Below are 115,343 nucleotides of genomic sequence, written 5' to 3'. Positions count from 1 at the left end.
CCTCCAGCACCGCCCGCGCGTAGTCCTCGGTCTGCAGCAGACCGGGTATGAAGTGCGGCTCGTAGGAGCGGATGATCCGGGCGGCGCCCTCCAGGCTGACGTACAGGCTGAACCAGTCCGGGAGCACGTCGTGGAACCGCTGCCACCAGCCCGGCTGGTTCGCTTCCTCGGCCAGCCGCACGAACGCGGCCGCCTCCTCCTCGGCCACCCCGTAGGTGTCCAGCAGCACCTGCACGTAGGGGATCTTCAGCGCGACCTCGGCCATCTCCATCCGCCGCACGGTCGCCGACGCCACCCTGAGGACCCGGGCGGCCTCCTCCCGGCTGAGGCCCGACGCCTCGCGCAGCTCCTGCAGCCGTTTGCCGAGCACCACCTGGCCCACAGTGGGCGCAGCCCGCCGCTCACTCACGCCACGCCCTCCCCTGTGCGCCGAGACACCCCGGCAGTGTGCCACGTGATCCCCTTTCGCACACGGTTCCGAGGGGGCAGGGGACGCGGAGGCGCGGTCAACCGGCCAAGCTGTGCAGGTACTTGGCGGTCGCCGGGTCGGCCGGCAGGAACGTCTCGATGGCGAGCTCGGCGACGGTGACGTCCATCGGCGTGTTGAACGTGGAGATCGACGACACGAACGACAGGACCCGGCCGTCGTGCTCGATGCGCAGCGGCAGCGCGAAGTACGCGACGGACTCGGCCGGTTCGTCGTCCGGCGCGTCCTCGGGCACCGGATAGGCGGCCACCTCCTCGTACAGGGCGCGCAGCTGGTCCGAGCGCCGCAGGGCGATCTGCCGCTCCATCTGCGCCAGCAGATGCCCGCGCCACTCGCGCAGGTTGCGGATGCGCGGCGCCATCCCCTCCGGGTGCAGGGTCAGCCGCATCGCGTTCGGCGCCGGCGACATCAGCTTCTCCGGCACGCCCTCCAGCAGCAGCGTGATGCCCCGGTTCGCGGCGACGACCGTGTAGCCCGCGTCGACCACCAGCGCCGGGTAGGGCTCGTAGCCCTGGATGAGGCGCTCCATGCCGTCGCGCAGCGCGTCCAGCGCCGGGTCGTCCAGCGGGGTCTCCGGGTAGTGCGGGGCGTAACCGGCCGCCAGCAGCAGGGAGTTGCGCTCGCGCACCGGCACGTCCAGATGCTCGGCGAGCCGCAGCACCATCTCCTCGCTCGGCCGGGACCGGCCGGTCTCGACGAAGCTGATGTGCCGGGCCGAGGAGTCGGCGCGCAGCGCCAGCTCCAGCTGGGAGACCCGGCGCCGCTCCCGCCAGGCGCGCAGCAGCGGGCCTACGCCCTTGCCGTCGGCGGGGGCGGTGGCGGACGCGGAGGGGCCAGAGGCGACAATGGTCATACATCCGACCGTAGTCCAGGAGTTGCGGAGAATCCCATGCACGAGCCGCCCGCGCAGCCATGGCCGGCGTCATCCCGCCAGATGTCCCTGCAGGCCGCGGCCGTGTACCGGGCCAGGGTCCGCGGCTGTCTGCTCGGCGGTGCGCTCGGTGACGCCCTCGGCTACCCCGTGGAGTTCTCCTCCCTGGACCGGATCCGCGCCACGTACGGTGCACGCGGCGCCACCGGTCTCGTGCCCGGCGCGCACGGAGCGGTCGGGCTGATCAGCGACGACACCCAGATGACCCTGTTCACCGTCGAGGCCCTGATCCAGGCGCACGCACGGGAGCGCGTGAAGGGCATCGGCGGCGCCTGGCCCCAGCTGCTGCGCCAGGCCTACGAGCGCTGGCTGGAAACCCAGTCCAAGCCCGGCCCGGTCACCCAGGCCCAGCCCGGCACACCGGCCGGGGCACCGGCCGGCGGCCTGGTCACCGAGGCCTGGCTGTACTCCCGCCGCGCCCCCGGCAATGCGTGCCTGTCCGGCGTCGCCCAGATGTACGCGCCCGACCCCGCACTTCCGCTCGACGGCACGCCCGGCGAGGTCAACCCCGACTCCAAGGGCTGCGGCACGGTCATGCGCTCGGCCCCCTTCGGCCTGGTCAACACCGCCGAGGGGGCCTTCGCCATGGCGGCGCGCGGCGCCCAGATCACCCACGGTCACCCCACCGGCTACTACGCGGCGGGAGCGTTCGCCGCGATCGTCGCCCACCTCGTCGCCGGGGACTCCCTGGAGGGCGCGGTGCTGCGCACGCTGCGGCTGCTGGATCGGCACCGCGGCCACATGGAGACCACGGCCGCCCTGCGCGCCGCCCTGGACCTCGCCGAGGGCGGGGCACCGACGGCCGAGAAGGTGGAGTCCCTCGGCGCGGGCTGGGTCGCCGAGGAGGCCCTCGCGATCGGCGTCTACTGCGCCCTCGCCGAGCCCCGCCCCGAGCAGGCGCTGCTGCTGGCCGTCAACCACTCGGGCGACAGCGACTCCACCGGCTCCGTCTGCGGCAACCTGCTGGGCACGCTGCACGGCGACACCGGCCTGCCGCACAACTGGGTGGCCCAGGTGGAGGGCCGGGCCCGCATCGCCGCACTCGCCGACGACTTGGCGGCGGAGTACGAGCGGAGCTGACGTGGCAGGCTGACCTCATAGCCGCACCCGCACCTGCACCCGTACCCGCACCCCGCCGTCCGCCGTCTCGAAGGGAGATCCGGCCATGGCCGTAGAACCGCTGTCGCAGAAGGAGATCGAGGACCGGCTGGCGGAGCTGCCCGGCTGGTCGGTGGAGGGGAACCAGCTCACCCGCTCCTACCGTCTCGGCTCGCATGTCGCGGCGGCGGCGCTGGTCATGCACATCGCCGCCGTCCAGGATGAGCTGGACCACCACTCCGACCTCACCTTGGGCTACAACACCGTCTCCCTCAGCGTCCACACACACAGCGTGGGCGGCGCACTCACCGCGAAGGACTTCGCGCTCGCCCGCAGGGTGGAGGACATCGCCCCAGGTCACGGCGCACACTGAGGTGCGTGCTCGATTACGACAAGGAAGCCGACGCCTATGACGCGTCCCGGGGCGGCGAGGCTCGTGCCGCGGCGGCCACCCGAGCGGTCCTCGGCCTCATCCCCGAGGGGCGCGGCCATCTCCTCGACGTGGCGTGCGGCACCGGCATCGTCACCCGCCGCCTGGCCGTCGGCCGTCCCGCGCTGCGGGTGACGGGCGCCGACCTCACCGCCGCCATGATCCGCCGGGCGCGGGCCCGGCTGCCCGGCGCGATCGTACGGGCCGACAGCCGTCGGCTGCCCTTCCGTACCGGCACCTTCCACGCGGTCACCAGCATCTGGCTGCTGCACCTGCTGGACGGCCCCGAGGACGTCCGCGCGATCGTCGCCGAGTGCGCCCGCGTGCTGCGCCCCGGCGGTGTCTACGTCACCACCGTCGACAAGGCCTCGGCACACGACGTCGGCAGCGACATCGACGCCGTCCTTGCTCCCCGCCCACGCCGTACCGCCCAGGACGCCGCCGCCACCGTCACCGGGCACGCCGCCCGGCACGGTCTCCGGCCGGCCGGCGACACCGCGTTCCCCGGTGTCGGCCAGGGCCGCAGCCCGCGCGCCACCATTGCCGACCTGCGCCGCGGCTGGTTCACCCTGCTGCCACCGGGAGAGCCGCGCACCGAGGAGTTCGCCGCCCGCCTGTCCCGCCTCCCGGACCAGGACCGCCCGCGCCCCGACCCGGTGTTCGCGGTGCGCGCGTACCGGAAGCCGGCGGCGGGTTGAGGGCGCGGGCGGACAACGCTCGGGGCCCGCTGTTCGAGAAGCTCCGCGGTTCTCCGCGCAGTTCCAGCAGCTGATGCAGAACTCCTACCCGCCGCTGTCGTGACGCCGGTGTGGTGACTGTCCGCCGGGACCCTGGCCGTTATCCGGCGAGGCCCCGGCGGATCGCGAGCTCCACCGGCGAGTACGCCCCGTCGGCCCGCTCCAGTGCGCACGGCACCGCCGGATGCAGCGGCGGCTGCGCCATGAAGCGGGGCCGGGTGCCGTGGTGCGGCTGGGCCGCGTGCACCAGGAAGGGATGGCACAGGTAGACGTCGCCTGGACGGCCGGTGGCGTACGCGAGCGGGCGGTGGGCCGAGGCCCGGTCGAGCAGGGGGCCGAGTTCCAGGATGGAGGCCCCCGCCTCGCCGTACGGCTCCAGCAGCGGTGGCACATCCAGGTGGGAGCCGACCCGGATCCGGGTCGGGGCGTCGGCTTCGGTCACGTCGCTGAACAGGAACAGCATCAGCAGGGCGCGGTCCCTGGAGCGCAGGTTGGCGAAGTACCGCTGCTCGCCCTCGGGGAGGTAGCTGCCCTCGATGTGCCAGCCCGCGTCGTCCGGCTCCTCCGGGTGCGGGAAACGGAGCGGAAAGGTGCCCAGCGCATACCGCGGCTCCCACCGTCCCGCGCCCACGAGCAGGTCGAACGCCTCATGCAGAGCAGGGGAGTTGGCAGCGGCGGCGAACGGTCCCTGCGCCATGCCGTTCACCCGCACCACCGGCTCCTTCCACGTGTCCGGGTCGTCCGGCTCGTACCCCGTCTCCCGCCACAGGAGCCGTGCGCAGTCCGCGGCGACGCGCGAGGGGAAAGCGCCTTCGATCTTCACGAAGCCGTCGGTGAGGAAGCGCTGTACCCGTTCGTCGTCCATGATCGACATGGTGGCTCCGTCCTCGCTCCCACGCACCTCGTTTTTTTGCGGCACCGGCAACGAAAGTGGCATCGGCCTGTACGCCGTCGCACGCTGGCCGCATCCGAGCGAGAGGCTGATCCCCATGACACAAGACCAGCACGACCACCACGGCCACGACGGGCACGACCACGGACACGGTCATGGCCACGGCGGCGACGTCGACTGGGCCGCGATGGCGGCGCTGCTGGAGGCGGAGGCCGAGGTGCACAGCCCGGCGTACGCGCGCGCCCTGGCCTGGCTGGGCAAGGAGGTGACCGAGCCCGGTCTGATCGTGGACGCGGGCAGCGGGCCGGGAGTCATCGCATGTCTGATGGCCGAGGCGTTCCCCGGCGCACGCGTGGTCGCCGCCGACGCCTCCGCGCCGCTCCTGGAGCGCGCCCGGGCCCGGGCCGCCCGGCAGGGTGTCGCCGATCGCTTTGACACTCTCGCCGGTGAACTTCCGGAATCGCTCCGGGAGTTGGAGTACCCGGCGGACCTGCTGTGGGCCAGCCGCAGTCTGCACCACCTCGGCGACCAGAAGGCCGCGCTCACCGCGTTCGCGGCCCGGCTCGCCCCCGGCGGCACGCTGGCCATCCTGGAGGGCGGTCTGCCCAGCCGCTATCTGCCCCGCGAGATCGGCTTCGGCCGTCCCGGACTGCAGGCCCGCCTCGACGTGGCCCAGGAGGAGCGTTTCGCCCGGATGCGTGCCGAGCTGCCCGGCGCGGTCACGGAGACCGAGGACTGGCCCGTCCTGCTGTCCGCGGCCGGTCTGAAGCACACGGGCAGTCGCAGCTTCCTCCTCGACGTGCCCGCGCCCGTCCCGGACCGGGTCCGCGCCTTCGTCGTCGGCGCGCTCACCCGTGCCCGGGAGATCCACGCCGACGCCCTGGATGCGGAGGACCGCGCCACCCTCGACCGTCTCGTCGACCCCGCCGATCCCGGCAGCGTCCACCAACGCCCCGATGTCTTCGTCCTGACGGCACACACCGTGCACCGGGCCGTACGACCGGTCTGACCGAGGCCGCCGTACCCGCAGCAGCACTTGACTTCGAGAGTGCTCCAAGTGATGGACTCCCCGTCTCATCGTCACCCAAGGGGGAACTCACATGAACGACTCTCCGGTCGCACTCATCACCGGCGGCGCCACCGGCATCGGCGCCGCCGTCGCCCGGCAGTTGCTGGCCGCCGGTCACCGGGTCACCGTCACCGGCCGTACCGAAGCCCGGTTGCGGGACTTCGCCGACGGGCTCGGGAATCCCGGCGAACTGCTGACCGCCGCCGGTAACGCGTCGGCCTTCGACGATGTACAGGATGCTGTCGACCGTACGCTCAAGGCGTACGGCCGACTGGACACCGTCGTCGCCAACGCCGGCTTCGCCACCCACGACACGGTGGCGGAGGGCGACCCGGCCGGCTGGGGCGAGATGGTGCTCACCAACGTCCTCGGTCCGGCCCTGCTCATCCGGGCCTCCGTCGAGGCCTTGAAGGAGACCCGCGGACGGATCGTCCTCGTCGGCAGCGTCGCCGGGTTCGTGAACACCCCGGGCAACCTCTACGGCGCAACCAAGTGGGCGGTCACCGGGCTCGCCGAGAACACCCGGCGCCAGGTCACGGAGTTCGGGATCGGAGTGACGCTGGTCGCCCCCGGCCGGGTGGAGACCCCGTTCTGGGACGGCCTCGGCAGCCTGCCTCCGGGGCAGTTGCTGACCGCGGACCAGATCGCCGACTCGGTGGTCTGGGCGATCCGGCAGCCGGCCGGGGTCGACGTCAACACCGTGGTCGTACGTCCGCTGGGGCAGCCCAACTGACGTACGACGCAGGTCAGTTGCTGGCCAGGAACTGCTTGGCCAGCTGGTCGCCGAGGGAGACCGCGGCGCTGTGGCTCTCGATGGGGGAGACCTTGGAGTTCTTGAACAGGATGTAGGTCACGCCGGAGTCGGCCCCGCCGGTCTTCGGGTCGGGGTCGATGCCGAGCGCCTTGGCGGTGGCGTACGACGCCTCACCGATGATCTTCGTGGGGCCGGTGTCACCGACGACGGCGTACTCCACCTTGTTGTTGTAGATGACCGCGACCACGCCGCCGCCCTTGATGCCGGCGCTGGAGTAGTTCCAGATGCTGCTGGCGCTGGGCACCACGACGTAGGGCAGCGACTCCGCCCTCAGCGGCTTGCCGTCGGACTGGTGGAAGGCGGTGTCGTTCTGGTACCAGGGGTCGCGGCTGCTGTTGCAGTTGGTGGTGGTCTGGCCGTCGCAGTCGATGTCCATGTCGGCTTTCCAGAACACCGCGCCGTTCTTGCCGCACACGGGAACCGTGGCCGGCGTCTCGTCGTCGGTCTTGTATTTGCCGTTCGATATCTGCGAACAGGAGGTCACCTTGGCGAGCAGGTCGGCCGCGCTGACCGAGCCCTCCTGGGCGGAGGCCGGGGCGGTCCGCGCGGCAGCGCCGGCGGACGCGTGCGCGGGCAGCACTCCGGCGGCGAGCAGTGCGGCACCGGAGGTGGCGGCAAGGGTCAGGGTTCGAAGGCGCACGGATGGAAGCCCTTCTGTTAGGAAAGTTTCCTTACCAGTGCGGTACACCGTGGCCTTGTGTGCATGTCCCCGTCAAGACTCCGGTTGCGAACTCCCGAATCCTGTGCGTATTGCGGTGATTTGCGGTGGTGGCAAGACTAAAGAAAGGGACTTTCCGTAAATACCTGCCGCCGTCGGCCGACAGGGTCACGGCTCCGGGAGGCGAGGGGCATGTTCGTACGAACGGTGTACGCGACCGGTGATCCGGCGCAGCTGGGCACGGCGCTCCGGGCCCTGAACACCCGGGGCCACGACCTGCTGGAGGAGCGGCCCGGCTACCGGGGCGCGGGGGTCTTTGTCGACCGCGACCTCGGCAAACTCCTCACGGTCAGCTGGTGGGAGTCCGCGGAGGCGCGCCACAACAGCGACGAGGTGATGAGCGTTCGGCGGCCGGAGCTGCTGCAGCCCTTCGCCGCGACCGTCGCGGTCGAGAACTACGAGGCCGTCGTCTTCCATCCGGGGCAGCGCACCCTCGCCGGCGGCGGGCTGCGGGCCGCCCGGCTGGAGTTCGCGCCGGCGGACGCGGACCTCGCCACCGACACCTTCCACGCCGGCGTGCTGCCGCGGCTGGAGGTCCTGCCCGGTTTCGCCGGGGCGGCGCTCTTCCTGGACCGTGAACGCGGCCGTGGCATGTCCGGTGTCCTCTTCGCCGACCGTGGCTCACTCGCGGCGTCCCGGGCCGGCCAGGCTTCGGTCCGGCGCGAGGGCACGGCCAAGGCGCACGTCACGGTGGTCTCCCTGGAGGAGTTCGAGATCGTCCACGCGGACGTACGGGGCAACTGAGCGACGGCGCCGGAGGCGGCGCGCGGCCGTCCGCCCCGCTCTGTGCGGGCGGGGCGGACGGCTGTGCGAGGTGCGGCGGGTGTCAGGCCATGTCGAAAGTGGCCGGGTCGGGGCCCAGTCGCCGGTCCTCGTTGAGCGCGCTGATCGCCGCGAGGTCCTCGTCGTCCAGGCGGAAGTCGAAGACCTCGATGTTCTCCTTGATCCGCGACGGCGTCACGGACTTCGGGATCACGATGTTGCCGAGCTGGACATGCCAGCGCAGCACGACCTGGGCAGGCGTACGGCCGTGCTTCTGGGCGATGGCGACGATCGCCGGCACCTCCAGCAGGCCCTTGCCCTGGCCGAGCGGCGACCAGGCCTCGGTCGCGATGCCCTGCTCGGCATGGACCTCGCGGGAGGCGTGCTGCTGCAGATGCGGGTGCAGCTCGATCTGGTTGACCGCCGGGATGACCGAGGTCTCGGCGATCAGCCGCTCGACGTGCTCCGGAAGGAAGTTGGACACGCCGATGGCCTTCGCGCGGCCTTCGGCGTAGATCTTCTCGAACGCCTTGTAGGTGTCGATGTACTTGCCGCGCGACGGCAACGGCCAGTGGATCAGGTACAGGTCGACGTAGTCGAGACCCAGCTTCCGCAGTGACGCGTCGAAGGCGCGCAGCGTGGAGTCGTAACCCTGGTCGCTGTTCCAGAGCTTGGTGGTGACGAAGACGTCCTCGCGGGGCAGGCCGGAGGCGGCGATGGCCTTGCCGGTGCCCTCTTCGTTGCCGTAGATCGCCGCTGTGTCGATGCTGCGGTATCCGGTTTCCAGCGCCGTGGCGACGGCCCGCTCGGCCTCGTCGTCCGGAACCTGCCAGACGCCGAAGCCCAGCTGGGGCATCTGGACGCCGTTGTTGAGGATGATCGGGGGGACCTTGCTGCTCACGAGCCTCGTGATCCTTAGGTTGTCGACAGGTGCTACTCCATCCTCAACGATCACGCGCCGCGCCGCATTCCTGACCGCGCGATCCCTTTGGACTGACCGGTCAGTCAGTCCCGCGCGTGGAGATTCGCCGGAAACGCATCCGACGTTTTCGGTCCGGACCATTGACCGGAGCCCCGTCGTCCCACAACCCTGTATCGCGCCACCGGACGTGTCGATGAACCGGTGCATGCATGTGAACCGGCCTGGACGAGAGCCCTTCGCTGTCCGCTGTGAGCACCGCTCCGACTTCCAGACATCGGATGATCTCCGTCAACGGGACCGTCGTCGCCCCCGGTGACCTTCCAGACCCGGGTGACCATCAGCTGAGGCCGAAAGGGCCGGAGCTGACGTGGCGTCAGGTGTGGTATAGGGCTTCGACCTCGGCGTCGTACGCCTTCTCGATCGCCTTCCGCTTCAGCTTCAACGACGGTGTGAGCAGGCCGTGTTCCTCGGTGAACGGCTGCGCGAGAATACGGAAGGTACGGATGGACTCGGCCTGCGAGACGAGGGTGTTGGCGGCGACCACCGCCCGCCGCACCTCCGTCTCCAGGTCCGGGTCGCGCACCAGCTGGGCCGGGGTCATCCTCGGCTTGTTGCGCATCTGCAGCCAGTGCTCGACGGCCTCCTGGTCGAGGGTGACCAGGGCGGCGATGTAGGGGCGGTCGTTGCCCACGACGATGCACTGGTTGACCAGCGGATGGTCACGGACCCGCTCCTCCAGCACACCGGGGGAGACGCTCTTGCCGCCGGAGGTCACGAGGATCTCCTTCTTGCGGCCGGTGATGGTCAGATAGCCGTCCTCGTCGAGCGAGCCGAGGTCGCCGGTGGCCAGCCAGCCCTCGTGCAGGGTCTCGTCGGTGGCCTTCGGGTTGTTGAGATAGCCCTGGAAGACATTGCCGCCGTGCAGCCAGATCTCCCCGTCGTCGGCGATGTGCACGGTCACACCCGGGATGGCCTGGCCGACGGTGCCGTAGCGGGTGCGCTCGGGCGGGTTGGCGGTCGCGGCGGCCGTCGACTCGGTCAGGCCGTAGCCCTCGTAGATCTGCACGCCGGCACCCGCGAAGAACAGCCCCAGCCGGCGGTCCATGCCCGAACCGCCGGACATCGCGTTGCGGATCCGGCCGCCCATCGCCGTGCGGACCTTGGAGTAGACGAGCTTGTCGAAGAGCTGGTGCTGCACACGCAGCCCCGCCGACGGGCCGGGCCCGGTGCCCCACGCCTTGGCCTCCACGGCCTCCGCGTACTTCACCGCGATGTCGACGGCCTTCTCGAACGGCCCCGACTTGCCGTCCTTCTCGGCCTTCCGGCGGGACGCGTTGAACACCTTCTCGAAGATGTACGGCACCGCGAGGATGAACGTCGGCTTGAACGCGGCGAGATCGGGCAGCAGGGCGGCGGCGTGCAGCTGCGGCTGGTGTCCGAAGCGGACCTTGCCGCGGATCGCGGCGACCTCCACCATCCGCCCGAAGACATGCGCGAGCGGCAGGAACAGCAGTGTGGAGGCCTCGTCGCCCTTCTTGGAGTGGAACACCGGCTCCCAGCGCCGGACCATGGTGTCCGCCTCGAACATGAAGTTCGCATGGGAGATGACACAGCCCTTGGGGCGGCCGGTGGTGCCCGAGGTGTAGATGATGGTGGCGATCGAGTCCGGGGTGACCGCCTGCCGGTGCCGGTGCACCAGCTCGTCGTCCAGATGCGCCCCCGCGTCGTACAGCTCCTGCACACAGCCCTCGTCCAGCTGCCAGAGCTGGCGCAGCTGCGGGAGGCGGCCGATGACGGTCGCGATGGTCATCGCGTGGTCCTCGTGCTCCACGATCGCCGCGGACACCTCGGCGTCGTAGAGCATCCAGAAGCACTGCTCGGCCGAGGACGTGGGGTAGACGGGCACCACCTGGGCGCCGATCGCCCACAGCGCGAAGTCGAACAGGGTCCACTCGTAACGGGTGCGGGACATGATCGCGACGCGGTCGCCGAAGCGGACGCCGCGGGCGAGGAGGCCCTTGGCGAGGGCCAGGACCTCGTCGCGGAACTCGGTGGAGGTCACGTCCCGCCACTGCCCGGAGGCGTCCTTGCGGCCGAGGGCCACGTGCGTGGGGTCCGTCTGGGCATGCTCGAAGACCACGTCGGCCAGACCGCCTACGGGCGGTGCCGACGTGAGCGGCGGGTTGGTGAACTCGCGCAAACCTCGCTCCCCGATCCTCGCTGCTTGGTCTCGCCCGTGATGCTCGGCACAGCGCGGTGAAAGCTACCCCACGCCGTCACCGGGCGGGAGGGGGCAGGAAACCGAGCAAACCTCACGTTCCTCCCCGCTGGCGACCGGAAAATGCCCTCACATGGGGAAGGGCCGGACACAATACTGACGGGTCAGTAAGTTTCGGTGCCGTAATCTCCACCGAATCTGTACGCGTCGATTACGGCGCACACTGCCCCGATCGTCGCATACGAGACATGACCCGGCCCGGGAGGAACAGACCGGCGGGGGCGGTCACGGGAACGTACTCCCGGGACCGCCCCCGCCAGGGCGTGCCGTGGTCAGCGGCCGGCCGTCACCGCCGGTTCCGTCTTCGCGTCGGGCACCTTCCGCGGTGCGGGCCGGTCCGCTCGCACGAGCAGCAGCACCAGCGCCCCCGCGACCAGACCCGCAAGCCCCGCCAGCACCAGCGCGGTGTTCAGGCCCGAGGCGAACGCGGCGCGCAGGGTGTGTTCCGGGAAGCCGCCGCGCAGCGCACCGGCTCCGCCGCCCGCCAGCGCGTGGGCCGCGCCGCTCGGCAGCGTGCCGGTCATCCGGGAGGTGAGCACCGTGCCGAAGACGGCCACGCCGAGCGCGTACCCGAGCTGCCGGACCGTGTTCACCGCGCCGCCCGCCATCCCGGCCCGCTCCGCCGGCACTGCGGCCAGGGCCGCCCCGGCGACCGTCGGCGCGACGAGCCCGGTGCCGACGCCCACCAGCACGAACCCCGGCACCAGCGCCGTCCAGGAGGCGCCCGCGTCCAGCACGGCCTGACACAGGCTTCCGGTGCCGATCAGCAGCAGCCCGCCGCCTATGGTGAGCCGTGCCGGCACACCGTGCAGCAGCCGGCCCACCAGCACGGCGACGATCATCGCCGCCACCGTCATCGGCAGCAGCGTGAGCCCTCCGCGCACCGGCGAGATCCCCAGCAGTGTCTGCATCCAGATCGACAGATAGGGCGTCACCCCGAACGCCACCCCGTTGAAGGCGAACGCCCCCAGCATCACCCCGACGAACGCGGGGCGCCGCAGCAGCGCCAGATCCAGCAGCGGATGCGCCGCCCGCCGCTCCACCAGCACGAACACCACCAGCGCCAGGGCCGCGCACCCGAACGCCACGAGCGTCGCCGGCGCCGTCCAGCCGTCCTCGCCGGCCCGCACCACCGCGTAGGTCACCCCGCCGCCGAAGCCGGCGAACGAGGCCATGCCCGCCCAGTCCACCCGCATCCCGCGCGGGCCCCGCGACTCCGGCACCACCCGCAGGGTCAACCACACCTCGACGACGCTCACCGGCAGGTTCACGAAGAAGATCCACCGCCAGCCCGGCCCTTCGGTGAGCAGACCGCCCACCACCGGACCGACCGCCGCGGCCCCGCCGCTCACCGCGCCCCACACACCGAGCGCCGCCGACCGCTGCCTGCCCTGGTAGACCGAGCCCAGCAACGGCAGCGTCGTCGCCAGCATCGCCGCGGCGCCCACCCCCTGCAGCGCCCGCGCGGCCACCAGCACCGTCGGCGCTGTCGAGAGCCCGCAGAGCAGCGAGGCCACCGCGAACAGCACCACACCCGTCACATGCACCCTGCGACGCCCGAGCAGGTCGGCGGCGGCCCCCGCCCCGAGCAACAGCGCGGCCAGCGCCAGCGCGTACGCGTCCACCACCCACTGCAGATCGCTCAGTGACGCGTGCAGCGAGCCGGCCATGTCCGGCAGCGCCACCACCACGATCGTCACGTCCAGCAACAACATGAACGTGCCCAGGCACACAGCCGTGAGCGTCCCCCAGCTACGCATGTCTTCCCACTCCCGGTAAGTCCGTACGACAGCGTTCGATCGCTCCGTACGATGGCCCCGGCGCGGCCGATCGGACGGCTGGACGGCGCATGACCGATGGAATCCGATGGGAGACAGCATGTTGGAGCTGGAATCCGACACCTTCGATCATCTCGACCTGCAGCTGCTGTCCGCACTGGAGGCCGACGCCCGGGCCTCCTTCAGCCGGATCGCCGCAGCGCTCGGTGTCTCCGACCAGACGATCGCGCGCCGCTACCGGCGCCTGTGCGAACACGGCGGCCTGCGGGTCATCGTCCTGCGGGACGCCTCCCGGCTCGGCCAGGACCAGTGGATGTTGCGGATCCGCTGTGCGCCCGACAGCGCACTGGCCATCGCGGAGGCGCTCGCCCGGCGTCCCGACACCTTCTGGATCGGGCTCGCCTCAGGCGGCACCGAGGTGCTGTGCCTGACCCGGCCGCGCACCCCGGGCGACCACGACGAACTGCTGCTCGGCAAGCTGCCGCGCACGCCGAACGTGGTCGAGATCCGCGCCCACCAGCTCCTGCACCGGTTCTACGGCGGTGCGGACGGCTGGATCCGCAAGTTCGCCGCGCTCACCGAGGACCAGATCGGCGCCCTGCGCCCCGACGGCGAACCCGTCCCCGCAGCGGCCCGTCTCGAACCCGAGGACGAACCCCTGCTGGCCGTCCTGGAGCGCGACGGCCGGGCCACCTATCCCGAGCTGCAGCGCGCGACGGGCCGTTCGGAGTCCTGGGTCAAGCGCAGGCTGGCCGCGCTGCGCGCTTCCGGGGCGGTGTACACCGACATCGAGTACCACTCCGAGACGCTCGGCTACCCCGTCGTCGCCAGCCTGTGGATCACCGCCGCACCCGCAGCGCTGCACTCCGTCGGCGAGGCCCTGGCCGGGCACGAGGAGACCGCCTGGGTCTCCGCGACGGCCGGGCCGTCCAATCTCGTCGTCACCGCAATGACCCGCAGCACGGCCGGCCTCTACGCCTACCTGAGCGGTCCCCTCGGCGGCCTCGAAGGCGTCCAGCACGTGGAGACCACGCCCTTCCTGCGCCGGATCAAGCAGCTGACGTACCCGGTACCGCGCTGACGGACTCAGGCCCTGCCGTCAGACTCCCTCCCTCACGCTCGAACACCCTCGCGCGGGGGACCCCCGCCGCCGCCGGGCCCGCCCTGCGGGCGGACCACGGGAGTCTGGCGGCGGGGCCTAGCCGCCCCGCCGCCGCAGTCGCTCCCCGCCCGCCAGGACCGCCGCCGCCAGTGCGTTCGCGGCGTCCTCGGCGGCGCCCCGGCGGCGGCCGTGGACGAGTACGAAGTCGGTCTTTCCGAGGTCGGGCAGGCCGGCGCGGTCCGGGAGCCGGAAGAGGCCGGGCGGGATCAGGCGCCGTGAGTGGGCCATCACCCCGAGCCCGGCGCGAGCCGCCGCGATCAGCCCGTTGAGACTGCCGCTGGTGCACACGATCCGCCAGTCGCGGCCCTCGCGCTCCAGCGCCTCCAGCGCCCGGGCCCGGGTGATGCCGGGCGGGGGATACACGATCAGCGGGACGGGCCGGTCGGCGTCCAGGCGCAGCCGCTCGGCGCCGATCCACACCAGGTCGTCGCGCCAGACCAGTTCGCCTCGCGGATCCTCCGGGCGCCGCTTGGCCAGCACCAGGTCCAGCTTCCCGGCGGCCAGCTGCTCGTGCAGGGTGCCGGACAGCTCCACCGTCAGCTCCAGGTCGACCTCCGGATGGTCGTAGCGGAAGCCCTCCAGGATCTCCGGCAGCCGGGTGAGCACGAAGTCCTCCGACGCCCCGAACCGCAGCCGGCCGCGCACCCGGGTGCCGGTGAAGAACGCCGTCGCCTGCTCGTGGACCTGCAGGATCCGCCGGGCGAAGCCGAGCATCGCCTCGCCGTCCCCGGTCAGCTCCACCGCATGGGTGTCCCGGGTGAACAGCTGCCGCCCGGTCGCGTCCTCCAGCCGGCGCACATGCTGGCTCACCGTGGACTGGCGCAGCCCCAGCCGGCGCGCGGCCTGCGTGAAGCTGAGCGTCTGGGCCACGGCGAGGAAGGTGCGCAGCTGCGTCGGGTCGTACATGGCAGGCAGCCTACCCGGCTATCGGATTTCATGATGACAGTAAGAATGGTATGCGGGATTCCCGATCGACGGCCCGAGGAGGACGATGAGCGGGGGTCCTGCGGGCCTGCCGGGGGGACGACCTGTCAACAGACGTGTACAGACACGCGCACAGCAATCGGAGCACTGTGAAACGCCTGCGCCGGCCGAGTCGGATGCCGATCGACCCGTATATCGTCCTGCTGCTCGGGACCGTGGGCCTCGCCGCGCTCCTGCCGGCCCGGGGCACCGCCGCCGACGTGGCCTCGGGCGCGTCGACGGCCGCGATCGCCTTCCTGTTCTTCCTCTACGGCGCCCGCCTCTCCACCCGTGAGGCGCTGGAGGGACTGCGCCACTGGCGGCTCCATGTCACGGTGCTCGCCTGCACCTTCGTCCTCTTCCCGGTGTTCGGGCTGGCGGCGCGCGGACTTGTGCCGGTGCTGCTGACCCAGCCGCTCTACCAGGGACTGCTGTTCCTGACACTGGTGCCGTCGACGATCCAGTCGTCCATCGCCTTCACCTCGATCGCCCGCGGAAACGTCCCGGCGGCGATCTGCGCGGGCTCCTTCTCCTCCCTCATCGGCATCGTCGTCACCCCGCTGCTCGCGGCCGGGCTGCTCGGCAACAGCGGGGGCGGGTTCTCGGCGGACTCACTGGTCAAGATCGTGCTCCAGCTGCTGGTGCCGTTCCTCGCGGGACAGCTGCTGCGGGGCTGGATCGGTGGCTTCACAGCCCGGCACAAGAAGGTCCTCGGGCTGGTCGACCGCGGCTCGATCCTGCTGGTCGTCTACACCGCCTTCAGCGAGGGCATGATCCGGGGCATATGGCACCAGGTCAGCCCCGCGCGGCTCGGCGGCCTGCTCGTCGTCGAGGCCGCCCTGCTCGCCGCGATGCTCCTGCTGACCTGGTACGGCGGCAAGGCACTGGGCTTCGGCCGGGCGGACCGGATCGCCATCCAGTTCGCCGGCTCGAAGAAGTCCCTCGCCTCCGGACTGCCCATGGCCAGCGTCCTGTTCGGCGCCCATGCCTCCCTCGCCGTACTGCCGCTGATGCTGTTCCACCAGATGCAGCTGATGGTGTGCGCGGTCATCGCCAGGCGCCGGGCGGGGGACCCGGAGCGGGTCCCGGGCGCGGTCGCCGGTTCAGCCGCTCACATGGTCGAGGGGCAGCCACAGGACCGTGTCCTTCGGTGACCGCAGCGCCGCCGGATCCGACAGCTCGTCGTCGGTGAGGGCCCGGTCCCACACGTGCACCTCATCGATCGCGCCAGTGTAGAAGGCCCTGCTGTCCATGCGCTGACCGATGTGCACGCCGAAGGGGGAGTTGCGGCTGACCGACCCCGGGACGTCGGCGACGGAAGACCGCATACCGTCGACGAACAACGACAACCTGCCCAAGCCTCGGCGCAGCACCAGGTGATGCCACTGGCCGTCGTTGTATGCGGTATCCGTCCGCACGTACGCGGTCTGCGGCGCGATCGCCCCGTCCCGTACCGTGATCAGCCCCTGGATGCGGTGGTTCGCCGGCTCGCCGCGCACCCACACCTGCGGCTGACCGGTGCCGACCCCGCCCATCCACAGCATCGGCTGCTCACCGCTCGTCGCCGAGTACCGGAACCACAGCGACGCCGTGAAGTCCTTGGTACCCAGGGGCAGGCTGTCGCGGTACGGCAGGCGTACGGCGTCGTCGGTGCCGTCGAATTGCAGCGCGCCGCCGAAGACCCCGGCCGTCTGCGTCGCCCCGCCGAGCACCGCGGCCGGGCGGGCGTGCCGGGCCCGGTCGGGGGTGACCGGGTCGGGGCCGCGGCGCGGGACGAGCCAGTCCTCGGCGAAGCGGGCGAAGCGGATCTCGTCGCGCGCGTCCACCGCGCCGCCCTCGTAGATCAGGCCCACCGTGTCGCCGTCGACGCGCGCCAGGTCCGAGTAGCCGGACCAGTCCGTGGTGACGACCGTGCCGCGGTCCACGCTCTCCCAGGTGCGGCCACCGTCGTAGGAGGAGCGGATCATCATCGTCCGCCGGTGGTCGGGGTCGGCGGGGCAGGCCAGCAGCAGACGGTCGCCGAGGCGTAGCAGCGAACCCTCCACCATCGGGGCGTACAGGTCCGGCAGGTCGTGGAAGGGCGCGGTGAAGCTGGAGCCGCCGTCGCGGCTGACGGCCTGGGTGCGGTGGCCGAGGTCGGTGCCGTCCTGCTCTCGGCCGCTGACCAGGATGGAGCCGTCCTGGCGCTCGGCGAGGGCCAGTTCGGAGGGCTTCTGCCGGAAGGTGCCGTCGTCGGCGATGGGCCAGGTGTCCTGGGCGCCGATGCGCCAGTGGCCTCCGTGGTCGTCGCTCACGATCAGGGCCGCGTGGTTGGCGGTTGTCCGGCTGCCGTCCCATGTCTCGGTGTTGACCCCGAAGACCAGCCGGCCCGCGTAACGGCCCCGGGTGAGCTGGATGCCGTGCACCGGCCCGGTCGCGTACCAGGAGTTCCAGTCGGCGGGCAGGATCTCCGGGCTCAGATCGCGGGGTGCGGACCAGGTCCGGCCGTCGTCGTCGCTGTACTGGATGTACGGGGTGCGGTCGCAGGGGATCGAGCAGCTGGCGCTGTCGGTCCGGCCCGTGTTGTGCGTCTCCGCGAGCCAGACCCGGCCCGTTGCGCGGTCCACGACCGGCGCCGGGTTGCCGTGGGTGTCGCCGCCGCCGTCGGTGACCACCTGCAGCGGGCCCCAGGTGCGGCCGCCGTCGGTGGAGCGCTTGAGCACGATGTCTATGTCGGCGGCGTCCCCGCAGTTGAGGACCCGGCCCTCGGCGAAGGCCAGCAGGGTGCCGTCGGTGGTCTTCACGATCGCAGGGATGCGGAAGCACGCGTAGCCGGGATCCTGGGAAGCCTTGAACAGGACCTGCTGCTCGAACTCGGGGGAGTTGGCGGGGGGTTGGGCATGTGCGGGGTGGGGTGTGGCGAGAGGCAGTGCGAACAGGGCCGCCGTCGTGCAGATGACGGCGGCGAGTGCGGTTCTCAGACGGGCGCGAAGACCTGACGGCATGGAGGGACCTGCCCTTCGTCGGCCGGACATCTGGACATCCGGACATCCCATGTCCAACGTGCGCCCCATCGAAGGTAGTTGGGGGCAGGTCGCCTCACAAGAAGTGTGCAGCACGCGGCGGGTGTGAACGCCCTACGGGCGCAGCACCACCTTGCCGAGGTTGGCCCGTGCCTCGATCACCTCGTGCGCCTTCGCCGCGTCCTGAAGTGCGAACTCGGCATGGACGGCGGGCTTCAGGGTGCCCTCGGCGAAGAGCCGCCACAGCTCCTGGCGCCACTGCTCGTACAGGTCCGGCCGGTCGCGGGCGATCAGGGCCATCTGGAAGCCGATCACCGATTTGGCGCCCACCAGCAGGTCGTACGCCTGGATGGTGCCGCCGCCCGAGCTGTAGGCGACGAGGCGGCCGTGCGGGGCGAGGGCGGCGAGGGCGGGGGTGAGCAGGTCACCGCCGACGGCATCCAGGACACAGTCGAAGGGATCCCCCCAACTGCCGTCGGCATACTGAACACAGTCGTCCGCGCCGAGCGAGCGGACGAAGTCCGCCTTGCCCGGGTCGGACACGGCTCCCACCACCCGCCCCGCACCCCGCGCCCGTGCCAGCTGCAGCGCGAGGTGACCGATCCCGCTGGCCGCCGCCGTGACGAGGACCGCCTCGCCCGGTGCCGGCCGCGCCGCCTCCAGCGCCCCGTACGCCACCAGGCCGCTGCGCACCAGCGCGATCGCGTCCACGGCGTCGGCGCCGTCCGGTATGGGGGAGGTCATGGCCTCGTGCAGCAGGGCGAAGTCGGCGTACCCGTGCCCGAAGCACATCCCCGTCACCCGGTCGCCCGGCCGGAAGCGGGTCACGCCCTCGCCGGCCGCCACCACCTCGCCGGCGATCTCCCCGCCGAGCATGATCGGCTCGGCAGCCTCGGTGACCTTGCGGACCACGGGCAGCGTGACGCCGATCGCCGCGCAGCGCACCAGCAGCTCGCCGGGGCCGGGCTCGGGGACCGGGGCCTCTTCGACGAACAGCGGGCCGCCCGTGGACTCATATCGGACGCGACGCATCGCACACCTCCAGGGCTGGTCTTCCCGGCACATCGATCGTTGGGAACACCTACGAATTCGTTGGGAGCCCCAACGGTAGCCGAGATTCGTTGGGAGGTCCAATGATTGTCGGATAGTCTGCCAATATGGCCGAAGTACCGCTCACCGCGATCCGATCCCTGCCCAGCTGGCTCCTCGGCCGCGCCGCCGCCCGGGGCCGCGGCCTCGTCTCCGACGCCCTCGCGGCCGAGGGGCAGAAGATGTGGCACCATGTCGTCCTCTCCGCCGTCCGCGACCTCCAGCCCGTAGCCCAGGCCGACCTCGGCCGCAGCGTCGGCCTCGACCCCAAGGACCTGGTCGGCGTGCTCAACGACCTGCAGTCCGCCGGCCACGTCCTGCGCACCCCCGACCCCCGGGACCGGCGCAAGAACGCCGTGACCCTCACCGGCGAAGGCGCCCGCCTCCTCGCGCGCTGCGAGCAGGCGGCCCGCGAGGCCAACGACGAGCTGCTCGCCCCGCTGTCGGCCGCCGAACGCGATCAGTTCATGGGCCTGTTGATCCGGATTTCCGGCACGGACGGCTGACGGCGGCTAACGTTCCGTCATGACCGCAGCTCCCGTGCTCGATCCGCAGCGCACCGCCCTGATCCTCGTCGATCTGATGGAACGCATCGTCGCGCTACCGCTGGAACCCCACAAAGGAACTGAAGTACTGGCCACCGCCGAGGAGTTGACGGGCGCCTTCCGCGCCGCCGGAGCGCCCGTCGTGCTCGTCCGGGTGGAACGCCCCTCGGCCGCCGAACAGCCGCCCGGCAGCGGACTCGTACCCGGCCTCGCCGCCGACGGCGACCTGGAGGTGGTCAAACGCACCATCGGCGCCTTCCAGGGCACCGGCCTGGACGAGCGGCTGCGCGAACGCGGCGTCACCACCCTGGTGTTCGGCGGCATCGCCACCAACCTCGGCGTCGAGTCCACCGCTCGCGCCGCCGCCGACCTCGGCTACCACCTCGTCTTCGCCGAGGACGCCATGGCCGCCTTCACCGCCGCCGAGCACGAGGCGTCCGTCCGGCTCGACTTCCCCCGCCTGGGCACGGTCGTGACCGCCGGCGAGGTACGCTTCGCCGCCGCCTGACCGCTCAGACCGGCGTGCCGCCCCCGTCCTGACAACTCCTCGGCGACAAGCGGCAGTTGCTTGCCACCACCGACGGGCGCGCCGCCGCCGCGTGCAGTGGGCCGCGCACCGGCGCCGGCGGCCTTCCGGTCGGCTTCCGCGCCGGTGTCGTCGTCGCCCATGCCCTGCGCGCCTTCGCGGCGGCGCACCCGGACGTGGAGACCAACGCCGGCCGGGACATGGGGGCACCTCCCGCCCGAGCGTGGTCGACACCGGGTGAGGGACGACCGGGAGCGGCTGATCCTCGACGGGACCGTCGACATCGCCTGCGTACGGCGACCGGCTCGCCGGTGAGCCGGAGCTGTCGCTCGCCGGCCTCGACCGGGTGCTGCCGGCCGCCGCTCACCCCTGATCACGGCGTTCGTCGAAGCGGCGCGCAGTCCTTCGGCTGAGGCGGGGCCCGGCGGCGCAGGGGGGCGCTCCCCGCCGGCCGGGGCCCCGCCGCCGTGCCGCGGGGAGGCGTCTCAGCCCTGGGCGGCCGCCTCTCGCAGGGCGATGCGGTCCTCACCCGCGTACACGTTCATCGAGCTGCCCCGCAGGAAGCCCACCAGGGTCAGACCCGTCTCCGCGGCCAGATCCACCGCCAGCGACGACGGCGCCGACACGGCCGCCAGCACCGGGATGCCCGCCATCACCGCCTTCTGCGCCAGCTCGAACGAGGCCCGCCCGGAGACCAGGAGGATCGTCCGCGACAGCGGCAGCTCGCCGTTCTGCAGCGCCCGCCCGACCAGTTTGTCGACCGCGTTGTGCCGGCCGACGTCCTCCCGTATGTCCAGCAGCTCGCCGTCCTCGGTGAACAGGGCCGCCGCGTGCAGGCCCCCGGTCCGGTCGAACACCCGCTGGGCCGCCCGCAGCCGGTCGGGCAGGCTCGCCAGCAGCTCCGGGGTGACCCGGACCGGGGGAGTGTCGGCGATCGGGAAGCGCGCGGTCGTCCGTACGGCGTCCAGGCTGGCCTTGCCGCACAGACCGCACGAGGAGGACGTATAGACGTTCCGCTCCAGGGTGAAGTCCGGCAGCGTGACGCCGGGCGCGGTCTTCACGTCGACCACGTTGTAGGTGTTGACCCCGTCTGCGGTCGCGCCCGCGCAGTAGACGATGTTCTGCAGATCGGATGCCGTGGCCAGGACGCCCTCGCTCACCAGGAACCCGGCCGCCAGCGCGAAGTCGTCGCCCGGGGTGCGCATGGTGATCGCGAGCGGTTTGCCGTTCAGCCGGATCTCCAGGGGTTCCTCGGCGACGAGTGTGTCCGGCCGGGTGGAGAGCGCCCCGTCGCGGATGCGGAGGACCTTGCGTCGTTCCGTGACTCGTCCCATGTCCTGATCAGCCCCGGTTCTGTACGTGCTGGTAGCCGAAACGGCCCTTGATGCAGAGATTGCCGTGGGTCACCGGATTGTCGTGCGGAGAGGTGACCTTCACGATCTCATTGTCCTGCACATGGACCGTGAGGGTGCAGCCCACTCCGCAGTACGCGCACACCGTGGCCGTCTCCGTCTGCCGCGACTCGTCCCAGGTGCCCGCCGCCCGCATGTCGAACTCCGTCTTCGGTGACAGCGCCCCCGTCGGGCACACCTCGACGCAGTTCCCGCAGTACACACAGGCAGAGTCGGTCAGCGGCGCGTCGTGCTCGACCGCGATCCGGGCGTCGAAACCGCGCCCGTCAGCGGGATGTCCAGCTCGTCGGGCCGTACGAACCCGCCCGCCGCGCCGCCGAGCAGCACCGCCCGCAGCCCGTCCCGTACTCCGGCGAGGCACAGCAGCTCGCCCAGCGTGGCGCCGAAGGGAAGCTCGTAGACGCCGGGCCGCGCCACGCTCCCGGACACGCAGTACAGCTTCGGCCCGGTCGACCGCTCGGTGCCGATCGCCGCGTACGCCGGGGCGCCCATCGTCAGGATCGGCAGGACGTTGACCAGCGTCTCCACGTTGTTCTCGACCGTCGGCTTGCCGAACAGCCCCTGCTCCACGGGAAACGGCGGCTTCGAGCGCGGCTCGCCCCGGTACCCCTCGATGGAGTTGAACAGGGCCGTCTCCTCCCCGCAGATGTACGCCCCCGCGCCCCGCCGGACCTCGATGTCGAAGGCGTAGCCCCGGCCGAGGATGTTCTCGCCCAGCAAGCCGCGGACGCGCGCCTGGTCGACCGCATGCTGCATACGATGTATCGCTCGCGGATATTCGCCGCGGATGTAGAGGAGGCCCCGGTGCGCGCCGATCGCATACGCCGCGACGGTCATCGCCTCGACCAGCGCGTACGGGTCGCCCTCCATGATCACGCGGTCCTTGAAGGTGCCCGGCTCGGATTCGTCGGCGTTGCAGACGAGGTGATGCGGGCGGTCGGGCTGGGACGCCGTGGCCTGCCATTTGCGGCCGGTGGGGAAGGCGGCGCCACCGCGCCCCACCAGACCGGAGTCGGTGACCTCGCGGATGACTCCGGCGGGCCCGAGCGCGAAGGCCCGGCGCAGTGCGGTGTAGCCGCCGCGCGCGCGGTAGTCGTCCAGCGAGGCCGGGTCGACGACACCCACCCGCCGCAGCAGGACGAGGATTACCGCGGAGGTCGGAGACCGAATCCTGTCGACGAAATATTGTCTACAGTATGGAGTTGAGGCCGACAGAGTTCGGACACCGGCCGTTCGGCGCCCGGGATGCCGCTCCTCGCATACGAACGATCCGCGGCGGCCGGGTTCGTCGCCTATGGGTGTACGAACGCGCACAGAAGGCGACACGGCTGTTCAACGGGTGAGTGCTGTGAAAGGCCGGGCGTCCGAGAGTCTGCAAGAAGCCGACAACTCGGGCGCCCGATTCCTGTGGCTTCACCTGCCGTCGTACCCATGGGTCACTGATCAGACTGGGGGATCCCGCTACCCACGGCCCACGAGGGGACCCCGCCATGAACGGCTCGCGCATCGCCGCCATCGGTCACTATCAGCCCGCCAGGGTGCTCACCAACGAGGACCTGGCCGACATGGTCGACACGAGCGACGAGTGGATCAGCAGCCGGGTCGGCATCCGGACCCGGCACATCGCCGGCCCCGACGAACCGGTCGACGAGCTGGCCGCGCACGCCGCCGCCAAGGCCCTCGCCGGCGCCGGTCTGACCCCCGCCGACATCGACCTGGTCCTGGTCGCCACCTCCACGGCGGTCGACCGGTCCCCGAACATGGCCGCCCGGGTCGCCGCCCGGCTCGGCATCCCCCAGCCGGCCGCGATGGACGTCAATGTGGTGTGCGCCGGGTTCACGCACGCGCTGGCCACCGCCGACCACACCGTGCGGGCCGGCGCGGCCACCCGGGCGCTGGTCATCGGCGCCGACAAGATGTCCGACGTCACCGACTGGAGCGACCGCACCACCTGTGTCCTGGTCGGCGACGGGGCCGGGGCCGCCGTCGTCGAGGCGTGCCCGCCGGGGGAGGAGCCGGGGATCGGGCCGGTGCTGTGGGGGTCGGTGCCGGAGATGGGGCACGCCGTGCGGATCGAGGGCACCCCGCCGCGGTTCGCGCAGGAGGGCCAGGCCGTCTACCGCTGGGCCACCACCCAGCTCCCGGCCATCGCCCGCAGCACCTGCGAGCGGGCCGGCGTGGCCCCCGAGGATCTCGCCGGGGTCGTCCTGCACCAGGCCAACCTGCGCATCATCGAACCGCTGGCCGAGAAGCTCGGCGCCGTCAACGCGGTGGTCGCCCGCGATGTCACCGAATCCGGCAACACATCGGCGGCCAGCGTCCCGATGGCCTTCTCCAAGCTGCTCGAACAGGGAGCGCTCAGCGCGGGCGATCCGGTGCTGCTGTTCGGCTTCGGCGGCAATCTGTCGTACGCGGGGCAGGTCGTACGCTGCCCGTGAGTGGACGACGTCACCGTTGAGTGAATGAAGTCCGGTGGCCTAGGCCTGGATTTTGTGCACCGTAGACTGTAGACAAAAGACAATCGATACTGAGTGTCCAGCGTCCACGCGTCAGACCTGTCCAGGAGGGGGAACATGATGTTGTCGGCCGGACTGCCGCACGGGGCGGTGCCCAAGCTCGAACGGCCCGGACCGCTGCGCGAGCGTGTCTACGAGGCACTGCTCGAGCTCATCACCACCCGCGCCCTGCAGCCCGGCCAGCACCTGGTCGAGAGCGAGCTGGCCGGGCACCTCGGTGTCTCCCGGCAGCCGGTGCGCGAGGCGCTGCAGCGGCTCAACACGGAGGGCTGGGTCGATCTGCGGCCCGCGCAGGGCGCGTTCGTGCACGAGCCGACCGAGGAGGAGGCCGACCAGCTGCTGACCGTGCGCACCCTGCTGGAGGCGGAGGCGGCCCGGCTGGCCGCACTCCACGCCGACGCATCCGGAGTCCACGCGCTGGAAGAGGTGTGCGCCGAGGGCGAGAAAGCCGTCGCCGCCGACCAGGTGGACCGCGCCGTCGCCCTCAACGCGGCGTTCCACGCCAAGATAATGGAACTGGCGGGCAACGCGGTCCTCGCCGAACTCGCCGCCCAGGTGGACCGCCGGGTCCGCTGGTACTACACCCCGGTGGCGCGGCAGCGCGGGCGCCAGTCCTGGATCGAACACCGGGAACTGATCCTCGCGATCGCCCACAACGACCAAGAACGAGCCGCCCACCTGATGCGCGCCCACACCGAACACACCCGCCGCTCCTACCACGAGCGCCACGGATCCTGACCACCCGGCGCCTCGCCCCTCGTCCTCGGAGCCGTCACGACCTACGTACGGCTCACGACCGACGTACGGCCATCACGGCAGCCGTACGGCCGTCACGGCCTGGCTGGCGCAGCAGCAGCGCGATCGCCGCCGCCACCATCGACACACCGCCGGCCAGCGCGTAGGCGCCGTTGTAGCCCCAGGCGTCGACCACCATGGAGCCGAGGCCGCCGCCGAACAGGCCGCTGACCAGCTTGCCGCTGTAGACGAGGCCGTAGTTGGTGGCGTTGTAGTTCTCGCCGAAATAGTCCGGGGTCAGCGCGGCGAACATCGGGTAGAACGCGCCGCCGCCGAAGCCGGAGAGGAAGGCGAAGAACAGGAACAGCCACTCGCTCTTGATGTCACCGGCCCAGATGACGCCGAACTGGGCGAGCCCCAGGACCACGATGACGAACACCAGGGACGTCTTGCGGCCCCACAGGTCCGACAACCAGCCGACGACCGCCCGCCCGACGCCGTTGATGACCGCCATGACACCCATCGAGGACGCCGCGACCAGCGGGCCGAAGCCGATCTGTTTGGCGTAGTCGACCTGGAAGGAGATCCCGAAGATCGACACACCGGCGGTCATGACGACGCTGATCCACATCAGCGGCAGCATGCCTGTCCTGATGGCCTCCTTCGGGGTGTACTGCCGTACCGCCGGCGGGTTCTTCGCCAGGCTCGCCGCCCTCTTGCCGTCGGCGGAGTGTGTCAGCGGGTCGACGTCGGCCGGCCACCAGTTCTTCGGCGGGTCCTTGAAGAAGAACGCGCACACCGCGACGACGATCAGCACGTACACGCCGATCAGATCCAGCACCTCGTCGTAATTGCCGGTGTCGAAGGTGTAGTTGAAGATGAAGATGAAGGGCAGCGAGCCGTAGGCGAAGCCGCCGTTGACGAACCCGGTCTTCGCGCCGCGCCGTTCCGGGAACCACTTGCCGACCATGTTGATGCAGGTCGCGTAGATCAGCCCGGAGCCCACACCGCCCACGACACCGAAGCCGAGGACGGCCGGCAGCACGTTGTCGAGGTGGGACAGGGCCAGGAAGCCGAGCAGACACATCGTGGCGCCGAGGAACATCGCGCGGCGCGCCGTGATGATGCCCTTCTCGCGCAGCCAGCCTGCCGGGAAGGCGATACCGGCCTGGAAGAACACCCAGACGCTGAGGATCCAGAAGGTGTTGCTCTGGGTCCAGCCGTGTGCGGCGGACAGGGTGTCCTCGGCGGAGCCGTAGGCGTACTCCGAGACGCTGATGGCCATCATCGCGACCCACGGCAGATACACCATGAACCTGCGGGAGTGGCCGAGGATGTCGCGGTCCGTCTCGCCGATGCGGTAGACCCGCCCCCGGGAGTCGGTGACTTCGCGGTACGAACGGTCCGCCGAACCGGGGTCGGCCGGCGTGTTCCTTGTTGTCGGATCAGCCGTCATGTCAGGCCATCTCCTCGCCGAGCGGGTGGGGATTGGGGACGACGCGCCGGACGCTGAGCCTTCCCGGCGCTTTGAGGAACAGCGCCACCACGGCGCAGGCGAGCCCGGTACAGCCCGCCAGAAGGAACGCGGAGTGGGGGTCCCGCGCGGTGTACGCGACGGCGCGGGTGCTGCTGCCGACGGCGACCGGCAGCAGCCAGGCGCCGGTGAGCAGTCCATGGACGCTCGCGCTGTGGTTCTCACCGAAGTGGTCCGTGGCCAGTGCGGTGACCAGCGCCAGGACCGCCGCGCCGGCGGCGCCGGTGACCGTGGCACAGCCGAGGAGGAGCACCCCGCTGCCCGCCCGGGCCGCGCCGAGCACCCCGAACTGGGCGACGGCCAGCAGCAGACAGGCCGAGATGAGGGCCGTGCGCCGCCCCGAGCGGTCCGACAGCGCGCCGGCCGCGGCCGCCCCGGCGCCGCCCGCGACGGTCACGGACCACACCGTCGGGCCGCCGAGCCCGAGTTGTCCGCCGTATACCGTGAGCAGGCAGATGCCGAGCACGGCGACGCCGGCCGCGCCGAGCAGGCACAGCCACATCAGCCACAACACCGGGTTGCGGGCGGCTTCGTGCAGGGTGTGGTGGCGTACGGCGGGCGGGTTCTTCTCCCGTGCGCGCCGGGCGACCGGATCCGCCGGCACGGCCCGTGGATCGGGACGCGGTGGCCACCAGTTCCGCGGCGGATCCTTGAGGAGCCGGCCAGCCCCGGCCACCGCCACGGACGCTCCGGCTCCCGTGGCCGCGAGCAGGACCTGCGGGTCGGCCCCGCGCACCGGGGGCCAGGAGGAACGGTACGGCCCCGAGGGCGAGCCCGCTCGCCACCGCTCCCGTCGGGCCGCCCCGGTGCTCCGGCCACCACCTGCCCGGCAGCGTCAGACAGGTCGCGTGCACCAGCCCGGCGCCGGCACCGGCGGCCACGGTGAAGACGAGGCGGGCGGCGGCGAGGTCCGGAGCGGCGGCGAGCGCCAGATACCCGGCCAGCGTGCCGAGCGCTCCGGTCGTCATGGCCGCGCGGGCGGAGAGCCGGCCGCTCTCCCGCAGCCGCCCGGCCGGGACGGCGACGGCCGCTTGGGACAACGCCCACAGACCCGCCGGCCAGTACAGGTCCCCGCCCCACCGGTGAGCGGCTCGGAGACCGGCCTGTGCCGCGAAGAACGCGTACGCGGCACAGCTGATGCCCGCCAGACCCACCCAGGGCAGGACAACCATCCAGATCCGGCCACGGCCCAGCAGATCGACGTCGCTCTCGCCGACCCGGTAGACGCGGCCCCTGCGGTCCCTCACCTCCCTGCACAGCACGGAGGCGGGGGAATCGATCGTTTCCATCGTGCGACTCGCACCCCTTGCGTCGAAAGTTCTGGTCAGCGCCCCCTGTCCCATGCCTTTCGTGCGCGCCCGGGTCGCGGGGCCGGCCGACGCGCACCGCCGGCCGACCCCTCCGTCACTCACGTCATGAACCGCCCCCCAGCAACCCGACCGCCCGCGCCCACCGAGCGGTGTTTCGCCCGGCGGGCAACCCCCGGACCCCCGGGCGATGCCGGGCGAGCCCCCGTCGTCACAGGAGCCCCGCAGCCCGCGCCCACCGATACTTCGCACCGAGCGCGGCCACCGGCTTCTCCGTCGTGTACGGGTACGCCACGACCCCCCGCTCGAAGAGGTACCGGCAGGCCTCCTCGACCTCGACGTCCCCCGCGAGGGACGCCACGACCGGCTTCTCGATGCCCCGCTCGCGGAACTCCGCGACGACCCGCGCCGCCAGCTCCGCGAACACCATCGGCGGGGTGACGATCGTGTGCCAGTAGCCGAGCACCAGCGCGTGGATCCGCGGATCCTCCAGACCGAGCCGGATCGTCGCCTCGTACGTCGACGGCGGCTCGCCCCCGGTGATGTCGACCGGGTTGCCGGCCGCCCCGAACGGCGGGATGAACCGGCGGAACGCCTCGTCCAGGTCGGGCGGGATCTCCATCAGGGACAGCCCGTTGTCGGTCACCGCGTCCGACAGCAGCACGCCGCTGCCGCCCGCGCCGGTGATGATCACGATGTTGTCGCCCCGGGGGGTGGGCAGGACGGGCAGGGCACGGGCGTACTCCAGCATGTCGTTCAGCCCCGGCGCCCGGATGACCCCCGCCTGCCTCAGGATGTCGTCGTACACCGCGTCGTCGCCCGCGATCGCCCCGGTGTGCGAGCTGGCTGCCTTCGCGCCCGCCGCCGTACGGCCCGCCTTCAGCACCACGACCGGCTTCTTCGGCACGGTCGCCCGGGCCGCCTCCACGAACGCCCGGCCGTCCTTGAGGTCTTCGAGATGCATGGCGATGCACTCGGTGTGCGGGTCCTCACCGAACCAGGTCAGCAGGTCGTCCTCGTCCAGGTCCGACTTGTTGCCGAGGCCGACGATCGCCGACACACCCGTCTTCGTGGTGCGGGCGAAGCCCAGGATCGCCATGCCGATGCCACCGGACTGCGAGGTCAGCGCCACCCCGCCCTTGACGTCGTACGGCGTGCAGAACGTGGCGCACAGGTCCTGCCAGGTGGAGTAGTAGCCGTAGATGTTCGGGCCGAGCAGACGGATGCCGTGCCGCTCGGCGATCTCCACGATCCGCGCCTGCAGTTCGCGCTCGCCGGTCTCGGCGAAACCGGACGGGATGAGGACGGCGTTCGGGATCTTCCTGCGTCCCACCTCCTCCAGGGCCGCGGCCACGAACGCGGCGGGAATGGCGAAGACTGCCACATCCACCTCACCGGGAACATCCGTGACGCTCTTGTACGCCTTGCGGCCCAGAATGTCATCGGCCCTGGGGTTCACCGGATGGATCTCCCCGGAGAAGCCGCCGTCGATGAGATTGCGCATGACCGAATTGCCGATCTTGCCTTGCTCGTTGGACGCGCCGATGACGGCGACGGACGACGGCTGCATCAGCCTGCGCATCGTCGACAGGATTTCGTCGCGTGCATACCGTCGACGGGCTGGTGTCGACGACTCGGCGAGGATCACCCGGATGTCGGCGGCCATCGCTCCGTCGGGCGTGGCGATCACCGGATTGAGGTCCACCTCGGCGATCTCCGGGAAGTCCGCGACCAGTTGGGAGACCCGCCGGATCTGTTCGGCGACCGCCCACCGGTCCACACCGGCCTGCCCGCGCACCCCGCGCAGGATCTCCGCCGACCGGATGGAGTCCAGCATCGACACGGCCTCGTCCGCGGTGACCGGCGCCAGCCGGAACGTCACGTCCTTCAGCACCTCGACCAGCACACCGCCGAGCCCGAACGCCACCACCTTCCCGAACGTCGGGTCGGTGACCGCGCCGACGATGACCTCCAGCCCCCGGGGCAGCAACTCCTGCACCTGCACGCCCTCGATACGGGCCGCGGAGTCGTACGCATGCGCGCTCTCGATGATCCGGCAGAACGCGGCCCGTACGTCCGCCGCGCCCTCGACGCCCACCACGACCCCGCCGGCGTCGGTCTTGTGCAGGATGTCCGGGGAGACGATCTTCATGACCACCGGCCCGCCGAACCGCGCCGCGGCGGCCACCGCCTCGTCCACGTCCTTCGCCAGTGCCTCGCCCGGTACGGCGATCCCGTACGCGTCGGCGATCACCTTGCCCTCGGGCGCGGTCAGCCCGGTACGGCCCTCGGCGCGCACCGCGTCGAGGAGGGTGCGCACCTTCAGCACCCGGTCCTCGGCCATCACGTCAGATCACCCCGTTCGACTTCAGCAGGCGCAACTCCTCGTCACTGAGGCCCAGTTCGCCGACGTAGACCTCTTCGTTGTGCTCGCCGAGCAGCGGTGAACCGGTCACCTCGACGGGGGAGTCGGACAGCTTGATCGGGCTGCCGACGGTGGTGAATTCGCCGCGTTCCGGGTGGGGGACGCGGACGACCATCTCATTGGCGGCGAGTGAGGGGTCCTCGATGATCTCCTTCGTGGACAGGATCGGCCCGCACGGGATGTTGTGCGCGTTCAGCTGCTCCAGCACGTCCCACTTGGGCAGGGTGGAGGACCATTCCTCGATCAGCTGGAACATCTTGTTCAGCTTCGGCAGCCGGGCCTCGGGGGTGGCCCACTCGGGGTCCTCGGCCAGCTCGGGCCGGCCGATCAGCTCGGTGACCGGCTTCCAGCCCACCGGCTGGACGATGACGTAGACGTAGTCGTTGGGGCCGCCGGGGGCGCACTTGACGGCCCAGCCGGGCTGGCCGCCGCCGGAGGCGTTGCCGGAGCGGGGGACCTCGTCGCCGAAGTCCTCGTTCGGGTACTCCGCGAGCGGCCCGTGGGTGAGGCGTTGCTGGTCGCGGAGTTTGACCCGGCACAGGTTGAGCACGGCGTGCTGCATGGCGACGTTGACGCGCTGGCCGCGCCCGGTGCGTTCGCGCTGGAAGAGTGCCGCCAGTATCCCGGCTACCGCATGCACCCCGGTGCCGGAGTCACCGATCTGCGCGCCGGTCGCCAGCGGCGGTCCGTCCTCGAAGCCGGTGGTCGCCATGGACCCGCCCATGGCCTGCGCGACGACCTCGTACGCCTTGAAGCCGGTGTACGGGCCGTCCCCGAACCCCTTGATGGAGGCGTAGACGATCCTGGGGTTGATCTCCTGGATGCGTTCCCAGGTGAACCCCATCCGGTCCACCGCGCCGGGACCGAAGTTCTCCACCATCACATCCGAACGGCGGATCAGCTCGGTGAGCAGTTCCTTGCCGCGCTCGGTCTTGGTGTTCAGGGTGATGCTGCGCTTGTTGCAGTTCAGCATCGTGAAATACAGCGAGTCGACGTCGGGGAGGTCGCGCAGCTGTTTGCGGGTGATGTCGCCGGTGGGGGCTTCGAGCTTGACGACGTCGGCGCCGAGCCAGGCCAGAAGCTGGGTGGCGGAGGGCCCGGACTGGACATGGGTCATGTCGAGGACGCGGATGCCCTCAAGTGCCTTTGCGGTCATGGGCGTCGACCTCACTTGTACATGGTCTGGTTCATGGTTCCGGGGGCGTAGGCGTCCGGGTCGACCCAGACGTTGATCAGCGACGGCTTGCCCGACTCCCGGGCCCGGCGCAGCGCGGGGGCGATGTCGGCGGGGTCGCGGACCTCCTCGCCGTAGCCCCCGAGCAACTGCGCGAACTTGTCGTACGCCACGTCGCCGAGGGTGTTGCCGACCCGCTCGCGGTCCTTGCCGTACTTGACGGCCTGGCCGTAACGGATCTGGTTCATCGAGGAGTTGTTGCCGACGATCCCGACGAAGGGCAGGTCGTAGCGGACCAGGGTCTCGAAGTCCCAGCCGGTGAGCGAGAAGGCGCCGTCGCCGAAGAGGGCGACGACCTCCTTGTCCGGGCGGGCCTGCTTCGCGGCGAGCACGAAGGGGATGCCGACGCCGAGGGTGCCCAGCGGGCCGGGGTCCATCCAGTGACCGGGCGACTTGGGCTGGACCACCTGCCCGGAGAAGGTGACGATGTCGCCGCCGTCGCCGATGTAGATCGAGTCCTCGGTGAGGAAGTCGTTGATCTCGCTGACCAGGCGGTAGGGGTGGATCGGTGAGGCGCCGGACTTCAGGCTCGGCAGCCGCTTCTCGATCGCGGTCTGCTCGGCGGCGCGCAGTTCGTCCAGCCACTCCTTGCGCCTGGAGGCGCCGCCGTTGATGCGTCCGGAGGCCGCCTCGGTGACGGACTTCAGGACCAGCCCCGCGTCGCCGACGATGCCGAGGTCGATGTCCCGGTTCTTGCCCACCGTGCGGTAGTCCAGGTCGATCTGGACGACCGTGGCATCGGGGGAGAGGCGCTTGCCGTAGCCCATACGGAAGTCGAAGGGGGTGCCGACGATCACGATCACATCGGCGTTGGAGAAGGCGTACCGCCGGGAGAGCTGGAAGTGGTGCGGGTCGCCGGGCGGGAGCGTGCCACGGCCGGCGCCGTTCATGTAGGCGGGGATGTTGAGGGTGCGCACCAGCTCGGTGGCGGCTGCCGTGCCCCGGGTCGTCCACACCTGGCTTCCCAGCAGGATCGCCGGCTTCTCGGCGTGGACGAGCAGGTCGGCGAGCTTCTCGACCGCCTCCGGATCGCCCGCCGAGCGGGTGGAGGCCCGATAAGCGCCCGCCCTCGGCACCCGCGCCTCGCCCACCGGGACCTTGGCGTCCAGGACATCACGGGGGATCTCCAGGAAGGACGGACCGGGCGCACCGTGATAGCACTCGCGGAACGCCATCGACACCATGTCCGCCGCGCGGGCCGTGTCCGGCACCGTCGCCGCGAACTTGGTGATCGGCGCCATTATGTCCACGTGCGGAAGGTCCTGCAGCGACCCCATTTTGTGCTGGGTCAACGCACCCTGCCCGCCGATCAGCAGCATCGGCGACTCCGCTCGGAAGGCGTTCGCGACCCCGGTGACGGCGTCGGTCGTACCCGGACCGGCGGTGACCACCGCACAGCCCGGCTTGCCCGTGATCCGGGCGTAGCCGTCGGCGGCGTGCGCGGCGACCTGCTCGTGACGGACGTCGACGACTTCAATGCCCTCGTCGACGCAACCGTCGTAGATGTCGATGATGTGGCCACCGCACAACGTATAGATGCGGTCGACTCCCTCGGCCCTCAGTGCCTTGGCGACCAAGTGCCCACCGGAGATCACGTCTTGGGTGTCGTCGGGCATGGCGGAGTCCTGTCCCTTTCGTAGGGGTTTGATCGGCGCACGGTTGTCCTATTTAGTACGTCTATTCCTATATGTGCATTACGGTACTCCGTATGCGGTAGATTGCATACAGTCGACGAATACTGTATGAAGCTTGTTATCCCGCATCCCGGTGGGTGGTGTCCAGGGGGCGTACGCACTTTTCGGTCACCGAAACCCGGCCACTCTCCGTCACTGGGGCTGACTCGACGGTGACTCACCGATGTACGCGCAGGCGTCGCGCCACCGTGACGATCCGGCAGACAGGAGCTGCACATGGACCTGTACGAACACCAGGCGCGGCAGCTGTTCGAGGAGTACGGCATCCCCGTGCCACGGGCCGAGGTCACCGACTCTCCCAAGGAAGCCCGCGAGATCGCCCGCCGGCTCGGTGGCCGGGCCGTGGTCAAGGCCCAGGTGAAGACGGGAGGGCGGGGCAAGGCGGGTGGAGTCAGGCTCGCCGCAGACCCTTCCGCCGCGGAACTGACAGCACGTCAGGTGCTGGGTATGGACATCAAGGGCCACCGGGTCGGCACGGTGATGCTCGCCGAACCGGTCGACGTGGTCGAGGAGTTCTATGTCTCCTATGCCCTCGACCGCACGGCGGGCGGCTTCCTCGCCATCGCCTCCGCGCAAGGCGGCATGGAGATCGAGGAGGTGGCCGCGGCCCGGCCGGAGGCGGTGGCGCGGATCCCCGTAGACCGGGCCGAGGGCGTCACCTCCGCCAAGGCGGGGGAGATCGCGAGCGCGGCAGGTCTGCCGCCGCAGACCGTCGACGTCCTCGTACGGCTGTGGCAGGTGCTGCTCCGCGAGGACGCCCGGCTGGTGGAGGTCAACCCACTCGTCCGCACCGCCCAGGGACGGATCCTCGCCCTCGACGGCAAGGTCACCCTGGACGACAACGCCCGTTTCCGGCAGGCCCGTTGGAGCGAGCGGGTCGAGGAACACCCGGACCCGCTGGAGGCGGCCGCCGCCGAACGCGGCCTGACCTACGTCCGGCTCGACGGCGAGGTCGGGGTCATCGGCAACGGTGCGGGACTGGTCATGTCAACCCTGGACGTCGTCGCCGGCTGCGGCGCCCGCCCCGCCAACTTCCTCGACATCGGCGGCGGGGCCTCCGCGCAGGTGATGACCGACGGACTGTCGGTGATCCTGTCCGACCCGGCCGTGAAGTCCGTCCTCGTCAACGTCTTCGGCGGGATCACCGCCTGCGACGCGGTCGCCGAGGGCATCGTGGCGGCCGTGGACACCGCCCGGCTCACCAAGCCGCTCGTCGTCCGTCTCGACGGCAACAGCGCCGCACGCGGACGCGCGATCCTCGGCGAGCGCGCCCATCCGCTCGTCGAACAGGCCACCACCATGGACGGCGCCGCCCGCCGCGCCGGCGAACTCGCCCACACCGCCTGAGGAGCCGGGACATGGCCATCCACCTCACCAAGGAGAGCAAGGTCCTCGTCCAGGGCATGACCGGGGGCCAGGGCATGAAACACACCCGGCGCATGCTCGCGGCCGGCACGAACGTCGTCGGCGGGGTCAACCCGCGCAAGGCCGGGCAGACCGTCGGCTTCGACGGGCAGGCCGTACCCGTCTTCGGGTCGGTCGCCGACGGTATCCGGTCGACCGGAGCCGATGTCACCGTCGTCTTCGTCCCGCCCGCCTTCGCCAAGGACGCCGTCGTCGAGGCCGCCGACGCCGGAATCCCCCTCGCCGTCGTCATCACCGAGGGCATCCCGGTGCACGACACGGTCGCCTTCACTGCGTACGCCAGACGCGCCGGCACCCGGATCATCGGCCCCAACTGTCCCGGCCTGATCACCCCCGGCCAGGCCAACGCGGGCATCATCCCCGCCGACATCACCAAGCCCGGCCCCATCGGCCTGGTCTCCAAGTCGGGCACGCTGACGTACCAGCTCATGTACGAACTCCGGAACATCGGCTTCTCCACCTGCGTCGGCATCGGCGGCGACCCCGTGGTCGGCACCAGCCACATCGACTGCCTGGCCGCCTTCCAGGACGACCCCGACACCGAACTCATCGTCCTCATCGGGGAGATCGGCGGCGACGCGGAGGAACGGGCCGCCGCCTGCATCCGCGACCACGTCACCAAGCCGGTCGTCGGCTACATCGCCGGATTCACCGCTCCAGAGGGCCGGACCATGGGCCACGCCGGCGCGATCGTCTCCGGCTCGGCCGGCACCGCCCGCGCCAAGCAGGAGGCGCTGGAGGCGGCCGGAGTCCGCGTCGGCCGCACGCCGACGGAAACGGCCCGGCTGGTCATGGAGTCCCTCCACACCGACTGACACCGGCGGCCCGCACGCGTTGTGACCGAGCCGGCCTGGCGGGTCGCGGAGGTGCTCCGAGCGGATGGACACCGGCCGGCATACCTCGTGGCCGAGGTGGCTTGGCTGGTCGCGGAGGTGCTCCGAGCGGATGGACGCCGGTCGGCATACCTCGTGGCCGAGCCGGCCTGACCGGTCGCGGAGATTCTCCGAACCGACGGACACCGGCCGACCCAACTGCCCCCCGACACCGGCGTCCACCGGCCGCCATCCCGCCACTCCGCGTCACTCCAACCCCCCACTTCACGCTCACCTCGCCTCACCTCACCTCACCTCACCTCACTTCACCCCGCCCCGACCGTGCACCGAGAGCGGAGCTGACGTATGCCACCCACCCTCACCCCGACTCCCGCGCTCCTCAAACCCGGCACGGCCTACGCCGACGCCTGGCAGCGCTGTCTCAGCGTCGCGCCAGAGGCGTTCCGGGATGATCGTGTCCTCAATCTCTGGGGTGCCACCTGGCAGCCCGACGGGCGCACACTCCCTGTGACCACCCCGGTCGACGGCAGCCCGATCGCGGGTGCCCCACGACTGGACGGCGCCACCGCCGGGCAGGCGGTCCGTGCCGCGCTCGACCAGCACCGTGCCTGGCGGCACATCCCGCTGACCGAACGGCGGGCGCGGACCGCCGCCACCCTGGACGCGCTCTCCGCGCACCGCGATCTGCTCGCCCTGCTGCTCGTCTGGGAGATCGGCAAGCCCTGGCGGCTCGCCGTGGCGGACGTGGACCGGGCGATCGACGGCGTTCGCTGGTACGTCGACGGCATCGAGCCCATGCTCGCCGGCCGGACCCCGCTGGACGGACCCGTCTCCAACATCGCCAGTTGGAACTACCCGATGAGTGTGCTGGTGCACGCCGCCCTCGTGCAGGCCCTGGCGGGCAACGCGGTGATCGCCAAGACCCCGACCGACGGCGGTGTGGCCTGCCTCACCCTCGCCATGGCGCTGGCCGCCCGCGAGGGGGTGCCCGTCACCCTGGTCGGCGGCAGCGGCCGGGAACTGAACCAGGCTCTGGTGCGGGCACCGGAGATCGGCTGTGTGTCCTTCGTCGGCGGCCGCGACACGGGTGCCGACGTCGCCACGGCCGTCGCCGGCCGTGGCAAACGGCACATCCTGGAGCAGGAGGGCCTCAACACCTGGGGCATCTGGGACTTCTCCGGCTGGGACCGGCTCACCGCGGTGATCCCCAAGCTCTTCGACTACGGCAAACAGCGCTGTACGGCGTACCCGCGTTTCGTGGTCCAGCGCTCCCGCTTCGATGCGTTCCTGGCCGCCTACCTGCCGGCGGTCCGCTCCGTCCGCGTCGGTCATCCGCTAGCGGTCGCGGACCCCGCCGACCCGCTCCCCGAACTGGACTTCGGTCCTCTGATCAACGCGGCCAAGGCCAAGGAACTCACCGACCAGGTGGCCGAGGCCGTAGACCGGGGCGCCGTACCCCTATACCGGGGCTGCCCCGACGACAGACGTTTCCTTCCGGGCCAGGACACCTCCGCATACGTCCACCCGGTCACCCTCCTCAACCCGCCGCCGTCCTCTCCACTGCACCACGCGGAACCCTTCGGCCCTGTCGACACGATCGTCCTGGTCGACACCGAGGCCGAGCTGCTGGCGGCCATGAACGCGTCCAACGGCGCCCTGGTCGCCACGCTCGCCACGGACGACCAGGCCACCTACGACCGGCTCGCCCCGCAGATCCGCGCCTTCAAGACCGGGCACGGCGTCCCCCGCTCCCGCGGCGACCGCGCCGAACTGTTCGGCGGGTTCGGCGCCTCCTGGCGTGGTGCCTTCGTCGGCGGCCACCTCCTGGTACGCGCCGTGACGCAGGGCCCGGCGGGCGAGCGACTGCCCGGTAACTTCCCGGCGTACCAGCTCATGCCCTGTCCCTCACGGGGTGTACACGCGCTCTCGCACTCTGCATACGGTCGCCGATCCCGGCGGCTCTTCTCCCTCCGTCCGCCGCCCAGCACGCGGATACGCAGGTGAAACGCACTCCGAAACCTTGGTATTGTTGTCCATGTCGCTGCGGGGAACACCCCCGGCAAGGCGACAGACACCTAGTCCGGGTGGCGGAATGGCAGACGCGCTAGCTTGAGGTGCTAGTGCCCTTTATCGGGCGTGGGGGTTCAAGTCCCCCCTCGGACACCGCACCGTTTATAGCGATACGGAAACGAGGGCTGCGACCTTACGGTCGCAGTCCTCGTTGCGTTGCCGTAGGTGATCGTGATGCCCAGGGCTTCGTGGAGGGCTCTTTCTTCTCGGTGTCGGCGGCTTGGATACGTTGTGCGATGTCTCCGAGTCTGTCAGTGATCTCCCCGATCCGGTCGGCGGGCAGTGCGTCGAGCTTCTTCCGTGCCGCTTCCCTGTCCCGTCGTGCGTCGTTGATCCACTGTGTGACGACGGCTGGGCCGGCTCCGGAGTCGAGGGCGGCCTGGTAGCGGGCAAGACGCCGCTCGCATTCCTTGATCGCCTGGCGGGCTGGGCTTGCCCGGTCCGGAATGCGCACTGATCATCGTTGCCCTCCTCATCTACCTGAACAGGTGTTTCTGCACGGCGGTGTTCCGTGCCGCCGAGTGGGACCTGCGCAATCCCTGCACGATCGAGGTCATCACCATCACCGCAGGTGGACCACCCGGTCCGCCAAGTCCCGTACGACTGCCTCGTCGTGGCGGACGAACACGTGGCCAAGGCCCCGTGTGTCCTGGAGGTAGGCGAGCGGATTCAGGGCCGGCCCGCACCGACGGGCCGAAGCCGACACCGGTTCGTCGAGGAGCAGAGCTGGTACAACTCGCACCGGTTCCACCGCAGCCTCGGCTGTCGCAGTCCCGCCGCATGCGAGAGCGCATTCGCAGGCGTCTTCGTTGTCCTGTAGCGAGCACTACCGCGGACACGCCAGCACCAACGGCGGTTCACTCGCTGACCGCGGCAACCTCACAAGACCTGCATTGACATGGCCTTGACCAGCGCAAGAGGGCGGCCGCATGGTGAATCCATCTGGCCCGCAGCTGACCTGACATGCCGTCTGTCAACGCTGCTCTTGGTCATGTGGTCCTTCCGAACCGCCTCAAACCGCACGGAGGCTTGATGCACCGAAGCGAGATACCCTCCGGATCCCTGGTGATCCACCGCCACCGACCGAGACGGCGGGTGCGGTGGATGGCGGCCGCCCTCACCGCGATGCTCACATTCGCCGTCACTGCCCTCACCATCGGACTGGCCACAGGCGTCCAGGCCGCCGCTCTCTCGTCCGCCCCGAGCGCGTCCGCCTCCGCGAGTACGACGGGCTTCGGCTGCGTCCATCCCTTGCAAGCGGGACAAGCCCGCTGTTTCGGCGTCATGAAGGCCCACCGCACCGCCTCGGGCCGCATGTCACCGTTCACCACCGGATCCCCGACCACCATGGGGTTCGTGCCGTCCGATCTGCGGTCCGCCTACAAACTGGGCGGTACCTCGGGATCCGGCCGGACGGTGGCCATCGTCGACGCCATGGACGACCCGAACGCCGAGTCCGACCTGGCCGCTTACCGCAGCGCCTACGGTCTGCCGTCGTGCACCACCGCCAACGGCTGCTTCCGCAAGGTGAATCAGAGCGGCCAGGCATCGCCTCTGCCCTCCGGTGACTACGGATGGGCCGAGGAGATCAGCCTCGACCTCGACATGGTCTCGGCGACATGCCCCGGCTGCCACATCCTCCTGGTCGAGGCGAACTCGGCGAACGTCCCGGATCTCATGACGGCCGAGGACACTGCCGCCACCACATCGGGCGTCGTCTCCGTCTCCAACAGCTGGGGCGGGTCCGAGGACAACACCATCACCTCCGTCGACTCGCACTTCAACCACCCCGGCGTCGCCATCACAGCGAGTTCGGGTGACTCCGGTTACGGTGTCTCCTGGCCGGCCTCCTCCCCGTACGTCACCGCCGTGGGCGGCACCTCGCTGAGCAAGGCGTCCAACTCCCGCGGCTGGACCGAGACCGCCTGGAGCGGCGCGGGCTCGGGCTGCTCGGCGTACGAGGCCAAGCCGTCCTGGCAGCATGACTCCGGATGCGCCAGGCGCGCCGTCGCCGATGTGTCCGCGGTCGCCGACCCCAACACCGGGGTGGCGGTCTACGACACGTACAACAGCTGTGGCGGCGGATCGTTGTGCGACACCGAGCTTCAACTCGGTCTCGCACAGGGTGCCGACGGATGGGTCGAAGTCGGAGGCACCAGCGTCTCGTCGCCGATCATCGCGAGCGTCTACGCGCTGGCCGGAAACACCGCTCAGGTCGTTGACGGCTCGTATCCGTACGGCCACACGTCGGCACTCAACGACGTCACTTCGGGCAGCAACGGCTTCTGCGGCGGCAGTTACCTGTGCACCGCGGGTCCGGGATACGACGGGCCGACCGGTCTCGGCACGCCCAACGGCACCGGCGCCTTTTGACGGCGGCGCTCTCTGACCGACAAGGGCTGGGCTCGCGTCGCACCACTGCGACGCGAGCCCAGCCCTTGCCTTGTCTCAGCCCTCGGAGTGCACGAGCGTGACGTCGAAGCCCGATTCGCCGCTGCCATCGGGCGACTCCGCGCCAGCGATCCGGGCAGCCGGCAAGGCCGGGCCACGACCGCCTGGGTCTCCAGAGCAGCCCTTACACTCTGCCCGGCCGGCTCCTGGGCCGACGAGTGGACGGCCCGCGAGGCCCTCAGGTCCATCGGACGCAAGGGCCACTGGGCGGGTGTTCCTCGCACGCACGAAGCTCTTGTCCTGGAGGGCGGAGCTTCATGCGGAGCTGCGGCAGGCCGGCGCGATGTTCCACCGGCTGCTGGAGTCGGCCACCGCCGAGGACCTGCGTCGGCGGAGCGAGGGACTCGCTGGACCAACGAGCAGCTGCTGTACCACATGCTGTTCGGATACATGGAGCCCTTTCCAACCTGTCGCGCTGACCGGGTAGTTAGCCTGACGGACAGGTGAAGCCCTTGGTAGATGGGTCTTCGACCAGGAAATTCGTCTCCACCAGAGGCTTCGCGTGCTTGTCTACCCCTCCGGCGTCGATGTGCCCAGCTCTGTCCTCCGCTTCCTCGCCGCCCGCCTGAGGGAACACCGCCGCGCTCTCGGCACCCGATGGCGGTCCCTGAGCGCGGGCCGGCGGGCCCTGCTTACCGCGCCACCACCGCCTACCGCTACGTCACCGAGGCCGTCTTCCGGTACTGCTCGATGGGTGTCACTCGTTCGTGGGTTGCCTGACTGACGCTGCCTGGCGCAGGGGAACACCTCACGCCGTACGGCGGGGGTGATCAGGAAGGCATGGTCTGTATGCGATCTATGCGATCGTTCAAAGTCGTCGCCCTCACCACCACTACCGCCGTCGCCGTCGGTGGTGTGGCGGCCGCCGCTTCCAGCAGTGCGGCGGACTGCTCTGTCTCAGGGCAAAGGTGTTCCATGCTCAGCTCAGCCCAGAACGGTGGAACCATCGTCTACCTCTGTGCCCAGCCGGGCATCGCACCCGCCGGTACGCCGTCTGTCCTGCGAGACAGGGGACGGTCACGGGCACCATCAAGCCAGCTGATGTCGTCGGCCCGACGGCCCAGGGGATCGCCCCGGGAGATTTCGCCGCGTTCGTCGCTGCGATCCGGGCCGGCAAGACGTACGCCAACGTACACACCACGGCTTACCCGAACGCCGAGATCCGGGGGTAGCTCACACAGGGAACTGGCCGCTGTCGACTGAGCCGACAGAACTCCCAGAGGGCATTTGCTCCTGCGGGCCCTCCTCGTGCTGACGAACGCCGCAGGCGGCGAGTGCCACCGCCAGGGCGGCGGCGATGCCGGAGGCGGCCAGGGCGCGCCGGGCCGCGGCCGGAGGCATGGCAGGCATGGGGTGACGTCCTCCCCGTCAGTGTCCCCACGCCGGGTTGGGAGTGCTACTGAGGAATGGCGGCAGGGTGCCGTCAGGCCCACCGACGACGCCATGCTCTCCATGGCCCTCCATCGGAGGGACCAGAACACGAGCCTGCTCGATATCGCCGCGAGGCCGGATATTACCTAAGAGCTCGCAGAAGGCTTCTTTAGAGTGGGGAAAACTCGCAATAGCCACCCGACAACTGGGCGCCATCGGAATGAAGTCCACAGCCCATTCGCTGTGGTGAATTCATTCATGTGCCATCTCGCCGTAAGGGGGCCGGTCAGGTGAAGAGCTACAGGCGCAATGCCGCGACCGACCTGGAGCGCGTATTTCCAGATCGAATTCGAGTGGCAGTGTTCGGAGTTGCGATTTTTACACTTGCTGTCATCGGTCATATGTGGACCGTTTGGTCCAAGGATCTATGGTGGCTCATCGACACAGAGGTGTACCGAGCCGGGGCGGAACGGGTCACGGCATCATTGCCACTTTACGATCATAGCGTTTACGATGGGCTGCAATTCACGTATTCCCCATTCGCCGCGCTGTGTTTCTTACCGCTCACGTTTTTCTCGATGGACTCCCTGCGCTTCTTGGTGACGTGTGTGAATCTTGCTGCGCCGCTGGTAGTGGTTTGGATGGCGTGGGGCTTCTTGGGCTACAGGCCCGACCACGGCCGGCTCGCCATGACGTTCCTCGTCGGAGGTTTCGCTCTCTGGCTCGAACCGGTGCGGACCACTGTAGTGCTCGGGCAGGTCAACCTGCTGCTATTGATCCTCATCATGATGGATTGTGCGCCCCATGGCTCTCATAGGATGCGAGGAGTGGGGGTCGGTATCGCAGCTGCTGTCAAGCTCACACCGTGTATCTTCGTTGTCTACTTTGTGGCGACACGCCAATTCAAAGCCGCCATCGTATCCGTGCTGACAATTCTGGCCACGATCATGATCGGCTTCTTTGTTATTCCTGGAGATTCGGTAAAATACTGGGGAGGGATGTTTCTTGATTCAAGGCGCATCGGTGCAGTCACCAATGCGGGAAATCAGTCTATTGCTGGACTGTTGTCCCGTCAGATGCATGTCCTTAATCCGCCGACACTGCTTTGGCTGGCCCTCTCGGGCCTGACCGTAGTTATTGGCCTGGCCTTCGCTGCCCTGGCTCACCGGTGCGGTGAGGAACTGCTGGCGATCAGCGTTGTGGGCATCGCCAGCTGCCTCGCATCTCCCCTTTCCTGGAGTCACCATTGGGTCTGGGTGATCTTGCTCTTGGTGATCGGGGTCCATCACGTCCACGGACGTCGACCGTGGGCTGCCCTCTCTGTAGCAGCCTTCGTGATGCTGTTCTTCTCATGGATCGTCGGAAAGCCCAAAATCCCGGAGAGGACGCCTCCCATGGGAATCATCCAACGAACCTCCCAAGCTGAATGGAGCATGCTGGTCTGCAATAACCTCTATGTATGGATCGCAGTTATCGTCTATGCGGCGACCTTCTGGTACCTCAGTAGGATTGCTGCAAAGGACTTTCCGTCGGATCCACCGGTCGGTGACCGGAGCGAGGAGTGCCTGGCGCAGTGAGGTGCCTGCCGAGCCGGGAAGAGAGGATTTCCTGAACTTCCATCACTACCGACCCACCACTTGACCCGCGCTGGCAGCCCCTGGTGCCCAGCCTGACTTCAAGGAACGTCCACCTGCCCACCGGCGCCATTCCGCGGCAGAGTGACAGGGCTGCCGTTCAGTGGAGCAGCAGGCCGAGGATCCCGGCGGCGCTGACGACGTACGGTTCGGGGATCTTGAAGCGCCACAGCAGGGCGAGGGTGGTCAGGGCTATGGCGGCGGTGGGGATGTCGATGACGGCCTGGCGGGTCAGGACGACCACCGCGCCGCACAAGGCGCCGCCTGCGGCGGCGGTGGCTCCGGTGACGAACGCCTTGAGCTGGGGGTTGTCGCGGTGGCGGACGAACCAGCGGCCGGGGACGACGACTCCCAGGTAGATGGGGATGAAGATGGCGACGGTGGCGACGAGAGCGCCGGTGGTGCCGCCGACGAGGTAGCCGATGAAGGCGGCGGTGATGACGACCGGGCCGGGGGTGAGTAGCCCCATCGCCACGGCGTCGAGGAACTGTGCCTGGGTGAGCCAGTGGTGCTGGACGACCACGCCGTCGCGCAGCAGCGGGACGATGGCCAGGCCGGAGCCGAAGACCAGGGCGCCGGTCTTGAGGAAGAACAGACCGAGGGACGCCAGCGTCCCGCCGGACGCGAGGGTGCCGAGCGTGGTCGAGGCCAGGGGCCAGGCGGCGATGCCGCGCACGGCTTTGTCCTTGCCGGGGTCCGGGATGCGGCGGCGCGGCAGCCGCAGGTGCGGGCGGGCGTCGAGGGTGATCATCAGCAGGCCGGCGCCGACGATGAGGTAGATCGGTTCCCGGCCGCTGAGGGCGGTGACGGCGAATACCACCGCGCTGATGGCCCAGGCCCGCCAGTCCTTGCCGTCGGTGAGGTGGACCAGTTTGTACGCGGCGATGGTGATGATCGCCATGACGGCGGGGGCGATGCCGTAGAAGAGCGCCTGTACGGCGCTGAGGCCCGCGTAATGGGCGTAGACGGCTGCGACACCAGTGACGATGAGGAACGACGGCGCGATGAACGCGAGTGCGGTCGCCGCTGCGCCGAGCGCGCCCCGCTTGAGGTAGCCGACCCACATGGCGACCTGCGCTGCCAGCGGACCGGGCATGGTCTGGCCGAGGGCGACGCCGTTGAGGAATTCCTGCTTGGCCATCCAGCCGCGTTTTTCCACCAGGTCGCGCTGCATGTAGCCGACGACGGCGATGGGGCCGCCGAAGCCGAAGGTGCCCAGGCGCAGGAAGTACCGCAGCACGGTGGCGAAGCCCGGGTGGCCCGGTGCCGTGGCCCGTCCGGGTATCTCGGCATCGCCTGCGCTGCCGGGCGCCGTCGTGTCCTCGGATCCCATGCGGGCACTGTAACCGTGGTTGCAGTTCTCTATCAATGGGCGCAGTCGCCGGTCAGATGGTGATGACGTTGACCGCCAGGGAGGCGAGAGTGGCGAGGGCGCGGGCCTGGGCGTAGCGGCGTGGGTCTGCCGGGATGCGGACGTCGGCGTAGAGGCTGAGGAAGATGTAGGTGAGGATGGGCGCGGCCCAGTCGTTGGCGGAGAATCCCGGCAGGCCGTCCTTGTTCAGCGACGTCATGTTCGCGGAGGTCCGCCACAGGTACACGGAGGCCGCGGACAGTACGGCGACCGCGGCCATGTCGAGCCATGCGGATCGGGGCAGCCGCCAGATCGCCATGGCGAGTGCGAGAACGCCGGTGATGGCGGCGGTCAGCCCGATGTGGGCGGTGCTGAAGATCTCGGGTGACGAAGCGATGACGAGCGGCATGGCGTGCTCCGGGATGACGTGGTCAGGAGGGCTCGCGCCCCAGCAGCATGCCCCGGTGGTGGTACTCGTACAGGCCGTCGAAGAGCGGGCCGGTCAGTTCCAGGATCCGTTGGTCGTCGCAGATCATGGACAGGCCGCGCAGGACGACGTCCACACCGGGGGCTTCGGGGGCGTCATAGCGTTCGTCGTCCAGGTCGGCTTCGTGGACGATCTCGGCCAGTTTCCACAGCACGGGGTCGGTCAGCTCGTAGTGGCGCAGGATCGTCTCGAAGGAGCAGTCGCCGCCGTGGTGGCCGAGCTGCACGCCGCGCATGTCGAACGGCGTCGCGTCGTCCGGGACTTCGGCGGGGTCGGTGACGAAGACGAACTCCGCCTCCTTGTCGACGTGCCGGCGGATGAGCCAGGCGCAGGCGGCCCGGTCGATGTGGATCCCGGCGCGGGTGGCCCACTTCATGCGTTCTTCTCCCGATGACTTGCGGCCTTGGGCACTGAGGCGCCTGGTTCGTCGGTGAGGGCGTGGACGGCGGCGTGTGCGCGGTCGCGTTCGAGGGGCGGGAAGAAGTCGCGGCGGCCGATGCGTCGTAGTTCGGCGCGGAGCCTGCGGACGACGGCTGCGGTGTTGGCCGCGCCTGTGGCCTGGGTGGCATGGTCGATGACGGCTTGGTACTCGGCGGCGCGGGCGGCGGCCATGGACGTGGCCAGTTCGTGTTCCTGGGCGTGGGTGGCGGGCCGGGCGATCCAGATGGAGGCGGTGCCGCCGGCCTCGATCGCCTCGTCGGCGATCCACTCCAGCTGTTCGCGGGTGCGGGCGTCGGCGGGCAGTGCGACCAAGCCGTCGGAGAGCTGGGCGACGCCCAGGCGCTTGAGCTTGCGCCAGAGGGTGATGCGGGGCGTGGAGGGTTCGCGGGGCATCCGGTAGGAGAGCAGTACCCACTCGCCCGGGTCGCGGGGCGGCCGGTCAGCGGTCATGGCGTGTACCGATCCGTGCAGCGGTGGACGTTGTCCGGTTCATCGACGCTCCCTGCAGCCAGCTCACGTTCAACGTAACCATGGTTGCACGCTGGTGTAGGTGCCTCAAGCGGTCCCGGGTGGCTGCGGAAGGGGCGGGAGAGTGATCCATACGACGGCGCCGCCCTCGGGGTGGTTGAAGGCGCCGTACTGGCCGCCGGCGGCGCGGGCGATGGCGGCCGTGATCGCCAGTCCGAGGCCGGTGCCACTGGTGGCGCGGGAGCGGTCGGCCTGGGTGAAGCGGTCGAAGGCGTGGGGAAGGAAGTCGGGCGGGAAGCCGGGGCCCTGGTCGCGGACCTCGATGCGGATGCACTTCTCGCCGGGGCGGACGGTCACTTCGACGGGGCCGCGGCCGTGCTGCTGAGCGTTGTGGATCAGGTTCGTCACCGCCCGATCCAGGCGGTCGTTGGGGACTGCGGCGGCCAGCCCAGCGGGGCAGCCGACGGTGATGGACTTGTCGGGGGAGCCGTTGCGCAGGCGGGCAGCCACGCGATGCAGAAGCGGGGCCAGATCGGGCACGGCTGACCCGGCCGACGTGTCGCGGCGGTCGGTGCGGGCCAAGAGCAACAGGTCCTCGGCGAGTTGGACCAGCCGTTCGGTCTCCTCGTGTGCGGAGACGAGGGCGGCGTGCAGTTCGGTGGCCTCGCGGGGATGGCGGAGGGCGAGTTCGATCTCGGTGCGCAGGAGGCTGAGCGGGGTGCGTAGTTCGTGGCTGGCGTCGGCGACGAAGAGGCGTTCGTGGTCGAGGGCGGTCTGGAGGCGTGTGAGCATGTCGTTGAGGGTGGTGGCGAGGCGGGCGATCTCGTCGCGGCTGGGTGGTACGTCGAGGCGGTACTCGGGGGTGTCCTCGGTGACGGCGGCGGCCTGGGTGCGCATGCGTTCCACCGGGCGCAGGGCCGCAGCGGCCAGCAGGTAGGCGCCGATGGTGGCCAGCACGAACACGATGGGCAGGGCAGTGAGCAGTTCGCGCAGCAGGTCGTCGAGGGCTTCCTGCTGGGCCTGGTGGGCGATGCCGGTGGCGGCGCCGTACTCGGCCTGGGATTCGCGGAAGCGGCTGAGGGTGAGGTAGCCGGCGCCGGTCAGGACCAGCGCCATCACGGCGGCGAAGATCGCGGTGAGGCGGATACGGAGCGGGATGCGGTTCATGACGTGCGGGTGGAGGGACGGCCGCCGTCGCGGCGGATCCGGTATCCGGCGCCGCGCACGGTTTCGACGGCGCGGGTGCCGTAGGGTCGGTCGATCTTGTCACGCAGGGCCTTGATGTGGGCGTCGACCACGTTGGAGCCGGGGCTGGTGCCCAGGTCCCAGCAGTGCTCGACGAGCACGGCGCGGGTCAGTACGGTGCCGGGCCGGTGCAGGAGTGCCTCCAAGAGGGCGTACTCCTTGGCGGTCAGGGGCACCTCCTCGTCGCCGCGCCGCACGGTTCGGGTGGCCGGGTCCAGGGACAGGTCGCCGGCGGTCAGGACGGTGGGGCGTTCGACGGGTCCGCGTCGGATCAGGGCGCGTAGCCGGGCCATCAGTTCGTCCAGGCTGAAGGGCTTGGTGAGGTAGTCGTCGGCGCCGCCGTCGAGGCCCTGTACGCGGTCGGTGACGGCGTCCCTGGCGGTGAGCATGAGGACGGGCAGCCAGATACCGCGTCGCCGGAGAGTCGCGCACACCTCGAAGCCGTCCGGGCCGGGCAGCATCACGTCCAGCACCATCGCGTCGTAGGCGGCGACATCAGTGAGGGCGAGGGCCTGCGGGCCGTCGGCGGCTGTATCGACGGCGTAGCCCTCCTCGGTCAGGGCCCGTTGCAGCAGGTCCCGCATCTTGGGCTCGTCCTCAACCACCAGGATCCGCATCGCGCCTTCCCTCGTCCGACATCACCGCGCACGTCATGGCGCCTTTCACGTTCCCCGCCGCTGATGAAGACGGCATGAAGTCACCCGTTTGTACGTGTGGGTCTTCATGCCAACTTCATCAGCGGCGGATTCGCTGATCGCAGAGGCATCTACGACAACGATCTCCACGAGGAGTGGTCATGTCACCCCGTTCGCTCACCAAGCCGGCCGCAGGAACGGCGGCCGCGCTCCTGCTGGTGACGGGCGCCGGCCTGCTGACAGGCTGCGGCACCCAGACGAGAAGTACCGCCGACAACGCCATGAACGCGGCAGCGATACAGACCGATGCCCCACACGGCCACCTTCAGCAGCCCGTGCAGACCACGGAGAAGGACTGGAAGCCGGTCGCTGACGCCCTCGGCCGCACCGGAACGCTGATGAAGGGCACCGTCTACCACATCGCGCTGCCCCGCAAGGACCTCAAGGTCACCACCGAGGGCGTCGCGATCAAGCCGGGCCTGTCGCTCGGCGGCTACGCGAACTTCGCCAAGTACCACGACGGCACCATGCTCATGGGCGACCTGGTCGTCACCGAGGACGAACTGCCCAAGGTCACCGACGCGCTCCAGGCCGCAGGCATCGAGCAGACCGCCCTGCACAAGCACCTGCTCCAGCAGTCCCCGGCCATCTGGTGGACCCACGTCCACGCCATGGGCGACCCGGTGAAACTCGCCCAGGGCCTGAAGTCCGCGCTGGACGCCACCGCCATACCGCCGGCCTCGCCGCCCCCGCCCACCCAGCCGCCCATCGCGCTGGACACCGCCGGCATCGACAAGGCGCTCGGCCGCAAGGGCACCACCGACGGCGGCATCTACAAGTTCACCGTCGCCCGCAACCAGACCGTCAATGACGGCACCCATGTGCTGCCTCCTGCCCTCGGCCTGACCACCGGCATCAACTTCCAGCCGCTCGGCGGCAACAAGGCGGCCATCAACGGCGACTTCGTCATGACCGCACCCGAGGTGCAGAAGGTCATCCAGGCGCTGCGGAAGGGCAACATCGACATAGTCGAGCTGCACAACCACTCCCTGACCGACCAGCCCCGCCTGTTCTACCTGCACTACTGGGCCACCGCCGACGGAGTCACCTTGGCCAAGGCCCTGCGCCCGGCCCTGGAGGCGACCGACCCGGCTCCCGCCTCATGATCGGCTGGGGCCAGATCGACTACGGCGCGGCGCTGTCGGCCGTCGTCGCGGCCTTGCTCATCGCGGCCGCCCGGGGCCGCGGCCGTGACGTCCTGGCGACCGGCGCGCTCGCCGCGGCCATCGGGCCCCTGGCCTGGAACGCGATCCTGCGTGCCGCGCACGGGGATCAGTTCTTCACCGACGCACCCGTGACCGTCTTCCCTGTCAGCTGGCAGGACACCGGCTCCGGGGTCTTCACCCTGGCCGCCGCGTCCCTCGGCTACGGTCTCGATCCACTGGCCGCGCAGCCGGCGCGCACCAGCATCCGCTACGCGCTCCTGGCCGCTGTCGCGGCCCTGCTCGTCGACATCTACTTGTACTGAATGGCATCTACCTGTACTGAACGGTCCGGCCGTCGCGGGGCTGCCGCCCAGGACGACCGGGCCCCTTCGCCGCCGACCCCGGGAAGCCCGCACATGATCCGTCACCTCAGCCCCCGCACCCTGCTCGTCCTGGCCGCCGGCCTGGTCCTCGCGGCCATTGCAGCCGTGGCCGGCGTACTGCTCACCCGGGGCGGCGACAAGCCACCCAAGGAGGCGCTGCCGCTGCGCCAGGTGAAGGAGATCTCCCTGCCGGGCGACAGTTCCCGCTTCGACTACGCCAGCCTCGACCCCGGCCGCGGCCTGCTGTTCATCGCCCACCTCGGTGCGAGCCAGGTCATCGAGGTGGACACCCACGCGGACAAGGTCGTGAGGACCATCTACGACCTGCCCGGCGTCCATGGCGTGCTGGTGGTCCCCGCCCTGCACCGGGTGTACGCCACCGCCAGTGACGCAAACCAGGTCGCGGCCATCGACGAGACCACCGGCAAGGTCCTGCACCGCAGTCCCACCGGCGGCACTCCGGACGGGCTGGCCTACGACCCCGTGCACAACAGGGTGTGGACCACCAATGAGTCCGGCGGCTCGGAGACCGTCGTCGACGCCGGCAGCGGAGCGGTCCGCGGCACGGTGCCCCTGGGCGGCGAGGCCGGCAACGTCGCCTACGCCCCCATCACCCGGCAGATGCTCGTCGACGTCCAGACCCGCAACGAACTCGCCGTCATCGACCCGACCACCCTCCACATCACCCGCCGGGTGCCCCTGCCCGGCTGCGACCACGACCACGGACTCACCCTTGACTCCGCCGACCGACTCGCCTTCGTCGCCTGCGACGGCAACGCCCGCCTGCTCACCCTGGACCTGGCCACGTGGCGCGTCACCGGCACCGACGAGGTCGGCCAGGACCCCGACGTGCTCGCCTACGATGCCCCCGCCCGTCACCTCTACGTCGCAGCGGAGTCCGGCTGGGTCACCACCGCCGACACCCATGACCGACACCTGACCGTCACCGGCCGCGCCCACCTCGCCGACGGCGCCCACGTCGTCGCCGTCGACCCCACCACGCACCTCAGCTACTACCCGGTTCCGCACGGCTCCGGCGGACACCCGGCGCTGCTCGTGTACCGGCCGGGAACATGACCTCCCGACGGAAGCGGCAAGATTGGTGTAACCATGGTTGCATGGTGACAGTCGGAGAAGAGCCCATACAGACGACTGCGTTCGCCTTGGACCAGGTCACGGTCCGGCGTGGCGACGCGACCCTGCTGGAGGAGATCACCTGCGCCATCCCCGCCTCGGCCTGCACCGCCCTGGTCGGACCGAGCGGCGCGGGCAAGACCACCCTCCTGCGCCTCCTCAACCGCCTCGAAGAACCCACGACCGGAACCGTCACCTTCCAGGACCGCCCCCTGCCGGCCTGGAACGTCCTCACCCTGCGCCGCCGCGTCACCCTCGTTGGCCAGCAACCCGTCCTGCTCACCGACACCGTCATGGACGACCTGCGCGTCGGCCGCCCCGACCTCGACCGCCACGAGGCGGCGACCCTCCTCGACCGCGCCCACCTGCCCGCCGCCTACCTCGATCGCCCCACCACGAACCTCTCCGGCGGCGAAGCCCAACGCGTCTGCCTGGCCCGGGCCCTGGCCGTCACCCCCCAGGCGCTGCTCCTGGACGAACCCACCTCCGCACTCGACGCAGTCGGCACCGCAGCCGTCGAGGGCGTCGTACGCGATCTGGTCGCCGACGGTCTGACCGTGGTCCTGGTCAGCCACAACACCGCACAGGCACGCCGCGTCTCCGACCACGTCCTCGTCCTCGACCACGGTCACCTCGTCGACCAGGGCGAGGCCCACCGGGTCGACTACCTAAAGGAGTACGCGTGAACCCCGCCGTCCCCACCTGGGCGGGAGTCGCCGCCTCCGCTGCCCTCATCGCCCTCACCATCGCCGTGGCCTGGCACGGACGCCTCCGACTGGGCCGCGACATCACCGTCGCCGCCGTCCGCGCCGCCCTCCAACTCGCCGCCGTCGGCGCCCTGCTGCTCCTGGTCTTCCGCCACACCGGGCTGACGGGCGCCATCGGCTGGCTCGGCATCATGGTCCTCATCGCCGGGCAGGTCGCCGCCCGCCGCACCCCGGCCCTGCCCAAAGCCCTCCCCACCGCGACCGCCGCGATCACCATCGGCACGGCCGCGACCATGGGCACTCTGCTCGCCCTCGGCGTGATCGCCACCCAGGCCCGCGTCGTCATCCCGGTCGGCGGCATGGTCGTCTCCGGCGCCATGCAGGCCACCGCCCTCGCCCTGACCCGCCTCCACGACGAGGTCCGCACCGCCCGCCCCGCCATCGAGGCCCGCCTCAGCCTCGGCCTCGCCGCCACCGACGCCTTCGCCCCGCACCAGCGCACCATCGTCCGCACCGCTCTGATCCCCGCCCTCGACTCCACCAAGACCGTTGGCGTCATCAGCCTGCCCGGGGCCATGACCGGTCTCATCCTCGCTGGAGTCGACCCCTTCACAGCGATCCGCTACCAGATCGTCGTGATGTACATGCTTCTCGCCGCCGCAGCGCTGGCCGCGCTCATCGCCGTACGGCTCTCCGAACGCGCCTTGTTCGACGACGCGCACCGGCTGCGCCCGCTCGCCGCACAGTCCGCCGGCAGCTGACCGTCACGTCAACTGTCCCGGTCGGCGACCGGCTGTTGGAGGTGGGCGGTGTCGTTGAGGGCGGCGAGGGTCCAGAAGCGGCGGCCGTAGGGGTCGTGGTGGAGGTGGAAGCGGGTGAGGCAGGCGTGCTCGGTGCCGAAGTCGATGCGGGATGACGTGGAGGGGCTGAGTTCCAGCAACAGGTGGCAGGCGGCGTGGATGGTCTCACCGTGGCCGGCGAGGAGGATGCTCTGGCCAGCGTGCCGTTCCAGCAGCGCCGTCAAGGCGCGGCCGGCGCGGAGCAGGTAGCCGTTCCAGGTGTCAGAGCCGGGCGACCACGGCAGGTCGGGGCTGGCGGCAGGGCGACCCTGGAACTCGGCTTCGACGTCGCGCCACGGCCGCCCGTCGGCCTGCCCGTGGCGGGGACCGTCGAGACCCGGGTCGGTGAGCAGCGGTAGATCGAGGGCGGTGGCGAGGATCCGTCCGCTCTCCTGGAGCCTGGCTCTGGGGCCGGCGTACAGGACGTCGAAGCCGGGCCCGGTGCGGTGTTCTGCGGTGAGGCGGGTGGCGAGTCGGCGGGTCTGCTCGCGGCCCCGGACGGTGAGTCCAGTGCAGGTCAGCGGGCCGCCGACGAGGCCGTCGACGTTGCACTGGGCTTCGCCGTGGCGGGCCAGGACCAGCCTGGTCGTGATGGTCACGGGTGCGAGGGACCCCTCCAAGTGGGCGCCGCCGCCAGGCTGGTGGGCCCGTCGGCGGCGCGGCCGGTCACAGGGTGGCGGCGAGGGCGTCGGCGGTGCGCAGGGTGAGGGCGGAGAGGGTGAGGGTGGGGTTGGCGGTTCCGCAGGTGGGGAACACGGACGAGCCGACGACCCAGACACCGCGGTGGGCGTGGGACTGGCCGGTGGGGTCGACCACGGAGGCCGACGGGCCGGTGCCCATGCGCATGGTGCCCATGAGGTGGCCGGCGCCGAGGAAACGGAGGTCCGGCTGCAAGGGGCTGACCTCGGTGGCTCCGGCGGTGTCCTCCAGGTGCTGCCACATCCGGCGGGCGACGCTGTGGCCGTAGGCGAGGGCCCGTTTGGAGTAGTCGTCGATGCGGTAGGCGATTTTCGGGCGGGGGATGTCCAGGGCGTCGCGTTCGTCGGAGAGGGTGACGCGGTTGGCCGGGTCCGGGAGCTGCTCGGTGGAGAAGCTGATCCTCAGTTGGCGGGTGACGCGGTCCCGGATGGCCTGCTGGAGCGGCTGGCCGGTGAGTTTGATCCGCTTGTTGGCGTCGTCCCACATGAAGTGGGCGAGCGCGACGGCTGGCGGCTCGGTGCGGCCCCAGCCGTCGTTGCCGATGGTCATGCGGAAGGCGCCGTTGTTACGGCGGAAGTCGCCGTCGCGGAAGGTGTCGATGCCGAGGGCGGACTGCGGGCCGCGGAAGGGGAAGACCGGCTGGCCGAACAGGCCGACGATCTCGTTGGCGAGGTGGTCCATCAGGTTGCGGCCGACCTGGTCGCTGCGGTTGTCGAGGCCGGACAGCAGCCAGAGCTTGGGGGTCTCGATGGCGTTGACGGCTACGACGACGTGCTGCGCGTCCACCTGCTGCTCGGCCTTGTCGGCGGTGGTCCAGTCCCGGAAGACCACGGTGGGGGCCAGGTTTCCGGGGCGTGGGAGGAGCCGGGTGACGACGCAGGCGGTGCGGATCTCGACGCCGAGCCGATCGCGGGCCAGGCCGATGTGGAAGCCCGCGTCGTACTTGGCACCGGAGGGGCAGACCGGGATGCAGCTGCTGTTGCCCTGGCAGGCCGAACGGTCCCGGTACTCTTCGGAGTTGCGGGCCTGCGGAGTGGTGACCACGGTGACCGGTACGCCGTCGATCGGTCCGATGTCGGCGAGCGCGGCGCGGACGAGCTCGTCGCCGTAGCTGGGCGCCATGCCGGGCATCGGGTACGGGGCGCTGCGCGGGGTGAGGCCGACCCACTCGTCGTCGTTGCCGGACACCCCGAGTTCGGCCTCGGCCTGGACGTAGTACGGCTCGAGGTCCGCATAGGCGATCGGCCAGTCCGCGCCGACGCCGTAGTTGGTCTTGAGCTGGAAGTCGTTGGGCAGGAAGCGCGGGGTGTTGCCGCGCCAGGCCCAGGTGCTGCCGCCGAGCATGCGCTGGAAGCCGCTCTCGTACAGGTCCGGGCCGGTCTCTACGTAGTAGCGGTTCATCGCCACCGGATCGGGGGCCCCGTCCGAGGAGGGGGCGTAGCCGAGCCGGTTGTTGTCGAGGCCCGCGTACGGGGAGGGGACGTTCTTGATCGCGGCGGTCTGGTAGGCCGCGACGAACGCGTCACGGTCGGGCTTGGCGGTGCCGTTGTTGCCGGCGTCGAGGAGCAGGATCCGGGCGTCCGGCTTGGCGCTCTTGATCCGGCAGGCGGTGAGGGCTCCGGCCGCTCCGCCGCCGACGATCACGACGTCGTACTGGGGGTTCATGACGGGGCGTCTCCTCGACTCACGGGTGGTCGGTCCAGTAGCCGTAGCCGCTCGGCGCCGGCGGCTGGGGAGCGAAGGACGGCGGGTGGGCCTCGATGACACGCCAGATCAGGCCGTCCTGGTACTGGGCGGGTGTGCCCGGGGCGTCGGGTTTGCCGTCCGGCCGGGTGAACTGGGCGGTGTACCAGACGGTGATGGTCTCCCGGGTGAGCCGTGCAAGGGCTGGGTCGGCGTTGACCGCGTCAACCAGAGCCTTGCCCGGGTCGTCCTGGCTCGTGACAGTGCGGTAGGCGTCGAGCAGCCGCGGCACGTCGGCGGGGAAGGCAGCGGTGAGGCGCACACGGTAGTCGTCGGCGCGCTGGGCGTTCAGCCTGCCCTCGCCGGTGAGCAGTTCGGACAGCGCCCGGAAGTCGGTGGCGTCACTCATGGTGCGGCTCGTTCTCCGGTCTACTTCTCGACGAACACGAGGTCTTCGATCGGGCGGGTCATCCGCAACGTGTTGCCGTTGGTGACCTCGACCACGCGCTGGAGGCCGACGATGCTGTCGCGCTGCCCGGGGACATAGAACTCGTCGGCGCCGCCGGCCAGATAGGAGGGGAGACAGGCGAGAGACGGGCCGAAGAGCCGGATGTAGTCGGCGAGGCGGCGGAACAGCTTGGGCACGATCACCAACTCGTCGGTGAGCGAGGCCAGGCTGTCGATCTTCGCGCCGCTGGTCGTCACGTCGTACGACCAGACGCCGCCCGGAACCTGGGCCGCCCTGGCCTCCTGCGTGGTCGTGGTCATGTTCGCCCGCAGCTCCCGGGGGAGGTTGCTGTAGAAGGTGGGGTACACCAGGCCGCGGGACAGCAGGTGGTGATTGGCGGTCCGGTGCAGCATGTCCACGGTGACGTCGATCCGGTCGCCGCTCTTCGCGGGCTTCGGAGGGTTGCCGATCTCCGGCGGGTCGCCGCGACCGATCAACGCGACGCAGCGGCCGTAGACGTCGGCGCCGGAGGTGAGGATGTAGCCGGGCACGGTCTCCGGGGCCGAAGCCGTGACCTTCTCCTCGGGGTCCTGTACGACGTCGTCGAAGCCCAGCCAGCTCAGCAGCTCGTCTCGGGCGGCGTGCGCGCCCAGGCGCAGTGGCTGGTGGACGAATTCGGGCCCGACCCCCTTGTAGTGGGTCTCGGTGGCGTCGATCCCGTCCAGCCGGAGCGAGGCGCCGCCGTTCTCGTCCCGCTTGACCCGGTGCTGGCCGGGGACCTCGCACCAGAACCCCGGGTCGCGCGGGGTGAAGTGGACCGTATCGCCGTCGGGCCGGTCGCCGAGGATCCGGTACGAGCCGGTGATGAGCAGCATGGACATATCTACCTCCTGTGTCCTATTGGTAACTTATTGCTATCAAATGTTCGAACTGACCACGAGGGCCGGACGGAGAGTCCACACTCCTGGAGGGGGACCCAGGCGTGACCACTGGAGGGAAAGGCTCGACTGAGACCAAGACCAGGACCACGAAAACGACGAAGGCCCGGACTGCTGAGCGGTCCGGGCCGTTGCCTGCGGGCAGACAGAGGCAGAGGGCACGAAGGCTGCCCCTTCCACGGGCGATCGCCGTCGCTACCCCAGATGGAGACGGGTCACAGGCCGGTGACGGGCTGTCCGGTGAGCGCTTGGGCGATCTGCCAGAGCTGACCACCGCGGGACGCCTTCACGAGCACGACGTCACCGGGGCGGAGGACGGAGCCGAGGTAGGAGGCAGCGGTGGCGTTGTCGCCCACCAAGGCAATCTCCGGGACCCCTGCTGCGCCCGCCGCGAGAGCGAGCTGCTTGGCGAGGTCTCCGCCGACCGCCACGACGAGATCGACCCCACTCTCGGCTGCGAAGCACTCCCAGGTCGGCCGCCAGGCTCGCGATCCCCGCGTGAAGTGCTCCACCCGGGGTCAGAACCTCGTGCTTGACCGCGAGTTTCAGGAGTTCCGTCACCGTGGGCGCCTTGTGCGTGAGTCCGACCATGGCCGCCCCCACCGCGAAGTTGCTGTCGCGGGACATGCCCGGCGTGCTGTTGACCTCCAGCACGTACGGCTGGCCGTCCTCGGTGAGGATGAAGTCGATGCGAGCCGAGCCGCGCAGCCCGATCCCGTCCCACAGCGTCCGGACGTCCGCGGTGATTTTGTCCAGTACATCGGGAGCCAGCTCGGCGGCGCGCACGGTCACGGTCCCCTTGGAGTCCACGTCGAGCTTGGTGTCGGCGTCGTAGAACTCGGCCTCGGTGGCTTCGGTGGCCAGCGGCGGGAAGACGATGGCGGACCCGCCCGGCAGCTCCAGCAGCCCCACCGTCAGTGGCAGGCCGCTCACGTATTCCTCGACGAGAACGGCTGCTCGCTCGTCGTCGGCAGCGTCCGCCAGGGCGCCGGGGAGGTCCGCCGGATCGCGTACAAGGCTCATGCCCACGCTGGACCCGCCGAACGGGGGCTTGACCATCACCGGGCGCCCGTTCCAGGTCGCTGGGCCGCCGGTCCAGACGTGTCGGCCGGGCGTGGGGGAGCAACCGCTCGCGACGGCCGGTTCCACCGTGTCGGCATCGGCCTTGACGACGTAGACCTCCCAGGGCTCCTGGCCGGTGCCGTGGACCCAGACCTTGTCCTGGAGGGCGTAGCAGCAGACGGTGTCGTTCTCCTCGGCCGTGGCCAGGCCGGCCTCGCCCAGGCGGGTGGTGGCGGCGCGGATGGCCTCGGTGGGTTCGGCCTCGACGCCGAGGTGGTCCATGCGGGTCGCCTCACCTGCCGTGCCTGCGATCATGACGAGCTTGAGCGGGGGGCTCGGTGATGGCGAAGTTGGCACAGCCGTCGCGGAGTTTGGAGGGCTCGGTGCCGAAGAGCTTGCTGCAGAAGGCGACGGACGCGTCGAGGTGCTCGTACTCGCGCAGGATCGGCACTCGTCGGCTGGCGTGTTCCGCGACGGCGAGAACGTGTACGCGGGCACCGGTCACCATGACGGTCTCGAAGCAGGGGACGGACGAAGTCGGCTCCTGTCCCAGGTCGACTCGGACAGGAAGGACAGGTACTCGCGAAACCCCAGGCGCTGAGCCAGCGTGGAAAAGAGGTCATCGAAGCGGACGGCGTACGCTTCCAGCGGACCGGGCGAGGGCGGACAAGGCAGCCTCCTCGTCATTCCGGGCTCCACAGACCGTAGTTGACGCCTTCACCACACGGCCTGCTCCCAGACGAACCCGCCGTCAGCAAACCACCGCCAGGAGTCCCCTGGGCCGAGGCCCAGGGGACTTCGTGGTCAGCGCCGGTAGTACGGCAGTGACGAGCCGGACGCGGTCGCGAGTACGGCTTCCGTGCCGAGGCTGTTGCCGCTGTCCTGGTACATGGACAGTTGGCCGTCGGACCAGCGCACGAGGTAGTCGTTGGGCCGGGTGTCGGTGCTGGTGAAGTTGCCCGACGCGGTGAGCGTGGCGTGGGTCCACAGCGTGCTGGGGGCCCGCAGTCGCACCTCTCCGTGGAAGCCGTACTGGTTGATGTCCGGGTACAGGGTCAGTTCGCCGTCGGACCAGCGGACCACGAGGTCTGACTCGTTGGTCCCGGCGAGGTCGGCGGACGTGAGGGATGTGGCGTGCGTCCAGGTGGAGTTGGCAGGGTTGAGCCGGACCTCGCTGTGGAGGCCGGTGGAGTTGATGTTCTTGTAGAGCGTGGTCTCGCCGTCGGACCAGCGCACGATCAGGTCGTCGGGCCAGTGGTCGTCGGTGGTGTAGCGGCCCGCGGTCATGGCGACCTCGTGCTGCCACAGCGTGCCCGGCTTGACGAGGGTGATCTGGCTGTGCAGGCCGCGCGCGTCGACGTCGGGGAAGAGGGTGAGGCTGCCGTCGCTCCAGCGCACCAGCAGGTCGTAGGTGTCGGTGCCCGTGAAGTCGCCGCCCGTGATGGAGACGGCCTTCGTCCAGGTGGTGTTGGCCGCGACGAGTCGTATCTCCTTGTCGAACCGTCCGTTGCCACCACCCCGGTACAGCGTCAGCTCGCCGTCCGACCAGCACACGATCAGGTCGCCCTTGTCCGGATCGGGCGAAGGCGAAGGCGTGAAGGAGCCGGAAGTGACGAGGGTGGCATGGGTGAGTGTGGAGGCGCCGGGCAGCACATTGGGACGCGCGGGGGCGGTGCCTGCGACCGCCGCCTTGTACAGGTTCTGCACGTCGGAACCGTAGGACGAGCTGTAGGAGACGTCGTCGGTCGGTCCGCCGGTGTCCCAGCCGCCGATGCTGCCGACCACGTCGCCGGTGCCGGTGGTCGGGTCGAAGTTCTCCAGGAACGGGCTGCCGCTCGTGCCGGAGGCGAAGCCGTTGCACGCGATCTGGAGGTACGAGCCGGGGGTGCCGTCGGTCGGGGTGTACTGCGTGGTGTTGTTGTCGCAGGTCAGGGGCTGCGTGGCGGTGCCGGGGTAGCCGACCAGCCGAATGCTGGGGAAGGCGTAGCCGCGGCCGGTGGCCAGGTTGTTGCCGCCCACCACGTCCTGCACCTGCTTGCCGTCGCTGCGCGCGCCGACCTGGGCGAACGCCATGTCCCACGAGGCGCCCTGGACGTGTCCGCGGTCGTAGTAGCGGGGATCGATCCAGACCCGGCTGCGGCCTTCGGAGTCGGTGGCGACGGGGAAGATGCCGTACGGCTGGGGATTGGCCGCGGTCCACTCGGGGACGAACGCGAGCGAGCCGCCGCCTGCCCGCCCGTCCATGCAGTGCCCGGCGGTGAGCACGATGTTGTGGTGCGGGCTGTTGATGACGCTCGCGGTGCAGAAGTAGGAGCCGCTGCTGGTCTGCATGTACATCCGGCCGACCATCGGCAGCCCGCCGAAGTAGGAGCTGACGGGACCTGTCCCGCCCGTGCTGGTGGGGGACGGGCTGGGCGAGGCGGTGGGGCTCGCCGAGTCCGACGCGCTGGGGGAGGTGCTCGGGGAGGCGGACGAGGTGTCCGTCGGCGCGGCGGTCGGGGTGTCCGTAGCGGTGGCGGAGGGATCCGGGGTCGAGGTGTCGGTGGGTGTGTCCGTCGGGCCGGCGGTGCCGGTCGGCGTGGCGTCCATCGGGACCTCGCGCAGGTCCTGGGCGTTCAGGCCACCGGTCACCGGCGGCTTGACGAGGCCCTGGAGCGTGGGGTGGGCGGCCTTGCCCGCGGTCCGCGGTCTGGCGTCCGGAAGCGGCTTCGCTTCTGCCATGCGCTGCGCGGTCCAGAACCGCTTGGCCGCCAGGGCTGTCCAGTGCGGCGCGGCGGCTGGGAGACGCGGGGCGGTGTCCGGTATCGCGGACGTGTACGCCGGAGGGGCGTTCGTGGCGCCTGCCGTATCGACCGAGACGACGAGAGTTCCGGCCAGGGCGGCTATGGCGCCGACGGCGGCCACGAGAAGGGCACCACGCCGACTCGCGCGGTGCCCGGCAGTTCTGCTCACTTTGGGCTGAATTCCCCCCACTTGGCGTGACCCTCCGTCACGCAGGCTCTAGGACTAGCAGAGAGTACGGCACTGCTGCTCGGGGATCGAACCATGGGGCGAATTCACCTCGGTGACGAGCCGGGCGGCCGGTGCCGGCTCCCGGACGCACAGCGGGATCGGGGTGAGCCGCCGTGGGCGAAGGCCTGCTGGTCGAGGCCGAGGCGTGTCGCGATCGCCGGTGGATTCCAGGCCTTTCGGTCTTCTCGGAGGCCGTGGGCGCGCCGCGCGTGCATGGTCCGCCGCTCCCGGCAACGCGGGCCGTTCGGCGTGCCGTTCGCTGCGAGAGCGGAGAGGCAAGCAGGTCGGTCTCGCCTGTGAGCTTTCCGGTCGTGCGGCACGTGGGGCGGCGCTGCGGTGCCGGGGCCGGCACGCGGTGCGCGTCGGCGGTTGTATCGCGGCTCGACGTGTCGTAACCCGGCTGCCGGCAGCCAGAGTCAGACGGCGACGGTGACCAGGTGGATGGGCTGGGCGATGCCGTGCCCTCCCGGGTGACCGAAGTAGGGGCCGTGGAAGAGACGGCCGCGGTCGTGGACGATGGCAGGAGCCGGTGCGCCCAGCGCCGGACCAGCCGAAGGTGCGAGGCGGCGGGGCGTGCCGCGGCTATGAACGCCGTCATCGGGGCGAACAGGACGAAAGGGACCAGGCCGCTGGTCGTGGTGTGCCAGAAGTCGGTTGTCGGCAGGACAGCCCGGCTCCAGCGAGGGCGCACAGCGCATCGGCAGCGCGACGTCCGCGACCGAGAAGGCCCCGAAGGCGACCACCATGCTCCGGCCGACCGTGGCCCACAAACACGGCGAGTCGGCGATGGCCAGGGCCGCGCCGGCCATGACGAGGACGGGGTGGCCAGTTCGACACCGCGCCACCGCCCTGCCCAGAGCATGACCAAGACGGATGACCACGACGATGAACACACCGAACCGAGGCCGAAGATGAACCCCCTCGCCGCGGTCCACACCGCCGAGTCGACGGCATACCCACCCTCTTCGCCCACGCCACCGGCCCGATGCACGCCGGACTCGGCTTCCGCGTCGGCATCACGCACCTCGCCCTGCACCGCCAGGGCCTGGCCGACTACCACTTCAACGGCGCGACCAAGGCCGCCTTCACTCACTTTCACGTCCTCGGGGCCGAACGCGAGATCGCCGACTACCTGAAAGGAGTCTGCGCAGACCTGGTTCACACAGGACAACGCCGTGCTGTGGATCGCCGGCGAGCGGCTGCCGGCCGGGCTCACTCTCAAGCTGCCCTCCGGTCCGATCCGTCCCCTGCCCGCCGTCACCTGAGCCCTCCCGACGGCCCCTGCGGCTCAGTTCGTCGAGGCCTCGACTGGTCGGCCTTGACGCATCCATGCAGCAACGTCGAACACGCGCGGGATCCCGATGTCCTCGCCGATACCGGCCTTGCGGCGGAAATGGACCAACTGATCGTAGAAGGTGCCGTTGTCCGCCCGTAGGGCTGCTGCCAGCGCCGCCCAGGTAGTGCTCCACGAAGCCGAACACGGTCGACTCGCCCTCGCCCTCGCCCCGGTCCGCGTACAGGCCCCACGCGGAGCCTGCCCGGCCTCGTCCAGTCATCGTCTGGGCAAGACGCCCGGCGAACCCCGCACGGCTCGACCGATGCTCGCTCGGGTCGTTGAGCGCTGCATCGGCCATCAACGCGGTCAACGCCGGGCTCATGACCGGGGCCACTGGCCCCAACGGGCGAGCCACCCAGGGGTTGCTGGATTACAGGCCAGGACTTCGCCCAGTCGCGAGGCGCTCGAGAAGCGCGGTGCCGTCCGGGGGACCGCCATTCGGGTGAGCCGTGTGCTCCCCACCCTGGCGTGATATCAGGAGAATATGACAAAACGGATCGTTCTTCGCATACAGATGAATGAGTGAGCAAGTGGCACGCAGGCCGCTGCCTGGACAAACTGAATCCGCTGGACCTTGATCGGGAACATCCACGTTCTTGGAGATCGCATGGTGGAGCAGTCCTCCGAGGTCGTGTCGGGGCCGGACGAACCTGCCGTCGCCCTGAGCGACACCGGGCCCACGGGGGCGGAGACCGAGCGGAAGCTGGCGGAGGCACTGGCCGACCTGCTGGGCGCGGAGCGCGTTCCGGTCGACAGCCACTTCTTCGCCGACCTCGGCGCCAACTCCCTGGTCATGGCCCAGTTCTGCGCGCGAGTACGGAAGACAGCGGATCTACCGTCCCCGTCCATGAGGGACATCTATCAGCACCCCACGATCCAGGGCCTGGCGGCGGCCCTCGGGGAAGCCACTCCTGCGCCTGTCGATCCGGTGGCCGCCCCGTCGGCGCCGGCACCCGTGCCGTCGTCGGCTTCGGGTCCGCGCGGGAACCCGCGCAGCCATGTTCTCTGCGGAACGTTGCAGTTACTCGTCTTCCTGGGTTACTCCCTTGTCTCCGGATTCATCACCGCCGCGGGCTACGAGTGGATCGCCACCGGTTCGGGTGTGGCCGACATCTATCTGCGGTCGTTGCTGTTCGGAGGCATCGGGTTCGTCGCGCTGTGCGCATTCCCGGTCGTGGCGAAATGGCTTCTCATCGGCCGCTGGCGGCCTGGCGAGTTCCCCGTCTGGAGCATGGCGTATCTGCGCTTCTGGCTCGTCAAGGTGCTGCTCCACGCCAATCCGATGGTCTTCCTCACCGGGACCCCGCTGTACGTGCTCTATCTGCGGGCCCTCGGCGCGCGGATCGGCAAGGGAGTCGCCATCCTCTCCCACTCCGTCCCTGTCTGCACCGACCTGCTGACGATCGGCGCGGGCACAGTGATCCGCAAGGACTCGTTCTTCCTCGGCTACCGGGCCCACGCGGGACGCATCCAGACCGGCCGGATCACCCTCGGCGCGGATGTCTTCATCGGTGAGAAGACCGTCCTGGACATCGACACGTCGATGGGGCACCGAGCCCAGCTCGGCCACTCGTCCGCCCTGTACCGCGGCCAGGCGGTCCCGGACGGTGAGCACTGGCACGGATCTCCGGCGCAGCCCACGCAGATCGACTACGTCAGGGTCCCTCCGGCCGGATGCCGTACCGCGCGCCGGGCCTGGTTCGGCCTCGGCACCCTGGTCCAGTTGTTCTTCCTGTACATTCCGCTGGCCGTCGGCGGGGCGTACATGCTGTTCACCGAGGTACCGGCGATCGGCAAGAGACTCGACCCGCAGACGGCCGCACTGTCCCGGTCGGAACTGCTCTCCGACGCGCTGGTGCTCTCACTCGTGCTGTTCTTCGGATGCGTCGTTCTGGGGCTGGTGGCCCTGTACACCGTGCCCCGTGTGGTGGGCCTGGTCGTCAAGCCCGACAAGGTCTATCCGCTCTACGGATTTCACTACGCGCTGCACCGCGCCACCGCGCGCATGACGAACATCAAGTTCTTCGCCTGGCTCTTCGGCGACAGCTCCTACATCGTGCACTACCTCCGCGGACTCGGATACGACCTGTCACGTGTCGAGCAGACCGGGTCGAACTTCGGCACGGAAGTGCAGCACGAGACACCTCTTCTGGTCTCCGTCGGCAGCGGGACGATGGTGGCCGACGGCCTCTCCCTCATCAACGCCGACTTCTCCAGCACGTCCTTCCGGCTGTCCAGGGTGTCGATCGGGCCGCACAGCTTCCTGGGCAACAACATCGCCTATCCGGCAGGCGGCAGGACGGGGGACAACTGCCTGCTCGCCACGAAGGTGATGGTTCCCCTCGACGGCGAGGTCCGTGAAGGCGTGGGGCTCCTCGGCTCACCGTGCTTCGAGATCCCCCGCTCGGTGGACCGTGACACACGGTTCGACCATCTCAGGACGGGCGACACCCTGCGCCGTCGGCTCGCCGCGAAGAACCGCTACAACCTTCGCTCCATGGTGCTCATGCTGCTCGTGCGATGGCTGCACACCTTCGCGCTCACCCTGTTCGGTCTCGCCTCCGTGGATCTGTACGGAGTGGTCGGACACGTGGTGATCGCCGGATATCTGGTGATCACCCTCGCATTCTCCACCGCGTACTTCATCCTGGTGGAGCGCTGCATCGCATCGTTCCGTCCGTTGCGCCCCCGGTTGTGCTCCATCTACGACCCGTATTTCTGGTGGCACGAGCGGCTGTGGAAGGTTCCGGACCACTTCCTCGAGATCTTCAACGGAACCCCCTTCAAGACCCTGGTCTGGCGGCTGCTGGGCGTGCGCATCGGCAGGAGGGTGTTCGACGACGGCTGCTATCTGACCGAGCGGACGCTCGCCACCATCGGCGACGAGTGCACCCTCAACGCCGGCAGCAAGATCCAGTGCCACTCGCAGGAGGACGGCACCTTCAAGTCCGACGGCACCGTGCTCGGCACCGGCTGCACGCTGGGCGTCGGCGCCCATGTGCACTATGGCGTGACCATGGGCGACGGCTCGGTGCTGGCACCCGATTCCTTCCTCATGAAGGGCGAGGAAGTCCCCCGGAAAGCACATTGGGGCGGCAATCCGGCGGTGCACATGCCCGAGAGCGGCATCCGGTCCATCGACGTCGGCCGAGCAACGTCATCAGCCGACGCCGCTGCGGCGACCGCGAGTTGAGGAAGGTCATTCGATGGGAACGGGCGTGGACACAGACCGGGAGTTCTGGAGCCGGGTGCTGACCGCCGGCGGTGTCACCACCGTGCCGCGGTGGGTTCGGGAGCCGGTTCCGGGAGCGGACGAGCACGAGATGCCGGTGCCGGAAGACGTGACGGAGGCGGTGCGGGAACTGGTCCGGCACCGGGGAGTGCCGGTCAGCGCGCTGCTGTTGGCCGTGCACGTCAAGGTGCTTGGCGTGCTCTCCGGCGAACCGGAGGTGGTCACGGGTTACACCACCGGTGTGCGCGGTGAGCCGCTGCCGTGCCGGTCGGCCATTCCCCCTGGGTCCTGGCAGGCCCTGCTGTCGGCCGCCGAGCAGGCCGAGGCGGAGGTACTGGCGCACCGGGAGTTCCCGGTGGAGAAGCTGCGGCGGGAGCTGGGACTGACGGAGCCGCCGTACGAGGCCGTGTTCGGTCCCATCGGCGCCGACGAGGCCCATGCGGACGACGGCGTCCTGCAGGTGCGCTGGTCCGACCGGGGCGGACGGCTGACGCTGCGTCTCCGGTACCGCACCGACGTGCTGGACACCGCGGCCGCGGCTCGCATCGGCGGCTACCACCTGACGGCGCTGCGGCTGATGACGGCGGATCCGGACGCCGACCACACGCGGCAGAGCCTGCTGTCGGCCGATGAGGTACAAGAACAGCTGGAAGGCCTGGCCGGGCCGCGTCGGCCGCTGCCCGACGCGCGGGCACACGAACTGTTCGAGCAGCGGGTGCGGGCACACCCGCAGGCCGTGGCGGCCGTGCACGGCGAGCAGGAGTGCACGTACGGCGAGCTCAACCGGCGCGCGAACAGGCTGGCGCGAGCGCTGGTCACCAGGGGTCTGCGCCGGGAGGACGTGGTCGCCGTCGTCACCGAGCGCAACCTCGACTGGCTGGCGGCGACGTTGGCGGTGTTCAAGGCGGGCGGCGCGTACCTGCCGATCGAACCCCACTTCCCGGCCGGCCGTATCGCGGCGACGCTGTCGCGAGCGGGATGCCGGCTGGTCCTGACCGAATCCGGCAGCACCCACACCCTCGACCAGGCGCTGGGCACGCTGCCGGGAGTCGAGAAGCTGCCGGTCGACACGGCGTACGCCGAGCCGCACGCCGCCGACGACCTCGGCGTTCAGGTCGACCCTGGCCAACTCGCCTACATCTACTTCACGTCCGGCTCCACCGGCGAGCCGAAGGGGGCGATGTGCGAGCACGCGGGCATGCTCAACCACCTTTACGCCAAGATCGACGACCTGGTGATCGGCGAGGGGTGTGTGGTGGCGCAGACCGCTCCGCAGTGCTTCGACATCTCCCTGTGGCAGTTCATGGCACCGCTGCTGGTCGGCGGCCGGACCCTGCTGGTCGAACAGGACGTGATCACGGACGTGGAGCGGTTCGTCGACACACTGGAGCGCCGCAGGGTCGGCGTGACGCAGCTCGTGCCCTCCTACCTGGAGGTCGTGGTCTCCTGTCTGGAACAGAACCCGCGTGCACTGCCGGACCTGCGGTGTGTGTCGGTGACCGGCGAAGCGCTGAAACGGGAGCTGGTCCAGCGCTGGTTCGCCGTCCAGCCCGGCATCGAGCTGCTCAACGCCTATGGGCTGACGGAGACATCGGACGACACCAATCACGAGGTCCTTCAGGGGGTGCCCGACCGGGTGCTGCTCGGCCGGCCCGTCAACAACGTGCGCGTCTACGTCGTGGACGAGCGCCTGTCATTGGTACCGCTGGGCGCCCCGGGGCTGATCGCGTTCTCCGGTGTCTGCGTGGGCCGGGGGTATGTCAACGATCCCGAGCGGACCCGGGAGGCGTACCGGACGGACCCGTACCGGCCCGGTGAACGGCTCTACCTGGGCGGGGACTGGGGGCGCTGGCACCCCGGCGCCAAGCTGGAGTTCCTCGGCCGCCGCGACAGCCAGGTCAAGATCCGCGGCTTCCGGATCGAGATCGGTGAGATCGAGAACTCCCTACTGCGGGTGGACGGAGTACGGGACGCCGCGGTGGTCGTCAGCGAGCGGTCCGGCGGCAGCAAGCAGCTGATCGCCTTCTACTCCGGAAGACAGCGGCAGCCGGAAGTACTGCGCGAGGCACTCGGCGCGGTACTGCCCGCCTACATGGTCCCGTCGGCCTTTCACTGGCAGGACAGCCTTCCGCTGACCGCCAACAGCAAGATCGACCGAAAGGCCCTGACCGGACTGGCCGAAGAGTCGGCACCAGAAAGGCAGGCGGGGGACCACGCCGGCCTGCTCAGCCCGAACGAGCGGAAAGTGGCTGCGGCCTGGGCCGAGCTGCTGGGGGTGCCAGAGGCGCAGATCGGCCGCAGGGACCACTTCTTCGACTCCGGGGGCACCTCCCTGACCGCGGTCAGACTCAGCCTCGCACTCGACCGGTCGGTGTCCCTGAAGGACATCACGCGGCACCCGGTGCTCGCCGACCTGGCCGCCCTCCTCGACGGCACGGCCCGGCAGCGCCCGGAACTGCTGCTGCCCTTGTCGGACGGCAGCGGTGTGCCGCAGCACGCACTGGTGTGTTTCCCCCATGCGGGCGGCAACGCGGTCAACTACCAGCCGATGGCGAGCGCGCTGGCGGGCGGCGACATGGAGGTCCTCGCCGTGGACCTCCCCGGTCACAACCTGGACGCACACCCCGAGCCGTTCGCGACGATCGAGCAGGTGGCCGAGCAGGTCACCGACGAGATCACGGCGCGTGGCCTGACCCGGGTCATGCTGTGGGGCCATTCCTCGGGTGTCGCGCATGCCATGGAGACGGCCAGGAGGCTCATGCAGCGACGCGTGCGGGTGACGCGCGTGTTCCTCGGTGCGCAGCTGCTCGGCACATCCGCCGACCGGCACACGGCCATCGGCGACCTGGCGAGCCGGAGCGACGCCGAGATCGCGGCGCGGCTGACAGCGGACGGCGGCTACCGGGAACTGACGGAGCTGAACGAGCGGCACGCCGAACATCTTGGTGCGGCCTACCGGCACGACTGTGTCTGCGCACACCGCTACTTCTGTGAGGCCCTCGAAGAGCCGCCGCCGGTGCGGCTGTCCGCGCCGGTCACGGTGGTCGTCGCCGCCGACGACCCGCATACCGCCGGCTACGCCGACCGGCACCGCGACTGGCTGCTCCTGGCCGAACACGTTGATCTGCACGAGCTCGCCGACGGGGGCCACTACTTCCTTCGCACTCGCCCGTCCCAGGCGGCACAGGCCGTCCTGAGCACCCTCGTACCACTTGCCTCCTGCTGAGACCCGTCGTACCCCAGGCGGACGACCGAAAGGAACCCGAGTTGCCGTTCTCATCCCTGGCATCACCGCTCGACGTGGAGCTGCAGCCGGACAGGCCGGCACTGCTGCATGTCGATCCCCTCGACGACGCCCCCAGCTGGGTGGCCGAGCACCGAGAGGCGCTGCGCGCGCAGGTCACCGGGCACGGGGCGTTGGTCGTCCGCGGTCTCGGGCTGCGGGACATCGATCAGGTCAGTGCCGTCTTTTCGCATATGGCCGACGGTCTGATCGCGGAGAGGGAGTCTTTCGCACCCCGTCAGGCCCACCGTCCCGGCCTGTACGCGTCCACGACCTGGCCGGCCAACCAGCCGATGTGCATGCACCACGAGCTGAGTTACCCGCTTCAGGTGCCCGGCCTGATGCTGTTCGCCTGCCTTACCGCACCCGAGCAGGGCGGGGCGACGGCGGTCGCCGATGCCGAACAGGTCCTCCGAGCCCTGCCCACCGGCCTCACCGAACGGTTCGAGCGGGAGGGCTGGGTGCTGACCCGCACCTACAACGACGAGATCGGAGCGAGCCTGGCGGAGTCGTTCGGCACCGGCGACCGCGCCGAGATCGAGCGCTACTGCCGGGCCAACGCCATCGACTTCACCTGGGAGCCTGACGGGACATTGCGCACCGAGCAGCGCCGCAGCGCCGTCGTCCGTCACCCGCTCACTGGCCGGCGCTGCTGGTTCAACCAGATCGCCTTCCTCAACGAGTGGACGCTGGCCCCGGAGGTGCGCGAGTACCTGGTGGACGTCTATGGAGAGGACAGACTGCCCTTCAACACCCGCTACGGCGACGGCAGTCCGATCGACGAGGCTGTCGTCCAGCTGATCAATTCCACTTATGAGGCGCACACCCGGCGCGAGCCCTGGCGGGCCGGTGACCTGCTGCTCGTGGACAACATCCGCACCGCGCACAGCAGAGAGGCATTCACCGGAGAGCGGGAGGTCCTGGTCGGCATGGCCGAGCCCCTGCGGCCGGCCGACCGCCGTGCGACCCCGGAGGCGAGCGAGCGATGACCGATGTGCTGTCGACGCCCGGCCGGCCGGCCATGCCTGAGCGTGCTTCCGTGCCGACGTTCGCGGTGATCACCGGTGAACAGGTACAGCAAGCACTGAGCGGGCGTGAGAAGCAACTGGTGGAACTGGTCGAGGCCGCCTACCGGCTGCACGACGCCGGAGACACGGTCAACCCGCCGTCGTACTTCCTGCGCTTCCCCGACCGGCCCACGGCGCGGATCATCGCACTGCCGGCTTCCATCGGCGGCCAGGCCCACGTGGACGGTCTGAAGTGGATCTCCAGCTTTCCGCAGAACGTGAGTGCCGGGCTGCCGCGAGCCTCCGCGGTGCTCATCCTCAACGACCACGACACGGGCTACCCCTTCGCCTGCCTGGAGAGCTCGATCATCAGTGCCACCAGAACCGCAGCGTCCGCGGCCCTGGCGGCCGACCGGCTCAGCCGCGGCCGTCCCCGCCCCACCCGCGTCGGATTCTTCGGCACGGGCCTGATCGCCCGTTACATCCACACCTTTCTGAACGGCACGGGCTGGGCCTTCGAGGCGGTCGGCGTGCACGATGTGTCCGCCGACAGCGCCACCGGTTTCCGCGGCTATCTGCGGCAGGCCGGCGCCACCGCACCGATCACCGTCCACGACAGCGCCGAAGACCTCGTCCGCGCCAGCGACCTCGTGGTCTTCGCGACCATTTCCGGCCGGCCACACGTCAGCGACCCTGCCTGGTTCAGCCACAACCCCCTGGTCCTGCATGTCTCCCTGCGCGATCTCGCCCCCGAGGTCTTGCTGGGCTCGGCCAACTTCGTCGATGACGTCGAGCACTGCCTGAAGGCCGACACATCGCCCCATCTGGCCGAACAGTTCACCGGCAACCGCGACTTCCTGAACGGAACGCTCAGCGACGTCATGGCTGGACGCGCCGCACCGCCTGCGGACCGGCCGGTGGTCTTCTCGCCGTTCGGACTCGGCGTCCTCGACCTGGCCGTCGGCAAGTACGTCTACGACGAGGTGTCCCGGGCGGGAAACCTCCGTCTCATCGATGACTTCTTCCACGAACTTCGCCGCTACGGCTGAGGCAGTCGTCCTCGGCCCGGCACCAGGAGGTCCGCCGTGCCTGTCATCTCCGCTCCGTACGACTTCAACCAGGGCGATCTCTTCATCGATCTGGAGTCCATCTGCGGACACCTGCTCTATCTGAAGTGCGAGGCCTTCAACTTCGCCGGCTCCATCAAGCTGAAGGCCGCCAAGAGGATGGTGGAAAGCGCCGAACGCGACGGGATCCTGGGGCCGGACTCCGTCCTCGTCGAGTCGTCCTCCGGGAACCTGGGCGTCGCGCTCGGCATGATCGCCGCGAGCAAGGGCTACCGCTTTCTGTGTGTGACGGACTCCCGTTGCAACCTGTCGACGAGACTGCTGATGGAGGCACTCGGCAACGAGGTGCACATCGTTGCCGACCAGGACTCCAACGGCGGCTTCCTGGGCACGAGGATCGAGTACGTCCGTGCGCTGTGTGCCTCCGACGACCGATACGTCTGGCTGAGCCAGTACACCAATGAGGGCAACTGGTGGGCGCACTACTGCACGACGGGCCCGGAGATCGCCCGCCAGTTCCCGGAACTGGACGTCCTCTTCGTCGGGGCGGGCACCACCGGGACCCTGATGGGCTGCGCACGCTACTTCCGCCAGTGGCACCGGCCGGTACGGATCGTCGCCGTGGACAGCGTGGGTTCGGTGGCGTTCGGCGGCGAACCGGGCCGCCGGATGATCCCGGGCCTCGGTATGAGCATGCGCCCGCCGCTGCTCGACGAGTCCTGTGTGGACGAGGTGATCCGGGTGGAGGAGAGGGACACCATCCGTATGTGCCGACGCATGGCCAGACGCGGTTTCCTGTTCGGCGGCTCCACCGGAACGGTGGTCAGTGCCGCCACGGACTGGCTGGCACGACATGACACACGAGCCGTCACGGCGGTGGCCATCGCGCCGGACCTCGGCGAGCGCTACCTCGACACCGTCTACCAGACCAACTGGCTGCAGGACCTGTACGGCGATCAGGTACTCGACGCCGCGGACACCGCGCAGGCGGACACCTGACCCGGGAGTGCGGGTGCCGGTTCGGGAAGCGGCCGGAGCGGCGTGGCTCGGCCCAGGGCTCGGTGCGGGCCTCGATGACGGCGAAGGCGTACAGACGCGCCCCGGTCAGGGTGCGGGTCTCGAAGAGGTCGCAGGCGAGCAGCGGTTCGGCCTGGCGTTGCAGTACGAGCAGTTGGTGCCGCAGGCAAGGATCTCGATGTCCTTGTCCCGGTCGCTCGTCGGCAGCAGGCGCAGGAGCGACCGGGCGTTGGTCGCAGCGAGGTGGGCCAGGCGCAGCAGCACGACAGATCATGATGCCGTCCGCGTCTGGCCACGTGAAGACACCGGCAGTTGGCGAGATCAGACCTCCTCGACATCTGTGAAGAGGAGCCGCACACCGCCAGTCGCCAGCTCGAAAACCTTGGCGACAAACGCCGATGCCTCTTCGGTCGTTACGGCCCTGCTGGCCGCGTCGTAGTCGGTGAAGTACATGTCGAGTACGCGATAAGCCGGCGTCGCGCTGCCATCCTCCTTCGGCCAGACCTTCGCGCTCTCGATCCTCTGGACTCCGGGGATCTTCTTCGCCAGCGCGATCTGCTCGTGGTGACCGGCCTCGAACGCCTCGGGGGATTTCGGGTTCTCGAAGATTGCAGTGATCTTCGTCGGCATTATTCTTGCTCCTTGTCCGCTACTGGGTTTTCCATTTCGCATTCTCGGGAATTGATTTGTCGGGCACTCGGACCTGGATGATGGATGGGCTGTTCGAGTTCTTCAGAGCACCCGTCACGGCATCCGTCAGCTCTCCATACGTGCCGACTTCCCACCCTCGGCAACCGAATACCTCTGACAGCATGCTGTAATTCCACCGGTGCAGGACACACGGCTTGTAGAACGGCTTGTCGGCATGGAAAACCGACGCATCAGCGAGCCACTGTTCTACGGCGTAGACGCCATTGTCGATGACGAAGATGATCGGGTTGAGCTTGAAGCGAGTCTGCGTCGAGAGGCATTGGGCGGTCATTTGGAAGCCGCCGTCGCCCGTGAAGACCATTACCCTTTGGTCGGGGCTTTTCGCCAAGCAGATACCTGTCGCAGCCGGCGCGCTGTAACCTATCGACGAGTAGGACGACTGAACGATGAACCCACCCGGCCTCGGCACATCGAGCAGCAGGCTCCCGAAGTAGTTCATGCTCGCATCGCTGCTGACGATGGTCTTCCTGTCGATGTACTGCTGTATGAAGTTGTAGAATCCCTGGTACGTGATCACGTCGGACGAGCCCACGGTCGGCGCCTTACGAGCCGGCTTCTCCGGAAGCTTCCGTACTTTGGGTGCGATTTTCTGTGCCAGTATGCCCTCTATCAGGTGCTCCAACGCGACCTGTCCGCCGAAATAGGTTCCGAACTTGACTGCGTCGAACGACGCAAAGGCGGTCTTGTCGTAGTCCGGCTCCCAGCCCAACGAGTTGATGTCCGTCAGCCACACGCCGAGGGCCAGTACAAAATCAGACGTCGTGGCCAGATCCGTGACGGCCGCCGATGACGCCTGGCCGTCGAGCACGCCGACAAACAGCGCATCGTCCTCGGAGAGGACGGCCTTGCTGAGAAGTTCCGTGACGAATGGGATGTTCAGCTGCTGGATCAGGCTCATGGCCTTTTCCTGAAGGCCGAATCGGTCGATCTCCACACCGACCCAGATGAGCGGGTTCTCAGCGCTTTCAAGCCTTGCGCAGATCCGCTCCACCGACTGTTCCAGGCTGGTCTCATCCGACAAGATCCTGGCCGGCTTCAGTACGCCCCTCGGCGGCTCGCACTGCAAGTCGACCATGTCCTGGAGAAGCTCGATGTAGATCGGGCGTCGTTCGCTTATGCACTGGGTCAGTGCATAATCTATCAACGCCGGCGCAAGGTCCGGGTTGTCGACCCGTACGGCTGCGACCGTTATATGCTCGAACGACTGAAGGTCCGTTTCACGTCCGCTGATGAAGTGATGCGCACTGAAGCCGGTCTGCTCGAAGGTGATGGTCTTCTTTATGCTCGGTGTGCCGTTGATCAGCACGAGCGGCACCTTCTCGACATAAGCGCCGGCGACAGCGTTCACGGCACACAATGCGCCCGCGGAGTAGGTGACACAGAGGGCCCCGATACCCTTCAGTCTTGCGTATCCGTCCGCCGCATAACCAGCATTGACCTCGTTGACTTCCTCGATGATTTCAATGCTGCTTGGCGTGACGTACCGGTTCAACCATTCTATCGAATAGTCGCCCGCGATGGAAAAGAGATGCTCCAATCCCAGTTGACGGAGCCGGTCTATCAGGTACTGTCCTACAGTGCAGCCGTCGTTCATGGTTGAACACCTCCTTGGTCAGTAGTCGCTCGCACCGCCGAACAGCCGGGGCATATATATGTCGAATATGCCCGGGCATTTGCGTTCCGGATACCGCTGGAGCATGAAACCCTTGAAGGCGTCGCCTGCCAGCCCGTTGCCGATCGCCTGCCGGGCGGCCGAGAGGTACTCGATGTTGCGAGCGACCTCATTTTTGTCGGCCGGCAGGCCGTGGCCCGGCATGAACAGGTCGTAGTCCGAGAGCAGCATTTCCTGGAGCACCTGGATCCAGTGGTCCATATGCTGCGTCAGGTACAGATGGGTGCCGCTGTAGAGCAGGTCCTGAGTGAAATAAACTCCCAGATCAGGAAGCCTGATGGTCAGGTGGAAGTCGATTTCGGTTTCTGTCACCCGGTCGAAGAGGTACCTGACCCCGTCGATCGTCTCGGTGCCGGGGCTGACGGCCTGCTTGGGCACGACTATCCGGTCCGGAGCGAGGTCGCCGAGTTTCCAGTGGTCACTTCGCGAGGCTTCACCGTGCTCCTGGATGAAGCTCATGGTCTCGGGCAGCGCGTAGATCGGGATGTCGCTGAACGCTGTCCCCAGACCGAACCAGTGGTCAGGGTGCCGGTGCGAGAGGTACAGCCTCTCGATCGGCTTGCCAAGGCTGTCTGCGTAGTCCCTGAACGCCCTTGCATAAGGAACGAGAAACTGCCCGTCGACGAGAACCAGCTGGTTCCTGGTCTCGATGATATGCGTGGCGTTCGCGATATTGCTGTACGCGAAGGACGAGACGAAGGTGTGAATACGGACATCGCCCGTCTGCTTCACGACCATGATGATGGGATCTGACACCTGGGCTAGCATGCGGGACCTTTCCGAGGTACTCGGGCGGAAGGAATGATGATCTGCTCCCGCAGTTCCTCCAGTGCGGCCCTCGCGACGTCGTAGGCGCTGTCGACGTGGGGTACCGGGTCGTCCTCGCCGGGCCGCCAGAAGCGCCGACGTGCCATGCGCATAGAGTTGACGAACGGCGGGATGGCGTTGAACACCTCGACCAGGTACGGCCCGCGATACACCGGCTCGATCTCGTTCAGGATGATGTCCCAGGGGATCCAGCTGTCTTTCACCGCACCCCGGTCGGGCGCAGATATGTGGACGTAGTGGAGCCGATCCTGCCGGGCGGCTTTCGCGACATTGTCCTTGAAGACCGACGGGCCCTGGCTCTCCATCACGACCTGCGCGGTGTCGATCGTCACGCCGGCCTGCGAGTGATCGAGGCCATCGAGGAAATCCAGTGCCTCCGAGACCATGTTGGGTGGGGGCGTCTCCCAGCTTTTGACGGGCTCGATGGCGAGCTTCACTTCTCGCGCCGCGGCGTACTCCGCCAGATCCTCGAAGACGGAACGCGCTGCGCGATAGCGCGACTCCATCCAGTCTTGGAGGGCATCGCTCCATATCGGCTCATCAGCGTCCGTGACCGGAAAGACGCCGTAGGGGTAGAGGAACGGCCCTGACATGATCGAGTCGCCGCCCAGGACCCGCGTGATGTCGACGCGTGACTTGAGGTAGGACAGGGCCTGCCTGCGCTGCTCCTCGTAAGGTGAAGTCGGGTCGAAGGTCCGCGTGGTCCCGACATTGGTCGTGAACTTCACGTCCTTCAGCCCTGCTTGGTCGAACGCCTTCTTGAGGGCGACATAGCTGTCGGTCTCGAGCTTATGGTCGACGGTCGCGGGCTGGGAGGCGATGTGCAGGTCGAAGCCGTCGTAGCCCATGTCGGTGAGGGCCTTCAGATGATTGATCAGGACTGCGGTGTAACGTGAGTCCTGCGGCCTTAAATCGGCCGTGAACATGAAGAAGCTGAAGAACACGTCCCGTTTGAATGTCGCGTTCATTCCCGGTGTCCTCCGTTCGCTACCAGCCCAAGACGTCGGCGAGGTAGGCGCGGGCCTTCTTGGCGTACTCGAGCGGGATCGCCTTGTTCGGGTCCTGCTCGGCTTCCACGACCAGCCACCCCTGGTAGTCGGCATCGGCCAGCACTTCGAGGATGGGCCGGAAGTCGATCGCGCCGTCTCCGGGCACGGTGAAGACGCCGAGCTCGACGCCCTCCTGGAACGACAGGCCTTCTTCCCGCACCCGGCTCACGACCTCGGGCCGGATGCTCTTCAGATGGACGTGGCCGATGCGGTCGGCGTAGGCCCGGGCCATGTCCAGCGGATCGTCGCCGGCGAAGGCGATGTGGGCGGTGTCGAGCAGCAGGTGAACCAGGGCTGGATCGGTCGAGGCCATCAGCCGGTCGACGTCGGCCCGGGTCATGACGCCGGTACCCATGTGGTGGTGATAACTGAGCTTCATCCCGGCCGAGTTGGCGATCTTCCCGAGTTCGTGCAGGCCCGACGTCAGGGCGTCCCACTGGGCGTCGGTGAAGATCGGGCGGTTGGCGAACACGTCGACGGGGAGCAGGTGCGACGAAGCTCCGAACTCGGCCACGACCAGCTCGGTCCCGCCCAGTGCCCTGACATGGGCCAGCGTCTCCTCGAAGGCGGCGATCGTCTTCTGCCGCATCTTGCTGATCGTGAAGTATGTGCTCGTCCAGGGCTCGGACACCCGAAGGCCGCGGAGATCGAGGGCGGCCTTGAGCACGGCGGCGTCCGAGGGGTACTTGTGCCCGATGCTGCAGCCCTGGAAGCCGGCGAGCGCCATCTCGCTCGCGGCCTGGCCGAAGGAGATGCCGGCGTCGATGGTGGGGAAGTCGTCGTTCCACCACAGGGTGCAGCAGACGCCGAGCTTCACCTTGTCCGGGCCGAGGCGGTCCGCCAATCCTGTCATTTCGTCGCCCCTTTCAGGTAGCGGTCCTCGATGCGGGGTGGCTGGGCCCAGGAGCCGTAGCCGGGCCCCTTGGCACCTGGAGGATTGGCCCCGATGGCCCGCCACAGCAGCCCCTCCTGGTACGAGGCGGCGGTGACCGTGGAGGTCTCGCCCGCGGCGTGGGCGCCGTAGCGGTCGGTCCACTCGGGTGGCAGCGCGTACCACATCCCGGCGTACCAGAGTTTGATCACATTGCGGGCCACCGGGCCGAGGCGGTCGTCGCTGAAGATCCGGTGGCGCAGGGCCCGGTCGAGCAGGGCTCGGTCGAGTGGGATCCGGTCAAGCCTTCCGGCATCACCGGCTGCGTCGGCCCGGGCCGCCCGGTGGGCGTCCAGGAGGGCGGTGACGATCTCGTCGCCGCAGGCGGCCCGCACTTTGGCCAGGTACCGGCGGGCCAGACCGGTGCCGAGCAGTTCGGTCTCCTCGAAGGCGGTGAGGTCGACCGAGAGGCGGAGGAACTCCTCGAACTCCTCGAACTCCTCGTACTCTTCGGACGGCGGTGCGGTCACCGTGTCACCGCCCGCGCTGTCTCACCGGCGGACTGAGAGGCCTCCGGATCGGCCCCGACCGCGGTCGGGATCTCGAAGGTAGGGGCGGCGTGCAGGCCGCCGCCGCCGGGCAGAGGGTTGCGTACCAGCCGGTTGAACCCGTCGCGCAGGCGGAACATGTCGCAGACGGCGTCCTGCAAGAGGCCTGGCTGCCCATTGAACGCTCTGGTGAGCAGGGCGAGGAAGGCCCCGTATTCGGCGTTGAAGTCCCGGGCGACACGGGCGAGTTCCGATCCCGCCGGGAAGTCGGCCAGCCGGGCGCTCACCTTCACCTTGTACACATCGTCCCAGCTGATGCTGAGCGGCGGCCCCGAAGGGGCGTCGGGGCCGTCGCCCACCTGGTAGTAGCGGCCGAGCTGCAGCTGCCGGAACCGGTAGTAGTGGGCCAGCTCCCCGTCCGCGTCGTAGATGCCCGAGTCGAGGCCCTCGCCCTGAGCGGCGATGAATCGCAGCGCCTGCCGGGCCGAGTCCAGATCGGAGACGACGATCACCGCCCCGCCCCCGGAGTAGTAGTACTCGGGCCCCACCTGCAGGGCCGGATTCCCGCAGAAGAGCCCGGGGTCGTCGGCCGCCACCTTCTCCAGGCCTTCGATGATCTCCGCGTAGAACTCGCCGATGCTGTAGAAGCGCATCCCTTCGGCCGTCGGGCTGGAGGCCAGGAGCGGCCTCCCGCTGTCGGCCCTGCGCACCAGCCGTGCGCCGGCACTGGGGGCCTTGCCCGGCCGCTCGATCTTGCAGAACGTCTCCACCGCCTCGGGGGAGAAGGGCCGCAGGTCGACGGTGAAGTCGTCCTCCCCGTCGGGCAGGTAGGCCGGGTAGGACGGCACGAAGCCGGGGCGGGTCAGGTCGGGCTTCCCGCCGATGGCGTTCAGGACGTTGGCGACCAGGGTCAGGTGCAGCATCTCCTCCACCGCGGCCACCCGGATGATGTGGGCGGCGTCGGAGTTGGTGGTGGAGTGTATGGAGTAGTACGCGGTCAGGTAAGGGGGGATGGTCGCGTGCTCGAGTGCCATCGCCGCGTGCAGGTAGCTGATCAGGTCGTCACGTTTTTCGATGGTCGACGCGGTCACCGGGTCACCCCCTGAGGCTGGCGCCGGGTGGCGGCGTTCGAGGTGACCTCGATCGGTGCGGTCTCGGCGTCGAGCTGGGCCAGCATGGCCCGGACGCTGCGCAGGCACAGGGCGGCGATGGTGAGCGTCACGTTCGACGTGCCCACGGTGGGCATGCTTCCCCCGCCGACCAGGTAGAGGTTCTCGTGATCCCAGCACCGCTGATCCGGGTCGACCACCGAGGTCGACGGGTCGCGGCCCATCGTGTGGGTGCCGGCGAGATGGTTGCCCCCTCGGATCTCGTACCCCTCGCCGGCGTGGACGGCGTAGCCCCAGAAGTTCGGGTCGTACTCGGTGTGGTCCTCGGCTCCGAGGCGGGCGAAGATCCGTCGCGACAGCTGCCGGGCGTACGCCACCCCCCGCATCGTGTAGTCGGGGATGTCGTAGGTGAGGATGGGCCGCATGTTCCCCAGGTGGTCGGTGTAGGCCGGGTCCACGGTGATCCGGTTGCTCGGGTTGGCGGGGACCTCGACCATGAACGCCAACTGCAGCTGGCGGGACACCCGGTCCACCAGGCCCTGGCGGAGGGATTCGCCGTGGCGGCCACCGGCGTCCACCAGGTCGATCAGGTCGGTCATCGGCGCCCCCCGGGCCCAGCCCCATCCGTCGTTGTGGATGTCGACGCTGAATGCCGCCTGGCGGCGGCGGAAGCGGCCCCCGCGCAGGTCGGTGATGCCGCCCGTGCAGTTCGTGCCCCGGAAGGTGCCGGCCACCTCTGGCAGCAGGGCCCACGCCAGCAGATAGGCGTGGTCCATGAAGTTCCGCCCCATCAGGCCGCTCGAACTGCGCAGGCCGGAGGCCAGCATCAGCCGGGGGTTCTCCACCGCGTTGGCGGCCAGGATGAACAGCCGGCCCCGGGCTCGCATGCTGGTGAAGCCGGGGCTGTCGGGCCGGTCGTACCGGCGGTACTCGATCTCTGTCACCCGGCGGGTCTGCTCGTCGACGTGCACCTTGTGGGCCACCGCCTGGGCCACCAGGTCGACCCGGCCGCTCTGGAGGGCCACAGCGAGGGTCTTTCCGGCGTTGTACTTGGCCTGCACCGGGCAGATGGGCACGCAGTTGTTGTTGCCCTGGCACCGCCCGCCGACCTCGACCTGGTACGTGCTCACCGCCCCTCGCGGCAGGTAGCCCTTCCCGCCGTCGTAGGCCGGGTTCGGTATCCCGTTCCGCCCCTGTGGGAACGGCCGGACCCGCAGCTCTCGCTGCTCCCCGTCGAGCTCGACCGGCATCCCGTCGAGGTCCTTGGCGACCATCCGGTCCAGGTACGACAGGGGCAGCCCCTTCATGGGGAACACGTAGCCCTCGTCGAAGGTGATCCCGAGGTAGGCCTGGTCCTCGACGTCGGCGGAGACGCCGATCTCGCGTTCGGCCTCGTTGTAGTACGGGGCGAGGTCCTCGTAGGTGAGCGGCCAGTCGGCCCCCTCGCCGTAGAGCGTGCGCATGCGGAAGTCCTCGGGAAGCATCCGCAGCGTCTTGGCCTCCCAGTGCATGGTGGTGCCGCCGAGGACCCGCGTATAGGTGGTGTCGGTGGCGAAGGGCCCGCTCTGGACGATGTAGGCCGAGGCGTCGGGCGCGCCCGGGAAGATGCGCCGTGCGTCGGTGCCGCGGGGCATCGGGGCGTTGGCGAAGACCGGGTAGGGGGACTGGTTGTCCTTGCTGGTGGCCGAGTAGAAGCGGTCGAGGTAGCTCTCGTAGCCCCTCAGGGTGAGGTCCTCGGCCGGGCCCGCTTCGAGAATCAGTACCCTCTTGCCGGCGTCGCTCAGCCGCGAGGCGATGAGGGCGCCGGCGATCCCGCCGCCGACGATGACGGCGTCGTAGAGAACCTCGGCCGCCGCCGCGGGGTCGGTGCGCTTCGCCGCCCCCTCGGGGAACTTCGCGTACATGGGGCAGTCACTCCTCCGCTGCCAGGCGCGGCCGGGACCGGTGTGGTGGTGGGGATTGGAGTCGGTCGTCCATGGGTCACACGGCCTCGGCCCGGGCCCGCATGGCGGACAGGTAGGCGGCATAGCTCCACGTCAGGTTGTGCACACTGCGCTCGAAGCCGGTGGTGCCGTCGAACTGCTCGGAGAGCTCCAAGTTGTCACTGTGGTAGACGACGGCCCGCACCATGGCGTCACCGGTCGCCGTCAAAGCGGCGGCGGCTGCCGCCGGGGCCGTGGACGCGTCGATGCCGGACTGGGCGAAGAAGGGTGCGGACAGGTCGTCCACGGGTACCTTGCCACTCGACTTGATCTCGGAGGCCAGCTTGTAGTGCAGCTCGGCGACGTTGCACGTGGAGAGGGCCCAGGGGTGGCCGCCGAGCACCGGGTGCGCGGTGTCACCGTCGTAGACGTCGCCCGGGTAGCGGCCGAACAACGGCCCGATACCGAACGCCTCCTTGTCGGCCTTGTTGATCGAGTAGAAGGCGATGCCGCCCTCCTCCCACTGCGAGCGCAGTTGGGCCGCTGTGGCCAGCAGCTTGGTGTCGGTGACGGGGAGGGCGCCGTAGACGGCCGACTGGACGATGTCGATGTTCGGGTCGTAACCGCTGACGACCGGATTCTGGGGCGATGGCTGGGCCCCGTCACCGGGGTCGGCCAGCATGCTCACGTACTTGATCCCGTCCCAGTGGCCCGCAAGGGCCTGGCGCAACCACTTGATGGCGGGCCGCAGTCCGGTCGGCTTGTCGATGCCGACGATGGTCGAGGCCTGGACCTCCTCGAAGCAGCGCAGCTGGGCGGAGCGGGCGAAGAAGCTGTACCCGCTGTGCTCCTCCCACAGGTTCGTGGTGGGGCCCTGGTAGACGCCGAGGAGGTAGGCCACGTTCGCGTTCACCAGGTCGACGGCCCGCTTCTGGGTGCCGAGATCGAGCTGGTCGTAGGCGGCCAGGATGGTGACCGTCTGCAAGGCCGGACCGTCGTTCTGCTCGGTCCACGGGCGGGCGTCGCCGGCGATGTTGAAGCAGGCGTGACCCTTGGTCAACGGCGGCTGGATGCTGGAGTGGCAGAGGTCGGCGAACTGCACGTAATCGTTGAGCGTCTGCACCGTCCCGCCCGGGCGGGTGAGCATGTCGGCCTTGGCCACCTCCATGGCCGTGATGGCCCCGTCGCGCACCCAGTTGAAGACGTAGTCCTCGTCGATGCCGGGGGTGTCGGCCGGGAAGGAGGGGGCGGCGATGATGCACCCCGGCTTCGAGTCCCGGGAAATGTCGCCCGGCGACTGCGGATCGCTGAATACGAAGCCGTCACTGGCGATATTCCGGAACATGTAGGTATACATGATCGGCACAAGCGACGGCAGATCTACCGCTCCCGGAGTAAAGGAGATCTGGACGTTCGCCCGCGCTCGGGAAGTGTCGGCTGGCCGGTTCGTGCGGGCAGGCGTGGTGGACTCGGACATCGCTGAACTCCCCGTTGTCTTTCGAGCGGAACTATCGGATACGGTCGGCGCCCTGGTCGCGTGGATCCAAAGGCTTGGAACCGAGTGCGTCCATGAGTTGCCTCCACGGGGTGCGGGGGCTTCCGGCGCGAGTAAGCCGGATGGACGGCGCAAGAGGGTGCGGAGGGTTCACAGGGACTTCGGTGGCAGGGCTGCGAGTTGGTACCGCTTTGTTGTCGCTGCTGGTAACGCCTGGCGCGCAGCCACGCGCGTGGGTGGCCGGGAGGATGCGCGGACAGTTGCGGGACTTCCCTTGACGGGACGAGTTGCGGTGACCTGAATGTGCATCAGAGCCCGTGTCTGTATGCAACTTCCCAGGGGATGCGCAGCCCCGTGGGACTCCGGCGGTGTCACATGCCTGCCGAGCAGGGCAGGCAAACCGATTATCTCGGACTCATGATTTCGCCCTGGGGGCGCGGCGAGGGGAGTGGCGCACGACAACGTCGTCAGGCCTGCGATGACATTCTGAATCAGGTGCTCGAGTCGACACCATTCCCCTAATCGCGTCAATAGGGAATGCATCCCATCGTCCCCCCGTTTTCTCAGAAAGCGCGCGATGCAGAGACTTTTCGGTAGACCGTTCCACGCGATGGGTATGGCATTTAGCGTGCCATTTGGCGTGCCCTTATCTTTGCGTACCGCAGGCTACAGCTAGCCGGGGAGGTGCCACAAGAGGAAATTCCAATGTTGCGTATGAGGTTGGGGTAATCGGGTGCGGCTCACTGTTGCATAACTGTGCGTCGAATCCGGATGGTGCGCGTGAGCATCTCCCCCGTTCTGTTTCCCAATGACGGCGTGGGGTGCGCCACCGCCTGGTCGTGGTGCTGGGGCTGACCGCGTGCGCGGTTCTGGCCGGCACGACCTCGCTGCCGGCGGTGGGCGAGTGGATCGCCGACGCCCCGGCCCACGTCCTCGAAGCAGCGCCTCCTCGGTCGTCCGGGTGCTCCGCTCGAGGTGGATGGCGAACAGTTCACGTGATGCCGTGGCTTCGGCGGGCAACAGGTGCAGGCAGGTCTGTGCTCAGATCCAGTCCTTGCGCTTGAAGACGAGGTAGAGCACGACAGTTCCGACAGCCATGACACCGGTGGACGTGAGAAAGCCGACATGAGTATTGAAGCCCGGATATGGAACGTTCTGTCCGTAGAAGCCTGTGACGGCGGTGGGCACGGCGATGATCGACGCCCAACTGGTGACCTTCTTCATGATCAGGTTCATGCGGTTGCCCTGAACGGTCAGATTGGTTTCCATGATTGAGGTGATCATGTCCCGCAGTGACTCGGTCCACTCGATGGCCCTGAGGACATGGTCGTAGACGTCCTGGTAGTAGGGGAGCAGCGGCTCGGCGACGATGTGCAGGTCGCGCCGGAGAAGACTGTTCACGACCTCCCGCATCGGCAGTACCACGCGACGCAGCCTGGTCAGGTTCTTGCGCAGTGCGTAGGAGTCACGCTGGACGGAGTCCATCTGCTGGCGTCCCTCGTCGAAGAGCAGGTCTTCGACCGCTTCGATGCGGTCGTCCAGGTCCTGGACAGCGGCGAAATGACCGTCGACTATGTGGTCCAGCAGCCCGTGCAGGAGGAAGCCCACCCCGTACTTGGCGAGATCGCTGTTGTTGTCCCAGCGCTCGACGACCTTCTCGATGTCGAAGCCCTCGTTCGGTCGGATAGTGATCAATGCCGTGGGTGTGATGAACACTGACAACTCGCTTGCCGTCAGCCGCCCGCTGCTCTCGTCCGTGCTTACGACGTAGGCGCTGAGGAACGCGTGGGTGCGGTAACGGTCCAGCTTGGGTCGCTGGTGTTCCTGACGTGCGTCCTCCACCGCGAGTTCGTGCAGACCGAACTCTTCGCTGATCATGGCGAAGTCGGCGGAACACGGGTCGCACAGGTCGAGCCAGACCGCCACGTCGGGATCATTCACGTATTCGGATATGTCGGCGGTCGGGAAGTCTTCCAGGACCAGGTTTCCGCTGCGGTAGAGCCGTGTTCGAGTCATGGCGGGGCACCTTAAGGCCCCCTGGTAAGAAGTCCCCAATGGAAGGTTATTCAAAAGGTCGGTGGATCTCCGGCCTGCGCCCGCAGCAGCTGTCCCTGCTGATCGGGAGGGTGGAACAGCGGGGCGAGGCGTTCGATGGCTTGGGCGCCGCCGGACGCCTCGGCCACCACCTCGATGGCCTCGGATCGCAGGAGTCGTAAGCTTCGTCGGGTTGCTGATGAACGGGGAGGCGTTAGTGGGGCGCGACACAGTCCTCAGTGGCCGGTACGAGCTGGTGGAGAGGCTCGGGCAGGGCGGCATGGGAACGGTTCATCGGGGGGTGGACCGGCAGCTGCGTCGCACTGTCGCGGTCAAGCTGCTCTCCTCGGCGCTGGCCCACGATCCGCAGTCACGAGCCCGCTTCCGACGTGAGGCACATGCGGCGGCCGCGCTCAACCACCCCGCCGTGGCCATCATTCATGATGTCGGAGAGGAACCCGACCCCGACGGCCCACGGCCATATCTGGTGATGGAATACGTATCGGGCTCGACACTCGCCGAGGTCCTGCGCGATGGCCCACTGCCCGTCGCCGAGGCGATCGAAACGGCATGTGCCGTGCTGGACGCGCTGCAGCACAGTCACGAACACGGAATCGTGCACAGGGACATCAAGCCCTCGAACATCATGCGCACCGGCCCCGGCACCGTGAAGGTCCTCGACTTCGGCATCGCCAAAGCCTTCACCGAGACGGCCACCCGCATCACCGGCAGCGGCGCCGCCATAGGCACCCCCGCTTACCTCTCGCCCGAGCAGATCAGCGGGGCGGAGATCGACCACCGGGCCGATCTGTACGCCATGGGGTGTCTGCTGCACGAACTTCTGACCGGGCAGCCGCCGTTCCGCGGTGAATCGCCGTTCGCCGTCATGCATCAGCACCTGTTCGCCGAACCCGAGCCGGTCTCCCGGCTTCGCTCGCACGTGCCGTCGGCGGTGGAGGCGGTGATTCAGTGTGCTCTGAGAAAGGATCCGAAGGAACGATTCGCTGACGCGCGGCAGATGGGTGACGCCCTCGCCGGCGTCCTGGCCCAGTCCGCCATGCCGACGGCCCAGGCTCCCGCCCCGTTCCCTCCGACGACACGATCCGGCACTCGAACCGCGCTTCACCACAGGTTCGCGCTGCGCCCCACGGTCGACAGCGCCTTGGCCCTGCTGGGGTGTCTGCTGTCGCTGCTGTGCGCACGTGGTCACGTTGTGGACACAGCCCACTTCGGCTGGGTTGCCACCGCGGCAGGCCTGTTGGGGCTGGTGACACTGCCGTGGTCGGGACGCCTGTCGTGCGCAGTGGGCTGGGGGCCTGTGGCGGAGGCCGTGGCGGTCAACTCGGAACTGCGGCGCGCCAATGACGGGTGGGCGCACTCGTACCTCGGGATAGCCGCACTGCTGGCGCTGACGGCCGCCTGTTGCCTGGTCGGCGCGGCACGCAGCAAGGAGGGCGGCGCCGGCTCACTGGTCGCTTTCTGGTTCTGTGCCACCGCGTCGGTCTGGTACGTCCTCGACGACCTGCACAAGCTTTTCGTCTTCTACCTGCTGCTGTCCCTGGTGACCATCGCCACCATGTTGTGGGAGACCCGAGTACATGTGCGGCGCCGGGGTGGCACGAGGCGGGCGGCATTGGCAGGGCAGCCCGTCAGCGCGGCACCTCAGGCACGTCCGCTTGCGCGTCGGCTCGACTGAACTGCCGCTGAAGGGTACGGGTTCGGCGCGGCTTGCAGGCTTGGGACGGTCCGGTCCAGGGCAGCCGACCGGAGCCTCCGGAAGGGTGGGCCGGCCGCGGCGGCCCGGGGTTCGGGGTGGCTCGATGGCCTCCGGGAGGCCAGTTCTCCTTGCGGTGTTGCCAGGCGTCAGGTCACCAGTCGCCGTCGCCGAAATCGCCACCGCCGTCGGAGCCGAAGTCCCAGGAGCCGCCCGCGAGGTCCGAGGCGCTGAAGTCCGCGCCGGAGAATTCGCCGCCCGCCGGCAGACCGATGTCACCCCCCAAGCCGTTACCTCCGCCGGCGAAGGCCGATGGCGCGCTGAGCAGGCTGGCGAGCAGGGTGCCGGGGAGCAGGCCGCCGACCACGCCGCCGGCGCCGCCGAAGCAGCCGCCCGCCCAGGGGGCGTAGGCCGGGCCTGCGTCCCAGGACGGCTGGGCACCCTGGTCGGTACGTTTGTGCCTTGGGGCGCGCTCCGGCGCGGTCCAGGCGGGCCGGGGCGCGCGCCCGGACGGGCCCGTTAGGCTTGGGGGCTCCGACCGGCGGTCGCCCGCCGCCCGGCGGGGGTATGGCGCTCGTGCGGCTGCCCCGGACCACCACACCCAAGGACGGCAATCGAGTGTCTTTCTTCACCATCGGCCACCGCGGTGTCATGGCCGCCGAGCCGGAGAACACCCTTCGCTCCTTCCTGCGGGCCGAACGCGAGGGGCTGGACGGCATCGAACTGGACCTGCACCTGAGCAAGGACGGCGAGCTGGTCGTCATGCACGACGAGACCCTGGACCGCACGACGGACGGCTCCGGTCCCATCGCCGACCAGAAGCTGCGGAAGCTCAAGAAGCTCGACGCCGGACTCGGCGAGCGCATCCCCACGTTCGGGGAGGTACTGGACGCCGTCGGGCCGACGCTGCCGATCCAGGCGGAGATAAAGGACGTGGCCGCCGCCCGGTCGCTGGCCAAGGTGCTCACCGACCGCGACCTGCTGGACCGGGTATCGGTGCTGTCGTTCCACGACGTGGCGCTGATCGAGATCCACAACCTGCTGCCGCGGGCCCGCACCGTGCTGGTGGCAGGCCCCAGCGCGCACCGCGACACCTTCGTCGGCCGTGCTCAGAAGGTCGGTTCCACCCTGGTCAGTGTGGAGCTGCGCCAGCTGAACCGGGCCATCGTGGAGAAGTGCGGCGCCGCCGGCATCGACGTGATGGCCTGGACCGTCAACGACGAGCGCGACCTGGCGCTGGCCCGGGCGCTCGGCCTGGTGGGCTGCGTCACCGACCATCCCGGCATGAAGCGGCTGGTCGAGGCCACGGCCTGACCTCAGGGGGAGCCCACACCCATGCCAGTGGCAGCCGACCCCAATGTTTGCTGCACTGGGGCCATATTGCAGAAAGCCTGGCTCGACCGATGACGGCATCCCGTCACTGTGGCGCCTGCATTCCATCGATTCGCCGGCCCAGTTGACCGTCACTGATCTCCAGGGCCCTCCGACCTGACGGCAGACGGCCCCTGCCTGCCCGCTCTGGCGGGCCAGGACTGGGCCACTGGCCAGCCGGTCCGCCGCTTCGAACGTGCCCGGCCGGGCGAACTGGTGCACATCGACGCCAAGAAACGCTGCCGGATCCCTGACGGCGGCGGCCACGAAGCACTCGGCCGGGCCGTCAGCGTGCCTGTGTGCTGGCCCTCAGGTCTGGAGGGGGTAGAGCCACGCACTGCCGTTGGCGGGATCGGAAAGGATCTCGGAGAGGGGGCGGTCGGCGTAGTCGTCGGTGTGCTGGGTCATCAGTGGTGATTCGTTCCAGCCGGTGCAGATCTGGGTGTGCTGGATGTAGTTGGGGGCGTGGGACAGGCTCCGCCCGGCGCATGGTGCCGCTGGGATGCCGGTCGCCTACGGCCGGCCGGAGCTGTGCGTGCTCGGTACGGCCGTCGTCCTGATCGCCTGGTCCTTCTGGTTCTGCGTCCGCCGCGACCGCGCCCTCGCGGCAGGGGCGGGGGAGACGGAGACGGAAACGGCAGATTCGTTCTCCGTTCTGTTGTGCGCAGGTCAAGGGCCGGTCATGGGTTGGGAGGGCAGCCCGGGGCGGGCGTATTCTTGGCGCGGATCTAACAGACACCTCGTACGGTGAGGCGTCTTCACGGACACAGGCCACTGATCCCACGCGTCGAGAGACGCTCCGGATCACGAAAGGTCTCCCCGGCCCACAGGGGTGACCCCAGGTGGCTTCCCCGCGGATTCGCCGGGGATCACGCCGTGAAGTGCCAAAGCTCTGACGAGTTGGGGAGCGCCGGCCGGTTCGGGCTGCCCTGTGCCGCAGGACCGTGACACCTCGTGCGCGGCCGTGACCGGGAGGAGGCGACATGGACAGTAGTCCGGGCCATAGTCGGCCCTTCTTCGTGTTGTCCGCGCCGTCCTTCCGCGGCCCGGAGCAGCCCTCTCTTCCCTGAGCCCCGCCAAGCTCACCGGCCCACCCGCCAGGCCGTGTGGTGGCGTACGCTCGGCGTGCCCTGCGCCGCCGGCCCGGGGAGGAAGCGTGCTGCCGTGGGCCGCCCGTAGCCCCGCCATGCCGGGGCCAGGGGGTGTTCACCTTGGCTGCTCACACTCTGCTCATGTCCACCTCGGCCCGCTTCCGTGACCGCCGGGTCCATCTGGAGCGCCGCGCCACCGCGTCCAAGGCGGTGCGCACCTCGCTGGTCTCCTTGGCCGGGCTGATCGGCGGCCCCGTCACCAACCAGTCGGGGGAGGAGGTGGGCCGCGTCGTCGACGTCGTCGCCCGGCTCTACGGCGTGGACTCCTACCCGCCGGTCACCGGGCTGATCCTGCGCATCGGCCGGCGCCGGACCTTCCTGCCCGCCGACGCCCTCGGCAAGGTGAACGCCGGACACGTACGGCTGCGTACCGCCCGGGTCGACCTACGTGACTTCGCCCGCCGCCCCGGCGAGGTCCTGCTGGCCAAGGACGTCCTCGACCACCAGCTCGTCGACGTCGACGGCGTGCAGGTCACCCGTGCCGCAGACCTGTACCTTGCTCCCCTGGTGGATCAAGTGGTGCTGGTCGGGGTGGACGTCTCGCTGCCCACCCTGCTGCGCCGCCTCGGCCCGCGCCGCTGGCAGACCCGCCCCACGCCGGAGCGGGTCCTGGACTGGCAGGCCGTAGCGCCCTTCGCCGAACAGGCCACCGAAGGCCCGCCGGAGGTCCGGCTGCGCGCCTCCCGGGCGGCACTGCACCGGCTGCGCCCGGCCGACCTCGCCGACATTCTCGAAGACCTCGGCCGTACCGAACGCCAGCAGCTGCTGGGCTGGCTGGAGCCGGAGCAGGCCGCCGACGCGCTGGAGGAGATGGAACCGGCCGAGCTGGAGAACCTGCTGCGCGAGGCCCAGCCGGAACACGCCGCCCGCCTGATCGACGAGATGGAGCCCGACGAGGCCACGGACGCCCTGCGCGACCTCACCCGTGAGGAGCGTGAGGCCCTGCTGGCACGCATGCCGAAGGGCGGGGCAGCCGAACTGCGGCGGCTCCTCGCCCACCGGGAGGACACCGCGGGCGGCGCCATGACCACGCTACTGATCACCACCCGCCGGGACGAGACCGTCGCCGAGGTGCGGGGGCGCCTGGCCGAACAGGCCGAGCACCGCACCGAGATCGACGCGGTCGCCGTCGTGGACGGCGAGGACCGGCTGTTGTGCGACATCGCGCTGTTCGACCTGGCGGTGGCCGAGGACACGACCCCGATCGCCGACCTGGTCGCCTGGCGGGCGCAATTCGGCCCACCGGACACCGTCCAGGCCGATACGTCCCTGGCAGAGGCCGCCGACCAACTGGTCGCGGCCCGCGCCTCCTCACTCCTGGTGGTCGACGACACCGACCGCCCGATCGGCCGGATCCTGGCCGACGATCTGCTCGACGCGATGCTGCCCGAACGCGGGCGGATGCACTTCCGGAGGTTCCTGCAGTGACCCGCGACCTCGATACCGCCACCACCGCGGCTCCGGAGACTCCCGCGCCCGCGCGCCGCACCGGCTGGCGGCGCATCACCATGATCGCGGCGATCGCCGGCCCCGGCCTGGTCGCCGCGAACGCCGGAAACGACGCCGCCGGCATCGCCACCTACGCCTCGGCGGGCTCCCAGTTCACCTACGGCACCCTGTTCTTCATGGTGCTGGTCACCGTCGCCCTGGTGATGGTGCAGGAGATGGCCGTACGCCTCGGCGCCCACACCGGCAAGGGCCTCGGCGCCCTGATCCGGGAACAGTTCAGCCTGCGCCTGACCGCGCTCGCCGTCTTCTGCCTCCTGCTGGCCAACACCGGCCTGGTCGTCTCCGAGTTCGCGGGCATCGGCGCCGCCTTCGAACTCGTCGGCGTACCCAAGTGGGCGGTCATCCCGCCGGCCGCGATCCTGCTGTGGGCGCTGGTGCTGTTCGGCTCCTACCACTGGGCCGAACGCATCTTCCTCATCATGTCGTTGGCGTTCTTCGCGTACCCGGTCGCCATGATTCTGGGCCACCCGGACTGGGGCGCCGTCGGCCACCACCTCGTCGTCCCGCACATCGAGCCCAGCAAGAGCTTCATCCTGCTCGCGGTCGCGTTGATCGGTACGACGGTCAGCCCGTACATGCAGTTCTACGCCGCCGCGGGCGTCGTCGACCGAGGCGCCAAGCCCGACGACTACCCGCTCATCCGCGCCGACGCCATCCTCGGCGCCGTCTTCGCCTGCGTCATCAGCCTGACGATCATCATCGCCACGGCCTCCGCGATCGGAGGCAGCGGCCCACTGGACTCCGCCGCCCAGGCCGCCGAGGCCCTCAAGCCGGTCGCAGGCCAGAACGCCGAACTCCTCTTCGCGCTCGGTCTGATCGGCGCCTCCGCCCTGGCCGGCGCCGTCGTCCCCCTCTCCGCCAGCTACGCCGTGGGAGAGGCGGCGGGCGTGGAGCGCTCCGTCTCCCGCAGCTTCCGCGACGCCCCGCTGTTCCTGGGCCTCTTCACCGCCCAGATCGTGCTGGGTGCCACGGTGGCGATGACCCCGGTCGACGTCATCCAGCTGCTGATCGGCACCCAGGTCCTGCAGGGCCTGATCAGCCCCGTCGTCCTCGTCTACCTCCTCGTGCTGACCAACCGCCGCTCCGTCCTCGGCGAGGCCGCGAACAGCCCGCGCTACCGCCTCGCGGCCACAGCCGTGGTCATCGGCGTCGCCGCCATGTCCACCATCCTGCTCGTCCAGACGATCCTGAGCTGGTTCGGGCTCGCCTGAACGCGGGATGCGCCCTCGCAGGAAGTAGGCCCGCCGGCCCTTCGCCGGGTGGGGCGTTCCTGTCGCTGGAAAGTGCGGGCGGGTCGTCTGCGGGCCTGCTGAGCGGCTCCGCAGAGTTTCTTGGTGACGAGGGGGTCGTGTGCGTGCGGGGGAGCCCCGGCTCGTTGCCGAAAGGGCCATGGACCGCATCCGCGCCAGGTTCGGCCCCCCCCGCCGGTCGGCCCGCCGCCATCGCACCCTCCGCCGTGCGTCATGACCGACCCGCTTCGCTCGCCGGACGCGCAGACCAAGTAGACACATCCGATCAACCGGCCTACCCGCCGGCGGACACGTGCTGGGACCGCCCATTCCAAGCCGGGAGTTCGGCAGCGGTGACGATACCGCGGACGCCCAGCCCCGTGCCGAGAGCCGGGGTGCTCTGGTCGACGACGACGGCGCAGCCGGCCCAGTGGCCGCCGCACTCCTCGACCATCGACCGCACGGCAGCCGCCTGGCTACCCGTCTCGATCCAGTCGTCGACCGGCAAGACCCGTTCCCCAGGACTCACCGTCGCCCGCTGCAAGCGCAGTTCCTGGCGCAGCCCCCAGCGGGTGCCGCGGAGTCACGGAAGATCTGCCATACGTCAGCGTGACCGTCGATCCAGCGGAAGTGTTCGAGGACCAGGGCGCGTGCTGTGGACGTCATGATCGCGAGTCTGTGGACGGACAGCAGCCCAGGCAACCGGATTCTCCGTTCAGCCCCGACGCGTGGTAGGCGGGCCGGGGCTGAGGCAGGCTGATCAGCCCAGGGCGGCTTGCCCAAGTGAGTACGCTGGTATGGGCGTTGACACGAGGACTGCGGAATCGGGGTCGGCGTCCTGGTTGCAGACCTGAGCTCGAGGCGGGGGCGTTGGCATGGCTACGAGGATCTCGGTGTCCGTCAAGGGGCTGACCGGTCTGGAGGATCAGGACCGGATGCTTGACGAGCTGGCGGCGGAGACCGGTCTGTCGTGGCGCTCGCGGGCCGTCGACGAGGGCAGGGTGCTGACCGGCGGCATCGTCGAGATCGTCCTCGTGGCCGCGGTCGGCAAGGCGACCGAGATGACCGTGTCGGCCGCGGTGGACGCCGTGAAGCGGGTTGTCGAGCGCTGGCGCGGTGAGCGGCTGGATCCGCCCGAGACCTCGGTCGGCACCGAGTCCGTTCCCGACTCCGCAGCGGAGCCGACGGTGGAAGGGCTGGACGGCTGAGATGGTGTCCCGTGCGGTGGTGATAGGACCGGCGAGGTACGCCGTCGATTCGGGGATCGACAGCCATCCGCCGATCGGCGAGAGCGCGCGTATGTACGGTGAGGTGTTCGCGGGCGACGAGATGTGGGGTACCGACTGCTGCCGCGTCCTGACCGAGGACGAGGTCCAGACGGCTGACGCCGTGATGAGGGCGTTGCAGGAGGCCGCGGACGAGACGGGGCCCGACGACATCTTCCTGGTGGTGTATGTCGGCCACGGTCAGTACTGGAGTGACGTTCCCGGCGCGCAGGTCCACTTCTCCGTGGGCTCGTCCTACCGGGACAAGCCATGGACCTGGCTTTCCAGCTGGTACGTCTACCGCGTCATGCGCAAGGCCAGGGCGAGGCTGAAGGTCCTGATCGCCGACTGCTGTTACTCGAACCTGCTGCCTCAGCTGGGGGAGGAACCCGTCCTTCCCGGAGTCCTGGGCGCGCTGGACGAGGGAACCTGTGTGTTCACGGCCGTCAAGAATGCCAATTTCGCGTCTGCTGACGGTTGCTCAGCCCTGCCGGGGAATTTCTCGAAGTGCACACCGTTCAGCGGGCATCTGCTGCGCATACTGCAGGATGGCACGAAAGACCACAATCACCAGCTCACCATCGGCCTCCTGCGGGAGGCGGTGAAGAAGGAGATGGAGAACTGCACAGGCGCCCAGCACCAGGTACCGAGGATGTCGCTGAACGACGCCCGTGACGGCACCCCGCTCTTCACCAACCAGATGGAGCTCAAGAAGCGCGACCCGGTCCCGCAGCTCCCGGTCGAACCCGCGGACTGGGTCAAGACGTTGATGATGGACCGGGACTCCCGACTCGATGAACTGCTGAAGGACGAGCGGAAGACCGGAGACGTGGTCGCTCTGCTCAGCTCCAGGCCGGACGAGGCCAGCCGGCATCTCGCGCGGCACATCGACGTCAGGGCCAACCAGGCGTTCAACTCGCCCCATGCCTTTGCCCGTTACTGGAACCAGGTGGAGAAGGCACTGCGCGTATGACGGGGAGCCAGAAGGCCGCGGGCTCCGGCGTGGCCAGACGTTCCGGGGGTGACGGCGCGACGGAGTCGTGGAGCTTCGGCTATGAATGGGTGACCAAGTGCTCGGTCGCCGCCTTCAAGGAGCGCATGCAGGCCATGCGGGAGGGCGAGCGGCCCGTCACCGAGAGCAGCGAGAGGCCGCGGCCCGCCAATGCGATCAGGGCCCTGCACGCGTTCGCCATGCTCAGCACCATCGACCGGCTCATCGAGTGCGCGGTGAGCTTCGACTACCGGGACGCCGTCAACATGGTGGCCACGGCGGCCCTGAGCCGGAACATCATTCATGCCGCGGAACTCGCCATCCGGCAATGGGATGCCGAGCGTGCGAGTGAGGGCCGGTATCCACGGCTGACAGACGGCGTCATCCATGACATCGCTTGCCAGCGGACGGTGCTCGACGTCGCCGTCTTCGTCCGGGAGTGCCGTGGCGCTGGAAAGAGCGAGCTGGTGGACAAGACGCTGCGCGTGTTCACCACACCGAGTTCGGGGCGGACCAATCTGGACAAGGCACTCCTCTACATCGCACTGCGTGATGAGAAGTGCGGGGAAGAGGCCGCCGAACTCCTCCGTCAGACCCTCGTCGCGATCACCGAGCACGTGCACGTGCCATTGCTGGCCTCGTACACCATTCCCAGGGAGTTCCAGGATCTCGCCGGCGCGCTCCACCAGCTCAGTCCCTCCGAGCGGATCCTGGAGGACTGGGTCGACGCGCAGTTGCGGATTCCGGATCGCGTACCCGAGACAAGACGGATCGTCGCCCATCTGATCGCTACCCGGACCGACAGCCCGGACACTCTCGTGGAGCATGTCGGCAAACGGCTGTCCCAGCATGACATCGCGGAAATCTGCGGCCAGTTGGCCAGGCAGGGCTCCTCCGAGAAGTGCATGCTGATCCGCGAGCACGCCGCGTCGCGCGACAACGTGGAGCACCTGGCGGAGATCGTCATCGCCTGGCACCGCTCAGAGGCGCTCACCAGGACGACCAAGGAGCTGCTCGCCGACATCGTGGCCAGGGGGACGGCGAGAGCGGCCGGGCCCCGCTCACCGGTGGAACTCGACTACCTGGACACGGTGCTGGGCAATTTCAACGCGCAGCCGGAATGCAGGAGGCTGCTGCGTATCGCCGCCGCGGCGCACACCGACGACCGCTCCGGAACCGATATGGCCGGTCTGCTGGTCAGGATCGAGCGGCCGAGGGACCGCAATCGTGTGGCGCAGACGATCGCCCAGAGACTGGCCGCGCGCGTCCTCGAACAGGGCGCCGACGCCGGGCTTTTCGTCGAGTACGTCAGAGGGCTGCGGAGCCACGGCCGTGCCGAGGCCGTCGATCTGGCCTGCAAGGAACTGGCGGACCCCTCCGACCCCGTCGCGGTGCCCCGGGGTTCGGGTGCGGTCATCGCCGAGATCGCCGCCTGCCTGTACGGCGCAGAGCTGCCCCGCGACGGCTGGGACCTGCTCGAACGGTGCCTGGAGAACGAGCAGCGTGTCACCCCTCAAGGCGTGGCGCTCGTCGTCGACCGGCTGCGCGCCAGCACGATGACGGAAGAGGACAGGTATTTCCTGCTCCGTGCCACGGTGGGCCGCTGGTCCGACACGCACCGCCGGGAGGAGGCGGTCGAGGAGCTGCGCGGCAGGGGATACGAGGCGGAGGCCACGGAGGTCATTCGTTCGCTGCGTTAGCGGCCGCGGCGGGGCGGCCGGTGCCCGGAGTCGGCAGCATGGGCGCCACTTCGGTCATGTGCCGTCTGGACGCGTCGACCAGGCCCTCGAAGGCCGCGAGCGCCGCAGCGACGGCCAGGAAGCCCCCGAGGAGCTTCGGGAGGACTCTGACCGAGGAATCGCCCAGCAGTGTCAGCAGCGTCAGCACCGCGAAATGACCGATCAGCCAGAGCGCGGCCTGGGCGGCGGGGCTGGTGCGCCAGTGCCGGAACAGGGTCACGTGCACCTTGGCGTCGTACATCCGGCCGAAGGCGGGCAGCCACCGGGCGAGGATCGGCAGGCACATCAGCAGGGCGCAGCCCACCGCGAGGGTCGCCATGCCCCGCCACAAGGGAGCCCAGCCCGCCCCGTAGAGGATCAGTGCGATCAGGGCGAAACCGGTCCGCGCCAGGACCTCGCGGGCGCCGCGCCGCAGGCGGGACCAGCCGGTCAGGTGGTCGCGGAGCGACACGAGGACGACGCCGGGGACGGCGTAGACGACCAGTGTCAGGACTCCGGTGATCGCGACGAGAGAGCTCCAGCTGCCGCCGACCGCCAGTAACGCGATGCTCGCGACGAAGAAGTCGACGACCAGGACCAGCCAGTACACGTCGTACCGCCGCTTGAGGGAGGCCTTGCGGGCGGTTTGCAGCCCGCGGTGCGTGAGATGGGCCCGGCTGAGCGCCGCCACCTCGCGGGTGAGCGCATGGGCGAAGACGAGTCCCGCGCCCATGGGTGAGATCACGGCGCCGAGCCTGAGCAGCCACCCGAGCCACCACAGGGAGAGGGCGAAGGCGAACTGGGCATAGGGCGACGGTTCGATGCCGGCCGGACTCCAGTAGGACGCCTGATACTTCGTGAAGACGACCTGAAGCGATATGTACAGGACCATCGCCCCGGCGATCGTCCCGAAGACCGCCCTACGGAGCCGGGCCGCCTCGCCGATTCCCCGTCCCCACCGCTTGATGTTCCCGGCGAAGTCCAGCGGTCCTTGGAAGCCGACGTAGGCGAAGATCACGCCACTGCCGACGACCGCTGCCAAGGCGGCGCCGGCGCCCTTTCCGGTGCCGCCGCCACTCGCGTGGGGACTGTGGGGGCCGAAGCCGGCCGCGATCAGCAGCGCGACGGTCAGGACAGGGACGATGACCTTCACCACCGTCAGCCAGGAGTTGATCCTGAAGAAGATCCGTGGGGCCACCAGGTTCACCGCGGAGATCGCCGCCATGAATACCAGCGCGTAGCCCCAGCCTTTGAGGGTGAGCGCCTGGGACGAGTCCAGGAGCCCGTGGACCTTCCAGGACAGGCCCCTCGTCATCGCGACGGCCTCACTGGAGAGGTTGATCGCGTAGAAGATCCACAGGCCGGCCGCGACCACCGTCGCCACCAGCGCCCCGCTGCTCTGCAGCGGCAGGAATATCAACCCGCCGGTCTTGGGGGCGACGGTGCCCAACTCGACCATGACCGCGGCGATGAGCAGCATGAGCAGGCCGCCGAACACCCAGGCCAGGTAGGCGTCCGAGCCGGCCCGGCGGAACGCGTCGTCCGCGCCCAGCAGCCAGCCAGAACCGATCATCCCCCCAGCCGCCAGGCCGACGAGGTGGAACACCGACAGCCGCCGCTGCTCGTCCTCGTCCTCGGCCCGCACCGGCTGCCGGCCCTCAGGCTTCAATTCCCGGACACTCATCCGCCCTGTTCCCCCGCGTAGCATCGGCAGATCCTCACGCACAGTGGCGAACAGGGTACTGGTCGGAGGGGGCTGAGGAAACGGCGTTTGCGAACAGGTGCGCACGGGCCTGGCATCCCCTCCGGCCAGTGCCCGCGTGCGCAGCGGTCTGTGTCCTGAGCCGACGTCTGTCGTCGTCCTCAGTGACGGAGCGTCAGCTGGTGGCGCCGCCCGAGACCCACTCGCTCCACGGCATGTTCCAGTCGCTGAGGCCGTTGTCCGGGGCCAACGCGGTCTTGTCCTCGGAATTCTTGACGATCACGACGTCACCGATCATCGAGTTGTCGAAGAACCACGCGGCGGGCTGATTGCCGTCGCCGCCGCCCTCCACGTCCTTCAGGCCCACGCAGCCGTGGCTGGTGTTGACCTTGCCGAAGATCGAGTCGGCACCCCAGTAGTTGCCGTGGATGAACGTGCCCGAGTCGGTCAGGCGCATGGCGTGCGGTACGTCGTTGATGTCGTATGCGGGCTTGCCGTCCTTCTTCCTGAGGCCGACGCTCGCACCGTTCATATGGATCTGCCTGAACTTCTCGGAGATGACCATCTGACCGTTGTACGTCGGGTGCTCGGGGCTGCCGGACGAGATCGGGATGGTCTTGATCGTCTTGCCGTCCCGTACGACGGTCATCTGCTTCGTCTTGGCGTCGACGGTGCTGATCTGGCTCCGGCCGATCTTGAATGTGACCGTCTTCTGGATGCCGTGGAGGCTGAGCGTGACGGTGACGGTGGAGCCGGGCTTCCAGTAGCCCTTGGGGCGGAAGTCCAGGCGGTCGCCGTTGAACCAGTGGCCGACGACCCGCTGGCCGCTGCTGGAGCTGACCTGGATCTTCGACTGCACGGCGGCCTTGTCGCTGATCGCCTTGTCGAAGCTGACCGTCACCGGCATGCCCACACCGACGGTCGAGCCGTCCTCGGGGGAGAGGTGCCCGATGAAGTCGTTGGCCGGGGAGACCGTGGTGATCGTGGCGTTCCCGGTGACGGAGCGGCCCTTGGCGTCCTCGGCCTCCGCGGCGACCTGATACCTGGTGGCCCGCTCCAGCCGGCCGTTCGGCTTCCAGGAAGTGCCGTCCGCGGACAGGGTGCCCGGAATCTCGGTACCGGTCGCGACGGCGGTCATGGTCACCTTGGTGAGCTTGCCGTCACTGACGGTGACTTTGACGAGGTCGTCGACCCTGACGCTGTAGGCACCTTGCCCGGGCGTGATCTTTATTCGTGCGTCGGAAGCGTCCTGGGCACCCGCCTGATCTGCCCGCGCCTGCGATTTCGGGACATTCCCGGTGCCGTTGCCGCTGGTGGCAGCGTTGCTGGTACCGCCGAGGGCCGTGAGTGCGAGTACGGCGCCGAGTACGCCGGCCGTGGCCATCAGCCCGGTGCGTCGCTTACGTACCGTGGTCAAACGCTTCTCCCATGCCGCTGGTCGTTGAATCTCTGGAGCTGGTTACCGGAGGAGTGCCACCGGCTTTAAAGACCTACTTTTATGCATTCATCTCTGTTTAAGGGAGTAAATTGTGGCGAATTCCACGCGTAGCGAGAGCGACTCGGCGGTGCGCCGGTTGCCTGGCCGCATCCGGCGCACCACTTCATTCCGAGGTCATGTGCAGGTCAGCACGGGGTTCGCCCAGTCGCCGTGGTCGTTGCCGTTGCCGTCGCCGCCGTCCCCCACGGACAGGTCGAGGACCTGCCCGCCGGTGACGGGGACGTCGATGGTGAGGGGCGCCGACTTGCCGTTGAGGACGGGGGTGGTGGTGAGGGCCTTGCCGTCGAGGAGGACGGAGAAGGTGCCGGTGCCGGGGTCGCCGTTGTCGACGCCCACGGTGGCGGTGAACCTGCTGCACCGTCCGGCGAGGTAGACCATGACATCACTGGGCGAGTTGGTGCCCAGGCCCTTGGCGTAGACGGTCCCGCCGAGTTTGAGCGGTGTGCCGTCGTTCGCCGCGGTGCCGCCGACGCTCTGGTCACGTTCGACCGGGCCCCAGCCGTTGGTGGCTGACAGGAACGGCAGGTCGCTGATCTGGTCAGCCCCGGCGGGCGGCGGGGGCGGGATGGCGGCGACGATCCGTTCGTCGGTGGCGGTGGAGGAGCGGTGGCGCTGGACGAACGCGGCGGTGGCTTTCAGTGCGTTGGTCTTCGCCACGTCGGCGGGGGTGGTGACGTCCCAGCTGAAGGTCACGGAGGTGCCGGGCGCGATCCGCTGAGCCGCGGTGGGCGTGGGCTTCGGGGAGACCGTCCAGCCGTCGGGTGCGGCGAGGTGTGCCGTCACGCCGGAGGCTGTGGGTGCGCCTGCGGGCACCTGGAAGGTCGCGGTGGCGGTGAAGTGCTGTCCGGCGCCGGCCGACCCGGGCGCGTTCAGGGTGAGGCGCGCACCCGGCGCGGAGGGCATGGCGTACCGCGTCCGGTCGTAGCGGGGGCTGTTGTTCTGGGCGACCCTCAGTGAGGATGCGTAGCTTCCGTAGTTGGTCAGCGCGACCTTGCCGAGGCCGCCGGTGGAGCCGTCCAGGTTCCATACAGCGATGGCTATTCGGTTGTTCCCACTCGGGTTCAGGATGCCGTCGGGGACGGGGAAGCTGTGCTGCGGGCCGAGGTAGTTGACGTAGTTGCCCATGTCCCAGCCGTTGACGTAGATCTCGGCGCGGTACCTGCGGGACGGGTCGTCGGTGAGGGTCAGGCCGAGCGAGGTGTCCTGTCCCTCGGGCAGGTCGAGGGCGACGTCGGTGGTGTACCAGGAGACGCCGGGGGTGGTGTCGGTGGCGGGGAGGGTGGCCGGGGTCCAGTTGCCGGTGGGGTAACCGGGCAGCATCCAGCCGGCCCGTTCACCGTACAGGCCGCCGGTGGCCAGCGGGCCGCGAACGGTGTCGACGGGGGTCTCGCCGCCGCGGACGCCCTGCAGCCGCCAGGTGAGGGTGTTCAGCGGGTTGCCGTCGAGGAGGGCGCCGGTCAGGCCGCGGGCGGCCTTGTTGCCGTTGGACTCGTTGTAGTCCTCCTCGTGGCCCATGTTGACCGTCAGCACGGATATCACGTTGTCGCGGCCGGCCTTGACCGCTCCGGCCGGGAAGTCGTAGGTCTTCCGGCCATCGGCGGTGGAGCTGCCGAGGAAGGTGCCGTTGAGCCAGACCGAGGAGGCTGCGGCCCGGCCGCCGCTCTGCGTGGCCAGGGTGATGCCGGTCTCCTTGCCGGTTCCGGTGAACCTGCCGCGGTACCAGGTGCTGCCGGTGTGGAAGCCGTAGTCGTCGGCGAACAGCACGGGCAGGCTGCCTGGCTGTGTGGTGCTGTGGGTGGTGGTCTTGTCGGCCACCTGCCAGGTGGTGTCGTCGAAGCCGGGCTGCGCCTCGGGGGACTCCTGCATGTGCTTCCAGTTGCTCAGGGCCGGCAGGGTGATGGGAGCGGCGGTGGGCACGGTGCCGGTGCGGCTGCCGCTCGCCGAGGCCGTTGTGTGGACCGGCTTGCCGTTCCAGGTCAGGGAGTCGGCGCCCGCGAAGACCTCGATCGAGCCGTCCGTGCCGGTGTCACCGGTCAGGTTCAGGGTCGTAGCGGAGTACGCCGCGCCGCGCAGCAGGTGGGTGCCGCGGACCAGCACCGGGCCGGCCGCGGTGTCCTGCCGCCAGAAGGTCTTGGCGGTCGCTGTGTCGGCGAGCAGCAGGAGCAGCGGGCGGGAGCCTCCGGTGACGGTGACCCGGGTCAGGCCGGTGTGCCGGTAGTTCAGGCGCAGGTCGCCGGTGGCCGCATCCCAGGTGGAGCCGACGGTCCCGCCTGTGGAGGTCACCGTCGGCTTGGACGAGTAGTGCAGGACCGTTTCGCCATCCGAGCCGTGGTCGCCGTAGAGCACCGCTACATCCCGTCCGGCGATGGTGGCGTTGGTCATGATCTGCGAGGTGGAGTACTGGAGGTGGTTGCCGCCCAGGTCGTAGTTCGCGACGATGATGGAGGACTCGCGGCCGTCGAGGGTGAGCGCGGTGCCGGGCTGCTGCGGGACGGTGTAGACGGGGGCCGTCGCAGCGGAGCCGGTGGTCACGTCGATGGCGTCGACCGTCACGAAGGTGCCCGTAGCTGCGGAGTCCTGAGTTCCGGTCACCACGATCTTCAGGGTGTGCGGTCCCTTGGGGAGGCCGCTTGCCTGGTAGGCCACGTACTGGTTCTGCTTGGACGCGCCATAGGTGTCGACCGTTTTGACCTTGGCGCCGTCGAGGTAGACATCAGCGATGCCGTGGTTCGTGTCGAGGTTGCTGATCCACTTCACGCCGGTGCCGGTGAAGGGCACGGACACGCTGTCGCCGGCGGTGTTCGAGAACGACTCGGTGTGCTGGTAGTCGCCGCCGGTGTAGTTCTGCTCCGCGCCGACGTGCGACCAGCTGCCGGTGTACGTGAGGGCCGGGTCCGGGTCGTCGTAGGTGTATCCGGCGTGGGCGCCGAGGTCGAGCGTCACATGGGCGCTGTCGCTGGTGGTGGCGGTGGAGTCGGCATGGCGCAGGACATGGAACTGCGTTCCGGTGTCGGGGTTGGCGCGCGCGGTGTCGACGATCTTCGGGTTGCCGGTGGGTGTGGCGGGCAGCGCGTCGGTCTTGGTGAGGGGGGTGACGGCATGGGTGAAGTAGCCGGTCAACTTGTCCTGGTCGTACTTGGGGTCGAGCTGGCGGGTCTCGCGGATGGCGGCGCCGTAGTCGTAGGAGGTGTAGTTCTCCGGCATGCCCAGCCAGCCCCAGTTGGTGCCGCCGTAGGTCATGTAGAAGCTCTGCGAGGTCGCGCCGACCGCGATGTTCTGCTTGTAGAACACGTCGGCGAACTGGTCGTTGATGAGCTGGGCGCACTTGTCGTAGCCGGGGCCGCCCCATGGGTCGAAGGCGCCGCCCTGGAACTCGGCTGTCGCCAGCGGCTTTCCGGCCACATGGTCGTAGCTGATGTCGGGAACGCCGTTCCACTTGGCGGGACTGGAGCAGTTGAAGCCCTGCGGGTAGGAGTCGGCGCCGTCCACGTCCAGGGCGGCGTCACCGGCGTTGAAGGTGCCGTTGTTGTTGCCGACCAGCGGCACGGTGATGCCGTCGGCCTTCGCCTTGGCCTCCAGGTGCTTCATGTAGGTACGGCCGGCCGCCGAGCCGTGGTAGTACTCGTTCTCCACCTGGTACTCGATGACCGACCCGGTGCCGTTGGTGAGTTGATGGCGCTTGATGACGTGGTCGATCTGCATCTGCCACTCGTCGCTGTACTTCAGGTACTCCGGGTCGGAAGTGCGGGTGTTGCCCGCCGCGGTGGAGAGCCAGCCGGGGAAGCCGCCCCCGTCGACTTCGGCGTTGATGTACGGGCCCGGCCGGGCGATCACATAGATGCCCAGGTCGTTGGCGATGTCGAGGAGCTTGTCCACGTCGCGTACGCCGGTGAAGTCGTAGACGCCGGGTGCCGGGGAGTGGTATCCCCAGTCGAAATAGAGCGATACCGCGTTGAAGCCCGCCGCCTTCATCTTCTGCAGTGTGTCGAGCCAGAGGGCCTGGCTGGGCAGGCGGAAGTAGTGGAACTCTCCGGACCACAGGTACGTCCGCTTCCCGTCGATCATGAACGAGTAGCCGTCGTACGTCACCGAGTGTGGTGCGGGTGAGGCCGCGGCAGGTGCGGCGGAGGACGTCGAGACGGCGCCCGCCGCGGGGTGCACACCGACGCCCAACCCACACACCAGGGCTATGGTCGCGGCGACCGACAAGTGACCTCTGGCTGCCCGGCGACCCGGGCCATGAGCCTTCATCTGGTCCTCCAGCGAGATGATCGCCCCCCGAATGCCCGCCGATACACCGGGACTTGGGCTTCAGGAGTTTGAATTATGTGCGGATCTGTTGGTGTGTGAGGAGTGTTGCGGGCCGACGGGGGCAGCGCAAGACCTCGAACACGCCTCTCTTCGGGAATCACGGGGCGGGCGGGGCCTGAAGAAGCGTTGCCGTACGAGGGGTGTTGACGGGACTCGCCGGCGCCCTAAGATCCCTGCTGCTCGAAGTGTCGATCGTAGTACGGTATATCGAACGAGGGAATGAGTCGCATGCCTTCAGAAGCCGGAGTGCCGCGCAGAACCGTCCTCACCGTCCTGGGCGCCGCCCCCCTCGCCGGGACCTTCGCCGCCGCTCCCGCCGGGGCCGCCGAACTCATCGGCACCACCGCGAGCGCCACTGCCGCGGACCTCCCCGCCGCAGCCGCCCACTGGACCTTCGACGAAGGCTCCGGCACCTTGGCCGCCGACTCCTCCGGTAACGGTCGCACCGCGACGCTCCAGGGCGCGGCCGGCTGGGACACCGGCAAGGCCGGCACCCACAGCCTGAGCCTCAAGGCAGGCGGCAACGCCACGGCGTCCGGGCCCGCCCTCGACACCTCCAAGGCTTTCTCGGTGGGCGCCTGGGTCAACCTCTCTCAACTCGGCGGCTACCAGACTGCCGTCAGTATCGACGGCAAGGCCGTCAGCTCCTTCTACCTGGGCCTGCGCGACGACACCGGCACCTTCGCCTTCGCCCGGCTGGGCTCGGACGCCACTCAGAGTGCCGCGGTGGCGGCCGCCGCCTCAGCGCCCACCACCAACACCTGGACCCACCTGGTCGGCGTCAGCGACCCGGCCGCCGGCGTCATTCGCCTCTACGTCAACGGCGTGTTGGAAGGGGAAACCGCCTACACCGCGGGCTGGGCCGGCAGCGGCGACACCGCCATCGGCCGTGCGCTCTACGGCGGTGGGCACGTCGACCAGTGGCACGGCCTGATCGACGACGTATGGATGTTCCCGTCCGTCCTCACCTCCGACCAGGTCGCGGCGCTGGCCGGGGTCCCCGTGGAGACCACGACGCCGCTGCTGAGCGTGGACGCCGGCAATCCCGCGCACGCTGTGTCCCCCATCCTGCCCGGTTTGATGTTCGAGGACATCAACCACTCCGGCGAGGGCGGCATCTACGCCGAGCTGGTGCAGAACCGCTCGATGATGGCCAGCGACACCACGCCCGTCCACTGGTCCGCCGTCGGCGCAGCGACCCTCGCACTCGACACCGCCACCCCGCTCAACACCGCGCTCAACCGTTCCCTCAAGGTCGTGCTGCCGAGCAGCGCCGGGGCCGGAAACCGGGCCGGCGTCTCCAACGACGGCTTCTGGGGCATACCCGTGCGGCCCGGAACCTCCTACACCGCCCGGCTGTTCGCCAAGGCGTCGCGGCGCATCGGCCCGCTCACGGTGGCCATCGAGTCGGCGGACGGCAGGGCGGTGTACGCGTCCGCCCACGTGCCCCACATCGGCACCGCCTTCCCCGGCCGCCCGTTCGAGCTGACCCTGCGCACCGGTTCGCGCACCCCTGTGGCCGGTGACGCAAGGCTGACCGTCACCACGGCCGACCCCGCCGCCCTGGGCGAGACCCTGTGGCTCCAGCACGTATCCCTCTTCCCGCCCACCTACAACAACCGGCCCAACGGCCTGCGCATCGACCTGATGGACAAACTGGTCGCTCTGAAACCGAAGTTCCTGCGCTTCCCCGGCGGAAACTTCGTCGAGGGCAACACCATCGCGACACGGTTCAACTGGAAGAACACCATCGGTCCGGTCTGGGAGCGCCCCGGCCACATGGACGACGCCTGGGGCTACTGGTCCACGGACGGCCTCGGACTCCTCGAATACCTGGAATGGGTCGAGGACATGCACGCCCAGCCGGTCCTCGCCGTCTACGCCGGCTATTCGCTCAAGGGTGAACACGTCACCGGCGACGCGCTGGGGCCGTTCGTCCAGGACGCACTCGACGAGATCGAGTACGTCACCGGTCCTGTCACCAGCACCTGGGGCGCACGACGTGCCGCCGACGGACATCCGGAGCCGTTCCCGCTGGAGTTCGTGGAGATCGGCAACGAGGACTGGTTCGACTCCTCGGGGTCGTACGACGAGCGGTTCGCGGCCTTCTACGACGCGATCAAGGCGAAGTACCCGCATCTGAAGCTGATCGCCACGACGTCCGTGACGAGTCGCACGCCGGACCTGATCGACGAGCACTACTACCTCGCGCCGTCCGCCGCCCAGGCCTCCACCCACAAGTACGACAACCGGGACCGCAATTCGACGAAGGTGTTCGTCGGAGAGTGGGCCGCGCAGGAGGGCCGCCCCACACCCGACCTCAACGCGGCGCTCGGCGACGCCGCTTGGCTGGCCGGGCTGATCCGCAACTCGGACCAGGTCCTCATGGAGTGCTACGCGCCTCTCTTCTCGCACGTCAGGAACAACGTCTGGGCCACCAACCTGATCGCCTACGACAACCTCACCAGCTATGTGTCGCCCAGCTACTGGGCACAGCACATGCTGACGAGCAGGCTCGGTAACACGGTGCTGCCGGCCACCGCCCGTGCGCTGCCCGGCCTCGCCACCGTGGCCACCCGCTCCGGGAACCGCCTCTACCTCGCGGTCGTCAACTGCGGGACGGAGAAGGTGACCGTGCCGGTCGAACTGAAGGGGCTGGCCAAGGGGGTCAAGAGGCAGGCCACCGCGACGGTTCTGACCGGCCCCTCGCGCGCCACCACCAACACGCTGACGGAACCCGGCACGTTGGTGCCGAGGACGAGCAGCGTCACCGGCGCGGCAGCGTCCTTCACCAGTACCGTGCCGCCGCTCTCGGTCACCGTACTGGAGCTCGTCCTGACCTGATCACTCCCCGCCGACAGGGACGGCCGGGGGGAAACCGGGGCGGCGGTGGAGTCACCGGGATGCCACGATCGATGCCGCCGTGAGTCTGTCCACGGCCGCCGCGACCGCCTCAGGGCTGGAGATCATCGTCAGGTGCCGGGCGCCCGGGACGAGCGTCGCAGGCGGTGCGCCGATGCGCCGGGCGGTCTCCTGCGGCGTCTGCCGGGTGAACACGTCGTCCTGGGCGCCGAACACCACCGACTTGGGCAGGTGCACCCCGGCGAGCCGAGCCACCTGGTCCGCGGGCAGACCCGGCACCCCGGCGGCCAGCATGCTCCAGAGCGCGTTCTCCGCGCCCGGCACCCGGAGCGGGCGCCGCCACTGATCCAGACCGGCGGCGTCCAGGCGCGGACAGGCAGGCCCGCACTGTGCGTCGTACACGCTGCGGATCACCGCGTCGATGCCGAGCCCGAGCCGCAGCAGGCTGGTGCGGTACGGGTCGATCAGCACGTACGTGAAGGCCGGCGGCGGCCCGGCACCCGTGTCGAGGGCATCGCCGTCGAGGAGCATCACACCCCCCAGCCTGCCAGGGGCCCGCAACGCCGCCTCGGTGACCACGGCGGCTCCGCTGGAGTGCCCCACCAGCAGCGGGCGCTCGCCCGGACCGCCGAGGTGCATGGCGCTCAGGAAGCCCAGGAGCTGCCGGGTGAAATGGTCGACGGTGTACGGGCCGTGGCGCTCGCTGTATCCGTCGCCCGTCAGGTCGAGCGCGTAGACCCGGTGGTCGCGGGCGAGCAGCGGGGCAAGGCGCGACCAGGTGTCCACGGATTCGAAGGCGCCGTGCACCAGGACGACCGGCGGGCCCGCCGTACCCCAGGTCTGGTAGCGCGTGCGGATGTCGGCGGCCTGCACGTACCTGAGCCCCCGCGGCGGCGCGGCGCGCCCGGACGTGACGGCGTTGTAGACGAACGAGGCCGCGGTGACGGCCGCCAGCACGACGGCACAGCCCAGCGCGGCGCGCCGCAGCCACCGCCGCAGCCACCGCCGCAGCCGGGAGCGGTGTGGCCGGTGCGCGTGCTCGGCAGGGAGCGACGGCGGAGCGGATGCCGGACGGTCGCCCCCGTCCCCGTCTCCGTCCCCTTTTCCGGCTCCGGCTCGGCGAAGATCAGCTGTCACAGCCCACAGCATCGCCCACGGCACACCCGCGGTCATCCTGCGCAGGGAGCCATCGTGACTACTCCGCCGGGTGTAGGGGGAGGGGAGTCGCGCGGCGATGTGGCTCCGCTTGACTTCGAGTGCACTCCAATTCGTAGCGTTCGGGGCATGAGCACTGCACAGCACAAGATCGGATCCGGTTTCGGCGCCACCAGCACCGCTGATGACGTCCTGCGGGGCATCGACCTGACGGGAAAGCTGGCCCTCGTCACCGGCGGTTACTCGGGGATCGGCCTGGAGACCACCCGGGCGCTCGTGAGGGCCGGCGCCCACGTGATCGTGCCCGCCCGCCGCCCGGCCACGGCCGAGCAGGCGCTGACCGATGTCTCCGGAGTCGAACTGGACGAGCTGGACCTCGGCGACCTGGAGAGCGTGCGTGGCTTCTCCGAGCGGTTCCTCGCCTCCGGACGGAACATCGACATGGTGATCGACAGTGCCGGGATCATGGCGTGCCCGGAGACACGGGTGGGGCCCAGCTGGGAGGCCCAGTTCGCCACCAACCACCTCGGTCACTTCGCCCTCGTCAACCGCCTGTGGCCCGCGATCTCACCGGGCGGTGCCCGGGTCGTCTCCGTCTCCTCTCGCGGCCACCACTTCTCCGGCATCCGCTGGGACGACATCCACTGGCGGCAGGGCTATGACAAGTGGGAGGCCTACGGTCAGGCCAAGACCGCCAACGTGCTGTTCGCCGTCCAGCTGGACAAGCTCGGCCGGGATGCCGGCGTCCGGGCCTTCGCCCTGCACCCCGGCGGCATCATCACCCCGCTTCAACGGCATCTGCCCAAGGAGGAGATGATCGAGCGCGGCTGGATCGACGAGGACGGCAACGTGCTCGACCCCGAGGGCTTCAAGACCCCGCCGCAGGGTGCGGCTACCCAGGTGTGGGCGGCGACCTCGCCGCAGCTGGACGGGATCGGCGGCGTCTATCTGGAGGACTGCGACATCGCCGAGCCCGCGCCGGAGGGCGACGCCGAGCGCGTTGGCGTGAAGGACTGGGCGATCGACCCGGAGCAGGCGGCTCGGCTGTGGGAGCTGTCGGCGGAACTGACGGGCGTCAACGCGTTCGCCGCCTAGAACTCCCCGGAGTTCGTGGCCTGTTCGGGGAGGGCCGAGTTTCCGGGGCCGGTACGGGGCGACTGGTGCGGCCGTCGCCAGGTTCCAGTGAGCACCGCCGACGGTCCGGTGCCGCCGTAGGCCGGGTGGTTGGTGCACACCACCGGCCGCGGCATGTCCCGCTCGGTCAACAACCTCGCCACGCCGTCCTCGTCGCGGTCTTGACCGCCGAAGGTCCCTCGTCGACGAAGCCGCGACACCATGCCCGCCCAGGCCCCGCCCGGCACCTGCCGAAGGGGGCCTCGCTCACCCCGCTCCATCGGCAAACGCACTGCCCTACCATGAGCATGTTCAACGTCGCCCCACACAGGGGCGAATGTGCGTCCGCGCTGGTGGGGGCAACACAAGAGGGCCAGGGGGCGTGATGCGGCGCGATGTGAGGCGGGTCGGGACGGGCTGGCCGGCTGTTGCGGCGGCCGTCGCCACCGTGGTGGGGGCCTCCGTGCTGGGGGCCATGGGCGGTACCGGCGCGGGCGGCGCGGCCGGGAGCCGTCCGGACGACCGTGTGCGGGCGACCGCCTCGCCCACATCGCCGGCGCACCACACTTCGCCGCGGCCGATCGCGGGGCAGACCTCCGTGCCCGACCCGGGACTGCCCGCTCCGGTTGTGAGCATGGACATCGCCCACGCCTCGGACAAGGGCCCGCACGCCGTCAACATCACCGTCGACGACGGCCCCGATCCGGTGTGGACGCCGCGCGTCCTGAGGGTGCTCAGGGACAACGGAGTCAAAGCCGTCTTCTGCGTGATCGGAACAAAGGCGGCCGAACTTCCCGCCGTGGTACGACAGATCGTCGCGGAGGGACACCGCTTGTGCGACCACACCGTCCACCACGACACGACGATGGATCACAAGCCCCGCTCCTTCCAGTACGCCGAGGTCGCCGGAGCGGCACAGATGATCGAGCAGGCGTCCGGCGGCGTGAAACCGCTCTACTACCGTGCGCCGGGCGGCGCCTTCACCCCCTACAGCCGACAGATCGCCGCATCGATGGGGATGCGCCCGCTCGGCTGGAACATCGACACCGACGACTACAAGCGGCCCGGCACGCAGGCCATCCTGAACACCGTGGAACACGAGCTGCCCAACGGACCGACCATCCTCTTCCACGACGGCGGCGGCGACCGCTCCCAGACCGTCGCGGCCCTCGCCGCGCTGCTGCCCCGGCTGAGGAACCAGGGGTACAGGTTCGGCTTCCCCGTGCGATGAGGGCCGCAGTGGTGAGGATGGACTGCTTCGTACCGCGCAGCCGCAAGACCCTGCGCCGGCTTCGCATGCGGCACCCACCTACCGTGGGTGCCCGGGGCGGCCGGGCATAGAATCGAGCCACTGTGCCCTTGGACAGGGCACGACGCGGGGAGTTGGTGTCCATGAGCGGGGAATGGACGGGGGCTGGACTGCCACCGGCGGCAGCCGCGCGCATCGCGGAGGTGCGGGGCAGCGGGACATGGTCCTCGGCGCTGTCCACCGGTGAGTTCGCCGCACTGCGTGCCGTGGGGTTCGAGCCGGTGGGCCAGGTCATGGGCTCGGCCGTCTACCACGTGGGCCGCAGCGGCCGCTACTGGGGCTATCACGACTGTCTTTACGGGGGCATGCGGTACGCCTTCGGCAGCGCCCCGGCGCCCATGGCCCTCTCCGGACGTGGTGACCCGTCCGCCGGGCTCGTCGAGGTGCTCGACCGGGCGCGTCGCTCGGCCCTCGACCGGATGACCGCCGAGTGCTCGGCTCTCGGCGGCGACGGCGTCGTCGCGGCACAGTTGACCGTGGCGCCCTTCGTGGCGCAGCCCAACTGCCTGGAGTTCAAGGTGATCGGGACGGCGGTTCGCGCGGCCGGGACGGTACGGGCACCGCAGCCGTTCACCTGCCACCTCGACGGCCAGGGGTTCGCGAAGCTGGTGACCGCCGGATGGGTCCCGGTGGAGCTGCTGTACGGGATGTCCATCGGCGTACGCCACGACGACTACACCACCCGTGCACAGACGCGCTCTTGGAGCAACACCGAGGTCAGCGGCTGGAGCGAGCTGGTTCAGGCAGTGCGCTCCGACGCCCGTGCGCACCTGTCCGCGCAGACGGGGCGGCGGGGCGGCGACGGCGTGATCCTCTCCGCGGGTCGCCTGCGCATCTGGGGCGAGTCGTGCATGCGCAGGAGCAACGACGACCAGAAGGACCACGTGGCTGAAGCGACGCTGCTGGGCACCACCGTCGCCCGCTTCACGGCACGCGAGGAGCCGCTCCGCACACTCACCGTGATGCCGCTCGACCCGGAACGACGCCGGCGGACCAGCCACCGCACCGCCACCGACATGCGATGAGGGGAACCCGTTCATGACCGTCTTCAACCCCGCCGAGGGCACTCCCGACGGCGTGTCCGCCCAGGGTGTGCCCGCCGACGCGATGCGGCGGCTCGCCGAGCTGCAGCCGGGCAAGCCGGGATCGATCTTCACCAGCGACCTGTCGGTCAACGAGTTCCTGCTCGTGCGCGAGGCGGGATTCCGGCCCATCGGCCTGGTCCTGGGCAGCTCGATCTACCACGTGGGCATCCAGCTGGGCCGCTGGGGGAAGAACCAGGAGCTGACGACGCTCAGCCAGGCGATGTACCACGCCCGTGAGCTGGCGATGACCCGCATGGAAGCCGAGGCCGCGCAGCTGGGCGCGGACGGTGTCGTCGGCGTGCGGCTCAGCGTCGAGGCCCGTGAATTCGGCAGCGACATCGCGGAGTTCATCGCGGTCGGTACTGCCGTCAAGGCCGATCACCCGGCGCCGGGCGCGGGCGGCGGCAGCTGGCGCAACCTCAAGGGCCAGCCGTTCACCTCGGACCTCAACGGCCAGGACTTCTGGACACTCATCCGCGCCGGCTACGCCCCACTCGGCATGGTGATGGGTACCTGCGTCTACCACATCGCGCACCAGAAGATGGGGCAGATGTTCTCCAACATCGGCAAGAACGTGGAGATCGAGCAGTTCACGCAGGCGCTGTACGACGCACGGGAGCTGGCGATGGCGAGGATGCAGCACGAGGCGGAGGAGCTGCGGGCGGAGGGCGTCGTCGGGGTGCAGCTCAATGCGCACAACCACCGCTGGGGTGGTCACACCACCGAGTTCTTCGCGATCGGCACAGCCGTACGGCCGCTGCGCGAGGACCACGTCATCGAGCGCCCGACGATGGTGCTCAGCCTGGACGGGTGAGCGCCCGGCCCAGCAGACCCGGATCAACCGCACACCACGAGAGGCCCCGTGATGACCTCGCCACACGACTCCGTCCCGTTCGAGCCCAACGGGGAATCAGACTCCATCGACCTGCTGACGGCCGCGCTGCGCAGGGACGCCGCCGACCTGGAGGTCTACGCGCAGGTGCTCACCGGGACACTTTCGGAGGCGCTGCCGCCGGGTTCCGTCGTCGTCGAACGTAAACGGAGCATGGCCGACCGGTTCGCGGGGCGCGACGGCCGCGTCGACCGGGTCGAGGTCTTCCTCGGCGAGCAGCGTCTGGTGCTCGACCTGGCGGGCGGGCAGCCCAAGGGCGAGGTGTGCAAGGAGATCCGCGGCGTGGTGCTCTCGCGGCGCCCGGTGGCCCTCGACGAGTGGGTGCGGGAGCTCGCGGTCGCGGTCGCGGCCCGTGCACAGTCCGACGCGCGGGCACGGGTGGCGCTGGAGCGGCTGGTGCTCGGGGAATAAAGGCGCAGCCTCCCCGGCCGCGACCGGCCGCGCGCCCTTCTTCAGAGAGCTTCCCCTGCGCCATCACAACCGTATCGTCAACGGCTGACTCGCCCGTCGGACACTCTCCGTAACGATACGGACGCCAGAGCGGGCGCCTGGCGGCTGGGCCTGCTCGGCGGGCTGCGTCCGTGCGGCGGTTGCAGCGATGCCCGCGTGGCTGAGCGCGGTGCGGGTGGCGGGCGGTGTCGTGGGCGGACGGGCAGGAGCGGTCAGACCCCCAGCACGGATGGCGCGGAGCGCGTCGCCGGTGATGAGCGGCGGCCTGCCATACCTCGAACATGCGAGGAGCGCCAGTCGTAGGCCCGCGTTGCTCTGTGTCTCCGGGCTCGGGGCGTGGCCGGCCGGGACCGGCGATCAAGGCGCGAAGGAGCGGGAGGACAACGGCAGCGGCACACAAGGCTCCCTCACTGCCGCCGTGAGCGGAGTGATCCACGGGCTCCTGGCGCCGCAATCCGGACACGCACTCGGGTCGGTGAAGCCGCCGTCACCGGCGCGCAGTTGGCCGGCCCTGCCCACCGCGACCAGGTCATGGTCCACCACTTGAGCATCGCAGCGGGTCAGTACGGCCGCCACCGCGCCGCGCGCTCCGGGCGAGGCGCTCGCCGGCGCGACCGTCCTGCCGGTGAGCGGGCCGTCCCCGGGCCGGCCGGACACGAGAGCGAGCCCAGGGCGTTCTTGAGGACGCCCCGGCAGCTCGCCGTTGTACGAGGGCGTGCTGACGACGAGCGTGTCCGCGTCCCGTACCAGATCCTCGGCGGCGTGCACCACGTCGGTTCCACATGCCTGTTCGACGTCCCAGTCGTACAGTGGGAGTCGCCCCACCGACAGGGTGTCGATTTCGTACTCGTCCCCGTCCGCCCGCTCGGCCAGCAGCCGGCGCACGGTGGCAAGAACGGAGGCGTTGAGCGAGTCCCGACGGATGCTTCCGGGGACGAGGACAATCTTTGTCACGGTGGCTGGCCTTTCACAGGTGTCACGGGTTTCGCGGTTCCCGCTCCCGGCATGCGCGGTGGAGCGGGTCCGTTGCGACAGGTCCCGATCCTGCCGACCGCCCTTCCCGAACACCTCACGCGAACGTCCCGTGCCGGGCCCGTACCGGCTCGGGAAATCTTCAGAAGCCCCCTGTCCCACGTCGGCCGTCGCCACCCATCGAGCACAACCACGCGGGGACGATGCGATGAAGACTGCGAGCGCACTGAAATCCGGCACACCCCTCACGGGCCTGTGCCTGCCCGGCCTGGTGGCCCGTCAGGCCGCGCTGCGTCCGGAGGCCACGGCGGTCACCTTCCGCGGCGAACGGCTCAGCTACCGTGAACTCGACCGGCAGAGCCGGGACCTCGGCGCCCGTCTCGCCCGGCTCGGCGTCGGCCCCGACACCTGCGTCGGTCTGTTCACCGAGCCGTCCCTGGACCTGATGACCGGAGTGTGGGGCATCCTCGGCGCGGGCGCCGCCTATCTGCCGCTGTCCCCGGACTACCCCGAGGACCGGCTGCGCTACATGATCGAGGACTCCGGGGCGTCCGTCATCGTCACCCAGGAACACCTGCGCGAGCGTCTGGCCGCCCTCGCGCCGAGGCATGTCCTGGTGCTCACACCGGCGGAAGTGACGCCGGGCCCAGCCGGCCGCACCGCCTTACCCGGCCGGCAGCCCGGCCATCTCGCCTACGTCATCTACACCTCGGGCAGCACCGGCCGGCCCAAGGGCGTGGGGATCGAGAACCGGGCCATCGCCGGCCAGCTCCGCTGGCTCGCCTCCCGCGGCTATCTCGGACCGCGGGTCACCATCCTGCAGAAGACGCCGATGAGCTTCGACGCCGCCCAATGGGAGATCCTCGCCCCGGCCGCCGGCACCCATGTCGTCATGGGCACCCCGGGCATCCACCGGGACCCGCAGGCCATCGTCGAAGCCGTACGCACCCACGGCGTCACCCACCTGCAGTGCGTGCCGACACTGCTCCAAGCCCTCCTGGACACCGAGGAGTTCACCTCCTGCAGCTCACTGCGGCGCGTCTTCTCCGGCGGCGAGGCGCTCACCCACAAACTGGCCCGCGACTTCTTCCACGGCCTGCCGGGCGCGTCCCTGGTCAACCTCTACGGGCCGACCGAGACCACCATCAACGCCACCTTCCACGAGGTCGACCCCGCGGCCATCGACGGCGGCACGTCCCGCACCGTACCCATCGGCGTGCCCGTCGACGACGTCTCGGCGTACGTCCTGGACGAGAACCTGGCACCGGTCGCCACCGGTGTGGCCGGCGAACTGTATCTGGGCGGCGCCCAACTGGCCCGCGGCTATCTCGGCCACCCCGAGCAGACCCTGGAACGCTTCGTCGCCTCGCCGTTCGAGCCGGGCGAGCGCCTGTACCGCACGGGTGACGTGTGCCTGTGGAACCCGGACGGCACCCTGCAGTTCGCGGGCCGCGCCGACAACCAGGTCAAGCTGCGCGGCTATCGCGTGGAGCTGGAGGAGGTGGCCTCGCGCATCGAGGAGCACACCTGGGTGCGCCGCGCCGCAGCGATCGTCACCGACGACCCGCGCACCGGCCATCCGGCGCTGATCGCGTGCGTCGAGCTGGACCCCCGTACGGCAGCCGTCATGGACCAGGGCTCGCACGCCGCCCACCACCAGTCCAAGGCGTCCAAACTCCAGGTCAAGGCACAGCTGTCCAACCCGGGCCTGCGCGAGCCGACAGAACTCGCGGGCCGCCCGGCCATCGCCCTGCCGGGCCACACGGAGACCCCCGAGCAGCGCCGGGAGACCTTCGCCCGCAAGACGTACCGCTTCTACGACGGCGGCCCGGTCACCCGCGAGGACCTCCTCACCGTGCTCGCACCGCGCCCCGTACCGGCGCACTCCCGGCCGCTGAGCGAACTGACCCCGGCCGAACTGGGCCGGATCCTGCGCTGGTTCGGCCAGTTCCACAGCGAGGAACGGCTGCTGCCGAAGTACTCCTACGCCTCACCAGGCGCCCTGTACGCCACCCAGCTGTACATCGAGTCCGGCGGCGTCGCGGGTCTCGTGCCCGGCGTGTACTACTACCACCCGGTAGACCACGGCCTGGTCCGCGTAGGCGACGGCACCGGCCACTGCCCGGACGGCGGGCTGCTGGCGCACTTCCTCGGCAAACGGCGGGCGATCGAACCCGTCTACCGGACCAACATCCAGGAAGTGCTGGAATTCGAGACCGGCCATATGGTGGGCGTGTTCGAGGAGGTGCTGCCCTCCCATGGCCTGACCATCGCCCCGCTCGGCCACTTCCCGCCGGTCAAGGACGTCCTGGACGTCGCCGAGGAGGACCACTACCTCGGCACCTTCGAGATCACCGCGAACGACGGCCGGCCCCGCCAGGACCCCACCGAACTGTACGTCCAGGCCCACCCGGGCCGCGTCGAGGGCCTGCCCGGCGGTCAGTACCGCTACCGCGACGGGGCGCTGGAGCGCATCGGCGACGACCTGATCGAGGTCCGGCACGTCATCGCCATCAACCAGGGCGTGTACGACCGCGCGAGCTTCGGGATCAGCGCGGTCAGCCGGGCCCTTGATCCCTGGCTGGAGTACATCGCCCTCGGCACCCGTATGCACCACTTCCAGCGCACGCCGGGCTTCGGCTTCATGTCCTCGGGCTACTCCTCCAAGTCCGGGCATCCGCTGCCCGCGGCCCGCCGCCTCGACGACATCCTCGGCTCGGCCGGCATCCTCGGTGGCCCGTCGTACTTCTTCCTCGGCGGCCGGGTCAGCGACGAGCAGGTGACCGGCGAGGGCATGTACGAGGACGCGGTGCACACCAAGGGGCCGGCGGAGATGATCCGCGACGAACTGGCCCGCTCCCTGCCCGATTTCATGCTCCCGAACCGGGTCCTCGTCCTCGACGCGCTGCCGCTGACGGCCAGCGGCAAGGTCGACTGCACAGCCCTGGCCACCTCCCCCGAGGTGGTCGCCGCGCGGCAGCCCGGGGTGTACGTGGCACCGGTGACGCCGACCGAGCAGTGGCTTGCGGACGTCTGGGGCGCGGCGCTGACGTACGAGCACGTCTCAAGCGAGGACGAGTTCTTCGCCTGCGGCGGCAACTCGCTGATCGCCGTGGCCCTGGTCAACAGGATCAACAAGCAGTTCGGCATCCGGCTCCCGCTCCAGGTCCTCTTCGAGACGCCGAAGCTGCGCGACCTGGCCGCGCGCATGGACGACGATGCGACGACCCCGGTCTGCCGGATGATCCCCCTGGCCACGGAGGGCGGCTTCGCCCCGGTCTTCTGCTGGCCGGGCCTCGGCGGTTACCCGATGAACCTGCGCCTGCTGAGCCAGCAGGCCGGCCTGGACCGCCCGTTCTACGGCATCCAGGCGCACGGCATCAACGCCGGAGAGATCCCGTACGACACCATCCGCGAGATGGCCGCCGCGGACCTCGCGGAGATCCGCCGTATCCAGCCGAGCGGCCCCTACACGCTGTGGGGCTACTCCTTCGGTGCCCGGGTCGCCTTCGAGACGGCCTGGCAGCTGGAACAGGCCGGGGAGAAGGTCGAGCGCCTGTTCCTGATCTGCCCCGGCAACCCGAAGATCCGCCAGGAGGACGGCCACGCCCACGGCCGGGAGGCGTCGTACGACAACCCGGCGTACGTCACGATCCTCTGCTCCGTCTTCACCGGCACAGTGCACGGCCCGGCCCTGGACACCTGCCTGGCCCAGACCCATGACGAGGACAGCTTCGTCTCCTGCATCCACGATCTGCTGCCGTCCCTGGACGAGGACACGATCCGCCGCATCACCCGCATCGTCGGCATCACCTACGAGTTCGACTACTCCTTCCGCGAGCTGACCGAACACACGGTGGAGGCACCCATCACCCTCTTCAAGGCCCAGGGAGACGACTACTCCTTCGTCGAGTCCCACGCCGGATACTCGGCCATGCCGCCCACCGTCGTCCATCTGAAGGGCGACCACTACGGCGTCCTGAAGCCCCACGGCCTGCCGGAACTGCTCACCGCGACCCGCACCGCCATGGGCCTCATCTCCAAGTAGGAAGCGATCACGGCACGTTGCGTGCTGATCGCGATGCCGGTCTGCGCCATACGCCTGGATCAGTACGGCGAGCCCCCGCCGGGCCGCCGGGGGATCACCACGACACCCGCTGCCGGACGCGGCCATCCCCCCGGAGAGCCGGGGATCTGCCTCGGTTTCGGGCGGTAGCTGAAGGGGGCGGCCGTAGATGCGCCCGACTGGAGAGGACCGGCATTCCCCGCGTGGCGGGGCGGACA

Annotated in this window: 92 protein-coding genes, 1 tRNA gene, 8 pseudogenes and 1 riboswitch (1 of these 102 cut by a window edge); of the genes and pseudogenes, 45 read left to right on the top strand and 56 right to left on the bottom strand. The window is 69.5% G+C overall.

Annotation, left to right across the window (positions count from 1 at the left end):
• Positions 1-409 carry the 5' portion of a helix-turn-helix domain-containing protein gene (locus M878_RS57365; protein ID WP_031224436.1) on the bottom strand. It extends 455 nt beyond the left edge of the window, so 409 of the gene's 864 nt are visible here — the first part of the coding sequence; its start codon is at positions 407-409; its stop codon lies beyond the left edge, outside the window.
• A 97-nt stretch (positions 410-506) separates the two neighbouring features.
• Positions 507-1,340, bottom strand: a complete 834-nt coding sequence (locus M878_RS57360) for a helix-turn-helix domain-containing protein (protein ID WP_023545551.1) — start codon at positions 1,338-1,340, stop codon at positions 507-509.
• A 36-nt stretch (positions 1,341-1,376) separates the two neighbouring features.
• Here M878_RS57360 and M878_RS57355 point away from each other — a divergent pair, with 36 nt between their 5' ends.
• From M878_RS57355 to M878_RS57345, 3 genes are all read left to right on the top strand, one after another.
• On the top strand, positions 1,377-2,498 hold the full coding sequence (locus M878_RS57355; RefSeq protein ID WP_023545550.1) for an ADP-ribosylglycohydrolase family protein: 1,122 nt from the start codon (positions 1,377-1,379) through the stop codon (positions 2,496-2,498).
• Positions 2,499-2,583: 85 nt separating this feature from the next.
• Positions 2,584-2,889 (top strand): 4a-hydroxytetrahydrobiopterin dehydratase, encoded by a 306-nt coding sequence (locus M878_RS57350; protein WP_023545549.1) that lies wholly within the window; start codon positions 2,584-2,586, stop codon positions 2,887-2,889.
• A gap of 5 nt (positions 2,890-2,894) precedes the next feature.
• The gene (locus M878_RS57345; protein WP_023545548.1) at positions 2,895-3,644 is read left to right on the top strand and encodes a class I SAM-dependent methyltransferase; all 750 of its coding nucleotides are present in this window, start codon (positions 2,895-2,897) and stop codon (positions 3,642-3,644) included.
• A 139-nt stretch (positions 3,645-3,783) separates the two neighbouring features.
• Here the strand turns inward: M878_RS57345 and M878_RS57340 are convergent, their stop codons facing one another.
• Positions 3,784-4,548, bottom strand: coding sequence for a phytanoyl-CoA dioxygenase family protein (locus M878_RS57340; RefSeq protein ID WP_023545547.1), 765 nt, complete (start codon positions 4,546-4,548; stop codon positions 3,784-3,786).
• A 124-nt stretch (positions 4,549-4,672) separates the two neighbouring features.
• Here M878_RS57340 and M878_RS57335 point away from each other — a divergent pair, with 124 nt between their 5' ends.
• Together M878_RS57335 and M878_RS57330 are read left to right on the top strand one after the other, a co-directional pair.
• A complete protein-coding gene (locus M878_RS57335; protein WP_031224430.1) occupies positions 4,673-5,584 on the top strand; it encodes a class I SAM-dependent methyltransferase in 912 nt (303 codons plus the stop codon).
• Positions 5,585-5,675: 91 nt separating this feature from the next.
• Positions 5,676-6,377 carry an SDR family oxidoreductase gene (locus M878_RS57330; RefSeq protein ID WP_023545545.1) on the top strand — a complete coding sequence of 234 codons (702 nt, stop codon included), beginning with the start codon at positions 5,676-5,678 and terminating at the stop codon, positions 6,375-6,377.
• Positions 6,378-6,390: 13 nt separating this feature from the next.
• On the opposite strand, the gene M878_RS57325 is transcribed toward M878_RS57330, so the two are convergent.
• Entirely contained in the window at positions 6,391-7,098 is a 708-nt protein-coding gene (locus tag M878_RS57325) for a glycoside hydrolase family 75 protein (RefSeq protein ID WP_023545544.1), read from the bottom strand.
• A 210-nt stretch (positions 7,099-7,308) separates the two neighbouring features.
• On the opposite strand from M878_RS57325, the gene M878_RS57320 reads away from it, so the two are divergent.
• On the top strand, positions 7,309-7,920 hold the full coding sequence (locus M878_RS57320; protein ID WP_023545543.1) for a hypothetical protein: 612 nt from the start codon (positions 7,309-7,311) through the stop codon (positions 7,918-7,920).
• Positions 7,921-8,002: 82 nt separating this feature from the next.
• On the opposite strand, the gene M878_RS57315 is transcribed toward M878_RS57320, so the two are convergent.
• The 3 genes from M878_RS57315 to M878_RS57305 form a co-directional block, all read right to left on the bottom strand.
• A complete protein-coding gene (locus tag M878_RS57315; protein WP_023545542.1) occupies positions 8,003-8,839 on the bottom strand; it encodes an aldo/keto reductase in 837 nt (278 codons plus the stop codon).
• A gap of 394 nt (positions 8,840-9,233) precedes the next feature.
• A complete protein-coding gene (locus M878_RS57310) occupies positions 9,234-11,060 on the bottom strand; it encodes an AMP-dependent synthetase/ligase (RefSeq protein WP_023545541.1) in 1,827 nt (608 codons plus the stop codon).
• 350 nt (positions 11,061-11,410) lie between these two features.
• A complete protein-coding gene (locus M878_RS57305; protein WP_031224429.1) occupies positions 11,411-12,898 on the bottom strand; it encodes an MFS transporter in 1,488 nt (495 codons plus the stop codon).
• Between the two features lie 121 nt (positions 12,899-13,019).
• On the opposite strand from M878_RS57305, the gene M878_RS57300 reads away from it, so the two are divergent.
• Entirely contained in the window at positions 13,020-13,997 is a 978-nt protein-coding gene (locus M878_RS57300) for an Lrp/AsnC family transcriptional regulator (RefSeq protein WP_037730475.1), read from the top strand.
• 117 nt (positions 13,998-14,114) lie between these two features.
• On the opposite strand, the gene M878_RS57295 is transcribed toward M878_RS57300, so the two are convergent.
• The gene (locus M878_RS57295) at positions 14,115-14,984 is read right to left on the bottom strand and encodes a LysR substrate-binding domain-containing protein (protein WP_023545538.1); all 870 of its coding nucleotides are present in this window, start codon (positions 14,982-14,984) and stop codon (positions 14,115-14,117) included.
• A gap of 194 nt (positions 14,985-15,178) precedes the next feature.
• On the opposite strand from M878_RS57295, the gene M878_RS57290 reads away from it, so the two are divergent.
• Positions 15,179-16,195 carry a bile acid:sodium symporter family protein gene (locus M878_RS57290; protein WP_023545537.1) on the top strand — a complete coding sequence of 339 codons (1,017 nt, stop codon included), beginning with the start codon at positions 15,179-15,181 and terminating at the stop codon, positions 16,193-16,195.
• On the opposite strand, the gene M878_RS57285 is transcribed toward M878_RS57290, so the two are convergent.
• Both M878_RS57285 and M878_RS57280 read right to left on the bottom strand, forming a co-directional pair.
• On the bottom strand, positions 16,145-18,025 hold the full coding sequence (locus tag M878_RS57285; RefSeq protein ID WP_023545536.1) for a sialidase family protein: 1,881 nt from the start codon (positions 18,023-18,025) through the stop codon (positions 16,145-16,147). The genes M878_RS57290 and M878_RS57285 overlap by 51 nt on opposite strands.
• Before the next feature lie 132 nt (positions 18,026-18,157).
• Complete coding sequence (locus M878_RS57280) at positions 18,158-19,075, bottom strand: quinone oxidoreductase family protein (RefSeq protein ID WP_023545535.1); 918 nt, start codon at positions 19,073-19,075, stop codon at positions 18,158-18,160.
• Positions 19,076-19,200: 125 nt separating this feature from the next.
• Here M878_RS57280 and M878_RS57275 point away from each other — a divergent pair, with 125 nt between their 5' ends.
• Positions 19,201-19,638: a MarR family winged helix-turn-helix transcriptional regulator gene (locus tag M878_RS57275; protein ID WP_023545534.1), complete on the top strand. Its 438-nt coding sequence runs from the start codon at positions 19,201-19,203 to the stop codon at positions 19,636-19,638.
• A 19-nt stretch (positions 19,639-19,657) separates the two neighbouring features.
• The gene (locus tag M878_RS57270; protein WP_031224420.1) at positions 19,658-20,185 is read left to right on the top strand and encodes an isochorismatase family protein; all 528 of its coding nucleotides are present in this window, start codon (positions 19,658-19,660) and stop codon (positions 20,183-20,185) included.
• A gap of 503 nt (positions 20,186-20,688) precedes the next feature.
• Here the strand turns inward: M878_RS57270 and fdhD are convergent.
• The 3 genes and pseudogenes from fdhD to M878_RS57260 form a co-directional block, all read right to left on the bottom strand.
• Positions 20,689-21,537, bottom strand: a complete 849-nt coding sequence (gene fdhD / locus M878_RS57265) for a formate dehydrogenase accessory sulfurtransferase FdhD (protein ID WP_023545532.1) — start codon at positions 21,535-21,537, stop codon at positions 20,689-20,691.
• A 7-nt stretch (positions 21,538-21,544) separates the two neighbouring features.
• Positions 21,545-21,880 (bottom strand): annotated as a pseudogene (locus M878_RS47255) (4Fe-4S binding protein); the annotation flags it as partial.
• Positions 21,880-22,758 (bottom strand): annotated as a pseudogene (locus tag M878_RS57260) (complex I 51 kDa subunit family protein); the annotation flags it as partial. The pseudogenes M878_RS47255 and M878_RS57260, both read right to left, overlap by 1 nt.
• Positions 22,759-23,105: 347 nt before the next feature.
• Here M878_RS57260 and M878_RS57255 point away from each other — a divergent pair.
• Positions 23,106-24,053 (top strand): beta-ketoacyl-ACP synthase III, encoded by a 948-nt coding sequence (locus M878_RS57255; protein WP_023545529.1) that lies wholly within the window; start codon positions 23,106-23,108, stop codon positions 24,051-24,053.
• Positions 24,054-24,191: 138 nt separating this feature from the next.
• Positions 24,192-24,869 carry a GntR family transcriptional regulator gene (locus M878_RS57250; protein WP_031224416.1) on the top strand — a complete coding sequence of 226 codons (678 nt, stop codon included), beginning with the start codon at positions 24,192-24,194 and terminating at the stop codon, positions 24,867-24,869.
• 52 nt (positions 24,870-24,921) lie between these two features.
• On the opposite strand, the gene M878_RS57245 is transcribed toward M878_RS57250, so the two are convergent.
• The 5 genes from M878_RS57245 to M878_RS57225 all read right to left on the bottom strand — a co-directional run bounded on the left by M878_RS57245 (position 24,922) and on the right by M878_RS57225 (position 32,982).
• On the bottom strand, positions 24,922-26,322 hold the full coding sequence (locus M878_RS57245; RefSeq protein ID WP_023545527.1) for an OFA family MFS transporter: 1,401 nt from the start codon (positions 26,320-26,322) through the stop codon (positions 24,922-24,924).
• A 1-nt stretch (position 26,323) separates the two neighbouring features.
• Positions 26,324-27,076, bottom strand: coding sequence for an MFS transporter (locus tag M878_RS99590; protein WP_245238373.1), 753 nt, complete (start codon positions 27,074-27,076; stop codon positions 26,324-26,326).
• Between the two features lie 842 nt (positions 27,077-27,918).
• Positions 27,919-30,051 (bottom strand): acetate--CoA ligase family protein, encoded by a 2,133-nt coding sequence (locus M878_RS57235; protein WP_023545525.1) that lies wholly within the window; start codon positions 30,049-30,051, stop codon positions 27,919-27,921.
• A 4-nt stretch (positions 30,052-30,055) separates the two neighbouring features.
• A complete protein-coding gene (frc, locus tag M878_RS57230; RefSeq protein ID WP_023545524.1) occupies positions 30,056-31,288 on the bottom strand; it encodes a formyl-CoA transferase in 1,233 nt (410 codons plus the stop codon).
• An 11-nt stretch (positions 31,289-31,299) separates the two neighbouring features.
• The gene (locus M878_RS57225) at positions 31,300-32,982 is read right to left on the bottom strand and encodes a thiamine pyrophosphate-binding protein (protein ID WP_023545523.1); all 1,683 of its coding nucleotides are present in this window, start codon (positions 32,980-32,982) and stop codon (positions 31,300-31,302) included.
• 294 nt (positions 32,983-33,276) lie between these two features.
• Between M878_RS57225 and sucC the strand changes: the two genes are divergently transcribed.
• From sucC to M878_RS57205, 4 genes are all read left to right on the top strand, one after another.
• Positions 33,277-34,407, top strand: coding sequence for an ADP-forming succinate--CoA ligase subunit beta (sucC, locus tag M878_RS57220; protein WP_023545522.1), 1,131 nt, complete (start codon positions 33,277-33,279; stop codon positions 34,405-34,407).
• Positions 34,408-34,418: 11 nt separating this feature from the next.
• Positions 34,419-35,300, top strand: coding sequence for a succinate--CoA ligase subunit alpha (gene sucD / locus M878_RS57215; RefSeq protein WP_023545521.1), 882 nt, complete (start codon positions 34,419-34,421; stop codon positions 35,298-35,300).
• A gap of 363 nt (positions 35,301-35,663) precedes the next feature.
• Complete coding sequence (locus M878_RS57210) at positions 35,664-37,322, top strand: aldehyde dehydrogenase family protein (RefSeq protein ID WP_023545519.1); 1,659 nt, start codon at positions 35,664-35,666, stop codon at positions 37,320-37,322.
• A 74-nt stretch (positions 37,323-37,396) separates the two neighbouring features.
• A tRNA-Leu gene (locus M878_RS57205) sits at positions 37,397-37,481 on the top strand.
• 469 nt (positions 37,482-37,950) lie between these two features.
• Here the strand turns inward: M878_RS57205 and M878_RS97375 are convergent.
• Positions 37,951-38,130: a P-loop NTPase family protein gene (locus M878_RS97375; protein ID WP_158692659.1), complete on the bottom strand. Its 180-nt coding sequence runs from the start codon at positions 38,128-38,130 to the stop codon at positions 37,951-37,953.
• Positions 38,131-38,492: 362 nt separating this feature from the next.
• Here M878_RS97375 and M878_RS57200 point away from each other — a divergent pair, with 362 nt between their 5' ends.
• The 3 genes and pseudogenes from M878_RS57200 (at position 38,493) to M878_RS000000101770 (ending at position 41,011) form a co-directional block, all read left to right on the top strand.
• On the top strand, positions 38,493-39,761 hold the full coding sequence (locus M878_RS57200; RefSeq protein WP_023545518.1) for a S53 family peptidase: 1,269 nt from the start codon (positions 38,493-38,495) through the stop codon (positions 39,759-39,761).
• A 580-nt stretch (positions 39,762-40,341) separates the two neighbouring features.
• Positions 40,342-40,476, top strand: a pseudogene (locus M878_RS93825) (IS5/IS1182 family transposase); the annotation flags it as partial.
• A gap of 271 nt (positions 40,477-40,747) precedes the next feature.
• Positions 40,748-41,011: a CHRD domain-containing protein gene (locus tag M878_RS000000101770; RefSeq protein ID WP_425347892.1), complete on the top strand. Its 264-nt coding sequence runs from the start codon at positions 40,748-40,750 to the stop codon at positions 41,009-41,011.
• Position 41,012: 1 nt separating this feature from the next.
• On the opposite strand, the gene M878_RS97370 is transcribed toward M878_RS000000101770, so the two are convergent.
• Positions 41,013-41,189 carry a hypothetical protein gene (locus tag M878_RS97370; RefSeq protein ID WP_023545517.1) on the bottom strand — a complete coding sequence of 59 codons (177 nt, stop codon included), beginning with the start codon at positions 41,187-41,189 and terminating at the stop codon, positions 41,013-41,015.
• A 311-nt stretch (positions 41,190-41,500) separates the two neighbouring features.
• Here M878_RS97370 and M878_RS47245 point away from each other — a divergent pair, with 311 nt between their 5' ends.
• Complete coding sequence (locus M878_RS47245) at positions 41,501-42,787, top strand: glycosyltransferase 87 family protein (RefSeq protein WP_158692658.1); 1,287 nt, start codon at positions 41,501-41,503, stop codon at positions 42,785-42,787.
• A 157-nt stretch (positions 42,788-42,944) separates the two neighbouring features.
• Here M878_RS47245 and chrA read toward each other — a convergent pair whose 3' ends face one another.
• The 6 genes from chrA to M878_RS57170 form a co-directional block, all read right to left on the bottom strand.
• Positions 42,945-44,177, bottom strand: coding sequence for a chromate efflux transporter (gene chrA, locus M878_RS57195; RefSeq protein ID WP_023545514.1), 1,233 nt, complete (start codon positions 44,175-44,177; stop codon positions 42,945-42,947).
• A 52-nt stretch (positions 44,178-44,229) separates the two neighbouring features.
• Positions 44,230-44,604 carry a hypothetical protein gene (locus M878_RS57190; protein WP_023545513.1) on the bottom strand — a complete coding sequence of 125 codons (375 nt, stop codon included), beginning with the start codon at positions 44,602-44,604 and terminating at the stop codon, positions 44,230-44,232.
• A gap of 22 nt (positions 44,605-44,626) precedes the next feature.
• Positions 44,627-45,058, bottom strand: a complete 432-nt coding sequence (locus tag M878_RS57185) for a chromate resistance protein ChrB domain-containing protein (RefSeq protein WP_023545512.1) — start codon at positions 45,056-45,058, stop codon at positions 44,627-44,629.
• Positions 45,055-45,573, bottom strand: coding sequence for a Chromate resistance protein ChrB (locus tag M878_RS57180; RefSeq protein WP_023545511.1), 519 nt, complete (start codon positions 45,571-45,573; stop codon positions 45,055-45,057). The genes M878_RS57185 and M878_RS57180 overlap by 4 nt, the downstream gene beginning before the upstream one ends.
• Positions 45,574-45,678: 105 nt before the next feature.
• Entirely contained in the window at positions 45,679-46,758 is a 1,080-nt protein-coding gene (locus M878_RS000000101010; protein WP_023545510.1) for a sensor histidine kinase, read from the bottom strand.
• Positions 46,755-47,453 (bottom strand): response regulator transcription factor, encoded by a 699-nt coding sequence (locus tag M878_RS57170; protein ID WP_023545509.1) that lies wholly within the window; start codon positions 47,451-47,453, stop codon positions 46,755-46,757. Before M878_RS57170 ends, M878_RS000000101010 begins: the two co-directional genes overlap by 4 nt.
• A gap of 179 nt (positions 47,454-47,632) precedes the next feature.
• On the opposite strand from M878_RS57170, the gene M878_RS57165 reads away from it, so the two are divergent.
• From M878_RS57165 to M878_RS57145, 5 genes are all read left to right on the top strand, one after another.
• On the top strand, positions 47,633-48,637 hold the full coding sequence (locus M878_RS57165) for a DUF1259 domain-containing protein (protein ID WP_023545508.1): 1,005 nt from the start codon (positions 47,633-47,635) through the stop codon (positions 48,635-48,637).
• A complete protein-coding gene (locus tag M878_RS57160; protein ID WP_023545507.1) occupies positions 48,634-48,999 on the top strand; it encodes a hypothetical protein in 366 nt (121 codons plus the stop codon). The genes M878_RS57165 and M878_RS57160 overlap by 4 nt, the downstream gene beginning before the upstream one ends.
• Positions 49,000-49,092: 93 nt before the next feature.
• Positions 49,093-50,136: a YncE family protein gene (locus M878_RS57155; RefSeq protein ID WP_023545506.1), complete on the top strand. Its 1,044-nt coding sequence runs from the start codon at positions 49,093-49,095 to the stop codon at positions 50,134-50,136.
• Positions 50,137-50,177: 41 nt separating this feature from the next.
• The gene (locus tag M878_RS57150; RefSeq protein ID WP_023545505.1) at positions 50,178-50,879 is read left to right on the top strand and encodes an ABC transporter ATP-binding protein; all 702 of its coding nucleotides are present in this window, start codon (positions 50,178-50,180) and stop codon (positions 50,877-50,879) included.
• Positions 50,876-51,661 (top strand): ABC transporter permease, encoded by a 786-nt coding sequence (locus M878_RS57145; RefSeq protein ID WP_023545504.1) that lies wholly within the window; start codon positions 50,876-50,878, stop codon positions 51,659-51,661. The genes M878_RS57150 and M878_RS57145 overlap by 4 nt, the downstream gene beginning before the upstream one ends.
• An 8-nt stretch (positions 51,662-51,669) precedes the next feature.
• On the opposite strand, the gene M878_RS57140 is transcribed toward M878_RS57145, so the two are convergent.
• The 11 genes and pseudogenes from M878_RS57140 to M878_RS000000101005 all read right to left on the bottom strand — a co-directional run bounded on the left by M878_RS57140 (position 51,670) and on the right by M878_RS000000101005 (position 61,133).
• Complete coding sequence (locus M878_RS57140; protein ID WP_023545503.1) at positions 51,670-52,338, bottom strand: histidine phosphatase family protein; 669 nt, start codon at positions 52,336-52,338, stop codon at positions 51,670-51,672.
• A gap of 67 nt (positions 52,339-52,405) precedes the next feature.
• Positions 52,406-54,103 carry a GMC family oxidoreductase gene (locus M878_RS57135; protein WP_023545502.1) on the bottom strand — a complete coding sequence of 566 codons (1,698 nt, stop codon included), beginning with the start codon at positions 54,101-54,103 and terminating at the stop codon, positions 52,406-52,408.
• Between the two features lie 19 nt (positions 54,104-54,122).
• Positions 54,123-54,530 (bottom strand): sugar dehydrogenase complex small subunit, encoded by a 408-nt coding sequence (locus M878_RS57130; RefSeq protein WP_023545501.1) that lies wholly within the window; start codon positions 54,528-54,530, stop codon positions 54,123-54,125.
• A gap of 20 nt (positions 54,531-54,550) precedes the next feature.
• On the bottom strand, positions 54,551-55,450 hold the full coding sequence (locus M878_RS57125; protein ID WP_023545500.1) for a hypothetical protein: 900 nt from the start codon (positions 55,448-55,450) through the stop codon (positions 54,551-54,553).
• Positions 55,451-55,722: 272 nt separating this feature from the next.
• Complete coding sequence (locus M878_RS99575; RefSeq protein WP_051430069.1) at positions 55,723-56,019, bottom strand: hypothetical protein; 297 nt, start codon at positions 56,017-56,019, stop codon at positions 55,723-55,725.
• A 118-nt stretch (positions 56,020-56,137) separates the two neighbouring features.
• Positions 56,138-56,530, bottom strand: a pseudogene (locus tag M878_RS47235) (ATP-grasp domain-containing protein); the annotation flags it as partial.
• Between the two features lie 105 nt (positions 56,531-56,635).
• Positions 56,636-57,077: pseudogene (locus M878_RS96160) on the bottom strand (ArsI/CadI family heavy metal resistance metalloenzyme); the annotation flags it as partial.
• A gap of 26 nt (positions 57,078-57,103) precedes the next feature.
• A pseudogene (locus M878_RS000000101765) lies at positions 57,104-57,256 on the bottom strand (IS701 family transposase); the annotation flags it as partial.
• Between the two features lie 117 nt (positions 57,257-57,373).
• Positions 57,374-59,473 (bottom strand): trypsin-like serine peptidase, encoded by a 2,100-nt coding sequence (locus M878_RS57115; protein ID WP_023545496.1) that lies wholly within the window; start codon positions 59,471-59,473, stop codon positions 57,374-57,376.
• 524 nt (positions 59,474-59,997) lie between these two features.
• On the bottom strand, positions 59,998-60,390 hold the full coding sequence (locus M878_RS57110; protein WP_023545495.1) for a hypothetical protein: 393 nt from the start codon (positions 60,388-60,390) through the stop codon (positions 59,998-60,000).
• A 479-nt stretch (positions 60,391-60,869) separates the two neighbouring features.
• Positions 60,870-61,133, bottom strand: coding sequence for a DUF6308 family protein (locus tag M878_RS000000101005; protein ID WP_280923683.1), 264 nt, complete (start codon positions 61,131-61,133; stop codon positions 60,870-60,872).
• A 391-nt stretch (positions 61,134-61,524) separates the two neighbouring features.
• Here M878_RS000000101005 and M878_RS57105 point away from each other — a divergent pair, with 391 nt between their 5' ends.
• From M878_RS57105 to sbnA, 5 genes are read left to right on the top strand one after another with little or no spacing between them, the layout of a single operon-like run.
• Entirely contained in the window at positions 61,525-64,110 is a 2,586-nt protein-coding gene (locus tag M878_RS57105; RefSeq protein WP_023545493.1) for a Pls/PosA family non-ribosomal peptide synthetase, read from the top strand.
• A 13-nt stretch (positions 64,111-64,123) separates the two neighbouring features.
• Positions 64,124-67,375: a non-ribosomal peptide synthetase gene (locus M878_RS57100; protein ID WP_023545492.1), complete on the top strand. Its 3,252-nt coding sequence runs from the start codon at positions 64,124-64,126 to the stop codon at positions 67,373-67,375.
• Positions 67,376-67,416: 41 nt separating this feature from the next.
• On the top strand, positions 67,417-68,421 hold the full coding sequence (locus M878_RS57095) for a TauD/TfdA family dioxygenase (protein WP_023545491.1): 1,005 nt from the start codon (positions 67,417-67,419) through the stop codon (positions 68,419-68,421).
• On the top strand, positions 68,418-69,488 hold the full coding sequence (gene sbnB, locus M878_RS57090; RefSeq protein ID WP_023545490.1) for a 2,3-diaminopropionate biosynthesis protein SbnB: 1,071 nt from the start codon (positions 68,418-68,420) through the stop codon (positions 69,486-69,488). The genes M878_RS57095 and sbnB overlap by 4 nt, the downstream gene beginning before the upstream one ends.
• Positions 69,489-69,524: 36 nt before the next feature.
• On the top strand, positions 69,525-70,505 hold the full coding sequence (sbnA, locus tag M878_RS57085; protein ID WP_023545489.1) for a 2,3-diaminopropionate biosynthesis protein SbnA: 981 nt from the start codon (positions 69,525-69,527) through the stop codon (positions 70,503-70,505).
• Positions 70,506-70,656: 151 nt separating this feature from the next.
• Here the strand turns inward: sbnA and M878_RS96155 are convergent.
• The 11 genes and pseudogenes from M878_RS96155 to M878_RS57035 form a co-directional block, all read right to left on the bottom strand.
• Positions 70,657-70,787 (bottom strand): annotated as a pseudogene (locus tag M878_RS96155) (integrase); the annotation flags it as partial.
• A 57-nt stretch (positions 70,788-70,844) separates the two neighbouring features.
• Positions 70,845-71,153: an EthD family reductase gene (locus M878_RS57080; protein ID WP_023545487.1), complete on the bottom strand. Its 309-nt coding sequence runs from the start codon at positions 71,151-71,153 to the stop codon at positions 70,845-70,847.
• Positions 71,154-71,172: 19 nt separating this feature from the next.
• Positions 71,173-72,828, bottom strand: a complete 1,656-nt coding sequence (locus tag M878_RS57075) for an alpha-keto acid decarboxylase family protein (RefSeq protein WP_023545486.1) — start codon at positions 72,826-72,828, stop codon at positions 71,173-71,175.
• Positions 72,829-72,846: 18 nt separating this feature from the next.
• Positions 72,847-73,662, bottom strand: a complete 816-nt coding sequence (locus M878_RS57070) for an MBL fold metallo-hydrolase (RefSeq protein WP_209445502.1) — start codon at positions 73,660-73,662, stop codon at positions 72,847-72,849.
• Positions 73,663-73,667: 5 nt separating this feature from the next.
• Positions 73,668-74,702 carry a sugar phosphate isomerase/epimerase family protein gene (locus M878_RS57065; RefSeq protein WP_023545484.1) on the bottom strand — a complete coding sequence of 345 codons (1,035 nt, stop codon included), beginning with the start codon at positions 74,700-74,702 and terminating at the stop codon, positions 73,668-73,670.
• Positions 74,703-74,721: 19 nt separating this feature from the next.
• Positions 74,722-75,636 carry a myo-inosose-2 dehydratase gene (iolE, locus tag M878_RS57060; protein WP_031224389.1) on the bottom strand — a complete coding sequence of 305 codons (915 nt, stop codon included), beginning with the start codon at positions 75,634-75,636 and terminating at the stop codon, positions 74,722-74,724.
• Complete coding sequence (locus M878_RS57055; RefSeq protein WP_023545482.1) at positions 75,633-76,184, bottom strand: hypothetical protein; 552 nt, start codon at positions 76,182-76,184, stop codon at positions 75,633-75,635. Before M878_RS57055 ends, iolE begins: the two co-directional genes overlap by 4 nt.
• Complete coding sequence (locus tag M878_RS57050; protein WP_023545481.1) at positions 76,181-77,293, bottom strand: ferritin-like domain-containing protein; 1,113 nt, start codon at positions 77,291-77,293, stop codon at positions 76,181-76,183. The genes M878_RS57055 and M878_RS57050 overlap by 4 nt, the downstream gene beginning before the upstream one ends.
• On the bottom strand, positions 77,290-79,215 hold the full coding sequence (locus M878_RS57045; protein ID WP_023545480.1) for a GMC family oxidoreductase: 1,926 nt from the start codon (positions 79,213-79,215) through the stop codon (positions 77,290-77,292). The genes M878_RS57050 and M878_RS57045 overlap by 4 nt, the downstream gene beginning before the upstream one ends.
• 76 nt (positions 79,216-79,291) lie before the next feature.
• Positions 79,292-80,590, bottom strand: a complete 1,299-nt coding sequence (locus tag M878_RS57040) for a glycoside hydrolase family 15 protein (protein ID WP_209445501.1) — start codon at positions 80,588-80,590, stop codon at positions 79,292-79,294.
• A 1,179-nt stretch (positions 80,591-81,769) separates the two neighbouring features.
• On the bottom strand, positions 81,770-82,744 hold the full coding sequence (locus M878_RS57035) for a magnesium transporter CorA family protein (protein WP_023545478.1): 975 nt from the start codon (positions 82,742-82,744) through the stop codon (positions 81,770-81,772).
• Between the two features lie 217 nt (positions 82,745-82,961).
• Here M878_RS57035 and M878_RS92140 point away from each other — a divergent pair, with 217 nt between their 5' ends.
• Positions 82,962-84,458, top strand: coding sequence for a protein kinase domain-containing protein (locus tag M878_RS92140; RefSeq protein ID WP_078630214.1), 1,497 nt, complete (start codon positions 82,962-82,964; stop codon positions 84,456-84,458).
• A 172-nt stretch (positions 84,459-84,630) separates the two neighbouring features.
• Here the strand turns inward: M878_RS92140 and M878_RS57030 are convergent, their stop codons facing one another.
• Complete coding sequence (locus M878_RS57030) at positions 84,631-84,843, bottom strand: hypothetical protein (RefSeq protein WP_023545475.1); 213 nt, start codon at positions 84,841-84,843, stop codon at positions 84,631-84,633.
• A 251-nt stretch (positions 84,844-85,094) separates the two neighbouring features.
• Here M878_RS57030 and M878_RS57025 point away from each other — a divergent pair, with 251 nt between their 5' ends.
• From M878_RS57025 to M878_RS57015, 4 genes and pseudogenes are all read left to right on the top strand, one after another.
• Positions 85,095-85,790: a glycerophosphodiester phosphodiesterase gene (locus M878_RS57025; RefSeq protein WP_023545474.1), complete on the top strand. Its 696-nt coding sequence runs from the start codon at positions 85,095-85,097 to the stop codon at positions 85,788-85,790.
• Between the two features lie 195 nt (positions 85,791-85,985).
• Positions 85,986-86,132, top strand: a pseudogene (locus tag M878_RS96150) (IS481 family transposase); the annotation flags it as partial.
• Positions 86,133-86,579: 447 nt separating this feature from the next.
• Positions 86,580-86,759: riboswitch (M-box (ykoK) riboswitch) on the top strand.
• Between the two features lie 320 nt (positions 86,760-87,079).
• Positions 87,080-88,426, top strand: a complete 1,347-nt coding sequence (locus tag M878_RS57020; RefSeq protein WP_023545472.1) for a magnesium transporter MgtE N-terminal domain-containing protein — start codon at positions 87,080-87,082, stop codon at positions 88,424-88,426.
• Positions 88,423-89,718: an NRAMP family divalent metal transporter gene (locus M878_RS57015; protein WP_023545471.1), complete on the top strand. Its 1,296-nt coding sequence runs from the start codon at positions 88,423-88,425 to the stop codon at positions 89,716-89,718. Before M878_RS57020 ends, M878_RS57015 begins: the two co-directional genes overlap by 4 nt.
• A gap of 313 nt (positions 89,719-90,031) precedes the next feature.
• On the opposite strand, the gene M878_RS98835 is transcribed toward M878_RS57015, so the two are convergent.
• Positions 90,032-90,244, bottom strand: a complete 213-nt coding sequence (locus M878_RS98835) for a type I phosphoribosyltransferase (RefSeq protein ID WP_209445500.1) — start codon at positions 90,242-90,244, stop codon at positions 90,032-90,034.
• Positions 90,245-90,611: 367 nt separating this feature from the next.
• On the opposite strand from M878_RS98835, the gene M878_RS57010 reads away from it, so the two are divergent.
• Genes M878_RS57010 through M878_RS57000 form a run of 3 tightly spaced genes read left to right on the top strand, consistent with a single transcriptional unit; the run spans position 90,612 to position 93,692 of the window.
• The gene (locus tag M878_RS57010; protein ID WP_158692656.1) at positions 90,612-90,944 is read left to right on the top strand and encodes a hypothetical protein; all 333 of its coding nucleotides are present in this window, start codon (positions 90,612-90,614) and stop codon (positions 90,942-90,944) included.
• A 16-nt stretch (positions 90,945-90,960) separates the two neighbouring features.
• Entirely contained in the window at positions 90,961-91,974 is a 1,014-nt protein-coding gene (locus M878_RS57005; protein WP_158692655.1) for a caspase family protein, read from the top strand.
• Positions 91,971-93,692: a hypothetical protein gene (locus M878_RS57000; RefSeq protein ID WP_023545467.1), complete on the top strand. Its 1,722-nt coding sequence runs from the start codon at positions 91,971-91,973 to the stop codon at positions 93,690-93,692. Before M878_RS57005 ends, M878_RS57000 begins: the two co-directional genes overlap by 4 nt.
• Here the strand turns inward: M878_RS57000 and M878_RS56995 are convergent.
• From M878_RS56995 to M878_RS56985, 3 genes are all read right to left on the bottom strand, one after another.
• Positions 93,673-95,394: an APC family permease gene (locus M878_RS56995; RefSeq protein WP_158692654.1), complete on the bottom strand. Its 1,722-nt coding sequence runs from the start codon at positions 95,392-95,394 to the stop codon at positions 93,673-93,675. The genes M878_RS57000 and M878_RS56995 overlap by 20 nt on opposite strands.
• Before the next feature lie 193 nt (positions 95,395-95,587).
• Positions 95,588-96,796: a L,D-transpeptidase gene (locus M878_RS56990; protein ID WP_209445625.1), complete on the bottom strand. Its 1,209-nt coding sequence runs from the start codon at positions 96,794-96,796 to the stop codon at positions 95,588-95,590.
• A gap of 228 nt (positions 96,797-97,024) precedes the next feature.
• Positions 97,025-101,092 (bottom strand): beta-galactosidase, encoded by a 4,068-nt coding sequence (locus tag M878_RS56985; protein WP_342452713.1) that lies wholly within the window; start codon positions 101,090-101,092, stop codon positions 97,025-97,027.
• A 357-nt stretch (positions 101,093-101,449) separates the two neighbouring features.
• Between M878_RS56985 and M878_RS56980 the strand changes: the two genes are divergently transcribed.
• Positions 101,450-104,065, top strand: coding sequence for a LamG-like jellyroll fold domain-containing protein (locus M878_RS56980; protein WP_031224368.1), 2,616 nt, complete (start codon positions 101,450-101,452; stop codon positions 104,063-104,065).
• Positions 104,066-104,116: 51 nt separating this feature from the next.
• Here M878_RS56980 and M878_RS56975 read toward each other — a convergent pair whose 3' ends face one another.
• A complete protein-coding gene (locus M878_RS56975) occupies positions 104,117-105,220 on the bottom strand; it encodes an alpha/beta fold hydrolase (RefSeq protein WP_209445499.1) in 1,104 nt (367 codons plus the stop codon).
• Between the two features lie 147 nt (positions 105,221-105,367).
• On the opposite strand from M878_RS56975, the gene M878_RS56970 reads away from it, so the two are divergent.
• A complete protein-coding gene (locus M878_RS56970) occupies positions 105,368-106,333 on the top strand; it encodes an SDR family NAD(P)-dependent oxidoreductase (protein WP_023545461.1) in 966 nt (321 codons plus the stop codon).
• On the opposite strand, the gene M878_RS97365 is transcribed toward M878_RS56970, so the two are convergent.
• A complete protein-coding gene (locus M878_RS97365; protein WP_158692653.1) occupies positions 106,330-106,515 on the bottom strand; it encodes a hypothetical protein in 186 nt (61 codons plus the stop codon). The two genes, M878_RS56970 and M878_RS97365, sit on opposite strands and share 4 nt — an antisense overlap.
• Before the next feature lie 221 nt (positions 106,516-106,736).
• Between M878_RS97365 and M878_RS56965 the strand changes: the two genes are divergently transcribed.
• The 4 genes from M878_RS56965 (at position 106,737) to M878_RS56950 (ending at position 110,048) form a co-directional block, all read left to right on the top strand.
• Positions 106,737-107,582: a polysaccharide deacetylase family protein gene (locus tag M878_RS56965; RefSeq protein WP_023545459.1), complete on the top strand. Its 846-nt coding sequence runs from the start codon at positions 106,737-106,739 to the stop codon at positions 107,580-107,582.
• Positions 107,583-107,743: 161 nt separating this feature from the next.
• Positions 107,744-108,685 (top strand): heavy metal-binding domain-containing protein, encoded by a 942-nt coding sequence (locus M878_RS56960; RefSeq protein WP_051430068.1) that lies wholly within the window; start codon positions 107,744-107,746, stop codon positions 108,683-108,685.
• 13 nt (positions 108,686-108,698) lie between these two features.
• Positions 108,699-109,559, top strand: a complete 861-nt coding sequence (locus tag M878_RS56955; protein WP_023545457.1) for a heavy metal-binding domain-containing protein — start codon at positions 108,699-108,701, stop codon at positions 109,557-109,559.
• A gap of 51 nt (positions 109,560-109,610) precedes the next feature.
• Positions 109,611-110,048, top strand: coding sequence for a hypothetical protein (locus M878_RS56950; protein ID WP_023545456.1), 438 nt, complete (start codon positions 109,611-109,613; stop codon positions 110,046-110,048).
• A 396-nt stretch (positions 110,049-110,444) separates the two neighbouring features.
• Here the strand turns inward: M878_RS56950 and M878_RS93800 are convergent, their stop codons facing one another.
• Positions 110,445-111,041: an NAD(P)H-dependent oxidoreductase gene (locus tag M878_RS93800; protein ID WP_158692652.1), complete on the bottom strand. Its 597-nt coding sequence runs from the start codon at positions 111,039-111,041 to the stop codon at positions 110,445-110,447.
• A gap of 226 nt (positions 111,042-111,267) precedes the next feature.
• On the opposite strand from M878_RS93800, the gene M878_RS56940 reads away from it, so the two are divergent.
• Positions 111,268-115,107, top strand: coding sequence for an amino acid adenylation domain-containing protein (locus tag M878_RS56940; RefSeq protein WP_023545454.1), 3,840 nt, complete (start codon positions 111,268-111,270; stop codon positions 115,105-115,107).
• The last annotated feature ends 236 nt before the right edge of the window (positions 115,108-115,343 follow it).

The sequence above is a fragment of the Streptomyces roseochromogenus subsp. oscitans DS 12.976 genome (assembly GCF_000497445.1).
In the GTDB taxonomy this organism is placed as follows: domain Bacteria; phylum Actinomycetota; class Actinomycetes; order Streptomycetales; family Streptomycetaceae; genus Streptomyces; species Streptomyces oscitans.
Note: the sequence above shows the minus strand (reverse complement) of the source record. Positions and strands in the feature narration are given on the sequence as shown.

Bases quoted from the DNA above. Each gene is read 5' to 3' on its own strand.
- M878_RS57360 (WP_023545551.1), bottom strand. From the start codon at position 1,340: ATGACCATTGTCGCCTCTGGCCCCTCCGCGTCCGCCACCGCCCCCGCC.
- M878_RS57355 (WP_023545550.1), top strand. From the start codon at position 1,377: ATGCACGAGCCGCCCGCGCAGCCATGGCCGGCGTCATCCCGCCAGATG.
- M878_RS57350 (WP_023545549.1), top strand. From the start codon at position 2,584: ATGGCCGTAGAACCGCTGTCGCAGAAGGAGATCGAGGACCGGCTGGCG.
- M878_RS57340 (WP_023545547.1), bottom strand. From the start codon at position 4,548: ATGGACGACGAACGGGTACAGCGCTTCCTCACCGACGGCTTCGTGAAG.
- M878_RS57335 (WP_031224430.1), top strand. From the start codon at position 4,673: ATGACACAAGACCAGCACGACCACCACGGCCACGACGGGCACGACCAC.
- M878_RS57330 (WP_023545545.1), top strand. From the start codon at position 5,676: ATGAACGACTCTCCGGTCGCACTCATCACCGGCGGCGCCACCGGCATC.
- M878_RS57320 (WP_023545543.1), top strand. From the start codon at position 7,309: ATGTTCGTACGAACGGTGTACGCGACCGGTGATCCGGCGCAGCTGGGC.
- M878_RS57305 (WP_031224429.1), bottom strand. From the start codon at position 12,898: ATGCGTAGCTGGGGGACGCTCACGGCTGTGTGCCTGGGCACGTTCATG.
- M878_RS57295 (WP_023545538.1), bottom strand. From the start codon at position 14,984: ATGTACGACCCGACGCAGCTGCGCACCTTCCTCGCCGTGGCCCAGACG.
- M878_RS57290 (WP_023545537.1), top strand. From the start codon at position 15,179: ATGCCGATCGACCCGTATATCGTCCTGCTGCTCGGGACCGTGGGCCTC.
- M878_RS57285 (WP_023545536.1), bottom strand. From the start codon at position 18,025: ATGCCGTCAGGTCTTCGCGCCCGTCTGAGAACCGCACTCGCCGCCGTC.
- M878_RS57280 (WP_023545535.1), bottom strand. From the start codon at position 19,075: ATGCGTCGCGTCCGATATGAGTCCACGGGCGGCCCGCTGTTCGTCGAA.
- M878_RS57275 (WP_023545534.1), top strand. From the start codon at position 19,201: ATGGCCGAAGTACCGCTCACCGCGATCCGATCCCTGCCCAGCTGGCTC.
- M878_RS57270 (WP_031224420.1), top strand. From the start codon at position 19,658: ATGACCGCAGCTCCCGTGCTCGATCCGCAGCGCACCGCCCTGATCCTC.
- fdhD (WP_023545532.1), bottom strand. From the start codon at position 21,537: ATGGGACGAGTCACGGAACGACGCAAGGTCCTCCGCATCCGCGACGGG.
- M878_RS57255 (WP_023545529.1), top strand. From the start codon at position 23,106: ATGAACGGCTCGCGCATCGCCGCCATCGGTCACTATCAGCCCGCCAGG.
- M878_RS57250 (WP_031224416.1), top strand. From the start codon at position 24,192: ATGTTGTCGGCCGGACTGCCGCACGGGGCGGTGCCCAAGCTCGAACGG.
- M878_RS57245 (WP_023545527.1), bottom strand. From the start codon at position 26,322: ATGACGGCTGATCCGACAACAAGGAACACGCCGGCCGACCCCGGTTCG.
- M878_RS57235 (WP_023545525.1), bottom strand. From the start codon at position 30,051: ATGGCCGAGGACCGGGTGCTGAAGGTGCGCACCCTCCTCGACGCGGTG.
- frc (WP_023545524.1), bottom strand. From the start codon at position 31,288: ATGACCGCAAAGGCACTTGAGGGCATCCGCGTCCTCGACATGACCCAT.
- M878_RS57225 (WP_023545523.1), bottom strand. From the start codon at position 32,982: ATGCCCGACGACACCCAAGACGTGATCTCCGGTGGGCACTTGGTCGCC.
- sucC (WP_023545522.1), top strand. From the start codon at position 33,277: ATGGACCTGTACGAACACCAGGCGCGGCAGCTGTTCGAGGAGTACGGC.
- sucD (WP_023545521.1), top strand. From the start codon at position 34,419: ATGGCCATCCACCTCACCAAGGAGAGCAAGGTCCTCGTCCAGGGCATG.
- M878_RS57210 (WP_023545519.1), top strand. From the start codon at position 35,664: ATGCCACCCACCCTCACCCCGACTCCCGCGCTCCTCAAACCCGGCACG.
- M878_RS57200 (WP_023545518.1), top strand. From the start codon at position 38,493: ATGGCGGCCGCCCTCACCGCGATGCTCACATTCGCCGTCACTGCCCTC.
- M878_RS97370 (WP_023545517.1), bottom strand. From the start codon at position 41,189: ATGCCTGCCATGCCTCCGGCCGCGGCCCGGCGCGCCCTGGCCGCCTCC.
- chrA (WP_023545514.1), bottom strand. From the start codon at position 44,177: ATGGGATCCGAGGACACGACGGCGCCCGGCAGCGCAGGCGATGCCGAG.
- M878_RS57190 (WP_023545513.1), bottom strand. From the start codon at position 44,604: ATGCCGCTCGTCATCGCTTCGTCACCCGAGATCTTCAGCACCGCCCAC.
- M878_RS57185 (WP_023545512.1), bottom strand. From the start codon at position 45,058: ATGAAGTGGGCCACCCGCGCCGGGATCCACATCGACCGGGCCGCCTGC.
- M878_RS57180 (WP_023545511.1), bottom strand. From the start codon at position 45,573: ATGACCGCTGACCGGCCGCCCCGCGACCCGGGCGAGTGGGTACTGCTC.
- M878_RS000000101010 (WP_023545510.1), bottom strand. From the start codon at position 46,758: ATGAACCGCATCCCGCTCCGTATCCGCCTCACCGCGATCTTCGCCGCC.
- M878_RS57170 (WP_023545509.1), bottom strand. From the start codon at position 47,453: ATGCGGATCCTGGTGGTTGAGGACGAGCCCAAGATGCGGGACCTGCTG.
- M878_RS57165 (WP_023545508.1), top strand. From the start codon at position 47,633: ATGTCACCCCGTTCGCTCACCAAGCCGGCCGCAGGAACGGCGGCCGCG.
- M878_RS57160 (WP_023545507.1), top strand. From the start codon at position 48,634: ATGATCGGCTGGGGCCAGATCGACTACGGCGCGGCGCTGTCGGCCGTC.
- M878_RS57155 (WP_023545506.1), top strand. From the start codon at position 49,093: ATGATCCGTCACCTCAGCCCCCGCACCCTGCTCGTCCTGGCCGCCGGC.
- M878_RS57150 (WP_023545505.1), top strand. From the start codon at position 50,178: ATGGTGACAGTCGGAGAAGAGCCCATACAGACGACTGCGTTCGCCTTG.
- M878_RS57135 (WP_023545502.1), bottom strand. From the start codon at position 54,103: ATGAACCCCCAGTACGACGTCGTGATCGTCGGCGGCGGAGCGGCCGGA.
- M878_RS57130 (WP_023545501.1), bottom strand. From the start codon at position 54,530: ATGAGTGACGCCACCGACTTCCGGGCGCTGTCCGAACTGCTCACCGGC.
- M878_RS57125 (WP_023545500.1), bottom strand. From the start codon at position 55,450: ATGTCCATGCTGCTCATCACCGGCTCGTACCGGATCCTCGGCGACCGG.
- M878_RS57110 (WP_023545495.1), bottom strand. From the start codon at position 60,390: ATGGCCGGCGCGGCCCTGGCCATCGCCGACTCGCCGTGTTTGTGGGCC.
- M878_RS57105 (WP_023545493.1), top strand. From the start codon at position 61,525: ATGGTGGAGCAGTCCTCCGAGGTCGTGTCGGGGCCGGACGAACCTGCC.
- M878_RS57100 (WP_023545492.1), top strand. From the start codon at position 64,124: ATGGGAACGGGCGTGGACACAGACCGGGAGTTCTGGAGCCGGGTGCTG.
- sbnB (WP_023545490.1), top strand. From the start codon at position 68,418: ATGACCGATGTGCTGTCGACGCCCGGCCGGCCGGCCATGCCTGAGCGT.
- M878_RS57080 (WP_023545487.1), bottom strand. From the start codon at position 71,153: ATGCCGACGAAGATCACTGCAATCTTCGAGAACCCGAAATCCCCCGAG.
- M878_RS57075 (WP_023545486.1), bottom strand. From the start codon at position 72,828: ATGAACGACGGCTGCACTGTAGGACAGTACCTGATAGACCGGCTCCGT.
- M878_RS57065 (WP_023545484.1), bottom strand. From the start codon at position 74,702: ATGAACGCGACATTCAAACGGGACGTGTTCTTCAGCTTCTTCATGTTC.
- iolE (WP_031224389.1), bottom strand. From the start codon at position 75,636: ATGACAGGATTGGCGGACCGCCTCGGCCCGGACAAGGTGAAGCTCGGC.
- M878_RS57045 (WP_023545480.1), bottom strand. From the start codon at position 79,215: ATGTACGCGAAGTTCCCCGAGGGGGCGGCGAAGCGCACCGACCCCGCG.
- M878_RS57040 (WP_209445501.1), bottom strand. From the start codon at position 80,590: ATGTATACCTACATGTTCCGGAATATCGCCAGTGACGGCTTCGTATTC.
- M878_RS57035 (WP_023545478.1), bottom strand. From the start codon at position 82,744: ATGACTCGAACACGGCTCTACCGCAGCGGAAACCTGGTCCTGGAAGAC.
- M878_RS92140 (WP_078630214.1), top strand. From the start codon at position 82,962: ATGAACGGGGAGGCGTTAGTGGGGCGCGACACAGTCCTCAGTGGCCGG.
- M878_RS57020 (WP_023545472.1), top strand. From the start codon at position 87,080: ATGTCCACCTCGGCCCGCTTCCGTGACCGCCGGGTCCATCTGGAGCGC.
- M878_RS57010 (WP_158692656.1), top strand. From the start codon at position 90,612: ATGGCTACGAGGATCTCGGTGTCCGTCAAGGGGCTGACCGGTCTGGAG.
- M878_RS57000 (WP_023545467.1), top strand. From the start codon at position 91,971: ATGACGGGGAGCCAGAAGGCCGCGGGCTCCGGCGTGGCCAGACGTTCC.
- M878_RS56995 (WP_158692654.1), bottom strand. From the start codon at position 95,394: ATGAGTGTCCGGGAATTGAAGCCTGAGGGCCGGCAGCCGGTGCGGGCC.
- M878_RS56990 (WP_209445625.1), bottom strand. From the start codon at position 96,796: ATGGCCACGGCCGGCGTACTCGGCGCCGTACTCGCACTCACGGCCCTC.
- M878_RS56980 (WP_031224368.1), top strand. From the start codon at position 101,450: ATGCCTTCAGAAGCCGGAGTGCCGCGCAGAACCGTCCTCACCGTCCTG.
- M878_RS56970 (WP_023545461.1), top strand. From the start codon at position 105,368: ATGAGCACTGCACAGCACAAGATCGGATCCGGTTTCGGCGCCACCAGC.
- M878_RS56965 (WP_023545459.1), top strand. From the start codon at position 106,737: ATGCGGCGCGATGTGAGGCGGGTCGGGACGGGCTGGCCGGCTGTTGCG.
- M878_RS56960 (WP_051430068.1), top strand. From the start codon at position 107,744: ATGAGCGGGGAATGGACGGGGGCTGGACTGCCACCGGCGGCAGCCGCG.
- M878_RS56955 (WP_023545457.1), top strand. From the start codon at position 108,699: ATGACCGTCTTCAACCCCGCCGAGGGCACTCCCGACGGCGTGTCCGCC.
- M878_RS56950 (WP_023545456.1), top strand. From the start codon at position 109,611: ATGACCTCGCCACACGACTCCGTCCCGTTCGAGCCCAACGGGGAATCA.
- M878_RS56940 (WP_023545454.1), top strand. From the start codon at position 111,268: ATGAAGACTGCGAGCGCACTGAAATCCGGCACACCCCTCACGGGCCTG.